Origin of the sequence: Enterobacter sp. CC120223-11, from assembly GCF_900215375.1 — a bacterium.
Lineage (GTDB): Bacteria > Pseudomonadota > Gammaproteobacteria > Enterobacterales > Enterobacteriaceae > Scandinavium.
In genome coordinates, this window is record NZ_OBEF01000003.1 from 57,672 (window position 1) to 173,014 (window position 115,343).

The 115,343-nt window shown below is 56.1% G+C and carries 107 protein-coding genes and 1 tRNA gene (1 of these 108 only partly in view); 72 read left to right on the forward strand and 36 right to left on the reverse strand.

The window, feature by feature from the left end:
* Positions 1 to 581: the final stretch of a diaminobutyrate--2-oxoglutarate transaminase gene (locus CRO87_RS04395; protein WP_176504262.1), read on the forward strand. It extends 802 nt beyond the left edge of the window; 581 of the gene's 1,383 nt are visible here — the last part of the coding sequence; the start codon falls outside the window, past its left edge; the stop codon is at positions 579 to 581.
* Positions 582 to 598: 17 nt separating this feature from the next.
* Complete coding sequence (locus tag CRO87_RS04400; protein ID WP_097161720.1) at positions 599 to 2,062, forward strand: aspartate aminotransferase family protein; 1,464 nt, start codon at positions 599 to 601, stop codon at positions 2,060 to 2,062.
* A gap of 63 nt (positions 2,063 to 2,125) precedes the next feature.
* Here the strand turns inward: CRO87_RS04400 and flk are convergent, their stop codons facing one another.
* Positions 2,126 to 3,127 carry a flagella biosynthesis regulator Flk gene (gene flk / locus CRO87_RS04405; protein ID WP_097161721.1) on the reverse strand — a complete coding sequence of 334 codons (1,002 nt, stop codon included), beginning with the start codon at positions 3,125 to 3,127 and terminating at the stop codon, positions 2,126 to 2,128.
* 105 nt (positions 3,128 to 3,232) lie between these two features.
* Between flk and pdxB the strand changes: the two genes are divergently transcribed.
* The 16 genes from pdxB (at position 3,233) to hisP (ending at position 17,498) form a co-directional block, all read left to right on the forward strand.
* A complete protein-coding gene (gene pdxB, locus CRO87_RS04410; protein WP_097161722.1) occupies positions 3,233 to 4,369 on the forward strand; it encodes a 4-phosphoerythronate dehydrogenase PdxB in 1,137 nt (378 codons plus the stop codon).
* A gap of 67 nt (positions 4,370 to 4,436) precedes the next feature.
* The gene (locus CRO87_RS04415; protein ID WP_097161723.1) at positions 4,437 to 5,450 is read left to right on the forward strand and encodes an aspartate-semialdehyde dehydrogenase; all 1,014 of its coding nucleotides are present in this window, start codon (positions 4,437 to 4,439) and stop codon (positions 5,448 to 5,450) included.
* On the forward strand, positions 5,450 to 6,262 hold the full coding sequence (truA, locus tag CRO87_RS04420; protein WP_097161724.1) for a tRNA pseudouridine(38-40) synthase TruA: 813 nt from the start codon (positions 5,450 to 5,452) through the stop codon (positions 6,260 to 6,262). The genes CRO87_RS04415 and truA overlap by 1 nt, the downstream gene beginning before the upstream one ends.
* A 25-nt stretch (positions 6,263 to 6,287) precedes the next feature.
* Entirely contained in the window at positions 6,288 to 6,956 is a 669-nt protein-coding gene (locus CRO87_RS04425) for a DedA family protein (protein ID WP_097161725.1), read from the forward strand.
* 174 nt (positions 6,957 to 7,130) lie between these two features.
* On the forward strand, positions 7,131 to 8,045 hold the full coding sequence (accD, locus tag CRO87_RS04430) for an acetyl-CoA carboxylase, carboxyltransferase subunit beta (protein ID WP_176504257.1): 915 nt from the start codon (positions 7,131 to 7,133) through the stop codon (positions 8,043 to 8,045).
* Positions 8,046 to 8,238: 193 nt separating this feature from the next.
* Positions 8,239 to 9,507 carry a bifunctional tetrahydrofolate synthase/dihydrofolate synthase gene (folC, locus tag CRO87_RS04440; protein ID WP_097161727.1) on the forward strand — a complete coding sequence of 423 codons (1,269 nt, stop codon included), beginning with the start codon at positions 8,239 to 8,241 and terminating at the stop codon, positions 9,505 to 9,507.
* Positions 9,497 to 10,216: a cell division protein DedD gene (dedD, locus tag CRO87_RS04445; RefSeq protein ID WP_097161728.1), complete on the forward strand. Its 720-nt coding sequence runs from the start codon at positions 9,497 to 9,499 to the stop codon at positions 10,214 to 10,216. Before folC ends, dedD begins: the two co-directional genes overlap by 11 nt.
* 41 nt (positions 10,217 to 10,257) lie before the next feature.
* Entirely contained in the window at positions 10,258 to 10,419 is a 162-nt protein-coding gene (locus CRO87_RS22670) for a hypothetical protein (protein ID WP_176504258.1), read from the forward strand.
* 15 nt (positions 10,420 to 10,434) lie between these two features.
* On the forward strand, positions 10,435 to 10,923 hold the full coding sequence (gene cvpA, locus CRO87_RS04450; RefSeq protein ID WP_097161729.1) for a colicin V production protein: 489 nt from the start codon (positions 10,435 to 10,437) through the stop codon (positions 10,921 to 10,923).
* Positions 10,924 to 10,956: 33 nt separating this feature from the next.
* Entirely contained in the window at positions 10,957 to 12,474 is a 1,518-nt protein-coding gene (purF, locus tag CRO87_RS04455) for an amidophosphoribosyltransferase (protein ID WP_097161730.1), read from the forward strand.
* 94 nt (positions 12,475 to 12,568) lie between these two features.
* Positions 12,569 to 13,141: a UbiX family flavin prenyltransferase gene (locus CRO87_RS04460; protein WP_097161731.1), complete on the forward strand. Its 573-nt coding sequence runs from the start codon at positions 12,569 to 12,571 to the stop codon at positions 13,139 to 13,141.
* Between the two features lie 287 nt (positions 13,142 to 13,428).
* Positions 13,429 to 14,211 carry a lysine/arginine/ornithine ABC transporter substrate-binding protein ArgT gene (gene argT / locus CRO87_RS04465; RefSeq protein WP_097161732.1) on the forward strand — a complete coding sequence of 261 codons (783 nt, stop codon included), beginning with the start codon at positions 13,429 to 13,431 and terminating at the stop codon, positions 14,209 to 14,211.
* Between the two features lie 254 nt (positions 14,212 to 14,465).
* On the forward strand, positions 14,466 to 15,248 hold the full coding sequence (gene hisJ, locus CRO87_RS04470; RefSeq protein WP_097161733.1) for a histidine ABC transporter substrate-binding protein HisJ: 783 nt from the start codon (positions 14,466 to 14,468) through the stop codon (positions 15,246 to 15,248).
* Between the two features lie 69 nt (positions 15,249 to 15,317).
* A complete protein-coding gene (locus CRO87_RS04475) occupies positions 15,318 to 16,004 on the forward strand; it encodes a histidine ABC transporter permease HisQ (protein ID WP_097161734.1) in 687 nt (228 codons plus the stop codon).
* Positions 16,001 to 16,717 (forward strand): ABC transporter permease, encoded by a 717-nt coding sequence (locus CRO87_RS04480; protein ID WP_097161735.1) that lies wholly within the window; start codon positions 16,001 to 16,003, stop codon positions 16,715 to 16,717. Before CRO87_RS04475 ends, CRO87_RS04480 begins: the two co-directional genes overlap by 4 nt.
* A gap of 7 nt (positions 16,718 to 16,724) precedes the next feature.
* Positions 16,725 to 17,498, forward strand: a complete 774-nt coding sequence (gene hisP / locus CRO87_RS04485; RefSeq protein WP_097161736.1) for a histidine ABC transporter ATP-binding protein HisP — start codon at positions 16,725 to 16,727, stop codon at positions 17,496 to 17,498.
* A gap of 238 nt (positions 17,499 to 17,736) precedes the next feature.
* Here the strand turns inward: hisP and CRO87_RS04490 are convergent, their stop codons facing one another.
* The 5 genes from CRO87_RS04490 to yfcG form a co-directional block, all read right to left on the reverse strand.
* The gene (locus CRO87_RS04490; protein WP_097161737.1) at positions 17,737 to 18,294 is read right to left on the reverse strand and encodes a DNA-binding protein; all 558 of its coding nucleotides are present in this window, start codon (positions 18,292 to 18,294) and stop codon (positions 17,737 to 17,739) included.
* A gap of 10 nt (positions 18,295 to 18,304) precedes the next feature.
* Positions 18,305 to 18,553 (reverse strand): hypothetical protein, encoded by a 249-nt coding sequence (locus tag CRO87_RS04495; protein WP_097161976.1) that lies wholly within the window; start codon positions 18,551 to 18,553, stop codon positions 18,305 to 18,307.
* Positions 18,554 to 18,773: 220 nt separating this feature from the next.
* Entirely contained in the window at positions 18,774 to 19,667 is an 894-nt protein-coding gene (locus CRO87_RS04500) for a TIGR01777 family oxidoreductase (RefSeq protein ID WP_097161738.1), read from the reverse strand.
* Positions 19,668 to 19,685: 18 nt separating this feature from the next.
* Positions 19,686 to 20,048, reverse strand: a complete 363-nt coding sequence (gene folX / locus CRO87_RS04505) for a dihydroneopterin triphosphate 2'-epimerase (protein WP_097161739.1) — start codon at positions 20,046 to 20,048, stop codon at positions 19,686 to 19,688.
* Between the two features lie 49 nt (positions 20,049 to 20,097).
* Positions 20,098 to 20,727, reverse strand: coding sequence for a GSH-dependent disulfide bond oxidoreductase (gene yfcG / locus CRO87_RS04510; RefSeq protein WP_097161740.1), 630 nt, complete (start codon positions 20,725 to 20,727; stop codon positions 20,098 to 20,100).
* 138 nt (positions 20,728 to 20,865) lie between these two features.
* On the opposite strand from yfcG, the gene yfcF reads away from it, so the two are divergent.
* From yfcF to yfcD, 3 genes are read left to right on the forward strand one after another with little or no spacing between them, the layout of a single operon-like run.
* The gene (gene yfcF / locus CRO87_RS04515) at positions 20,866 to 21,510 is read left to right on the forward strand and encodes a glutathione transferase (protein ID WP_097161741.1); all 645 of its coding nucleotides are present in this window, start codon (positions 20,866 to 20,868) and stop codon (positions 21,508 to 21,510) included.
* Positions 21,511 to 21,563: 53 nt separating this feature from the next.
* Entirely contained in the window at positions 21,564 to 22,115 is a 552-nt protein-coding gene (gene yfcE, locus CRO87_RS04520; protein ID WP_141398665.1) for a phosphodiesterase, read from the forward strand.
* Between the two features lie 55 nt (positions 22,116 to 22,170).
* The gene (yfcD, locus tag CRO87_RS04525; RefSeq protein ID WP_097161742.1) at positions 22,171 to 22,713 is read left to right on the forward strand and encodes an NUDIX hydrolase YfcD; all 543 of its coding nucleotides are present in this window, start codon (positions 22,171 to 22,173) and stop codon (positions 22,711 to 22,713) included.
* A gap of 3 nt (positions 22,714 to 22,716) precedes the next feature.
* Here yfcD and CRO87_RS04530 read toward each other — a convergent pair whose 3' ends face one another.
* Positions 22,717 to 23,736 carry a LacI family DNA-binding transcriptional regulator gene (locus CRO87_RS04530; RefSeq protein ID WP_097161743.1) on the reverse strand — a complete coding sequence of 340 codons (1,020 nt, stop codon included), beginning with the start codon at positions 23,734 to 23,736 and terminating at the stop codon, positions 22,717 to 22,719.
* A 216-nt stretch (positions 23,737 to 23,952) separates the two neighbouring features.
* On the opposite strand from CRO87_RS04530, the gene CRO87_RS04535 reads away from it, so the two are divergent.
* The 5 genes from CRO87_RS04535 (at position 23,953) to CRO87_RS04555 (ending at position 27,947) form a co-directional block, all read left to right on the forward strand.
* Positions 23,953 to 24,396 carry a PTS sugar transporter subunit IIA gene (locus tag CRO87_RS04535; protein WP_097161744.1) on the forward strand — a complete coding sequence of 148 codons (444 nt, stop codon included), beginning with the start codon at positions 23,953 to 23,955 and terminating at the stop codon, positions 24,394 to 24,396.
* Between the two features lie 80 nt (positions 24,397 to 24,476).
* Complete coding sequence (locus CRO87_RS04540; protein ID WP_097161745.1) at positions 24,477 to 24,749, forward strand: PTS sugar transporter subunit IIB; 273 nt, start codon at positions 24,477 to 24,479, stop codon at positions 24,747 to 24,749.
* Between the two features lie 30 nt (positions 24,750 to 24,779).
* Positions 24,780 to 26,168, forward strand: a complete 1,389-nt coding sequence (locus CRO87_RS04545) for a PTS ascorbate transporter subunit IIC (RefSeq protein ID WP_097161746.1) — start codon at positions 24,780 to 24,782, stop codon at positions 26,166 to 26,168.
* Positions 26,168 to 27,001, forward strand: a complete 834-nt coding sequence (locus tag CRO87_RS04550; protein ID WP_097161747.1) for a transketolase — start codon at positions 26,168 to 26,170, stop codon at positions 26,999 to 27,001. The genes CRO87_RS04545 and CRO87_RS04550 overlap by 1 nt, the downstream gene beginning before the upstream one ends.
* Entirely contained in the window at positions 26,994 to 27,947 is a 954-nt protein-coding gene (locus CRO87_RS04555) for a transketolase family protein (protein WP_097161748.1), read from the forward strand. The genes CRO87_RS04550 and CRO87_RS04555 overlap by 8 nt, the downstream gene beginning before the upstream one ends.
* 57 nt (positions 27,948 to 28,004) lie before the next feature.
* Here CRO87_RS04555 and pta read toward each other — a convergent pair whose 3' ends face one another.
* On the reverse strand, positions 28,005 to 30,146 hold the full coding sequence (gene pta, locus CRO87_RS04560) for a phosphate acetyltransferase (protein ID WP_097161749.1): 2,142 nt from the start codon (positions 30,144 to 30,146) through the stop codon (positions 28,005 to 28,007).
* 75 nt (positions 30,147 to 30,221) lie between these two features.
* Complete coding sequence (ackA, locus tag CRO87_RS04565) at positions 30,222 to 31,424, reverse strand: acetate kinase (protein ID WP_097161750.1); 1,203 nt, start codon at positions 31,422 to 31,424, stop codon at positions 30,222 to 30,224.
* Positions 31,425 to 31,487: 63 nt separating this feature from the next.
* Between ackA and CRO87_RS22465 the strand changes: the two genes are divergently transcribed.
* The 5 genes from CRO87_RS22465 (at position 31,488) to CRO87_RS04590 (ending at position 35,375) form a co-directional block, all read left to right on the forward strand.
* Positions 31,488 to 31,694, forward strand: a complete 207-nt coding sequence (locus CRO87_RS22465) for a hypothetical protein (RefSeq protein WP_255252480.1) — start codon at positions 31,488 to 31,490, stop codon at positions 31,692 to 31,694.
* Positions 31,695 to 31,763: 69 nt separating this feature from the next.
* Complete coding sequence (yfbV, locus tag CRO87_RS04575; protein WP_097161751.1) at positions 31,764 to 32,219, forward strand: terminus macrodomain insulation protein YfbV; 456 nt, start codon at positions 31,764 to 31,766, stop codon at positions 32,217 to 32,219.
* Between the two features lie 87 nt (positions 32,220 to 32,306).
* Positions 32,307 to 32,801 carry a YfbU family protein gene (locus CRO87_RS04580; RefSeq protein WP_097161752.1) on the forward strand — a complete coding sequence of 165 codons (495 nt, stop codon included), beginning with the start codon at positions 32,307 to 32,309 and terminating at the stop codon, positions 32,799 to 32,801.
* Between the two features lie 11 nt (positions 32,802 to 32,812).
* On the forward strand, positions 32,813 to 33,472 hold the full coding sequence (locus CRO87_RS04585) for a sugar phosphatase (RefSeq protein WP_097161978.1): 660 nt from the start codon (positions 32,813 to 32,815) through the stop codon (positions 33,470 to 33,472).
* Positions 33,473 to 33,548: 76 nt separating this feature from the next.
* A complete protein-coding gene (locus tag CRO87_RS04590; RefSeq protein WP_097161753.1) occupies positions 33,549 to 35,375 on the forward strand; it encodes an SLC13 family permease in 1,827 nt (608 codons plus the stop codon).
* Between the two features lie 69 nt (positions 35,376 to 35,444).
* On the opposite strand, the gene yfbR is transcribed toward CRO87_RS04590, so the two are convergent.
* The gene (gene yfbR, locus CRO87_RS04595) at positions 35,445 to 36,044 is read right to left on the reverse strand and encodes a 5'-deoxynucleotidase (RefSeq protein WP_097161754.1); all 600 of its coding nucleotides are present in this window, start codon (positions 36,042 to 36,044) and stop codon (positions 35,445 to 35,447) included.
* Positions 36,045 to 36,124: 80 nt separating this feature from the next.
* Positions 36,125 to 37,342, reverse strand: coding sequence for an alanine transaminase AlaA (alaA, locus tag CRO87_RS04600; protein WP_097161755.1), 1,218 nt, complete (start codon positions 37,340 to 37,342; stop codon positions 36,125 to 36,127).
* Between the two features lie 939 nt (positions 37,343 to 38,281).
* Here alaA and lrhA point away from each other — a divergent pair.
* From lrhA to nuoN, 14 genes are all read left to right on the forward strand, one after another.
* On the forward strand, positions 38,282 to 39,223 hold the full coding sequence (lrhA, locus tag CRO87_RS04605; protein WP_097161756.1) for a transcriptional regulator LrhA: 942 nt from the start codon (positions 38,282 to 38,284) through the stop codon (positions 39,221 to 39,223).
* Positions 39,224 to 39,851: 628 nt separating this feature from the next.
* Entirely contained in the window at positions 39,852 to 40,298 is a 447-nt protein-coding gene (gene nuoA / locus CRO87_RS04615; protein ID WP_097161757.1) for an NADH-quinone oxidoreductase subunit NuoA, read from the forward strand.
* 15 nt (positions 40,299 to 40,313) lie between these two features.
* A complete protein-coding gene (nuoB, locus tag CRO87_RS04620) occupies positions 40,314 to 40,988 on the forward strand; it encodes an NADH-quinone oxidoreductase subunit NuoB (RefSeq protein ID WP_097161758.1) in 675 nt (224 codons plus the stop codon).
* Positions 40,989 to 41,074: 86 nt separating this feature from the next.
* The gene (gene nuoC, locus CRO87_RS04625; RefSeq protein ID WP_097161759.1) at positions 41,075 to 42,880 is read left to right on the forward strand and encodes an NADH-quinone oxidoreductase subunit C/D; all 1,806 of its coding nucleotides are present in this window, start codon (positions 41,075 to 41,077) and stop codon (positions 42,878 to 42,880) included.
* Between the two features lie 2 nt (positions 42,881 to 42,882).
* Positions 42,883 to 43,383, forward strand: coding sequence for an NADH-quinone oxidoreductase subunit NuoE (nuoE, locus tag CRO87_RS04630; protein ID WP_097161760.1), 501 nt, complete (start codon positions 42,883 to 42,885; stop codon positions 43,381 to 43,383).
* Positions 43,380 to 44,717 carry an NADH-quinone oxidoreductase subunit NuoF gene (gene nuoF, locus CRO87_RS04635; protein ID WP_097161761.1) on the forward strand — a complete coding sequence of 446 codons (1,338 nt, stop codon included), beginning with the start codon at positions 43,380 to 43,382 and terminating at the stop codon, positions 44,715 to 44,717. The genes nuoE and nuoF overlap by 4 nt, the downstream gene beginning before the upstream one ends.
* A gap of 57 nt (positions 44,718 to 44,774) precedes the next feature.
* Positions 44,775 to 47,501, forward strand: a complete 2,727-nt coding sequence (gene nuoG, locus CRO87_RS04640) for an NADH-quinone oxidoreductase subunit NuoG (protein WP_097161762.1) — start codon at positions 44,775 to 44,777, stop codon at positions 47,499 to 47,501.
* Positions 47,498 to 48,475, forward strand: coding sequence for an NADH-quinone oxidoreductase subunit NuoH (gene nuoH, locus CRO87_RS04645; protein WP_097161763.1), 978 nt, complete (start codon positions 47,498 to 47,500; stop codon positions 48,473 to 48,475). Before nuoG ends, nuoH begins: the two co-directional genes overlap by 4 nt.
* A gap of 14 nt (positions 48,476 to 48,489) precedes the next feature.
* Positions 48,490 to 49,032 carry an NADH-quinone oxidoreductase subunit NuoI gene (nuoI, locus tag CRO87_RS04650; protein ID WP_004865092.1) on the forward strand — a complete coding sequence of 181 codons (543 nt, stop codon included), beginning with the start codon at positions 48,490 to 48,492 and terminating at the stop codon, positions 49,030 to 49,032.
* 11 nt (positions 49,033 to 49,043) lie between these two features.
* Positions 49,044 to 49,595, forward strand: coding sequence for an NADH-quinone oxidoreductase subunit J (gene nuoJ / locus CRO87_RS04655; RefSeq protein ID WP_097161764.1), 552 nt, complete (start codon positions 49,044 to 49,046; stop codon positions 49,593 to 49,595).
* On the forward strand, positions 49,592 to 49,894 hold the full coding sequence (gene nuoK, locus CRO87_RS04660; protein WP_097161765.1) for an NADH-quinone oxidoreductase subunit NuoK: 303 nt from the start codon (positions 49,592 to 49,594) through the stop codon (positions 49,892 to 49,894). Before nuoJ ends, nuoK begins: the two co-directional genes overlap by 4 nt.
* Positions 49,891 to 51,732, forward strand: a complete 1,842-nt coding sequence (gene nuoL, locus CRO87_RS04665) for an NADH-quinone oxidoreductase subunit L (protein WP_097161766.1) — start codon at positions 49,891 to 49,893, stop codon at positions 51,730 to 51,732. The genes nuoK and nuoL overlap by 4 nt, the downstream gene beginning before the upstream one ends.
* A gap of 27 nt (positions 51,733 to 51,759) precedes the next feature.
* Complete coding sequence (nuoM, locus tag CRO87_RS04670) at positions 51,760 to 53,289, forward strand: NADH-quinone oxidoreductase subunit M (RefSeq protein WP_097161767.1); 1,530 nt, start codon at positions 51,760 to 51,762, stop codon at positions 53,287 to 53,289.
* Between the two features lie 6 nt (positions 53,290 to 53,295).
* Positions 53,296 to 54,753, forward strand: coding sequence for an NADH-quinone oxidoreductase subunit NuoN (gene nuoN, locus CRO87_RS04675; RefSeq protein ID WP_097161768.1), 1,458 nt, complete (start codon positions 53,296 to 53,298; stop codon positions 54,751 to 54,753).
* Between the two features lie 181 nt (positions 54,754 to 54,934).
* On the opposite strand, the gene CRO87_RS04680 is transcribed toward nuoN, so the two are convergent.
* From CRO87_RS04680 to rnz, 4 genes are all read right to left on the reverse strand, one after another.
* Complete coding sequence (locus CRO87_RS04680; protein WP_097161769.1) at positions 54,935 to 55,273, reverse strand: DUF1869 domain-containing protein; 339 nt, start codon at positions 55,271 to 55,273, stop codon at positions 54,935 to 54,937.
* A 10-nt stretch (positions 55,274 to 55,283) separates the two neighbouring features.
* Complete coding sequence (locus CRO87_RS04685; protein ID WP_097161770.1) at positions 55,284 to 55,616, reverse strand: DUF1971 domain-containing protein; 333 nt, start codon at positions 55,614 to 55,616, stop codon at positions 55,284 to 55,286.
* 306 nt (positions 55,617 to 55,922) lie between these two features.
* Complete coding sequence (locus tag CRO87_RS04690) at positions 55,923 to 56,927, reverse strand: chemotaxis protein (RefSeq protein WP_097161771.1); 1,005 nt, start codon at positions 56,925 to 56,927, stop codon at positions 55,923 to 55,925.
* A gap of 63 nt (positions 56,928 to 56,990) precedes the next feature.
* Positions 56,991 to 57,911, reverse strand: coding sequence for a ribonuclease Z (gene rnz, locus CRO87_RS04695; RefSeq protein ID WP_097161772.1), 921 nt, complete (start codon positions 57,909 to 57,911; stop codon positions 56,991 to 56,993).
* A 48-nt stretch (positions 57,912 to 57,959) separates the two neighbouring features.
* Here rnz and CRO87_RS04700 point away from each other — a divergent pair, with 48 nt between their 5' ends.
* From CRO87_RS04700 to yfaU, 14 genes are all read left to right on the forward strand, one after another.
* Entirely contained in the window at positions 57,960 to 58,418 is a 459-nt protein-coding gene (locus CRO87_RS04700; RefSeq protein ID WP_097161773.1) for a GNAT family N-acetyltransferase, read from the forward strand.
* A 46-nt stretch (positions 58,419 to 58,464) separates the two neighbouring features.
* Positions 58,465 to 58,770: a stress response protein ElaB gene (gene elaB / locus CRO87_RS04705; protein WP_097161774.1), complete on the forward strand. Its 306-nt coding sequence runs from the start codon at positions 58,465 to 58,467 to the stop codon at positions 58,768 to 58,770.
* A gap of 99 nt (positions 58,771 to 58,869) precedes the next feature.
* Positions 58,870 to 60,159: an isochorismate synthase MenF gene (gene menF / locus CRO87_RS04710; RefSeq protein ID WP_097161775.1), complete on the forward strand. Its 1,290-nt coding sequence runs from the start codon at positions 58,870 to 58,872 to the stop codon at positions 60,157 to 60,159.
* A gap of 78 nt (positions 60,160 to 60,237) precedes the next feature.
* Complete coding sequence (gene menD, locus CRO87_RS04715) at positions 60,238 to 61,908, forward strand: 2-succinyl-5-enolpyruvyl-6-hydroxy-3-cyclohexene-1-carboxylic-acid synthase (protein ID WP_097161776.1); 1,671 nt, start codon at positions 60,238 to 60,240, stop codon at positions 61,906 to 61,908.
* Positions 61,905 to 62,666 carry a 2-succinyl-6-hydroxy-2,4-cyclohexadiene-1-carboxylate synthase gene (menH, locus tag CRO87_RS04720; protein WP_097161777.1) on the forward strand — a complete coding sequence of 254 codons (762 nt, stop codon included), beginning with the start codon at positions 61,905 to 61,907 and terminating at the stop codon, positions 62,664 to 62,666. The genes menD and menH overlap by 4 nt, the downstream gene beginning before the upstream one ends.
* 15 nt (positions 62,667 to 62,681) lie before the next feature.
* Entirely contained in the window at positions 62,682 to 63,539 is an 858-nt protein-coding gene (gene menB, locus CRO87_RS04725) for a 1,4-dihydroxy-2-naphthoyl-CoA synthase (protein WP_097161778.1), read from the forward strand.
* Complete coding sequence (gene menC / locus CRO87_RS04730) at positions 63,539 to 64,504, forward strand: o-succinylbenzoate synthase (RefSeq protein WP_097161779.1); 966 nt, start codon at positions 63,539 to 63,541, stop codon at positions 64,502 to 64,504. The genes menB and menC overlap by 1 nt, the downstream gene beginning before the upstream one ends.
* A complete protein-coding gene (gene menE, locus CRO87_RS04735; protein WP_097161780.1) occupies positions 64,501 to 65,868 on the forward strand; it encodes an o-succinylbenzoate--CoA ligase in 1,368 nt (455 codons plus the stop codon). Before menC ends, menE begins: the two co-directional genes overlap by 4 nt.
* A 241-nt stretch (positions 65,869 to 66,109) precedes the next feature.
* Positions 66,110 to 66,652: a YfaZ family outer membrane protein gene (locus tag CRO87_RS04740; protein WP_097161781.1), complete on the forward strand. Its 543-nt coding sequence runs from the start codon at positions 66,110 to 66,112 to the stop codon at positions 66,650 to 66,652.
* A gap of 88 nt (positions 66,653 to 66,740) precedes the next feature.
* Positions 66,741 to 67,943 carry a nicotinamide mononucleotide deamidase-related protein YfaY gene (locus tag CRO87_RS04745; protein WP_097161782.1) on the forward strand — a complete coding sequence of 401 codons (1,203 nt, stop codon included), beginning with the start codon at positions 66,741 to 66,743 and terminating at the stop codon, positions 67,941 to 67,943.
* A 194-nt stretch (positions 67,944 to 68,137) separates the two neighbouring features.
* On the forward strand, positions 68,138 to 68,920 hold the full coding sequence (locus CRO87_RS04750) for an IclR family transcriptional regulator (protein WP_097161783.1): 783 nt from the start codon (positions 68,138 to 68,140) through the stop codon (positions 68,918 to 68,920).
* 12 nt (positions 68,921 to 68,932) lie between these two features.
* Positions 68,933 to 70,138 carry an L-rhamnonate dehydratase gene (rhmD, locus tag CRO87_RS04755; protein WP_097161784.1) on the forward strand — a complete coding sequence of 402 codons (1,206 nt, stop codon included), beginning with the start codon at positions 68,933 to 68,935 and terminating at the stop codon, positions 70,136 to 70,138.
* A gap of 50 nt (positions 70,139 to 70,188) precedes the next feature.
* The gene (locus CRO87_RS04760; RefSeq protein WP_097161785.1) at positions 70,189 to 71,478 is read left to right on the forward strand and encodes an MFS transporter; all 1,290 of its coding nucleotides are present in this window, start codon (positions 70,189 to 70,191) and stop codon (positions 71,476 to 71,478) included.
* A gap of 19 nt (positions 71,479 to 71,497) precedes the next feature.
* Positions 71,498 to 72,298: a 2-keto-3-deoxy-L-rhamnonate aldolase gene (gene yfaU / locus CRO87_RS04765; RefSeq protein WP_097161786.1), complete on the forward strand. Its 801-nt coding sequence runs from the start codon at positions 71,498 to 71,500 to the stop codon at positions 72,296 to 72,298.
* Here the strand turns inward: yfaU and glpC are convergent.
* Genes glpC through glpA form a run of 3 tightly spaced genes read right to left on the reverse strand, consistent with a single transcriptional unit; the run spans position 72,292 to position 76,359 of the window.
* Positions 72,292 to 73,497 carry an anaerobic glycerol-3-phosphate dehydrogenase subunit GlpC gene (glpC, locus tag CRO87_RS04770; protein WP_097161787.1) on the reverse strand — a complete coding sequence of 402 codons (1,206 nt, stop codon included), beginning with the start codon at positions 73,495 to 73,497 and terminating at the stop codon, positions 72,292 to 72,294. The two genes, yfaU and glpC, sit on opposite strands and share 7 nt — an antisense overlap.
* Positions 73,494 to 74,741 (reverse strand): glycerol-3-phosphate dehydrogenase subunit GlpB, encoded by a 1,248-nt coding sequence (glpB, locus tag CRO87_RS04775; protein WP_097161788.1) that lies wholly within the window; start codon positions 74,739 to 74,741, stop codon positions 73,494 to 73,496. The genes glpC and glpB overlap by 4 nt, the downstream gene beginning before the upstream one ends.
* A complete protein-coding gene (gene glpA / locus CRO87_RS04780) occupies positions 74,731 to 76,359 on the reverse strand; it encodes an anaerobic glycerol-3-phosphate dehydrogenase subunit A (protein ID WP_097161789.1) in 1,629 nt (542 codons plus the stop codon). Before glpA ends, glpB begins: the two co-directional genes overlap by 11 nt.
* A gap of 267 nt (positions 76,360 to 76,626) precedes the next feature.
* On the opposite strand from glpA, the gene glpT reads away from it, so the two are divergent.
* Complete coding sequence (glpT, locus tag CRO87_RS04785; protein ID WP_097161790.1) at positions 76,627 to 77,979, forward strand: glycerol-3-phosphate transporter; 1,353 nt, start codon at positions 76,627 to 76,629, stop codon at positions 77,977 to 77,979.
* A 41-nt stretch (positions 77,980 to 78,020) separates the two neighbouring features.
* On the opposite strand, the gene yfaE is transcribed toward glpT, so the two are convergent.
* From yfaE to ubiG, 4 genes are all read right to left on the reverse strand, one after another.
* A complete protein-coding gene (gene yfaE / locus CRO87_RS04790; protein WP_097161791.1) occupies positions 78,021 to 78,275 on the reverse strand; it encodes a class I ribonucleotide reductase maintenance protein YfaE in 255 nt (84 codons plus the stop codon).
* The gene (nrdB, locus tag CRO87_RS04795; protein ID WP_097161792.1) at positions 78,275 to 79,405 is read right to left on the reverse strand and encodes a class Ia ribonucleoside-diphosphate reductase subunit beta; all 1,131 of its coding nucleotides are present in this window, start codon (positions 79,403 to 79,405) and stop codon (positions 78,275 to 78,277) included. Before nrdB ends, yfaE begins: the two co-directional genes overlap by 1 nt.
* Positions 79,406 to 79,501: 96 nt before the next feature.
* Positions 79,502 to 81,787 carry a class 1a ribonucleoside-diphosphate reductase subunit alpha gene (gene nrdA / locus CRO87_RS04800; RefSeq protein WP_097161793.1) on the reverse strand — a complete coding sequence of 762 codons (2,286 nt, stop codon included), beginning with the start codon at positions 81,785 to 81,787 and terminating at the stop codon, positions 79,502 to 79,504.
* Positions 81,788 to 82,132: 345 nt separating this feature from the next.
* Positions 82,133 to 82,858: a bifunctional 2-polyprenyl-6-hydroxyphenol methylase/3-demethylubiquinol 3-O-methyltransferase UbiG gene (ubiG, locus tag CRO87_RS04805; RefSeq protein WP_097161794.1), complete on the reverse strand. Its 726-nt coding sequence runs from the start codon at positions 82,856 to 82,858 to the stop codon at positions 82,133 to 82,135.
* A gap of 159 nt (positions 82,859 to 83,017) precedes the next feature.
* Here ubiG and gyrA point away from each other — a divergent pair, with 159 nt between their 5' ends.
* Complete coding sequence (gene gyrA, locus CRO87_RS04810) at positions 83,018 to 85,657, forward strand: DNA topoisomerase (ATP-hydrolyzing) subunit A (protein ID WP_097161795.1); 2,640 nt, start codon at positions 83,018 to 83,020, stop codon at positions 85,655 to 85,657.
* Between the two features lie 117 nt (positions 85,658 to 85,774).
* Positions 85,775 to 88,624, forward strand: a complete 2,850-nt coding sequence (gene rcsC, locus CRO87_RS04815; protein ID WP_097161796.1) for a two-component system sensor histidine kinase RcsC — start codon at positions 85,775 to 85,777, stop codon at positions 88,622 to 88,624.
* A 66-nt stretch (positions 88,625 to 88,690) separates the two neighbouring features.
* On the opposite strand, the gene rcsB is transcribed toward rcsC, so the two are convergent.
* Positions 88,691 to 89,341: a response regulator transcription factor RcsB gene (gene rcsB / locus CRO87_RS04820; RefSeq protein WP_097161797.1), complete on the reverse strand. Its 651-nt coding sequence runs from the start codon at positions 89,339 to 89,341 to the stop codon at positions 88,691 to 88,693.
* 16 nt (positions 89,342 to 89,357) lie between these two features.
* The gene (gene rcsD, locus CRO87_RS04825) at positions 89,358 to 92,033 is read right to left on the reverse strand and encodes a phosphotransferase RcsD (RefSeq protein ID WP_097161798.1); all 2,676 of its coding nucleotides are present in this window, start codon (positions 92,031 to 92,033) and stop codon (positions 89,358 to 89,360) included.
* Positions 92,034 to 92,837: 804 nt separating this feature from the next.
* Here rcsD and CRO87_RS04830 point away from each other — a divergent pair.
* From CRO87_RS04830 to mgtE, 6 genes are all read left to right on the forward strand, one after another.
* Positions 92,838 to 93,971, forward strand: a complete 1,134-nt coding sequence (locus CRO87_RS04830) for a porin OmpC (RefSeq protein ID WP_097161799.1) — start codon at positions 92,838 to 92,840, stop codon at positions 93,969 to 93,971.
* A gap of 101 nt (positions 93,972 to 94,072) precedes the next feature.
* Positions 94,073 to 95,128: an FAD:protein FMN transferase ApbE gene (gene apbE, locus CRO87_RS04835; protein ID WP_097161800.1), complete on the forward strand. Its 1,056-nt coding sequence runs from the start codon at positions 94,073 to 94,075 to the stop codon at positions 95,126 to 95,128.
* 76 nt (positions 95,129 to 95,204) lie between these two features.
* Positions 95,205 to 96,266, forward strand: a complete 1,062-nt coding sequence (ada, locus tag CRO87_RS04840) for a bifunctional DNA-binding transcriptional regulator/O6-methylguanine-DNA methyltransferase Ada (protein WP_097161801.1) — start codon at positions 95,205 to 95,207, stop codon at positions 96,264 to 96,266.
* A 2-nt stretch (positions 96,267 to 96,268) separates the two neighbouring features.
* Positions 96,269 to 96,907, forward strand: a complete 639-nt coding sequence (alkB, locus tag CRO87_RS04845; RefSeq protein WP_097161802.1) for a DNA oxidative demethylase AlkB — start codon at positions 96,269 to 96,271, stop codon at positions 96,905 to 96,907.
* 86 nt (positions 96,908 to 96,993) lie between these two features.
* A complete protein-coding gene (locus tag CRO87_RS04850) occupies positions 96,994 to 98,637 on the forward strand; it encodes a multidrug ABC transporter permease/ATP-binding protein (protein WP_097161803.1) in 1,644 nt (547 codons plus the stop codon).
* Positions 98,638 to 98,769: 132 nt separating this feature from the next.
* Positions 98,770 to 100,206 (forward strand): magnesium transporter, encoded by a 1,437-nt coding sequence (gene mgtE, locus CRO87_RS04855; protein ID WP_097161804.1) that lies wholly within the window; start codon positions 98,770 to 98,772, stop codon positions 100,204 to 100,206.
* On the opposite strand, the gene CRO87_RS04860 is transcribed toward mgtE, so the two are convergent.
* The gene (locus CRO87_RS04860; protein ID WP_097161805.1) at positions 100,169 to 101,416 is read right to left on the reverse strand and encodes a SulP family inorganic anion transporter; all 1,248 of its coding nucleotides are present in this window, start codon (positions 101,414 to 101,416) and stop codon (positions 100,169 to 100,171) included. The genes mgtE and CRO87_RS04860 overlap by 38 nt on opposite strands.
* A gap of 274 nt (positions 101,417 to 101,690) precedes the next feature.
* On the opposite strand from CRO87_RS04860, the gene mqo reads away from it, so the two are divergent.
* Complete coding sequence (gene mqo, locus CRO87_RS04865; RefSeq protein WP_097161806.1) at positions 101,691 to 103,343, forward strand: malate dehydrogenase (quinone); 1,653 nt, start codon at positions 101,691 to 101,693, stop codon at positions 103,341 to 103,343.
* Between the two features lie 47 nt (positions 103,344 to 103,390).
* On the opposite strand, the gene eco is transcribed toward mqo, so the two are convergent.
* Positions 103,391 to 103,882 carry a serine protease inhibitor ecotin gene (gene eco, locus CRO87_RS04870; RefSeq protein WP_097161807.1) on the reverse strand — a complete coding sequence of 164 codons (492 nt, stop codon included), beginning with the start codon at positions 103,880 to 103,882 and terminating at the stop codon, positions 103,391 to 103,393.
* A gap of 161 nt (positions 103,883 to 104,043) precedes the next feature.
* Positions 104,044 to 106,017 (reverse strand): alkyl/aryl-sulfatase, encoded by a 1,974-nt coding sequence (locus CRO87_RS04875; RefSeq protein WP_097161808.1) that lies wholly within the window; start codon positions 106,015 to 106,017, stop codon positions 104,044 to 104,046.
* Between the two features lie 194 nt (positions 106,018 to 106,211).
* Between CRO87_RS04875 and CRO87_RS04880 the strand changes: the two genes are divergently transcribed.
* Positions 106,212 to 106,847, forward strand: coding sequence for a helix-turn-helix domain-containing protein (locus CRO87_RS04880; RefSeq protein WP_255252481.1), 636 nt, complete (start codon positions 106,212 to 106,214; stop codon positions 106,845 to 106,847).
* On the opposite strand, the gene CRO87_RS22470 is transcribed toward CRO87_RS04880, so the two are convergent.
* The 4 genes from CRO87_RS22470 to CRO87_RS04895 all read right to left on the reverse strand — a co-directional run bounded on the left by CRO87_RS22470 (position 106,844) and on the right by CRO87_RS04895 (position 109,173).
* Complete coding sequence (locus tag CRO87_RS22470) at positions 106,844 to 106,942, reverse strand: YoaK family small membrane protein (RefSeq protein ID WP_141398666.1); 99 nt, start codon at positions 106,940 to 106,942, stop codon at positions 106,844 to 106,846. The genes CRO87_RS04880 and CRO87_RS22470 overlap by 4 nt on opposite strands.
* 64 nt (positions 106,943 to 107,006) lie before the next feature.
* Positions 107,007 to 107,083 (reverse strand) — tRNA-Pro (locus tag CRO87_RS04885).
* 75 nt (positions 107,084 to 107,158) lie between these two features.
* On the reverse strand, positions 107,159 to 108,919 hold the full coding sequence (yejM, locus tag CRO87_RS04890; RefSeq protein WP_097161809.1) for an LPS biosynthesis-modulating metalloenzyme YejM: 1,761 nt from the start codon (positions 108,917 to 108,919) through the stop codon (positions 107,159 to 107,161).
* A 26-nt stretch (positions 108,920 to 108,945) separates the two neighbouring features.
* Positions 108,946 to 109,173 carry a YejL family protein gene (locus CRO87_RS04895; protein WP_097161810.1) on the reverse strand — a complete coding sequence of 76 codons (228 nt, stop codon included), beginning with the start codon at positions 109,171 to 109,173 and terminating at the stop codon, positions 108,946 to 108,948.
* A gap of 133 nt (positions 109,174 to 109,306) precedes the next feature.
* Between CRO87_RS04895 and yejK the strand changes: the two genes are divergently transcribed.
* A complete protein-coding gene (yejK, locus tag CRO87_RS04900) occupies positions 109,307 to 110,311 on the forward strand; it encodes a nucleoid-associated protein YejK (protein ID WP_097161811.1) in 1,005 nt (334 codons plus the stop codon).
* A gap of 49 nt (positions 110,312 to 110,360) precedes the next feature.
* Here yejK and rplY read toward each other — a convergent pair whose 3' ends face one another.
* The 5 genes from rplY to CRO87_RS04925 form a co-directional block, all read right to left on the reverse strand.
* The gene (gene rplY, locus CRO87_RS04905) at positions 110,361 to 110,645 is read right to left on the reverse strand and encodes a 50S ribosomal protein L25 (protein ID WP_097161812.1); all 285 of its coding nucleotides are present in this window, start codon (positions 110,643 to 110,645) and stop codon (positions 110,361 to 110,363) included.
* A gap of 143 nt (positions 110,646 to 110,788) precedes the next feature.
* The gene (locus CRO87_RS04910) at positions 110,789 to 111,457 is read right to left on the reverse strand and encodes an anti-sigma factor (RefSeq protein ID WP_097161813.1); all 669 of its coding nucleotides are present in this window, start codon (positions 111,455 to 111,457) and stop codon (positions 110,789 to 110,791) included.
* Complete coding sequence (locus CRO87_RS04915; RefSeq protein ID WP_097161814.1) at positions 111,454 to 112,002, reverse strand: RNA polymerase sigma factor; 549 nt, start codon at positions 112,000 to 112,002, stop codon at positions 111,454 to 111,456. Before CRO87_RS04915 ends, CRO87_RS04910 begins: the two co-directional genes overlap by 4 nt.
* Positions 112,003 to 112,061: 59 nt before the next feature.
* Positions 112,062 to 112,622 carry a fasciclin domain-containing protein gene (locus CRO87_RS04920; RefSeq protein ID WP_097161815.1) on the reverse strand — a complete coding sequence of 187 codons (561 nt, stop codon included), beginning with the start codon at positions 112,620 to 112,622 and terminating at the stop codon, positions 112,062 to 112,064.
* Between the two features lie 99 nt (positions 112,623 to 112,721).
* A complete protein-coding gene (locus CRO87_RS04925) occupies positions 112,722 to 114,479 on the reverse strand; it encodes a DEAD/DEAH box helicase (protein ID WP_097161816.1) in 1,758 nt (585 codons plus the stop codon).
* A 147-nt stretch (positions 114,480 to 114,626) separates the two neighbouring features.
* Here CRO87_RS04925 and rsuA point away from each other — a divergent pair, with 147 nt between their 5' ends.
* Complete coding sequence (rsuA, locus tag CRO87_RS04930) at positions 114,627 to 115,334, forward strand: 16S rRNA pseudouridine(516) synthase RsuA (RefSeq protein WP_097161817.1); 708 nt, start codon at positions 114,627 to 114,629, stop codon at positions 115,332 to 115,334.
* Positions 115,335 to 115,343 lie beyond the last annotated feature (9 nt).

The following is a 115,343-nucleotide window of genomic DNA, read 5'->3' on the forward strand; positions in this document are numbered from 1 at the left end:
AGGCGGGTTTTGCGCGCACCGGTAAGCTGTTCGCCTTCGAACACGCGGGCATTGAGCCGGACATCATCGTGATGTCTAAAGCCGTCGGCGGCGGACTGCCGCTTGCGGTGTTGGGCATCAAAAAACAGTTCGACGTTTGGTCTCCGGGCCACCACACCGGCACCTTCCGCGGTAACCAGCTGGCGATGGCAACCGGCCTCACCACGCTGAAAATCCTGAAGGAAGAAGGCATTGCCGATCAGGTTGCCGCCAAAGGCGAGTGGCTGAAAGGCAAGCTGAAAGATCTGCAAAAACGCTTCCCAGTGATCGGCCACGTGCGCGGTCTGGGCCTGATGATCGGCATTGAGATCGTCAAGCCAAACGAAGCGCAGGATCACATGGGCTGCTACCCGGCAGACGGTGAACTCTCTGCCCTGCTGCAGAAGAAATGCTTCGAAGCAGGTCTGATTCTGGAGCGCGGTGGCCGTAACGGCTGCGTGCTGCGCCTGCTGCCTTCGCTGCTGATTACCCGCGAAGAGCTGGAAATTTTCCTCGATAAGTTTGAAAACGCCCTGCTCAGCGCTGGCGTGAAGCCGGTTTGATCGGAGTAGACAGAAAAATGTCAGACATTAATCCAATCCTTTCCGGGTCGGCGCAGAGCGTTGCTGCCTACCAGGAAGCGATCGAGCAGAGCTCCCGTGCCGTTGTCGAATGGCTCAAGCAGCCTGAGATGTACCAGGGCAAAACCGTGGAGCAGCTGCGCGAGCGTATTCAGCTGGTGTTTACGTCGGAGGGCCTGGGCAACCAGGCCGCCATCGAGCGCGCGGTGGAGTATTTCCTGAAGGACAGCCTTCTTGTCCACCACGCACAGTGTGTGGCGCACCTGCACTGCCCAAGCCTGGTGATAAGCCAGGCCGCGGAAGTACTGATCAACGCCACCAACCAGAGCATGGACTCATGGGACCAGAGCCCGTCGGCGACCATCATTGAGGTGAAACTCATTGAATGGCTGCGCGAGCAGGTGGGTTACGCGGCGGGCGATGCAGGTGTGTTCACCAGCGGCGGCACGCAGAGTAACCTGATGGGGCTGATGCTGGCGCGTGACGCCTTCTTTGCTCGTCAGGGCCACTCCGTTCAGCAGCATGGCCTGACCGGCAACCTCAGCAAGTTGAAGGTATTCTGCTCGAAAGAAGCGCACTTCTCGGTGCAGAAGAACATGGCGCTGATGGGGCTGGGCTACCAGTCCGTCACGCTGATCGAGACCGATGCCTTCTCGCGCATGGACGTTGCCGACCTGAAAGCCAAACTGGCGCAGGCCAAAGCGAACGGCGAGCAGGTGATGGCAATTGTGGCCACCGCAGGCACGACCGACGCGGGTGCCATCGATCCGTTAACGGACATTGCCGCGCTGGCGAGTGAAGAAAATATCTGGATGCATGTGGATGCGGCCTGGGGCGGGGCGCTGCTGCTGTCTGAGCAGTTCCGCCACTATCTGAACGGCCTGGAGCTGGCGGATTCGGTTACCCTCGACTTCCACAAGCAGTACTTCCAGACCATCAGCTGCGGCGCTTTCCTGCTGAAGGAAGCCCGTCACTACGAGCTGATGCGCTACCAGGCGGCTTACCTGAACTCTGATTTTGACGAAGAGCACGGCGTGCCGAACCTGGTGTCGAAATCCCTGCAGACGACGCGCCGCTTTGATGCCCTGAAACTGTGGATGGGCCTCGAAGCGCTCGGTAAAAAGCAGTATGCCGCGATCATTGATAACGGCGTAACGCTGGCGCAGCAGGTTGCGGAATATGTGCAGGCACAGCCGGAGCTGGAACTGGTCATGACGCCGCAGCTGGCGAGCGTGCTGTTCCGCTTCCGTCCTGAGCAGCACGATCCTGCGTTCGTGGCGCTGCTGAATCAGCGTATCGGGGATGTGCTGCTGGCCTCCGGAAGCGCCAACGTGGGCGTGACGGAAGCGAATGGCATGACCTGCCTGAAGATGACGCTGCTGAACCCGACCGTTTGCCTCGACGACGTGAAAGCGTTGCTGGAAAGCGTGAAAGCGACGGCGCAGAAACTGCTCTCCGCCTGATTCATTCCGGCAGTCTAAACGCCAGCCCTGGTCACCGACCGGGCTGGCGTTTTTTTATGCCTGTTAAATGACAATCCACAGCAGAATGACGACCACGATGGCCGCAATAAGCATCAGGCCCGGTCGGGCGGACATCGCTTTCATCTGCTCGATAAACGGCGTGAACGGGTTGAAAATCGGCTGGACATAGCGGGTATCGAGCGTGTCCTGCGAGCGCTCAACGCGACGCAGGAAGACCTGATTGAGCAAATCCTGCACCTGCGCAGGTGTCAGCACGGTTTGCGGCGTGGCCTGCAAGGTTTGTTGGGCATAGTCGCGCAGGGCGTTAAACTCCTGAGCATCTAACGGCTGCTTCAGGGCGGCCTGAAGGCTGGTGAGCGTAGGCGCGGGCTGCTCGCTCAGCGTCTGACGCGCCTGAAGCCAGGTCATCAGCTGGTTGAAGTGTTTGGCCGGGATCAGCTCGCCGGTTTTGACGCCGGAAAGTTCCAGCATCGACTGCCAGATAAGCTTGCTGGATTCGCCCGTGGCGGCGGCCACTTTGGTCACCATCTGATTGAGCGTGTTGTGCTCGGCGGGCTGGAGCGGCCTGTCCGTTGCCGGGCGCTGCTGCGGCTGTGGAATGGTCAGCTGGTTGGTTTGCAGCAGTTGCAAAACCGTTTTGAGCTGATCGGGCGTCAGCTGGCTCAGGGCTGTCTGCCCAAACTGCTGGCGAATAAAGTCGCTCACCGCCTGGCGATTGTTGCCCTGGCTTAGCAGCTCTGTCAGCTGCGCCACAACCTGACGCACTTCATGCGTCTGCTGGGCGCTCGCGAGGCGCTGATTGAGGTTCTGTTCCGCCGCCGGGAAGTGCCTTGAGAGCAGCTGCGCATCGTTTTTCAGGCCCAGATCGTGCTTCATACCGGCCCACACCCCGGCGCTTTGCTGTGAGGTCAGCGCGATAAGTCGCGTGATAAGACGTTCGAGCACCGTGCGCTGTTGCGTGGAGAGCGGCTGGTCGCCGAGTTTGCTGGTGGGTGGTGCTTCCCCTGGAGGGCGGGCGGGCAGACCTGAAATGGGTTGCGTCATGATAAATCCTGCATGTCCGTCGGTGTTCTCAAGGCTCAGTGTTCCTGGCGGCAAGATTATGGCACACTTCCCCGGTTAACTCTCGTTTCAGACAGGTACTGTACCGTGAAAATCCTTGTTGATGAAAATATGCCCTACGCCCGCGAGCTTTTTAGCCGTTTGGGTGACGTAAAGGCGGTTCCCGGCCGCCCGATTCCTCAGCACGAGCTGGATGACGCCGATGCGCTGATGGTGCGCTCGGTCACCAAAGTGAATGAGGCACTGCTGGCCGGAAAAGGGATTAAGTTTGTCGGCACCGCCACGGCGGGTACCGATCATGTCGATGAGAAGTGGCTGGCGCAGGCTGGGATCGGTTTTTCTGCCGCACCTGGCTGTAACGCCATTGCCGTCGTGGAATATGTTTTCTCTGCGCTGCTGATGCTGGCTGAACGCGACGGTTTCGCCCTGAAAGATCGTACCGTGGGCATCGTGGGCGTGGGCAATGTTGGCGGGCGTTTACAAAAACGTCTTGAAGCGTTGGGCATCCGTACGCTGCTTTGCGATCCGCCACGTGCTGATAACGGCGACGAAGGCGACTTCAAAAGCCTCGACGAGCTGGTTCAGCAGGCCGATGTGCTGACGTTCCACACGCCGCTGTTTAAGGACGGGCCATACAAATCGCTGCATCTGGCGGACGAGGCGCTGATTTCACGCCTGAAGCCGGGCAGCATCTTAATTAACGCCTGCCGTGGCCCGGTGGTGGATAACGCCGCGTTACTGAAATGCCTTAAGGCCGGGCAGGATTTGAGCGTAGTGCTCGACGTGTGGGAGCCGGAGCCAGATTTGAATACTGAGCTGCTCTCGCTCGTTGATATCGGCACTGCGCATATCGCCGGTTACACCCTGGAAGGGAAGGCGCGTGGCACCACGCAGGTGTTTGAGGCCTATAGCGAATTTATCGGCAAACGCCATCAGGTGGCGCTCGAAACGCTGCTGCCCGCCCCGGAATTCGGACGCATCACGTTGCACGGTGAACTCGATCAGGCGACGCTAAAAAGGCTGGTGCATTTGGTGTATGATGTGCGCCGCGATGATGCGCCGCTGCGGAAAGTGGCGGGGATCCCGGGCGAGTTCGACAAGCTGCGCAAAAATTACCTTGAGCGCCGCGAGTGGTCCTCTTTGCATGTCCTCTGCGATGACGCAAAGAGCGCTGAACTGCTGAAAAATTTGGGCTTCAACGCCGTCCATCACGCCGCGCGTTAATGTCTTCTTAATACGCCCTGCCAGATACTCTGGCGGGGCGGCTATTTTATTTCTGGAGTAAACCACCATGTCTGAAGGCTGGAATATTGCCGTACTGGGCGCAACGGGCGCCGTGGGTGAAGCCCTGCTCGACACTCTTGCAGAGCGCCAGTTCCCGGTGGGAGAGATTTATGGCCTGGCGCGTAGCGAAAGCGCGGGCGAGGCGCTGCGCTATGAAGGCAAAACCGTTCGCGTGCAGGACGTGGCCGAATTTGACTGGACTCAGGTTCAGCTGGCGTTCTTTGCCGCAGGCGTTGAAGCCTCTGCGGCCTGGGCTGAAGAAGCGACCAATGCGGGCTGCCTGGTCATCGACTTAAGCGGCCTGTTCGCGCTGGAGCCAGACGTGCCGCTGGTAGTGCCTGAAGTGAACCCGTTTGTGCTGGCGGATTACCGCAACCGCAACATCGTCGCGGTGCCGGACAGCCTGACCAGCCAGCTGCTGGCGGCGCTGAAACCGCTTATCGACGAAGGCGGCCTGTCGCGCATTACCGTGACCAGCCTGATGTCTGCCTCCGCACACGGCAAAAAGGCCGTTGACGCGCTGGCCGGGCAGAGCGCTAAACTGCTCAACGGCATTCCGATTGATGAGGACGATTTCTTCGGTCAGCAGCTGGCGTTCAACATGCTGCCGCTGCTGGCGGATCGCGAAGGCAGCGTCACCGAAGAGCGCCGAATCGTCGATCAGGTTCGCAAGATTTTGCAGGACGAAGGCCTGATGATCTCCGCCAGCTGCGTGCGTGCGCCAGTGTTTTATGGTCACGCGCAGATGGTCAGCTTCGAAGCGATGCGTCCTCTGGCGGCGGAAGAAGCGCGTGACGCGTTTGCCCGTGGCGAAGACATTGTGCTGTCTGAAGAAAGCGATTTCCCGACTCAGGTCGCGGATGCTTCCGGCAGCGCGCATCTTTCAATTGGCTGCGTGCGCAACGACTACGGCATGCCGGAGCAGGTTCAGTTCTGGTCCGTGGCCGATAACGTTCGCTTCGGCGGCGCGCTGATGGCGGTGAAAATCGCCGAGAAACTGGTTCAGGAGTATATGTACTGATGTCTGAAGTGGAATCGCTGCCACGCTTTAAAATCGCACTCGGTATCGAGTACGACGGCAGCAAATACTACGGCTGGCAGCGTCAAAACGAAGTGCGCAGCGTGCAGGAGAAGCTTGAAAAAGCGCTCTCTAAGGTGGCGGACGAGCCCATCAACGTGCTTTGTGCGGGGCGCACCGATGCTGGTGTCCATGGCACAGGGCAGGTGGTGCACTTTGAAACCCACGCCGAGCGCAAAGACGCGGCGTGGACGCTCGGGGCGAATGCAAACTTACCCGACGATATCGCGGTGCGTTGGGTGAAGGCGGTGCCGGATGATTTCCACGCCCGCTTCAGCGCCACCGCCCGGCGTTATCGCTACATCATCTACAATCAGCGGCTGCGTCCGGCGATTCTGGGCCAGGGCGTGACGCATTATTATCATCCTCTTGATGCAGAGAAAATGCAGCGTGCGGCCCAGAGCCTGCTCGGTGAGAATGACTTTACCTCGTTTCGTGCGGTGCAGTGCCAGTCGCGCACGCCGTGGCGAAACGTGATGCACATTAACGTTGAACGTTACGGTGCTTATGTGGTGGTGGATATTAAGGCCAACGCCTTTGTACATCATATGGTGCGGAACATTGTGGGCAGCCTGATGGAAGTGGGTGCCGGAAACCAGCCGGAGAGCTGGATTGCAGACCTGCTGGCAGCGAAGGACAGAACGCTTGCGGCAGCGACGGCGAAAGCGGAAGGGCTGTATCTCGTTGCGGTGGATTATCCGCAGCGATTCGACCTTCCCAAACCGCCAATGGGCCCGCTTTTTTTAGCGGACTAATGCAGTCACTTAAGGTTAAGCAACTATGGATCTGATTCGCTTTCTGATTGATTTTATTTTGCATATTGATGTGCACCTCGCCGAACTGGTTGCTCAGTACGGCGTCTGGGTTTATGCCATTCTGTTCCTGATCCTGTTCTGTGAAACGGGGCTGGTGGTCACGCCGTTCCTGCCGGGCGATTCGCTGCTGTTCGTTGCCGGGGCGCTCTCTGCGCTGCCGACCAACGATCTGAACGTGCATCTGATGGTGGTGCTGATGGTGATCGCGGCGATTATCGGCGATGCGGTTAACTACACCATCGGGCGCGTGTTTGGCGAACGGCTGTTCAGCAACCCGAACTCGAAAATCTTCCGTCGCAGCTATCTCGACAAAACGCATCAGTTCTATGATAAGCACGGCGGTAAAACCATCATTCTCGCCCGATTTGTGCCAATTGTTCGCACCTTCGCGCCGTTTGTGGCGGGAATGGGGCACATGTCCTATCGTCATTTTGCGGCGTACAACGTGATTGGCGCGCTGCTGTGGGTGCTGCTGTTTACCTATGCGGGTTACCTGTTTGGCGACCTGCCGATCGTGCAGGAGAACCTGAAACTGCTGATCGTGGCGATTATCGTACTGTCGGTGCTGCCGGGCGTTGTCGAGATCATTCGTCACAAGCGTGCCGCCGCTAAGCAGGCGAAGCAGGTAAAATAATCAAAGTGCCCTGAGCGGGGAAAGTGGCACCGGTTCGACCACTTTTTTGTCCCATGTTCAGGGCTCTTATGTTTTAATGTGCAACATTTCATGGTCTGTAAGTCGTTAAAATGGCATTATTCGCCGCTTACAGCAAAAACTGGCATCGACCAGGTTCAGGCAGAAAGGTTATCAATGAGCTGGATTGAACGAATTAAAAGCAACATAGCCCCCACCCGCAAGGCGAGTATTCCGGAAGGGGTATGGACCAAATGTGACAGCTGCGGGCAGGTTCTGTACCGCGCTGAGCTTGAGCGTAACCTGGAGGTTTGCCCGAAGTGTGACCACCACATGCGTATGTCAGCGCGTAATCGCCTGCATAGCCTGATGGATGAAGGCACCCTCGTGGAGCTGGGGAGCGAGCTTGAGCCAAAAGATTTGCTCAAGTTCCGTGACTCCAAAAAATACAAAGATCGTCTGGCTTCTGCTCAGAAAGAAACCGGCGAGAAAGACGCGCTGGTGGTGATGAAAGGCACGTTGTTCGGCATGCCGGTCGTTGGTGCAGCGTTTGAGTTCTCCTTTATGGGCGGCTCAATGGGTTCCGTTGTTGGTGCGCGTTTCGTCCGTGCGGTGGAATACGCGCTGGAAAACAACTGCCCTATGGTTTGCTTCTCCGCTTCCGGCGGTGCCCGTATGCAGGAAGCGCTGATGTCGCTGATGCAGATGGCAAAAACCTCCGCAGCGCTGGCAAAAATGCAGGATCGCGGTCTGCCATACATTTCCGTGCTGACCGACCCAACCATGGGCGGTGTTTCTGCAAGCTTTGCAATGCTGGGCGACCTGAACATCGCAGAGCCGAAAGCGCTGATCGGCTTTGCCGGTCCACGCGTTATCGAGCAGACCGTGCGTGAAAAACTGCCGCCGGGCTTCCAGCGCAGTGAATTCCTGATCGAGAAAGGCGCGATCGATATGATCGTCCGTCGTCCGGAAATGCGCTTCAAGCTTGCCAGCATTCTGGCGAAGCTGATGAATCTCCCGGCACCGAACCCGGATGCGCCGCGCGAAGCCGTGGTGGTACCGCCGGTACCGGATCAGGAACCAGAGGCCTGATAATCTACTCTATGGATTTCGAGTTGCAGGAAGGCGGCCAGATAGCGAATCCCGATGAGCTTACTAAGGTAAGTGATTCGGGTGAGATAGCGCAGCCAACGCACCTGCAGCTCGAAAGACGACGAGTAAAAAGGGCAGGGCCAGACGGCGCTGCCCTTTTTACTTATGTTCACCGTTAACTATCGCGGGCATCATGGAAAAAGAACTCACTCCTCTCGCCACGTCGCCCCTCGCTACGTGGCTTTCTTATCTGGAACATCTGCACAGTAAAACCATCGATTTAGGGCTCGCTCGCGTGAGCGAAGTCGCGGCTCGAATGGGCGTGCTGAAGCCTGCTCCGTTTGTATTTACCGTGGCGGGCACTAACGGCAAGGGCACGACCTGTCGCACGATTGAATCAGTGCTGACGGCGGCTGGCCTGAAAGTTGGCGTTTACAGCTCTCCGCATTTGGTGCGCTACACCGAGCGCGTGCGCGTGCAGGGTGGGGAGCTGGCTGAGTCGGCGCACACTGCATCCTTTGCTGAAATCGAAAAGGCGCGCGGTGATACCTCCCTGACCTACTTTGAATTCGGCACGCTCTCGGCGTTGTGGCTGTTTAAGCAGGCGCAGTTGGACGTGGTCATCCTCGAAGTCGGACTTGGCGGTCGTCTGGATGCCACTAACATTGTGGATGCTGACGTAGCCGTTGTGACCAGTATTGCGCTCGACCACACAGATTGGCTCGGCCCGGATCGCGAAAGCATTGGCCGCGAAAAAGCGGGCGTCTTCCGCGGCGGCAAGCCTGCCGTTGTTGGCGAACCCGATATGCCGCACACCATTGCTGATGTGGCGCAGGAGAAGGGCGCAGAGCTGCTGCGTCGTGGCGTTGACTGGCAGTATGACGTTCAAAGCAGCGGCTGGTCATTCCGTGACGCGCAGGGCTCGCTGAACGATTTACCTCTGCCGCTGGTGCCACAGCCGAACGCGGCAACAGCGCTGGCTGCGCTGCGCGCAAGCGGGCTGGCAATCAGCGAACAGGCGATTCGCGAAGGCATCAAAAATGCAATGCTGCCGGGGCGTTTCCAGATCGTGAGCGAATCACCGCGCGTGATTCTGGATGTGGCGCATAACCCGCATGCTGCAGCTTATCTCGCCGAACGTCTCAAAATGCAGCCTGCTGAGGGGCGCACTTTGGCGGTCATTGGTATGCTGCATGATAAGGACATCGCCGGAACGCTGGCGTGCCTGTCGGGCGTGGTGGACAAATGGTACTGCGCCCCGCTGGAAGGGCCGCGCGGGGCTACGGCGGAACAGCTGGTGGAACATTTGCGAGATGGCGAAGTCTATGCCACTGTAGCGCAGGCGTGGCGTGCCGCAATGGCGGATGCCCGCCCGCAAGATACGGTGCTGGTGTGTGGTTCCTTCCACACGGTAGCCCATGTAATGGAAGCGATGGACGCGGGGAGAACCGGTGGCGAGTAAGTTTCAGAATCGTTTAGTCGGAACCATTGTGCTGGTAGCACTGGGCGTGATTGTGCTTCCGGGTCTGCTGGATGGTCAGAAAAAACATTATCAGGATGAGTTCGCGGCGATCCCGCTGGTGCCAAAACCAGGTGATAAAGACGAGCCGGACATGTTGCCTGCCGTGACTCAGGCACTGCCTTCGCAGCCTCCGGAAGGGGCCGCGGAAGAAGTGCGTGCCGGTGATGCGGCTGCGCCGTCGCTTGATGCGTCGCGTTATGCGGCGAATAACAGCGGCAATGAGATGGATGACGCGGCACAGCCCGTACAGCAGCCAAAACCAAAACCGGTGGCGCCAAAGCCGCAGCCGCAGGTGCAGACTCAGCCTAAACCTCAGCGTGATAACACCAGTGAGCAGCTGGCTGCGGCTTCTGAAACGGCACCTGCGCCACAGAAACCTGCCGCGGTGGATAAGCCTGCGCCAACGGGCAAAGCCTATGTGGTGCAGCTAGGCGCGCTGAAAAATGCAGACAAAGTGAATGAGATTGTCGGCAAGCTGCGTGGGGCAGGGTATCGTGTCTTTACCGCGCCATCCACGCCGGTTCAGGGTAAAATCACCCGAATTCTGGTTGGGCCGGATGCGTCGAAAGACAAGATGAAGGGCTCGCTTGGGGAGCTGAAGCAGCTTTCCGGGCTGAACGGGGTGGTGATGGGTTACAGCCCGAACTAAGCATTCGATTTCCCCTCTCCCTAAAGGAGAGGGCGTTAAAGATGAAGCAAAAAGAGAGTGAATTAGCCCCTATAAGGTTAAAAACTCCGGTGGCGTTGAGCATTTTTTCAGCGCCATTTTTATTTGGGCGGGGAAAGGAAATCCCTACGCAAACGTTTTCTTTTTCTGTTAGAATGCGCCCCGAACTGGACGACAGGGCGTAAAATCGTGGGACGACTATGGTCTGGATTGATTACGCCATTATTGCGGTGATAGGTTTTTCCTGTCTGGTAAGCCTTATCCGCGGCTTTGTTCGTGAAGCATTGTCACTGGTAACCTGGGGTTGTGCTTTCTTTGTTGCCAGCCATTACTACACTTACCTGTCTGTCTGGTTTACGGGCTTTGAAGACGAACTGGTTCGAAACGGGATTGCTATCGCGCTGCTCTTTGTCGCGACGCTTATCGTCGGTGCTATCGTTAACTACGTTATCGGTACGCTGGTTGAAAAGACGGGCCTGTCGGGAACCGACAGGGTGCTTGGGATCTGTTTTGGTGCGCTACGTGGAGTGCTTATCGTTGCCGCCATTCTGTTCTTCCTCGACACCTTCACTGGCTTTTCAAAAAGCGATGACTGGCAAAAGTCACAGCTGATCCCGCAGTTCAGCGTCGTCATCAGAATGTTCTTTGACTATCTGCAAAGCTCGTCGAGTTTCTTGCCCAAAGCATAAGCTTTGGGGAGTTCTGAACGAGGAAAATGACGTATGTGCGGTATTGTCGGTATCGCCGGTGTTATGCCGGTAAACCAGTCGATTTATGACGCGTTAACGGTGCTTCAGCACCGTGGGCAGGATGCCGCGGGCATCATCACCATTGATGCAAACAACTGCTTCCGTTTGCGTAAAGCCAACGGCCTGGTGAGCGATGTGTTTGGCGCCGTGCATATGCAGCGCCTGCAGGGCAATATGGGTATCGGCCATGTCCGCTATCCGACTGCGGGCAGCTCCAGCGCTTCCGAGGCGCAGCCTTTCTACGTAAACTCTCCCTACGGCATCACTCTTGCGCACAACGGCAACCTGACCAACGCCCACGAGCTGCGCCAGAAGCTGTTTGAAGAGAAGCGCCGCCATATCAACACCACCTCTGATTCCGAAATCCTGCTCAACATTTTTGCGAGCGAGCTGGATAACTTCCGCCACTATCCGCTGGAAGCTGACAATATCTTTGCGGCAATCGCCGCCACCAACCGCCTGATCCGTGGGGCATATGCCTGCGTGGCGATGATCATCGGTCACGGCATGGTTGCCTTCCGCGATCCGAACGGTATTCGCCCGCTGGTGCTCGGCAAGCGCGACATCGGCGATGGCCGTACCGAATATATGGTGGCGTCTGAGAGCGTGGCGCTGGATACCCTCGGTTTCGAGTTCCTGCGCGACGTCGCTCCGGGTGAGGCCGTTTACATCACTGAAAAAGGTCAGCTGTTCACCCGTCAGTGCGCTGACAACCCGGTGAGCAACCCGTGCCTGTTCGAATATGTTTACTTCGCGCGTCCGGACTCGTTTATCGACAAAATTTCGGTTTACAGCGCTCGCGTGAACATGGGCACTAAACTCGGCGAAAAAATTGCACGTGAATGGGAAGATCTGGACATCGACGTGGTGATCCCGATTCCGGAAACGTCCTGTGATATCGCGCTGGAAATCGCCCGTATTCTCAACAAGCCGTACCGTCAGGGCTTTGTGAAAAACCGCTACGTAGGCCGCACGTTTATCATGCCAGGCCAGCAGCTGCGCCGTAAATCCGTTCGCCGTAAGCTGAACGCCAACCGTGCAGAGTTCCGCGATAAAAACGTGCTGCTGGTGGATGACTCCATCGTGCGTGGCACTACGTCAGAGCAGATTATCGAAATGGCGCGCGAAGCAGGGGCGAAGAAAGTGTACCTGGCTTCTGCCGCGCCAGAAATTCGCTTCCCGAACGTTTACGGCATCGATATGCCAAGCGCCACGGAGCTGATTGCCCACGGTCGTGAGGTGGATGAGATTCGTCAGATCATCGGCGCGGATGGCCTGATTTTCCAGGATCTGAACGATCTCATTGAAGCGGTACGCGCTGAGAATCCGGACATTCAGCAGTTTGAGTGCTCGGTGTTCAATGGGATTTACGTCACCAAAGACGTGAATCAGCAGTATCTCGATTACCTCGATACCCTGCGTAATGACGATTCGAAGGCACTTCAGCGTCAGAATGAAGTTGAAAACCTTGAGATGCACAACGAAGGTTAATCCCGACTACGCCCTCTTGCGGGAGGGCATCCTCCTTGCAACTCGCCGTTATTTACGGCAAAGTCTGCCCTAATATGCAGAAAGGGCGGTAATAGTGAAACGACTCATAGTTGGAATTTCCGGTGCCAGCGGCGCGATATACGGCGTTCGGCTGTTGCAGGTGCTGCGCGACGTCGCAGAGGTGGAAACCCATCTGATTATGAGCCAGGCCGCGCGCCAGACCCTCTCCCTTGAAACCCCTTTTAGCCTGCGGGAAGTCCAGGCGCTGGCAGACGTTGTGCATGATGCGCGGGATATTGCCGCCAGCATCTCCTCAGGGTCGTTCAAAACCGCCGGTATGGTGATTCTGCCGTGCTCAATCAAAACGCTTTCCGGTATCGTTCACAGCTATACCGACGGTCTGCTGACGCGCGCTGCTGACGTGGTGCTGAAAGAACGGCGACCGCTGGTGCTGTGCGTGCGTGAAACGCCGTTGCACCTTGGGCATCTGCGTCTGCTGACGCAGGCGGCGGAAATCGGTGCGGTGATCATGCCGCCCGTCCCAGCGTTTTATCACCAGCCGCAAACGCTGGATGACGTGATTAATCAGACCGTTAACCGCGTGCTGGATCAATTCGATATCACGCTGCCGCAGGAGCTGTTCACCCGTTGGCAAGGGGCGCAATAGCTGCACTAAGATAGTGCATCTTTTTGGTGCATGCGTTGCCACCTGGCGATTTTGTAATCCCGATCAAATCCTCAACATTTAATCTCTTTTTTCGCCGTTTAGCGCTGCGGTTTATTTGTCATTGCTGTTATCTTTCATTTCTAAGACAACTCCGCAACTATTCATTAACACATTTAACGCTGTTTTTTTGTGCAGCTGTTAAGGTGGCATAAAACATGCAGAGCAGGTCAGCGACACACAACACAACGACTTACACGCAACAGCATCACGACACTTAAGGGTAATGTATGAAGAAGACGGTTCTGGCTCTCTCTTTAATGCTTGGGATTAGCACTGCCTCCAGCGTATTTGCTGCGCTGCCGCAGACTGTTCGTATCGGTACAGATGCCACTTACGCCCCGTTCTCCTCTAAGGATGCGAAGGGGGACTTCGTAGGATTTGATATCGATTTGGGTAACGAAATGTGCAAACGCATGCAGGTGAAATGCACCTGGGTTGGCAGCGATTTCGACTCCCTGATCCCGTCCCTGAAGGCGAAGAAAATTGACGCCATCATCTCCTCGCTTTCTATCACCGAAAAACGTCAGCAGGAAATCGGTTTCTCCGAGAAGCTCTATGCCGCTGACTCCCGACTGATCGCCGCTAAAGGCTCGCCGATTGTTCCGACCATCGAGTCGCTGAAAGGCAAGCACGTGGGCGTGCTGCAGGGCTCCATCCAGGAAACCTACGGCAACGACAAATGGCGTAGCCAGGGCGTTGACGTCGTGGCCTATCAGAACCAGGATCTGATTTATTCTGACCTGGCTGCGGGCCGCCTGGATGCCGCATTCCAGGATGAAGTGGCTGCCAGCGAAGGCTTCCTCAAGCAGCCAGCAGGCAAGGACTTTGCCTTTGCGGGTCCATCCGTCAAAGACAAAAAATACTTTGGTGACGGCACCGGCGTTGGTCTGCGTAAAGACGATACCGAGCTGAAAGCGGCCTTCGACAAAGCATTCGATTCGCTGCGCAAAGATGGCACCTACGACAAGATGGCGAAGAAGTACTTCGACTTTAACGTCTACGGTGACTAAGACTGTCCTGGCCCGGGTAACCGGGCCTTGCGGGCTGAGCGGTTATCTATACATGTGCAGCATTACGCAATAATGCTTTTTTGTGGTGCGTTTTGTGCACCATAATGGTGCGCTACTGCATAGTTAAGCATCTTTAATGCAAAAAAGTGCGTATTTGGCCCGATAACCTTTTGCCTTAACTGCCTGAATGGTGGCACGATAACCGCTCTGATACTTCTGATTACCCGTTAAATGACAGTCTGTTGAGGATAGTTATGAAAAAACTGGCGTTGTCTCTTTCTCTTGCGTTGGCACTTTCCAGCGTTTCTGTGGCTTTTGCAGCCATTCCGCAGAAAATTCGTATCGGCACAGATCCGACTTATGCTCCCTTTGAATCCAAGAATGCGCAGGGTGAACTGGTGGGTTTTGATATCGATCTGGCCAAAGAGCTCTGTAAGCGGATTAATACACAATGTACCTTCGTTGAGAACCCGCTGGATGCACTGATCCCGTCGCTGCAGGCCAAGAAAATCGACGCCATTATGTCCTCACTCTCCATTACGGAAAAACGTCAACAGCAGATTGCCTTCACGGACAAACTCTATGCCGCAGATTCTCGCCTGGTCGTGAAAAAGGGCAGTCCGGTAACCCCGGATCTGGCTACTCTGAAAGGTAAGCGCGTGGGCGTGCTTCAGGGCACCACTCAGGAAACCTATGGTAATGAGCACTGGGCGCCGAAAGGCATCGAAATCGTCTCCTATCAGGGCCAGGACAATATCTATTCTGACCTGACGGCCGGGCGTATCGATGCGGCATTCCAGGACGAAGTGGCGGCAAGCGAAGGGTTCCTCAAGCAGCCTGTCGGTAAAGATTATCAGTTTGGCGGCCCGTCCATTAAGGACGAAAAACTGTTCGGCGTCGGCACCGGTATGGGCCTGCGTAAAGACGATAACGAACTGCGTACTGCCCTGAACAAAGCCTTTGCCGAAATGCGCGCCGATGGCACCTACGACAAGCTGGCGAAGAAGTATTTCGACTTTAACGTATACGGCGAGTAATCGCCGTTTTCACCGACGGTTCCCGACGTTCCCGGGGCTGGCGGTGGTTTGACTGACAGGACAGGCTCAATGCTGTACGGGTTTTCACTAGTCATATTACAGGGTGCGCTGGTCACCCTTGAGCTGGCCCTCAGTTCCGTCGTGCTGGCCGTGCTTATTGGCCTGGCAGGTGCGGCGGGCAAGCTCTCCGGCAATCGTGCGCTGGCGCTGCTTTTTGAAGCCTACACCACGTTGATTCGCGGCGTGCCGGATCTGGTACTGATGCTGCTTATCTTCTACGGCCTGCAAATTGCCCTCAACAGCATTACTGATGCATTGGGTCTGGCGCAGTTTGATATCGATCCGATGATTGCCGGTATCATTACCCTCGGCTTTATTTACGGTGCCTACTTCACTGAAACCTTCCGCGGCGCATTCCTTGCTGTGCCTAAAGGCCATATCGAAGCGGCCACGGCCTTCGGCTTTACCTCCCGTCAGACGTTTGTGCGTATCCTGTTTCCGGCAATGATGCGTTTTGCGCTGCCGGGAATCGGCAACAACTGGCAGGTCATTCTGAAGGCGACGGCGCTAGTTTCGCTGCTTGGCCTGGAAGACGTGGTGAAAGCCACGCAGCTTGCCGGAAAAAGCACCTGGGAGCCGTTCTACTTCGCTATCGTCTGTGGCGTGATTTACCTGGTGTTCACGACGGTTTCCAATGGGGTGCTGCTTCTGCTCGAGCGTCGTTATTCGGTGGGTGTGAAGAGGGCTGACCTGTGATCGAGATTATTCAGGAGTACTGGAAGTCCCTGCTGTGGACGGACGGCTACCGTTTTACCGGCGTGGCGATTACCCTGTGGTTACTGATTTCCTCCGTGGTGATGGGCGGTATTCTGGCGGTGTTTCTGGCGATCGGCCGCGTCTCCAGCAATAAATATATTCAGTTCCCAATCTGGTTGTTTACCTACATTTTCCGCGGCACGCCGCTGTACGTTCAGCTGCTGGTGTTCTATTCAGGCATGTACACGCTTGAAATTGTTAAAGGTACTGAATTGCTGAATGCGTTTTTCCGCAGCGGCCTGAACTGTACCGTGCTTGCACTGACGCTGAATACCTGTGCGTACACCACGGAGATTTTTGCCGGGGCTATCCGCTCGGTGCCAGCGGGTGAGATTGAAGCGGCCCGCGCCTATGGTTTTTCCGGCGTGAAGCTTTACCGCTGCATTATTCTGCCTTCGGCGCTGCGTATTGCGCTCCCGGCCTACAGCAACGAAGTGATTTTAATGCTCCATTCCACGGCGCTGGCCTTTACTGCGACCGTGCCGGATCTGCTTAAAATTGCCCGTGATATTAACTCCGCAACTTACCAGCCGTTCACCGCGTTTGGCATTGCGGCAGTGCTGTATCTGATCATCTCTTATGTGCTGATTAGCCTGTTCCGCAAGGCGGAAAAACGCTGGCTGCAACATGTGAACCCCTCTTCGACACACTGAGAACATCATGCCTGACAATAAATTAAACGTTATCGATCTGCACAAACGCTACGGCGAACATGAAGTGCTGAAAGGGGTATCACTGCAGGCCAATGCGGGCGATGTGATCAGTATTATTGGCTCGTCCGGCTCGGGAAAAAGTACCTTCCTGCGCTGCATTAACTTCCTTGAAAAACCGAGTGAAGGCAACATTGTGGTCAGTGGACAGACAATTGGCCTGGTGCGCGACAAAGACGGTCAGCTGAAAGTGGCGGATAAAAATCAGCTTCGTCTGCTGCGAACCCGATTAACGATGGTGTTCCAGCACTTCAACCTGTGGAGCCACATGACGGTGCTGGAAAACGTCATGGAGGCGCCGATTCAGGTGCTGGGCCTCAGCAAACAGGAAGCGCGCGAGCGGGCGGTGAAATATCTGGCAAAAGTCGGTATTGATGAGCGTCAGCAGATTAAATACCCGGTACATCTCTCCGGCGGGCAACAGCAGCGTGTCTCTATTGCGCGTGCATTAGCCATGGAGCCAGAAGTGCTGCTGTTCGATGAGCCAACCTCTGCGCTCGACCCTGAACTGGTGGGAGAAGTACTGCGCATTATGCAGAAACTGGCCGAAGAGGGGAAAACCATGGTGGTGGTGACGCACGAGATGGGCTTTGCCCGCGATGTCTCCTCCCACGTGATTTTCCTGCATCAGGGACGTATCGAAGAAGAGGGCCATCCTGATGAGGTATTCGGGAACCCGAAAAGTGCCCGTTTACAGCAGTTCCTCAAAGGCTCGCTAAAGTAAGCTTTTCCCCCTCGTCTCTGGCGAGGGGCTCATTTCTCCAGCCTGTATTCCAGCCGTCATATCACACGCCGTCTATCTCAAACGCTTTTTCCACAATCTGTTCCCGCACAAACCCGAGCTTTTCCAGCTGCTTTACCGAGCCCGCGTTCCCTGCCAGCGCCCAGGTGTTAATGGCGTGCAGATCCAGCGAAGTAAAACCATGCCTGCAAACGGCACTGACGGCCTCCTGGCTCCGGAATTATTGCGCGATGAGGGTGCTATTTTGCTCAAGCTGATGCAGATAGTGCATCACCTCGTTTTTTTCGAGCGAAGAGCGAAGCTGTAAGGCCAGGTTCATGCTGTCAAGGATGTGCGCATTAGCAATCAACGGGGACCCGGCCGCTATGCGACCCTCGCTTGCCAACCAGTCCACAACGGTGCGCCACTGCCAGAGCGGGGAGTTCCCTTTTACACGCTGCACCGGGCCTGGAAACTGACGTGAACCCCTGGCGCCATCTTTAAGCAGAGCAATAGCCTGGCGGGTGAGGCCCGTCAATTCAGCGATATCGCTGAGCCCGACGAGGGTGGAGTCGACGGATTCCACCCGGGCATTCAGCCCGGCGGATTCAACATCATGAATGGCTGACAGCACCGCCTGGGTGAGGTTTTCGCTTTCGCGATCGAACTCAAGATAGACAGCGGTGCCGTAAAAACAGACCAGCGCATCGTCACAGCCGGCGGTAAACAGCGCCTCTTCAAGGCCCGTGGTGTCTGAGGTAACGCCTGAGAGCGTCAGGGTAAAGTTATAGAGTGGCATCGGTGACTCCTTAGGGTTCTTCTGGCGAGCAGGGCTTGCCCGGAAAACAGCTGTCGACCTTTCTGATTATCTGTCTGGCATGATTCTGCGGGCTACCGGGTGTGGACCAGACGCTCATCATATGAAGGCGATGTTCCGGAATGCCGCATTTCAACCGGCCATAGCAGTGTGCGCTGTGACCACCCGGGACAAAAATCCAGCCTTTAGACACGGCATAGCGAATGGCCGCCCGAATGTGTTTGTCAGGATGTTCCTTCATCATTTTGATTCCCGTGCAGTATGAATCGATTGTTGACGGGTGTCAACGGTTGGTTTTTGCGCAAGTCAACCTTGCGCAAGCAGAGAGATTACGCATTTAAGAGGGGAATCGGACCGGTGAGCGGGGCAAAAAGGGAGGAGAATTAGTGGATTGCGAGCAGCGTTCCAGCACGAATGAAACGGTTGCACTGGAACATTGCTCAAAGAGGGCGTGAGGAAATTCAGGCAAGCACGTCGGCCAGCGCTTCCTCCAGGTCATACCAGCGGAAGGCAAACCCCGAATCCTCAAGGCGTTTAGGCAGCGCTCGCTGACCACCCAGCACCAGAATGGAGGACTCACCCATCAGCAGCCTCACCGCCGTGGCCGGAGCTCGAAGCACGGCCGGACGATGCAGGGCGTGTCCGAGCGCGTGAGCAAACTGTTCGTTACGAACCGGATAAGGGGAAACCAGATTGAACGGGCCGCGCAAATCGTTATCCAGCAACCAGAGAATGCCGTTCACCATATCGTCGATGTGAATCCACGCCAGATATTGCCGGCCGTTACCTATTGGACCCCCGAGACCCAGTTTAAACGGCGGCACCATTTTGCCGAGAATGCCGCCCTTGGGTGCTAACACTACGCCAGTGCGTAAAAGGCAAACGCGGGTGGTTTCACTCTGCGCACCACAGGCGATTTGCTCCCAGCGGGCGCAGAGTTTGTGGGTAAATTCGTTATGCGGGGGCTCTTCTTCGGTGACGACCACTTCGCCGAGATCGCCGTAGTAACCCGCAGCAGAACCGGATATCAGGACCGCGGGGGGCGGGGTGCTGGCGGCAAACAGATCCACCAGTTTCTGGGTGATTTGCCAGCGGCTGTTGCACAAGCGCTGCTTTTGTTCTTCAGTCCAGCGTTTATCGGCAATAGGTTCGCCCGCAAGATTGATTACCGCATCAATACCTTCCAGATTGCTGCGCTCGTTGAGTCCTTTCCAAAGCTCAACTCGCGCATCAAGATGCCGACGGGCTTTATCAGGGCTGCGGGTGACAACGGTAACGCTATGCCCGAGCTCAAGCAGGCGTGGGATCAAATGACGGCCTATCAGGCCAGTACCGCCGGTAATCAGGATCTTCATGCAACCTCCCGGTTGCGCTTAGCGTCGCCAGCTCATGGTCATGGAGACTGAATCGGCATATCGCAGCGCGTGAAGTTTGTCGATTTCCACTTCAGCATAAGTGACCCAGTGATGTTCGCATGCGATATTGAGCACATCCTGAGTTAATTTTTCCAGTAAAGAGAATCGGTTATTTTCGACATGGGCGATGATGCGTTTGGTAATTGTACGGTAATTCAGCGCATCGTTTATGTCTTCACTTTCCCTCGCGTGGTCCGCCGGGTAGTGGATGACCACGTTGATGAGGATATCCTGACGGTTGGCTATCTCTTCTTCTTTAATACCAATAAAGGTACGCAGGCGCAGGTTCTTGATACGAATGATGGCGTCTGGCTGGGACATTGCAGGTTTCCTCCTTGTTGTTATTCCAGTCATAATACACAAAGTCCTGTTATTTCGCGTGAATCTTCTGCATCGCCCGATCGGTCGCCGGGCGCTGGCGAATACGCTCAAACCAGTTATTGACCGCCGGGAAGTTTTGCAGGTCGATACGCTGGCGCTGATGGGCGTTGATCCAGGGCCAGCAGGCGATATCCGCGATGCTGTAATGCTCGCCGCCAAGCCATGGACTGTTTTCCAGACGTTTGTTCAGCACGTTATAAAGACGCTGGGTTTCAACCTGATAACGCTCAATGGCATAAGGGACAGGCTGAGGGGCAAAATGGTTAAAATGATGATTCTGCCCAAGCATTGGCCCCAGACCCGCGACCTGCCAGAAAAGCCACTGCAGCGTTTTATGCCTTTCCCGTAGTTCTCCGCTTAGCAATTTTCCTGATTTTTCCGCCAGGTAGAGAAGGATTTCGCCTGATTCAAACAGGCTCAGCGGGGCACCGCCATCCGCAGGGACGTGGTCGACAATGGCCGGGATTTTATTGTTTGGGGAAAGCGAGAGAAACTCCGGGCGAAACTGGTCACCTTTGCTGATATCAACGCGAATGAGGCGGTACGCGAGCTGAGCTTCTTCCAGAAAAAGCGTAATTTTGTGGCCGTTTGGGGTAGGGGCGTAATAGAGGTCAATCATTTTAGCTCCCGAATCTGGGTTATTTTTGTGACTTCTGGAGTATAGGTGGTTAAGACAATTGTGTGAGTTTTCATCAAGTGACAGCTTTGCACAGACGCGATATGTTGATGTTTCCACCTGCAAACCGTTGAGGAAGCTATGACTCGTCCTGTAATTACGCTGTGGTCCGATGCCAATTTTTATTCGCCGTATGTGATGTCTGTTTATGTGGCTTTGCAGGAGAAGGGGCTGACATTCAACCTGAAAACTGTCGATTTGAATAAGGGTGAACACCTTCAGGCAGGCTGGAAAGGATATGGCTTAACCCGACGCGTGCCGCTGCTGGAAGTGGACACCTTTGAGCTCACGGAATCGTCCGCTATCACTGAATACCTTGATGAGCGTTTTGCCCCACCTCAGTGGGAACGGCTGTACCCGCACGACCTTGAAAAGCGCGCCCGCGCCCGGCAGATTCAGGCGTGGCTGCGCAGTGATTTAATGCCCATTCGCGAAGAGCGTTCAACCGACGTCATTTTTGGCGACGTGAAAAAGCCTGCGCTATCAGCGAGCGGCCAGAAAGCGGCTGCAAAATTGTATGAAACGGCGGGGGCGCTGTTGTCTCACGGCAAGCCAAATCTGTTTGGCGAATGGTCAATCGCCGATACCGATCTGGCGCTGATGCTGAACCGTCTGGTGCTCAACGGCGACGACGTACCGGAAGCGCTTGAGGACTATGCTGCATTCCAGTGGCAGCGTGCTTCAGTGCAGCGCTATGTGGCGCTTTCAGCCAGACACGCAGGCTGAACAGCGCAGGATAATCCGTTATGATAGTGCGGTTTTTTGTGGAGGAATTATTGATGAAACTGATGTTTGCGTCAGACATTCACGGCTCCTTGCCCGCCGCTGAACGCGTACTCTCACTGTTTGCCCAAAGCGGTGCGCGCTATCTGATTATCCTGGGCGATGTGCTGAATCACGGCCCGCGTAATCCGTTGCCAGAGGGCTATGCCCCCGCAGAGGTGGCAGAACGTTTAAATACGGTGGCGGATAAAATCATTGCCGTGCGCGGGAACTGCGACAGCGAAGTGGACCAGATGCTGCTGCGCTTCCCTATCACCGCGCCGTGGCAGCAGGTGGTGACCACAGACCAGCGCCTGTTTCTGACCCACGGTCATCTGTTTGGCCCGGATAATCTGCCTGCTTTGTCCGCTGGCGATGTGCTGGTTTACGGTCATACTCATATTCCGGTTGCTGAGCGTAAGGGGGAACTCTTCCACTTCAACCCGGGTTCAGTCAGTATCCCCAAAGGCGGCTACAGCGCCAGCTATGGCATGATGGAGAGCAATAAACTGCGTGTTTTAGCACTCAATGATCATCACGTTATTGCAGAGGTAGCAATTAATCCGTAATTTACCCGACAACCGTAAACGCGCCGCAAGAGCGCTATAAAGAGAAGGTTTCCTGATGGTGGAGCAGAATTTGGCAAGCACAGAATGGGTGGACATCGTTAACGAAGACAATGAGGTTATTGCCCAGGCAAGCCGCGAGCAAATGCGGGCCCAGTGCCTGCGTCATCGTGCGACCTACATTGTGGTTCATGACGGAATGGGAAAAATTCTGGTGCAGCGCCGCACTGAAACCAAAGATTTCATGCCAGGGATGCTCGATGCGACTGCCGGCGGAGTTGTACAGGCTGATGAACAGCTGCTGGATTCTGCCCGTCGTGAAGCAGAAGAAGAGCTGGGCATTGCCGGTGTGCCCTTTGCCGATCACGGTCAATTTTACTTCGAAGACAAGCATTGCCGCGTGTGGGGCAGCCTTTTCAGCTGCGTGTCCCATGGCCCGTTTGCCCTGCAGGAAGAAGAAGTGAGTGAAGTCTGCTGGCTGACGCCGGAAGAAATTACCGCACGCTGTGACGAATTTACCGCAGATTCCCTGAAGGCGCTGGCGCTGTGGATGAGCCGCAATGCGAACAATGAAATTCAGAAAGAAGAAGAGGCTGAATAACCTTTAACAGCTGTCCCGTATGCATAAGCGTGCGGCGATAGCGGTAGTATCCTCCCACTCTTCATCATTCAGACGCGCCAGCAGGGCGCGCCCTGCTTCAATGCCAATCTGCCGGTGTGGCACCGAAATGGTGGTGAGGGGCGGTTGGCACACGCGGCTTACGTCGCTGTCACCAAAACCGACAATCGCCAGTTCATCCGGCACTTTAATGCGCCTGCGCTGACACTCATACAGTGCGCCACACGCCAATTCATCCGAGACGCAAACCAGCGCATCCAGCTCCGGCCAGGCCAGCAAAAACTCCGGCAGCTGAGCGGCACCTGTTGAAAACGTAGGTGGCTCAGCGGCATTGATCACCCGGTTGGGTGACATATGGTGGCGAAGCATGGCTTTGTACCAGCCCTGCAGGTGCTGCTGAAAGATCCACTGCTCCTGGTTGGCGCACAGCAATCCGATGTTCTGGTAACCGCGCTGGATAAGCATCTGCGTCAGCTCAAACATCGCCGCAACGTTATCGATGCCGATATTCATATCCAGCGGGTCGGTGCGCTTGGCGCCAATTTCCATCACCGGAATGGAGCTGTTGTCGAGCCACTGGCGGGAGGTGTCGCTGTGCTCAACGCTGAGCAGGATCGCCGCGGCAATGTTGGAGGCCAGCAGCGTTTCCAGTAACTTCTCTTCCTGATCGAGATGGTGGCGCGATTCCGCCAGCATGATTTGATAGCCAGCCGGTTGCAGAACCTGCTGTAGCCCGGCGAACATCTCAGAGCATCCGGCTTCGGCGAGGCTGGGCACGACCATACCGATGGTCCAGGAAGAGGCCGATGCCAGCGCGCTTGCTGCCAGGTTCGGCATATACCCCAGCGTCTGAACCGCCGCTTCAATCTTTTCCCGAAGTTTATCGGAAACCTGCTCCGGTGTGCGTAACGCCCGGGAAACGGTCATCGTTCCCACGCCGGCCAGCTGTGCCACGTCGGCCAGCGTGACTTTGCCGGTACTGCGACGTTTTCGGGTCAGAGACATGCTTCTTCCTGATTGAAATCTCGTTTTGAAAGTGCATGCAGTATACGCCTGAAATCCCTCTTTTTGCTGAGTTATTACAGGATGTTCACATTTTGATAGCGCTATCACAAATTTGATCGTGACTATTTTGGTAGCGCTATCTTTGTGACTATCATCACAGTCAGTATTCCGGGCCTTGCATAAAGTTTGTCCACCCAACCACCGCAGGAGTTGATTATGCTGAGCCAATGGATCCACGAAGGGACAATTCGATTACTGGAAAAAGTGGAAAGCTGGCCGCAGGCGCTGGAGATCTGTGCTCAGCCGCTGCTGGATTCGCAAACTATCACCCCGGGCTACATCACGGCCATTATCGAACAGCATCACAAACTCGGGCCTTATTACGTACTGGCACCGGGGCTTGCGATGCCACATGCCCGGCCAGAAGAAGGCGCCAGGGGTTTAGGCCTTTCATTGCTGAAGCTGCAACAGGGCATCAGTTTTGGTTCTGAGGAACACGACCCGGTCGACGTGATTATTATGCTCGCCGCGCCGGATAAGCACAGCCACATAGAGATGATTTCATCCCTCGCGGAATTATTTTCCAGCGATGAAGATATGCTGTTACTGCACCAGGCGAAAACCTCTGAGGAGATTAAAAATATAATTTCACGCTTCTGATTTTTTATTTACCCCTGACATCAAACATTTCACCTGCGGGTGAAGTGCAGTCTGACTCTACATAAAAAAAGGTGATACCCATGAAAATAATGGCGATTTGTGGATCGGGTCTTGGCAGCAGTTTTATGGTCGAGATGAATATTAAAAAAGTCCTCAAGAAACTGAATATCGAAGCCGAGGTTGAACATTCCGATCTCTCTTCAGCCACGCCTGGCGCGGCAGACCTGTTCGTGATGGCAAAAGACATCGCCGAGAGCGCGAGCGTGCCAGATCATCAACTGGTGGTGATCAGCAATATTATCGACATCAACGAACTGGAAAATAAGCTTAGCGCTTATTTTGCCAGCCGTTAATCATCCATCCGCATTGAGTGAGGGGCCATTATGTTTATCCTCGAAACGCTTAATTTTGTGGTCGATATTTTAAAAGTACCTTCAGTGCTGGTGGGGTTAATTGCGCTGATCGGCTTAGTCGCGCAGAAAAAATCATTTTCTGATGTAGTCAAAGGCACGGTAAAAACCATTCTCGGGTTTATTGTGCTGGGCGGTGGTGCGGGCGTATTAGTGGGCTCATTGAACCCGCTGGGCGGCATGTTTGAACACGCTTTCAGCATTCAGGGAATTATCCCGAATAATGAAGCAATCGTCTCCATCGCGCTGGAAAAATATGGCGCAGCCACGGCGCTTATTATGGCCTTTGGCATGGTGGCGAACATCGTTGTCGCACGCTTTACCCGCCTGAAGTACATCTTCCTGACGGGGCATCACACCTTTTACATGGCCTGCATGATCGGCGTGATCCTGACGGTGGCGGGGTTCGAAGGCATCGGCCTGGTGTTCACCGGTTCGCTGATTCTCGGGCTTATCATGGCCTTCTTCCCGGCGATTGCGCAGCGCTACATGAAACGCATTACCGGCAACGATGACATCGCGTTCGGTCACTTCGGCACGCTGGGCTATGTGTTGTCCGGCTGGATCGGCAGCAAGGTCGGGAAAGGTTCTCGCTCAACCGAAGAGATGAACCTGCCGAAGAATTTAAGCTTCCTGCGCGACAGCTCCATCTCCATCTCGCTGACGATGATGATCATCTATTTGATCATGGCCGTTTGCGCGGGGCGTGAGTATGTCGAAGCTACCTTCAGCGGCGGTCAGAACTACCTCGTGTATGCGATCATCATGGCTATCACCTTCGCAGCGGGCGTGTTCATCATCCTGCAGGGCGTACGTCTGATTCTCGCAGAGATTGTCCCGGCGTTTACTGGCTTCTCGGAAAAACTGGTGCCAAATGCTCGCCCGGCGCTGGACTGCCCGGTTGTCTATCCGTATGCCCCGAACGCAGTGCTGATTGGCTTCCTGTTCAGCTTCCTGGGTGGCCTGGTCGGGCTGTTCCTTTGCGGCCAGTTCAAGTGGGTGCTGATCCTGCCGGGCGTGGTGCCTCATTTCTTCACGGGTGCAACGGCTGGCGTCTTTGGTAACGCCACCGGTGGCCGCCGTGGCGCAATGATTGGCGCCTTTGCTAACGGCCTGCTGATCACCTTCCTTCCCGTCCTGCTGCTGCCGGTACTTGGCGCGCTGGGCTTTGCCAACACCACGTTCTCCGACGCCGACTTCGGTGCGGTGGGCATCGTGCTGGGCAACCTTGCTCGTTATCTGTCACCGATGGCGATCACCGGGCTGGTGGTGGTGATTTTCGCCCTGCTGGTGCTATTCAATTACCTGGCTAAGAGCAAAGTGGCCGGGAACGACTCACCGCAAAACACAGGAGCCAAATGATGAGTACGGTTGCAGAGGTCACTCAACTGGCGCGCGATATCCGCGTCGCCACCCTGAAGTCGCTGACGGATTTAGGTTTTGGTCACTACGGCGGCAGCATGTCGGTGGTCGAAACGCTGGCGGTGCTGTACGGCGACGTGATGCGTATCGATCCGGGCGATCCGGACTGGAAAGGGCGCGACTACTTTGTTCTGTCAAAAGGTCACGCTGGCCCGGCGCTGTACAGTACGCTGGCCATCAAGGGCTACTTCCCGCAGGAAGAGCTGAGCACGCTGAACCAGAACGGCACAAAGCTGCCAAGCCATCCGGACAGGCTGAAAACGCGCGGTGTCGATGCCACAACCGGTTCGCTGGGGCAAGGGATTTCCATCGCGGGTGGCATGGCGTTGTCGCATAAGCTCGCCGGGCGCAGCAACCGCGTGTTCTGTATCGTCGGTGACGGTGAGCTAAATGAAGGGCAGTGCTGGGAAGCGTTCCAGTTTATTGCGCACCATAAGCTCAACAACCTTACCGTGTTCGTCGACTGGAACAAACAGCAGCTCGACGGCGAGCTGGATGAAATCATTTGCGCTTTCGATTTGCATGAGAAATTCACCGCCTTCGGTTTTGACGTGGTGACGGTGAAAGGGGATGACATTCCGGGTCTTCTCGAAGCCGTGAAACCAGTACCCGCCGCGGACGCAAGGCCACGACTGGTGATCCTCGACAGCATTAAAGGGCAGGGCGTGGCGTATCTGGAAAACCTGGGTAACTCACACCACCTGCGCCTGACGGATGAGATAACGCAGGCGCTAAACGAAGCCATCGCCCAACTGGAGGCCGCGAATGATTAAGGTTGCACCTGAAGGCACAAAAGACGCCATTGAAATGCGTAAGGTTTATGCCGGATTCGTCGGTGAACAGATTGAAGCAGGCAGCGATATCATCGCGCTTGAGGCCGATCTGATGAGCTCGATGGCGATGGACGGCGTGCACAAAAAATACCCGCAGCAGGTGATTAACTGCGGAATTATGGAGGCTAACGTCATCGGCACGGCGGCGGGGCTGTCGCTGACGGGGCGCAAGCCGTTCGTCCACACCTTTACCGCGTTTGCCAGCCGTCGCTGCTTCGACCAGCTGTTTATGTCGCTGGATTATCAGCGTAACAACGTGAAGGTCATTGCCTCAGACGCGGGCGTAACGGCCTGCCATAACGGCGGCACACACATGTCGTTTGAAGATATGGGGATCGTGCGCGGGCTGGCCAATTCCGTGGTGCTGGAAGTGACCGATGCCACCATGTTCAAGGCCATCCTCAATCAGCTGATCGACCTTGAGGGTTTTTACTGGGTACGAACCATTCGCAAGCAGGCGCCGTCGGTTTATCAGGAAGGCTCAACCTTCACCATCGGTAAGGGCAACGTGCTGCGTGAAGGGACAGATATCACGCTGATCGCCAACGGCATTATGGTCTCAGAGGCGCTGGAAGCGGCGCGTCGCCTGGAGCGTGAAGGCGTCAGCGCAGCGGTGATCGACATGTTCACCCTCAAGCCCATCGATAAAATGTTGGTGAAGAACTACGCCGAGAAAACCGGGCGCATTGTCACCTGTGAAAACCACAGTATCCACAACGGCCTGGGCTCAGCGGTGGCGGAAGTGCTGGTTGAAACCTGTCCGGTGCCGATGCGCAGGGTTGGCGTGAAGGAGCGCTATGGTCAGGTGGGAACTCAGGCGTTCCTGCAACAGGAGTATGGCCTGACGGCAGATGAGATAGTGAAAGCGGCAAAAGAGCTGCTGTAGTTACGGCAGGAAATAAAAAAGGCAGCCTGATGGCTGCCTTTTGCTGTTCAGCGAGAATTAATCCTGCTGAGAAGACTGGATCGCGGTCAGGGCGATGGTGTAGACGATATCGTCAACCAGTGCGCCACGAGACAGGTCGTTGACCGGCTTGCGCATACCCTGCAGCATCGGCCCGATGGAGATCAGGTCGGCAGAACGCTGTACCGCTTTGTAGGTGGTGTTACCGGTGTTCAGATCCGGGAAGATGAACACGGTCGCACGACCTGCAACAGGGGAGTTCGGCGCTTTGGATTTCGCTACGTCGGCCATCACGGCGGCATCGTACTGCAGCGGGCCGTCGATCATCAGGTCAGGACGTTTTTCCTGTGCCAGACGAGTTGCTTCGCGCACTTTCTCTACGTCGCTGCCTGCACCAGAGGTGCCGGTGGAGTAGGAGAGCATCGCCACGCGTGGCTCAATACCGAAGGCCGTTGCAGAGTCAGCGGACTGGATTGCGATTTCAGCCAGCTGTTCAGCGGTTGGATCCGGGTTGATCGCGCAGTCGCCGTAAACGTAAACCTGTTCAGGCAGCAGCATGAAGAACACAGAAGAAACCAGCGAGCTGCCCGGGGCAGTTTTGATCAGCTGCAGCGGTGGACGGATGGTGTTGGCGGTGGTGTGAACCGCACCAGAAACCAGACCGTCGACTTCGTTCTGCTCCAGCATCAGCGTGCCGAGAACCACGTTGTCTTCCAGCTGTTCGCGGGCAACGGCTTCGGTCATGCCTTTGCTCTTACGCAGCTCGACCAGGCGCGCCACGTAGCTTTCACGTACCACTTCCGGATCGACGATTTCGATGCCAGTACCCAGTTCTACGCCCTGGTCTGCCGCAACGCGGTTGATTGCATCAGGGTTGCCGAGCAGGACACAGGTCGCGATACCGCGCTCTGCGCAGATTGCTGCGGCTTTAACGGTACGTGGCTCATCACCTTCCGGCAGAACAACGCGCTTGCCTGCTTTACGCGCCAGCTCGGTCAGCTGGTAGCGGAAGGCTGGCGGAGACAGGCGACGGCTGCGCTCGGAAGTTGCGGTCAGGGATTCAACCCAGTTCGCGTCGATGTGGCTGGCTACATACTCCTGCACTTTCTCGATACGAGCATGGTCATCAGCCGGTACTTCCAGGTTGAAGCTCTGCAGGCTCAGAGAGGTCTGCCAGGTGTTGGTGTTCACCATGAAGACTGGCAGGCCAGTCGCAAATGCGCGTTCGCACAGTTTGCTGACGCGAGCGTCCATTTCATAAGCGCCGGTCAGCAGGATTGCGCCGATTTCAACGCCGTTCATTGCGGCCAGACAGGCGGCTACCAGCACGTCAGGGCGGTCTGCGGAGGTCACCAGCAGGGAACCTGCGCGGAAGTGTTCCAGCATGTGCGGAATGCTGCGCGCACAGAAGGTCACGGACTTCACGCGACGGGTGTTGATGTCACCTTCGTTAACGATGGTGGCATTCAGGTGGCGAGCCATATCGATTGCGCGGGTAGCAATCAGATCGAAGCTCCACGGCACCGTGCCGAGGATTGGCAGCGGGCTGGCAGCGGCCAGGTCTGCCGCATTGATTTTCACAACTTTCGCTTTGGAAGAGTCATCGAAAATTTCTGACAGGTCAGGACGGGTACGGCCTTGCTCATCTACCGGGGCGTTCAGTTTGTTAACGATAACGCCGGTGATGTTGGTGTTTTTCACGCCACCGAAGCTGCTGCGAGTCAGTTCGATACGCTCTTTCAGCTCTTCCTGCGTGTCGGTGCCCTGAGACATCACGAACACGATTTCCGCGTTCAGCGTCTTGGCAATCTCGTAGTTCAGGGACTGGGCGAACTGGTGTTTGCGGGTCGGGACCAGGCCTTCAACCAGCACCACTTCCGCGTCCTGCGCGTTAGCGTGATAGTTGGCGATGATCTCTTCCATCAGCACGTCTTTCTGGTTGCTGGAGAGCAGAGATTCAACGTGGCTCATCTTCAGCGGTTCAGCCGCTGGCAGATTGGAGTTGGCACGCACGATAGTGGTGGTCTGGTCTGGCGCATCGCCACCGGCACGCGGCTGAGCGATTGGCTTAAAGACGCTCAGACGAACGCCTTTGCGTTCCATAGCACGGATAACGCCAAGGCTGACGCTGGTCAGGCCGACGCTGGTTCCGGTAGGGATCAGCATAATTGTACGGGACACGGTTTATCCTCTTTCGTTACCGCCGCTCGGGGCGGGATACAAAACAGCACCGCCAGCTAGGCTGGCGGTGTGGAATCAGGCAGTCAGACGGGCTGCGTCTTGTGCGATGACCAATTCTTCGTTGGTCGGGATGACCACGGCAGGGCGGGTGCCTTCTTTGTTGATGAAGCCAGACTTGCCGAAGCGGGCAGCCAGGTTACGCTCGTGATCAACTTCGAAGCCCAGCACGCCCAGTTTGCCCAGGGAGAGTTCGCGAACCATTGCCGCGTTCTCGCCGATGCCGCCGGTGAAGACGACTGCATCCAGACGGCCGTCCATCAGCGCGGTGTAGGAACCGATGTACTTCGCCAGACGGTGGCAGTAAACGTCCATTGCACGCTTAGCGTCTGCTTTGGTTTCGTAGTTGTCTTCAACATAACGGCAGTCGCTGGTGACTTCGGTCAGGCCCAGCAGGCCAGACTCTTTGGTCAGCATTTTGTTGATAGCATCAACGCTCATGCCCAGGGTGTCGTGCAGGTGGAAGATAATCGCCGGGTCGATGTCACCGGAACGGGTACCCATCACCAGACCTTCCAGCGGGGTCAGGCCCATGGAGGTATCAACACATTCGCCGTTACGGATTGCAGAAACGGAACCACCGTTGCCCAGGTGGCAGGTGATGATGTTCAGTTCGTTAACTGGCTTGTTCAGAACCTTGGCGGCTTCCTGAGTCACGAAGAAGTGGCTGGTGCCGTGCGCGCCGTAGCGACGTACGCCGTGCTCTTTGTACAGGCTGTACGGCAGGGCATACAGGTAAGATTCTTCCGGCATAGTCTGATGGAACGCGGTGTCGAAGACGGCCACGTTTTTGTCTTTCAGATTCGGGAAGGATTTCAGCGCTTCCGCGATGCCGATCAGGTGTGCCGGGTTGTGCAGCGGTGCGAAAGAGGCTGCATCTTTGATGCCCTGAATAACGGAATCGTCGATAACCACGGAGCCGGTGTACTTCTCGCCGCCGTGAACAACACGGTGACCGATAGCAGCCAGCTGAGCAGACAGTTCTGGTTTTTGTGCCAGAATAGTGTTAACGATAAAGTTAAGCGCTTCGCTGTGAGCGGCGCCTGCACCTAAAGCCGCTTCCTGTTTGCCGCCATCCATTTTCCACTTAATGCGTGCTTCAGGGAGATGGAAACATTCGGCCAAACCAGAAAGGTATTCTTCACCATTGATTGCATCGATGACTGCAAATTTCAGTGAGGAGCTACCGCAGTTCAGAACCAGTACTAACTTACTCGACATGGAAGTACCTATTAATCTTATGTGGCTAAAAAAACGTCAGTGAGTCAAAGAGCGTAGCGCAGGATGACGCTGACATTTATGATTAACATCATGCCTGATACTTTTAGCGGGCATGATGAAAGAAAATCGGGTGATACAGCATTCAGTTTTGCACAATTTTCCACCAATGGCAGAATGTGCAATAATTTGACGAACGGCGAGATCGGGTCTACGCCCATCTCAGGCCGCACAGGATACCTGATTGCCGTCTTTATTGCCAAAATGTTTTGAACGTTGTCAAACGCAGTTGTTGTTTTGCACAAATTTTTGAATTTTTATCTGTGAAGTTGAGGTAACGCCATGTCGACACCCGAGAACCGCCCGGTAAATTTTTTTAGTTCGTTCCGCCGTGGGCAGCACTATGCGAAGACGTGGCCGATGGATAAACGCCTTGCACCGGTGTTTATTGAAAACCGCGTGATCCGCGCCACGCGCCACGCTATCCGTATTATGCCGCCTGTCGCCGTTTTTACGCTTTGCTGGCAAATAGCCCTCGGTGGCCAGCTGGGCCCGGCCGTAGCCACCGCGCTATTTGCGCTTAGCCTGCCAATGCAGGGACTGTGGTGGCTTGGCAAGCGTTCCGCTACACCGCTGCCGCCCGGTATTCTGAACTGGTTCTATGAAGTGCGCGGCAAATTGCAGGAGTCCGGCCAGGCGCTGGCCCCGGTTGAAGGCAAGCCTGATTACCAGGCGTTAGCTGACACGCTTAAGCGCGCCTTCAAACAACTGGATAAAACTTTCCTTGATGATTTGTAATTAACCATCAAAAACGCATATAAAAGAGGGCATACAACCTGTAGGCCCTCTTTTTTTTCATGCGCCGCAAGCGCACAGGAGTTGAAAATGGAAATGACCAACGCTCAACGTCTGATTTTGTCGAATCAGTACAAAATGATGACCATGATGGATCCGGACAATGCCGAGCGCTATCGCCGCCTGCAAACCATCATCGAGCGCGGCTACGGCCTGCAAATGCGCGAACTTGACCGCGAATTCGGTCAGCTGACCGAAGAAACCTGCCGCGTGATCATCGACATCATGGATATGTACCACGCGCTGCACGTGTCCTGGACCAACCTTAAAGACGCCAACACCATCGACGAACGCCGCGTGACCTTCCTCGGTTTTGATGCTGCAACCGAAGCCCGCTATCTCGGCTACGTGCGCTTTATGGTCAACACCGAAGGGCGTTATACCCATTTCGATGCCGGTACTCACGGCTTCAACGCGCAGACCCCAATGTGGGAAAAATATCAGCGCATGCTGGGCGCATGGCATGCCTGCCCACGCCAGTATCACCTGAGCAGCAACGAAATTAACCAGATCATCAACGCCTGATGGAGGCCGTCGTGCAGTGCAAAGGCTTTTTATTCGATCTCGACGGCACGCTGGTGGACTCCCTGCCGGTGGTAGAACGCTCCTGGTGTCACTGGGCTGACAGACACGGTCTCAGCCACGATGAAGTCCTGAATTTTATCCACGGCAAGCAGGCTATCACCTCGCTGCGCCATTTCCTGCCGGGCAAAACGGAAGCGGAAATTCAGGCCGAGTTTAGCTGGCTGGAGAAGATTGAAGCGGAAGACATCGAGGGTATTCGCGCCTTACCGGGCGCGCAGGCGTTGCTGAATCATCTTGATGAGGCCGGTATTCCGTGGGCCATTGTCACTTCTGGCTCCATTCCGGTGGCGCATGCTCGTCACCGCGCGGCGGGGCTGGCTGCGGCGAAAGTATTCGTCACCGCAGAGCAGGTGAAACGCGGCAAACCTGAACCGGACGCTTATCTGTTAGGTGCCGAGCTGTTAGGGCTTGCGCCGCAGGATTGTGCTGTTGTGGAAGATGCCGCGGCAGGTATGCTGTCTGGCCTGGCGGCCGGGTGTCGCGTGATTGCCGTGAATGTTCCGCAGGATGCACCGCGGCTGAACGAAGCGGATTTCGTGCTGACCACGCTGGAAGCGTTGAGTGTTATTCGTCAGCCAGATGGCACCGTGGATGTTCAGCTGAAAAACTGATGGTTTGATGTGGCCCCGCTCCGGCGGGGCTTTTTTATGCCACAATTTCCCCACTCTTTTCTGACAAGGATATGTTGTGAACAGTGAACTGATTTGGGTGCTTTGCCTGCTGGCGGTGGCGGTCCTGCTCTTCGCCACCGGTAAAGTACGCATGGATGCCGTTGCGCTGCTGGTCATTGTGGCGTTCGTTCTGAGCGGCACGCTCACCTTAAGCGAAGCTTTTTCGGGCTTCAGCGATCCCAACGTTATTCTTATCGCCGCCCTGTTCATCATCGGCGACGGCCTGGTGCGCACCGGCGTTGCCACCAGTATGGGGGCGTGGCTGGTGAAGGTGGCAGGCAACAGCGAAATCAAAATGCTGGTGTTCCTGATGCTGACCGTCGCCGGGCTGGGCGCGTTTATGAGCTCTACCGGCGTGGTGGCGATTTTTATTCCTGTTGTGCTGAGTGTGTGCATGCGAATGAACATCTCACCATCGCGACTGATGATGCCCCTGAGCTTCGCCGGACTTATCAGCGGCATGATGACGATTGTCGCCACGCCGCCCAATCTGGTGATCAATAGCGAGCTTATCCGCGAAGGGCTGGACGGTTTCAGCTTCTTCAGCGTGACGCCGATTGGCATCGTCGTGCTGCTGCTCGGCATCGTCTATATGCTGCTGATGCGCTTTATGCTGCCCGGTGATGAGAGTGAATCCAGGCCCGATAAGCGTCGCACCTTTCGCGATCTTATCAAGGAGTATCGTCTCAATGGCCGGGCGCGCCGTCTGGCGATTCGTCCCGGTTCGCCGCTGGTGGGGCAGCGCCTGGATGACCTGAAACTGCGTGAGCGCTATGGGGCGAACGTTATCGGCGTGGAGCGCTGGCGGCGCTTTCGTCGGGTGATTGTCAACGTCAACGGCGTGTCTGAATTCCATGCCCGTGACGTATTGTTGATCGATATGTCTGCGGCAGACGTGGATCTACGTCAGTTTTGCAGCGAGCAGCTGCTGGAGCCGATGGTACTGCGCGGTGAGTATTTTTCCGATCAGGCGCTGGACGTGGGGATGGCAGAAGTTTCGCTGATCCCGGATTCTGAACTGACCGGCAAAACGGTGCGCGAAATGGAGTTTCGTACCCGCTTTGGGCTGAATGTGGTTGGCCTGAAGCGCGGTGGCAAGGCCGTCGAAGGGGCCGTTGTCGATGATGCTGTCGAGCTGGGTGACATTCTGCTGGTGGTGGGGAACTGGAAGCAGATAGCGCTGCTCTCGCAGGGCGGGCGCGACTTTGTGGTTCACAATATGCCCATTGAGGTGAACGATGCTTCACCGGCGCACAGCCAGGCCCCGCATGCGGTGTTCTGCCTGGTGCTGATGGTTGCTTTGATGCTGACCGATGAGATCCCCAACCCGATCGCGGCAATCATTGCCTGCTTGCTGATGGGTAAATTCCGCTGTATTAACGCTGAAAGTGCCTACAAAGCCATTCACTGGCCGAGCATTATCCTTATCGTGGGGATGATGCCGTTTGCCCTGGCGTTACAAAAAACGGGCGGCGTTGATCTGGTGGTGAAAGGGCTGATGGAAATTGGCGGTGGGCAGGGGCCGTATCTGATGCTGATCTGCCTGTTCGTGATGTGTGCGACGATTGGCCTGTTTATCTCCAATACTGCCACGGCGGTGCTGATGGCGCCGATAGCGCTGGCGGCGGCAAGATCAATGGACGTCTCGCCTTACCCGTTCGCCATGATGGTGGCGATGGCGGCGTCAGCGGCCTTTATGACGCCCGTCTCTTCGCCGGTTAATACGCTGGTGCTGGGGCCGGGAAAATATGCATTCAGTGACTTTGTGAAGATTGGCGTGCCGTTCACTCTGCTGGTGATGGTGGTGTGTGTGATTCTGATCCCGGTACTGTTCCCGTTTTAACAGCCCCGGTGGGAAGGTTTTTAGCGTTGCGCCCTCTCCATGTGGGAGAGGGCATCATGCTGCACGATATTATAGCGGCGAGTCCTGGCTTATCTCATCGAGCGAAAGCTGGAAGCTCGGCACAAACACCCGCATGAAATAGTCCATCTCTTCACTCCGGCGGGAGTCCAGCGTCTTCTCCAGACGGCTCTTCGCCAGCAGAAACTCGTTGTTGCCCGCGGAGAGCTCCTCCAGACATTTCAGGTAGGCACAGAGCGCGTCGGCCTGTTTTACGATGGCCTTCTCTTCATCGCTGGTGTGATGTTCATCGATCAGGGGTTCGAAGATATCCCGAAGCTCCTCTGGCACCATATCGACAAGCTTTTGCTGTGCGATCTTCTCGATCGCTTTGTATTCCTGCGCAATCTGGGAGTTGAAGTATTTTACGGGCGTCGGCAGATCGCCGGTCAGCACTTCGGAGGCGTCATGATACAACGCCAGCAAAGCAATGCGCTCAGCGTTCACGTTGCCGTTGAATTTGCGATTCTTGATAGCCGCCAGCGCGTGGGCAACCATCGCAACCTGCAAACTGTGCTCGGAGACGTTTTCGGTGCGCACGTTGCGCATCAGTGGCCAGCGGTTAATTAGCTTCAGGCGGGAGAGGTGGGCAAAGAAGTGACTCTGGCTCATGGGATTCCTTGAGGCGTGACAGCAGGTTACCCATTGTGCGCTGAGTTGACCGCCAGATGCAAACCCGGCGGTCAACGCTTTTACAACTGGTGGTAGCCCGAAAGGAAGCGACCAAAGCGGTTGATCGACATTTCCAGATCGTCCATGCGAGGAAGGGTCACGATGCGCACGTGATCCGGCCACGGCCAGTTAAAGGCAGAGCCCTGAACCAGCAGCACTTTCTCTTGTAACAGGAAATCGAGCACCATCTTCTGGTCGTCGTGAATATTGAAGCGTTTAGCGTCAATTTTCGGGAACATATAGAGCGCGCCGTTAGGCTTCACGCAGCTGACGCCTGGGATCTCATTGATAAGCTCCCATGCACGGTTGCGCTGCTCGTAAAGACGGCCGCCAGGAACGATAAATTCGCTAATGCTCTGATAACCGCCAAGTGCGGTTTGAATGGCGTGCTGAGCAGGAACGTTGGCGCACAGGCGCATCGAGGCAAGCATTTCCAGCCCTTCGATATAGCCTTTGGCGTGTTTCTTCGGCCCGTTCAGGACCATCCAGCCCTGGCGGAAACCCGCTACGCGGTAGGTTTTCGACAGGCCGTTAAAGGTCACGGTCAGCAGATCGGGTGCTAGCGCTGCGATGGAATGGTGCTGCGCCTCGTCGTACAGAATTTTGTCGTAGATCTCGTCAGCAAAGATGATCAGGTTATGCTGACGGGCGATCTCCACGATCTCCAGCAGCAGCTCTTTAGAGTACACGGCGCCGGTCGGGTTGTTCGGGTTGATAATCACGATGCCACGGGTGCGCGGCGTGATTTTGCTGCGAATGTCATCGAGATCAGGGAACCAGCCTGCGGATTCATCGCAAAGATAATGCACGGCTTTGCCGCTTGAGAGCGAAACCGCCGCCGTCCAAAGCGGGTAGTCTGGCGCTGGCACGAGCATTTCGTCACCGCTGTTGAGCAGAGCCTGCATCGCCTGAACGATAAGTTCAGACACGCCGTTGCCGATGTAGATGTCTTCCACGGTCACGTCGCGCATGTCGCGAGCCTGATAGTGCTGCATGATGGCTTTGCGCGCGGAATACAGACCTTTAGAATCACAGTAGCCCTGCGCTGTTGGCAGGTTGCGGATCACATCGACAAGGATTTCGTCCGGGGCCTCAAAGCCAAAAGGGGCAGGGTTGCCAATATTTAGCTTAAGAACCTTGTTGCCTTCTTCTTCAAGACGTTTGGCTTCTTTAAGTACCGGGCCGCGGATGTCATAACAGACATTATCTAATTTGCTGGATTTTTCGATGGGGGACATGAATCTTGACCTTTTCGCTAGTTTCGCCACTCCCTGCCGTGGAAGTCAGCACCGAATAAGGTACTCCCCATCACCGCTATTTTGAAGTGTTGGCAGGACAATATTTTGTATAGCAGGCAATAGTGACCTGATTTGTTCGTCTGTGGTTTCGCTTTTTATGGTGTCTGAATCACCAGGTAATGAAGGTGAAGTGGTGATTAATGTTGTCATTTCATCTTGTGTGTGAATTATTGACTGAATTCACTGGGGCGGCCGACAACTCTTCTGCTTGCCGGGAAACGTTGGGATGCGACGTTTCGGTTATCCCGCACTCTGGTTTTGCAAAGTGAGGAATAGAGTCTACTACTTTACTCTGTGAATATATTGTTAAGTTTTGTTAATGAAAGAATATTTAATCAATTAATTATATTTCATTAATTGCAAACTTATCTCCTCGGATTGTTAATTTATTCCTTAATGGAGGGTTCAGTTTATAAATTTATGTAATATTAACCCTAATAATACTTATAAATATAATGGTTTTGCGGTAGGATACCAGGGTCCGCTAACTCAGATTATCGCCTTTTTGGTGATGTTTTGGCTCGGGTGTTAATGTAAGTTAGTGATAATGCATGTGTTTTTGTCTTAACTGGTGCGTTTGCGCTTTTTGGTGCCTTTGTTGGGTTTTCTTAAACAGCTTTGCGTAAAAGTAACGTTTTTTTTTGAATAATCTCACATAAAAGTGCCAGAAATAATTATTTCGTTACCCGGTTGTAAGCAAAAATATAGCTTTGAGTCTGCTCTTTGAGACAGTGGCAGACAATTATAATGCAATAACGCTCATTCAGGTATTCATCCAGTTCGCCGGGCCGGAGGATGTGAGTCAAATGGAATTGTCTGAGCTTTAGAGCACAGCATCAACCAGCCAGGTCAGCACAAGCAACCTGTAAGTGAAGAATAATGATTAACGCAAATCGTCCGATACTGAATCTCGATCTCGATCTGCTTAGAACTTTTGTCGCGGTCGCCGATCTGAACACCTTTGCAGCGGCAGCAGCTGCCGTTTGCCGTACTCAGTCAGCCGTCAGCCAGCAAATGCAGCGCCTTGAGCAGCTGGTCGGCAAAGAGTTGTTTGCTCGTCATGGCAGAAATAAGTTGCTCACTGAACATGGCATTCAACTGCTGGGCTATGCCCGCAAAATTCTGCGCTTCAACGATGAGGCGTGTACGTCGCTAATGTTTAGCTCGTTGCAGGGGCAGCTGACTATCGGATCATCTGATGAATCTGCCGATACAATATTGCCGTTCCTGCTCAACCGCATCAGCTCGGTTTACCCGAAGCTGGCGCTGGATGTGCGCGTGAAGCGCCATGGTGAAGTGGGGGCGATGCTACAGGCGAATGAAGTCGATTTAGTACTGACCACGCATCGTCTGACGCAGTTTGATTCGATCTCTTTGCGCACGTCACCGACGCTCTGGTATTGCGCCGCCGATTACATTCTGCCGCCGGGCGAAGCTGTTCCACTGGTGCTGCTGGACGATCCAAGTCCTTTCCGCGATATGATTATTGATAAGTTAAACGCTGCGCGCATTCCGTGGCGGCTGGCTTATGTTGCGTCTACACTTTCTGCCGTAAGGGCAGCGGTGAAAGCCGGGTTAGGGGTGACTGCACGCCCGGTAGAAATGATGAGCCCGGAATTGCGCGTGCTGGGCAGAAGTGACGGATTACCGCAGCTTCCGGATACCGAGTATCTGTTGAGCTGTAAAAAACAGGCTCAAAATGAGCTGGTGCAGGCGATTTTCCAGTCGCTGGATAACGATAATAATCCCTGGTATCAGTACGGTGCGTATACCTCGGAAGGGGGAGATGATACCCTTATCGCCGAAAGGGATTTAGAGTAACGCGCCCGCCGCTTTCTGGTAACAATTTGTAAGTGCAAAAAATGGCTGCTGACGCATAAATTGTGTTCAGTGGCCTTTTTTTTGGATAAAGCGTCATCAGTGCTGCGGCGCTTTTATTTTTTGTCATTGTTTTTCAGGTTGTTAGTTTCTGGTGGCAGAATTTCATCAAACTTCAGGCAGCCAACTTCCAGCTTCCTGCTAATGTTAAAAAAACGGCTGTATTGTTGCTGTTTTTTTGTATGAATTAACAAAAGCGTGTCTCAGATCAAGAAAATACTCCCCATTGGGGGGAGGAATCGCCGTCAATTCCTGTCAAAATAGAAGGGTAATTGGTGTTTAAGCCTCAGACGGACACGATTCACCAGCCGTAAATTCTGGCAGCCATTTCACCCTGAAAAGGCTAAAGGGCATTTAATGTTAATGAAACGTGTTCGGTGTAAACTAATGTGAGGAAACTTTTGTTAAAGTTGACAAAAGGTTATAGAAAGGAGTAAAAAACCACATCTTTTAGCAGTTTTAGCCCATTAGTGGCACATTTTTTGTGGTTTTTTAATTCCTCCCCATGAATCATGTGGCGTTCATCTGCCAGCCAGAGCAGAGTTTCAGCGCTACTTATTTTGGTTAAGCAATGCGTATGTCAACATCCACTGAAGTCATCGCTCATCACTGGGCATTCGCTATATTTCTCATCATTGCCATTGGCCTCTGCTGTCTGATGCTGATTGGCGGTTGGTATCTCGGCGGCCGCGCACGCGCACGTAGCAAGAACACCCCGTTTGAGTCGGGTATCGACTCTGTGGGCTCCGCTCGCTTACGTCTCTCGGCGAAGTTCTACCTGGTCGCCATGTTCTTCGTCATCTTCGACGTGGAAGCCCTCTACCTTTACGCATGGTCTACCTCAATTCGCGAAAGCGGCTGGGTCGGCTTTGTGGAAGCCGCAATTTTCATTTTAGTGTTACTGGCAGGTTTGGTTTACCTCGTCCGTATCGGCGCACTGGACTGGACGCCTTCACGCTCCCGTCGCACGCTGGTTAATCCGGAAACTGACAGTTCTGCTAATCGTCATACGCAGTAAAAGCGAGGCAATAAGATGGATTATACGCTCACCCGCATAGATCCCAACGGTGAGAACGACCGTTACCCCCTGCAAAAACAGGAGATCGTAACCGACCCTCTTGAGCAGGAAGTGAACAAAAGCGTGTACATGGGCAAGCTCGAGAACGCCCTGCACGACATGGTCAACTGGGGCCGCAAGAACTCAATCTGGCCTTACAACTTCGGCCTTTCCTGCTGCTACGTTGAAATGGTGACGTCATTCACTGCGGTGCATGACGTTGCGCGTTTTGGGGCAGAAGTACTGCGTGCTTCTCCACGTCAGGCTGACCTGATGGTGGTAGCCGGTACCTGTTTCACCAAAATGGCCCCGGTTATTCAGCGTCTTTACGATCAGATGCTGGAGCCAAAATGGGTTATCTCCATGGGGGCTTGTGCAAACTCCGGCGGCATGTACGACATTTATTCTGTTGTGCAGGGCGTGGATAAGTTTATCCCGGTCGATGTGTACATTCCTGGCTGCCCACCGCGTCCGGAAGCCTACATGCAGGCGCTGATGCTGCTGCAGGAGTCCATCGGTAAAGAGCGTCGTCCGCTCTCCTGGGTGGTTGGCGATCAGGGCGTATACCGCGCCAATATGCAATCTGAACGCGAGCGTAAACGCGGCGAACGTATTGCTGTGACGAATCTTCGTACACCTGACGAGATTTAATTTTGCGCCTGTGGGCCGTGAAAAGTCTCCGCATATCAAAACTATAGCGCGGAGCCACGCCCGACAGTCACCACGGACCTTTTGCAATGGTGAACAATATGACCGATTTAACCGCGCATGAAGCTGCCGCCTGGCAGACCCGGGATCATCTCGATGACCCGGTGATTGGCGAACTGCGCAACCGTTTTGGGCCGGATGCCTTTACCGTTCAGCCAACCCGCACCGGGGTACCCGTCGTTTGGGTTAAGCGTGAACAGTTACTGGAAGTGGTCGATTTCCTCAAGAAATTGCCAAAACCTTACGTCATGCTGTTTGATTTACACGGCATGGACGAGCGTCTGCGCACACACCGTGACGGGTTACCCGCCGCGGATTTTTCCGTTTTCTACCATCTGATTTCTATCGACCGCAACCGCGACATCATGCTCAAGGTGGCGCTGTCTGAGAACGATCTGAATGTGCCAACGGTGACCAAACTCTTCCCGAACGCCAACTGGTATGAGCGTGAAACCTGGGAGATGTTTGGAATCAACATCCAGGGCCACCCGAACCTGCGTCGCATCATGATGCCGGACACCTGGGAAGGCCACCCGCTGCGTAAAGACTACCCGGCGCGCGCCACCGAATTCGACCCGTTTGAGCTGACCAAAGCCAAACAGGATCTGGAGATGGAAGCGCTGACCTTTAAGCCTGAAGAGTGGGGCATGAAGCGCAGCACCGAAAACGAGGACTTCATGTTCCTCAACCTCGGTCCGAACCACCCGTCTGCGCACGGTGCATTCCGTATCATCCTTCAGCTGGATGGCGAAGAGATTGTCGACTGCGTCCCGGATATCGGCTACCACCACCGTGGCGCCGAGAAAATGGGCGAACGTCAGTCCTGGCACAGCTACATTCCGTACACCGACCGTATCGAATACCTCGGCGGCTGCGTGAACGAAATGCCTTACGTGCTGGCCGTTGAAAAGCTGGCGGGCATCAAGGTGCCTGAGCGCGTGGACGTCATCCGCGTCATGCTCTCCGAGCTGTTCCGTATTAACAGTCACCTGCTGTACATTTCCACGTTCATTCAGGACGTCGGTGCGATGACGCCGGTGTTCTTTGCGTTTACCGATCGCCAGAAAATCTACGATCTGGTGGAAGCGATCACTGGTTTCCGTATGCACCCGGCGTGGTTCCGCATCGGCGGTGTCGCGCACGACCTGCCGCGTGGCTGGGATCGACTGCTGCGTGAATTCCTCGAGTGGATGCCGAAGCGCCTCGATTCTTACGAGAAAGCCGCGCTGCGCAACACCATTCTGAAAGGCCGTTCTCAGGGCGTTGCCGCTTACACCGCGAAAGAAGCGCTGGAGTGGGGCACCACCGGTGCTGGTCTGCGCGCCACCGGGATCGACTTCGACGTGCGTAAGGCGCGTCCGTACTCTGGATATGAAAACTTCGACTTCGAAATCCCGGTTGGCGGCGGCGTGTCCGACTGCTACACCCGCGTGATGCTGAAAGTCGAAGAGCTGCGTCAGAGCCTGCGTATTCTTCGCCAGTGTCTGGACAACATGCCGGAAGGCCCGTTCAAGGCGGATCACCCGCTGACGACGCCGCCACCGAAAGAGCGCACGCTGCAGCATATCGAAACCCTGATCACTCACTTCCTGCAGGTTTCCTGGGGCCCGGTTATGCCGGCCAACGAATCCTTCCAGATGATTGAGGCGACCAAGGGCATCAACAGCTACTACCTGACCAGCGACGGCAGCACCATGAGCTACCGCACCCGTATCCGTACGCCGAGCTATGCGCACCTGCAGCAGATCCCGGCGGCGATTCGCGGCAGCCTGGTATCAGACCTTATCGTCTATCTGGGTAGTATTGATTTTGTTATGTCAGATGTGGACCGCTAATTATGCACGAGAATCAACAACCACAAACCGAGGCTTTTGAGCTGAGTGCGGCCGAGCGTGACGCGATTGAGCACGAAAAGCATCACTATGAAGACCCGCGTGCGGCGTCCATTGAAGCGCTGAAAATCGTTCAGAAGCAGCGCGGCTGGGTGCCGGACGGCGCGATCTACGCGATCGCCGACGTGCTGGGTATTCCGGCAAGCGACGTTGAAGGCGTGGCCACGTTCTACAGCCAGATATTCCGCCAGCCAGTGGGCCGTCACGTCATTCGCTACTGCGACAGCGTGGTGTGTCACATCACTGGCTATCAGGGCATCCAGGCAGCGCTTGAGCAGAAGCTCGACATCAAGCCAGGCCAGACGACCTTTGACGGGCGTTTCACCCTGCTGCCAACCTGCTGTCTGGGCAACTGCGACAAGGGGCCGAACATGATGATTGATGAGGACACTCACAGCCATCTGACGCCGGAGGCAATCCCTGAGCTGCTGGAGCGTTACAAATGAAAACTGTGACCATGACGCCTGAAACGCATCCGCTGACGTGGCGCCTGCGTGAAGACAAGCAGCCGGTCTGGCTCGAAGAGTATCAGAGCAAAAACGGCTATGCGGGCGCGCGTAAAGCGCTGTCCGGTATGGCTCCGGACGACATCGTCAACGCGGTAAAAGACGCAGGCCTGAAAGGGCGCGGCGGTGCAGGCTTCTCCACTGGTCTGAAGTGGAGCCTGATGCCGAAAGACGAGTCCATGAACATCCGTTACCTGCTGTGTAACGCCGATGAAATGGAGCCGGGCACCTATAAAGACCGCCTGCTGATGGAGCAGCTGCCGCACCTGCTGGTGGAAGGCATGCTGATCTCCGCGTTTGCGCTGAAAGCCTACCGTGGCTACATCTTCCTGCGTGGCGAATACATCGAAGCCGCCGTGCATCTGCGCCGGGCGATTGCCGAAGCGACAGAAGCCGGTCTGCTGGGCAAAAACATCCTCGGCACTGGCTTTGATTTCGAACTGTTTGTGCACACCGGCGCAGGCCGTTACATCTGTGGGGAAGAAACCGCACTGATTAACTCCCTCGAAGGTCGCCGCGCAAACCCGCGTTCCAAGCCGCCATTCCCGGCAAGTTCCGGCGTGTGGGGCAAGCCGACCTGCGTGAACAACGTAGAAACCCTGTGCAACGTCCCGGCCATCCTCGCTAACGGCGTGGAGTGGTACCAGAACATCTCGAAAAGCAAAGATGCGGGCACCAAGCTGATGGGCTTCTCCGGGCGCGTGAAAAACCCGGGTCTGTGGGAGCTGCCATTCGGCACCACCGCACGTGAAATCCTCGAAGATTACGCGGGCGGCATGCGCGATGGCCTGAAATTCAAAGCCTGGCAGCCGGGCGGGGCAGGGACTGACTTCCTGACCGAAGCGCACCTCGATTTACCGATGGAGTTCGAAAGCATTGGTAAAGCAGGCAGCCGTCTCGGTACTGCGTTAGCGATGGCCGTTGACCACGAAATTGGCATGGTTGGCCTTGTGCGTAACCTCGAAGAGTTCTTCGCCCGCGAGTCCTGCGGCTGGTGTACTCCTTGCCGTGACGGCCTGCCGTGGAGCGTGAAGATTCTGCGTGCCCTTGAGCGTGGCGAAGGCCAGCCGGGTGATATCGAGACACTTGAGCAACTGTGTCGATTCCTCGGGCCGGGCAAGACCTTCTGTGCGCATGCGCCAGGTGCGGTCGAGCCGCTGCAGAGCGCGATTAAATATTTCCGCGACGAATTCGAAGCCGGCATCAAGCAGCAGTTCAGCAACACCCATCTGATTAATGGGATCCAGCCGAACCTGCTGAAGACGCGCTGGTAACAGCCTAAGAATTTTGATTAACGCCCGGTTTCGATCGGGCCAACTGGAAGCACGCTAATGGCTACGATTCATGTAGACGGCAAAGAATACGAGGTCAACGGAGCGGACAACCTGTTACAGGCTTGTCTCTCTCACGGCCTTGATATTCCTTATTTTTGCTGGCATCCGGCGCTGGGAAGCGTTGGCGCCTGCCGCCAGTGTGCGGTGAAGCAATATCAAAACGCGGAAGACACGCGTGGCCGCCTGGTGATGTCCTGTATGACTCCGGCATCCGACGGCACCTTTATCTCTATCGACGACGAAGAAGCAAAACAGTTCCGCGAAAGCGTGGTGGAGTGGCTGATGACCAACCACCCGCACGACTGTCCGGTTTGTGAAGAGGGCGGTAACTGCCACCTTCAGGATATGACCGTGATGACCGGTCACAGCTTCCGTCGCTACCGTTTCACCAAGCGTACGCACCGCAACCAGGACCTGGGGCCGTTCATCTCTCACGAAATGAACCGCTGCATCGCCTGCTACCGCTGTGTTCGCTATTACAAAGATTATGCTGACGGTGGCGATCTGGGCGTGTACGGCGCGCACGACAACGTCTACTTCGGTCGTCCGGAAGACGGTACGCTGGAAAGCGAATTTTCCGGCAACCTCGTTGAAATCTGCCCGACCGGCGTTTTCACCGACAAAACCCACTCCGAGCGCTACAACCGTAAATGGGACATGCAGTTTGCACCAAGCATCTGCCAGCAGTGTTCCCTCGGCTGTAACACCAGCCCGGGCGAGCGCTACGGTGAACTGCGTCGTATCGAAAACCGTTACAACGGCACCGTGAACCACTACTTCCTCTGCGACCGTGGTCGTTTCGGTTACGGCTACGTGAACCTGAAAGACCGTCCGCGTCAGCCGGTTCAGCGTCGCGGTGACGACTTCATTACCCTGAACGCCGAGCAGGCGATGCAGGGTGCCGCAGATATTCTGCGTCAGTCGAAAAAAGTGATTGGCATCGGCTCCCCGCGTGCAAGCGTAGAGAGCAACTTCGCGCTGCGTGAACTGGTTGGGGAAGATAACTTCTACACCGGTATCGCCCAGGGTGAACAGGAACGTCTGCAGCTGGCACTGAAAGTGCTGCGCGAAGGCGGCATCCACACCCCTGCGCTGCGCGACATCGAATCTTATGATGCGGTGCTGGTGCTGGGTGAAGACATCACCCAGACCGGTGCCCGCGTTGCCCTGGCGGTTCGCCAGGCGGTGAAAGGTAAAGCGCGTGAAATGGCGGCGGCCCAGAAAGTGGCTGACTGGCAGATTGCGGCAATCCTCAACATCGGTCAGCGCGCTAAGCATCCGTTGTTCGTGACTAACGTCGATAATACTCGTCTGGATGACATCGCCGCGTGGACCTACTGCGCGCCGGTAGAAGACCAGGCGCGTTTAGGCTTCGCTATCGCCCACGCGCTGGATAACAGTGCGCCAGCGGTAGAAGGCCTGAGCAACGACTTGAAAGGCAAAATTGACGTTATCGTGCAGGCGCTGGCCGGTGCGAAAAAGCCGCTGATTATCTCCGGGACTAACTCCGGCAGCGCGGAAGTCATTCAGGCTGCGGCAAACGTCGCCAAAGCGCTGAAAGGCCGTGGCGCAGACGTCGGCGTGACCATGATTGCCCGTGCAGTGAACAGCGTAGGCCTTGGCCTGATTGGTGGCGGTTCACTGGAAGACGCGCTGAGCGAGCTGGAATCCGGCTCTGCGGATGCCGTTGTGGTGCTGGAAAACGATCTCCATCGTCATGCATCAGCTTCTCGCGTAGATGCTGCGCTCTCTAAAGCACCGCTGGTGATGGTTATCGACCATCAGCGCACCGCGATTATGGACAAGGCCCATCTGGTGCTGTCCGCGGCGAGCTTTGCTGAAAGCGACGGGACGGTCATCAACAACGAAGGCCGCGCCCAGCGCTTCTTCCAGGTTTATGACCCGGCTTACTACGACAGCAACACCGTGATGCTGGAAAGCTGGCGCTGGCTGCACTCGCTGCACAGCACCGTGCAGAGCCGTGAAGTGGACTGGACGCTGCTCGATCACGTGATCGACGCAGCTGTGGCAAAACTGCCGCAGCTGGCTGGCATCAAAGATGCTGCGCCTGATGCATCATTCCGTATTCGTGGTCAGAAACTGGCGCGTGAACCGCACCGCTACAGTGGTCGTACCGCAATGCGGGCGAACATCAGCGTGCACGAACCGCGTCAGCCGCAGGATAAAGACACCATGTTCGCCTTCTCTATGGAAGGGAACAACAGCCCGCTGGCCGAGCGTTCGCAGATTCCATTTGCCTGGGCTCCGGGCTGGAACTCCCCGCAGGCATGGAACAAGTTCCAGGCCGAAGTGGGTGGCAAACTGCGTCATGGCGATCCGGGCGTGCGCCTGATTGAAGCGTCTGAAAACGGTCTGGATTACTTCGGCACCGTTCCGGCAGGCTTCGAAGCGCAGGAAGGTCAGTGGCGTGTGGCACCGTGCTATCACCTGTTCGGCAGTGATGAAATGTCGCAGCGTTCGCCGGTGTTCCAGCAGCGTATGCCTGAGCCTTACATCAAGCTCAACCCGGCAGATGCCGCGAAGCTTGGCGTCAACGCGGGCGCGAAGATTGCCTTCAGCTACGACGGTCAGACCGTTACGCTGCCACTGCAGCTTTCCGAAGGGCTGTCAGCGGGGCAGGTCGGTCTGCCAATGGGTATGCCAGGTATTGCGCCAGTGCTGGCGGGTGCGCGTATTGATAATCTGCAGGAGGCGAAAGCATGAGTTGGTTAACACCGGATGTTATCGACATTCTGTTAAGCATCCTGAAAGCGGTTGTCATCCTGCTGGTGGTGGTCACCTGCGGGGCGTTCATGAGCTTTGGTGAACGTCGTCTGCTCGGTCTGTTCCAGAACCGTTACGGACCGAACCGCGTAGGCTGGGGCGGCTCGCTCCAGCTGGTCGCGGACATGATCAAGATGTTCTTCAAAGAGGACTGGGTGCCGAAATTTACCGACAAGGTGATCTTCACCCTGGCACCGGTTATCGCGTTCACCTCTTTGCTGCTGTCGTTTGCCATCGTCCCGGTCAGCCCGACCTGGGTGGTCGCCGACCTCAACATCGGCATTCTGTTCTTCCTGATGATGGCAGGCCTGGCGGTTTACGCCGTGCTGTTCGCGGGTTGGTCGAGTAACAACAAATACTCGCTGCTCGGTGCGATGCGTGCTTCTGCGCAGACCCTGAGCTACGAAGTGTTCCTCGGCCTGTCGCTGATGGGCGTTGTCGCGCAGGCAGGCTCCTTCAACATGACCGATATCGTCAATAACCAGGCGCACCTGTGGAACGTGATTCCACAGTTCTTCGGCTTCATTACTTTCGCCATCGCGGGCGTAGCGGTGTGTCACCGTCACCCGTTTGACCAGCCGGAAGCGGAGCAGGAACTGGCGGATGGTTACCACATTGAATACTCCGGCATGAAGTTCGGTCTGTTCTTCGTGGGCGAATATATCGGTATCGTCACCGTTTCAGCGCTGATTGTGACGCTGTTCTTCGGTGGCTGGCAGGGTCCGTTCTTACCGCCATTCATCTGGTTCGCGATCAAAACCGCGTTCTTTATGATGATGTTCATTTTGATCCGTGCTGCATTGCCTCGTCCGCGTTATGACCAGGTGATGTCCTTCGGCTGGAAAGTGTGCCTGCCGCTGACGCTGATCAACTTGCTGGTAACGGCGGCTGTCATTCTCTGGCAGCAGCCATAAGGGGCGAATAGACCATGACTTTAAAAGAATTATTAGTGGGCTTCGGCACCCAGGTTCGCAGTATCTGGATGATCGGGATGCACGCTTTCGCCAAGCGCGAAACGCAGATGTATCCGGAAGAGCCGGTTTACCTGCCGCCGCGCTACCGTGGCCGCATCGTGCTGACGCGCGATCCGGACGGCGAAGAGCGCTGCGTAGCCTGTAACCTGTGCGCCGTTGCCTGTCCGGTTGGCTGTATCTCTCTGCAAAAAGCAGAAACCAAAGATGGCCGCTGGTATCCAGAGTTTTTCCGCATTAACTTCTCACGCTGCATTTTCTGCGGCCTGTGTGAAGAAGCGTGCCCGACCACGGCGATTCAGTTGACCCCGGACTTCGAACTGGGCGAATACAAGCGTCAGGACCTGGTGTACGAGAAAGAGGATCTGCTGATTTCCGGTCCGGGCAAATACCCGGAATATAACTTCTACCGGATGGCGGGTATGGCAATCGACGGCAAAGATAAGGGCGAAGCAGAGAACGAAGCCAAGCCTATCGACGTCAAGAGCCTGTTACCGTAAGGAGAGGGGCAATGGAATTCGCATTTTACATATGTGGCCTCGTCGCCATCCTGGCAACGTTAAGGGTCATCACGCACACCAACCCGGTGCATGCGCTGCTGTACCTGATCATCTCCCTGCTGGCGATCGCCGGGGTGTTCTTCTCGCTCGGCGCGTACTTCGCCGGGGCGCTGGAGATCATCGTGTACGCCGGGGCGATCATGGTGCTGTTCGTGTTCGTGGTGATGATGCTGAACCTGGGCGGAGCCGAAATCGAACAGGAACGTCAGTGGCTGAAGCCGCAGGTCTGGATTGGGCCTGGCGTGCTGTCGGTTATCCTGCTGGCGGTGATTGTTTACGGTATCCTGGGCGTGAGCGACCAGGGCATTGACGGCAACGCCATCAGCGCGAAGGAAGTGGGTATTGCGCTGTTCGGTCCGTACGTACTGGCGGTGGAACTGGCTTCCATGCTGCTGCTGGCGGGCCTGGTTGTGGCCTTCCACATCGGTCGTGAAGACCGCGTGGGTGAAGTCATAAGCAACCGTCCGAACGACAGCAAAAGAAAACCGGAGGAGCACGCATGATCCCCTTAACACATGGACTGATCCTCGCGGCGATCCTCTTCGTTCTCGGGCTGACCGGTCTGGTTATCCGCCGCAATCTGCTGTTTATGCTGATCGGGCTGGAAATCATGATTAACGCCGCCGCGCTGGCCTTTGTGGTCGCCGGCAGCTACTGGGGCCAGACCGACGGTCAGGTGATGTATATCCTCGCTATCAGCCTCGCGGCTGCGGAGGCGAGTATTGGCCTGGCGCTGCTGCTGCAGCTCCACCGTCGCCGCCAGAACCTGAACATCGATTCAGTAAGTGAGTTGCGTGGATGAACATGCTTGCCTTAACCGTCATTTTGCCATTGATTGGCTTCCTGCTGCTCGCCTTCTCCCGCGGGCGCTGGTCTGAGAATCTCTCTGCCACCATCGGTATGGGCTCCGTGGGCCTGGCCGCGCTGACCACCGTTTTCGTTGGCGTGGATTTCTTCGCCAACGGCAAACAGGCCGTCAGCGTGCCGCTGTGGAACTGGATGTCCGTTGGTGATTTCAACATCGGCTTCAACCTGGTGCTGGACGGCCTGTCGCTGACCATGCTCTCCGTGGTCACCGGCGTTGGCTTCCTGATCCACATGTTCGCCTCCTGGTACATGCGTGGGGAAGAGGGCTACTCGCGCTTCTTCGCCTACACCAACCTGTTCATCGCGAGCATGGTGGTGCTGGTACTGGCAGACAACCTGCTGCTGATGTACCTGGGCTGGGAAGGCGTGGGCCTCTGCTCCTATCTGCTGATCGGTTTCTATTACACCGATCCGAAGAATGGCGCTGCGGCAATGAAAGCCTTCGTGGTAACCCGCGTGGGTGATGTGTTCCTCGCCTTCGCACTGTTCATCCTCTACAACGAACTGGGCACCCTGAACTTCCGCGAAATGGTGGAACTGGCACCTCAGCACTTCGAAGCGGGCAACAACATGTTGACCTGGGCGACGCTGATGCTGCTGGGTGGTGCGGTCGGTAAATCCGCGCAGCTGCCGTTGCAGACGTGGCTTGCAGACGCAATGGCTGGCCCAACGCCAGTTTCTGCGCTGATCCACGCCGCAACCATGGTGACCGCGGGCGTCTACCTGATTGCCCGTACCCACGGTCTGTTCCTGATGACCCCGGAAATTCTGCACCTCGTCGGTATCGTTGGCGCGGTAACTCTGGTGCTGGCAGGCTTTGCCGCGCTGGTGCAGACGGACATCAAACGCGTTCTCGCATACTCCACCATGAGCCAGATTGGCTACATGTTCCTGGCGCTCGGCGTACAGGCGTGGGATGCGGCGATTTTCCACCTGATGACCCACGCGTTCTTCAAAGCGCTGCTGTTCCTCTCGTCCGGTTCGGTGATCCTTGCCTGCCACCACGAGCAGAACATCTTCAAAATGGGCGGCCTGCGTAAGTCGATTCCGCTGGTGTATGTCTGCTTCCTGGTTGGTGGTGCTGCGCTGTCCGCGCTGCCGCTGATTACCGCAGGCTTCTTCAGTAAGGATGAGATCCTGGCAGGGGCGATGGCCAACGGTCATATCAACCTGATGATCGCCGGTCTGGTGGGGGCGTTCATGACGTCGCTCTATACCTTCCGCATGATCTTTATCGTGTTCCACGGCAAAGAGCAGATCCACGCGCACGCAGGGAAGGGGATTACCCACCACCTGCCGCTTATCGTGCTGCTCGTTCTGTCCACCTTCGTTGGCGCAATGATTGTTCCGCCACTGCAGGGTGTGCTGCCGCAGACAACTGAACTGGAACACAGCCACGTCCTGACCCTGGAAATCACTTCCGGCGTTGTGGCGATTGCCGGCATCCTGATTGCCGCCTGGCTGTGGCTGGGTAAACGTACGCTTGTCACCGCGATTGCCAACAGTGCGCCGGGCCGTCTGCTCGGCACCCTGTGGTACAACGCCTGGGGCTTCGACTGGCTGTACGATAACATTTTCGTCAAACCGTTCCTGGGCGTTGCGTGGCTACTGAAACGCGATCCGCTGAACAGTCTGATGAATCTCCCGGCCATTCTTTCCCGCTTCGCAGGCAAAGGTCTGCTGGTGAGCGAGAACGGTTACCTGCGCTGGTATGTGGCATCCATGAGCATTGGCGCGGTGGTTGTTCTCGCGCTGCTGATGGTTTTGCGTTGAGTTGACAGAAAAGGAATATAGATCGCCATGTTATTACCCTGGCTAATACTAATCCCGTTTATCGGCGGCTTCTTATGCTGGCAGACCGAACGCTTCGGCGAGAAGATGCCGCGCTGGATAGCGCTTATCACAATGGGACTGACGCTGGCCCTCTCCCTGCAGCTTTGGCTGCAGGGCGGCTACTCACTGACGCAATCCGCAGGCATTCCACAATGGCAGTCTGAATTTATTCTGCCGTGGATCCCGCGCTTTGGCATTACCTTCCACCTCGCACTCGACGGTCTGTCGCTGCTGATGGTGGTGCTGACCGGCCTGCTCGGCGTTCTGGCGGTACTGTGCTCCTGGCAAGAAATTCAAAAATACCAGGGCTTCTTCTACCTGAACCTGATGTGGATCCTGGGCGGCGTCATCGGCGTGTTCCTCGCCATCGACATGTTCCTGTTCTTCTTCTTCTGGGAGATGATGCTGGTGCCGATGTACTTCCTGATCGCGCTGTGGGGCCACAAGGCTTCAGACGGTAAAACGCGTATCACGGCGGCCACCAAGTTCTTCATCTACACCCAGGCGAGCGGTCTGGTGATGTTGATTGCCATCCTGGCGCTGGTGTTTGTGCACTACAGCGCGACAGGCGTGTGGACCTTCAGCTATGAAGAGCTGCTGAAAACGCCGATGGCCCACAACGTGGAATACCTGCTGATGCTCGGCTTCTTCATCGCCTTCGCGGTGAAAATGCCGGTTGTGCCGCTGCATGGCTGGCTGCCAGACGCGCACTCCCAGGCACCAACGGCGGGTTCCGTTGACCTCGCGGGCATCTTGTTGAAAACCGCGGCCTACGGTCTGCTGCGTTTCGCGCTGCCGCTGTTCCCGAACGCTTCCGCAGAGTTCGCGCCAATTGCCATGTGGCTCGGCGTGATCGGTATCTTCTACGGCGCGTGGATGGCCTTCACTCAGTACGACATCAAACGTCTGATCGCCTACACCTCGGTATCGCACATGGGCTTCGTGCTGATTGCGATTTACACCGGCAGCCAGCTGGCGTACCAGGGCGCGATCATTATGATGATTGCACACGGTCTGTCTGCGGCAGGGATGTTCATCATCTGTGGTCAGCTGTACGAACGTCTGCACACTCGTGATATGCGCATGATGGGCGGCCTGTGGAGCAAAATTAAGTGGCTGCCAGCGCTGTCGATGTTCTTCGCTGTGGCAACGCTTGGGATGCCGGGTACCGGTAACTTCGTTGGCGAATTCATGATCCTGTTCGGCAGCTTCCACGTCGTGCCGGTCATTACCGTGATTTCCACCTTCGGTCTGGTGTTTGCTTCCGTGTACTCGCTGGCGATGCTGCATCGCGCTTACTTCGGTAAAGCGAAAAGCGAAATCGCGGCCAAAGAACTGCCAGGGATGTCGCTGCGCGAGCTGTTTATCATCCTGCTGTTGGTGGTGCTGCTGGTTCTGCTCGGGTTCTACCCGCAGCCGATCCTCGACACCTCGCATGCTGCGATGAGCAATATTCAGCAGTGGTTTGTTAATTCTGTTACTACTACAAGGCCGTAAATCGCCATGACAATAACTCCACAACAACTGATCGCACTGCTACCGCTGCTGATCGTCGGCTTGACGGTGGTGGTTGTGATGCTCTCCATTGCGTGGCGACGCAATCATTTCCTGAATGCTACGCTCGCGGTTGTCGGCTTAAACGTCGCGCTGCTGTCACTCTGGTTTGTTGGTCACGCAGGAGCAATGGACGTCACGCCGCTGATGCGCGTTGATGGCTATGCCATGCTCTACACCGGGCTGGTGCTGCTGGCGAGTCTCGCCACCTGTACCTTCGCCTACCCGTGGCTTGAAGGCTATTACGACAACAAAGAAGAGTTCTACCTGCTGGTGCTGATTGCCGCCCTGGGTGGCATTCTGCTGGCGAACGCCAACCACATGGCTTCACTGTTCCTCGGCATCGAGCTTATCTCGCTGCCGCTGTTCGGCCTGGTGGGTTACGCGTATCGCCAGAAGCGCTCGCTGGAAGCCAGCATCAAATACACTATTCTGTCTGCCGCAGCCTCTTCCTTCCTGCTGTTCGGTATGGCGCTGGTGTATGCGAACTCCGGTAGCCTGTCGTTCCTGGCGCTGGGTAAAGCGCTGGCGGACAACATGCTGCACGAGCCGCTGCTGCTTGCCGGTCTGGGCCTGATGATTGTTGGCCTTGGCTTCAAGCTCTCTCTGGTTCCGTTCCACCTGTGGACGCCAGACGTGTATCAGGGCGCGCCTGCGCCGGTCTCCACCTTCCTGGCGACCGCAAGCAAAATCGCCATCTTTGGTGTGGTGATGCGCCTGTTCCTGTACGCGCCAGTGGGCGACAGCGAAGCCGTTCGCGTGGTGCTGGGCGTGATTGCCTTTGTGTCTATCATCTTCGGTAACCTGATGGCTCTGAGCCAGACCAACATCAAGCGTCTGCTCGGTTACTCCTCCATCTCGCACCTGGGTTATCTGCTGGTGGCGCTGATTGCGCTGCACAGCGGTCAGATGTCCATGGAAACCGTTGGCGTGTATCTGGCCGGTTACCTGTTCAGCAGCCTCGGCGCGTTCGGTGTCGTCAGCCTGATGTCCAGCCCTTACCGTGGCCCGGATGCAGATTCTCTGTACTCCTACCGTGGTCTGTTCTGGCACCGTCCGATTCTGTCGGCGGTGATGACCGTGATGATGCTCTCCCTGGCCGGTATCCCGATGACGCTTGGCTTTATCGGTAAATTCTACGTGCTGGCAGTGGGCGTCCAGGCGCACCTGTGGTGGCTGACCGCCGCGGTGGTTGTCGGTTCCGCGATTGGTCTTTACTACTACCTGCGCGTAGCGGTGAGCCTGTATCTGGAAGCGCCTCAGCAGCTGAACCGCGATGCTCCATCAAACTGGCAGTACAGCGCTGGCGGTATCGTCGTACTGATTTCCGCCCTGCTGGTGCTGATCCTCGGTATCTACCCGCAGCCGCTGATCAATATCGTTCAACTTGCGATGCCGATGATGTAATCACGCGAAAGCCTGATAAAACCGCCGACTTGTTCGGCGGTTTTTTTTCGCCAGGACAAAAGCTAATTATGGAAGGTAAGAACGGGTGGAGGGCGATGGCAGGAGAGGGTGTATTTAGAAGAGGGGAAAGCGGCAGCGCACTGGCATGAACAAACCAGTGCTGCCTGTCACAGAGAAGAGATCACCAGCCGCAGACGTTAACTTCTTCGTCAGTGTCGTAACCCCGAACGATGTTGATCAAATCCTTCACGGTGTCTGCCGCGGTGGTCGCATCATTCAGTTCGGCCAACGTAGCCAGGTGCTTATCGACGGAGACGCCATTATTGTTGTTGGTGACCGTCACGATAAAACCTTTTGGGGCATCTTCTTTGCTGGCCAGACTCTCAACCAGCTCGTTAAGCGCCTGCACTGCAATGTCAGGCACATAGAGCGACATCGGTTTCAAATAAACTTTGGCCTGTTTCTCTTTGCTGGCGTAGTTAACGACTTCAAGCGTGTAGCCTTTGTTTTCGCTATCCATTACGGACTCCCTAATCTTCGGTAAGGATTTTTGGGTCAACATAAAAGTCGACGTTAAAAACGGTGTCTTCGGTCAGCGCTTCGATGCGGTGCCATTTTTCTGGCGGAAAAACACCAAACTGACCGGCTTCGATGGTCAATGTTTCAACGGGATCCGGGCTGGTTTCGTCCGCGTAGCCTAAGTAGCGGATGCAGCCCTGCATGACGCTCAGGCGAGGATAGACGCCCTGGCGGGTGCCTTTGTCCAGATGCCGCTGCCAGATAGCGGCCGGTGCCGTTTCTTTCGTCCAGAGTGGGGTGGCTCTGACATGAACATAATGAGTAGGGATAATGATTCTTTCCACAATTTATCCTCGGATTGTCAGGGTGATATTCGAAGGGGATACCTGTCACTATGGTACGCCTGTTCCAATGTGTTGAAAGCGCTTTGGAGGGAGAGTTAGGGGTAGCGAGGCGGTAACTCTTAGGGGGTGGTAAAATATACAACCAATTGTTATTTAATGATAAAAATGGATTTCGCCGGTTGCGAAATAAGCAAGCGAGACGCAGCTTATGTTGGGAACGAGCCAGCCATTAAAAAGAAAGGGCCAGCGAGAGTGATTTCTCGTCATGGCCCTGTTGTCTCTTAGCGCAGCTTCAGTCGACTTGAATCATACGGAATGTAAGCGGCTGATCAGCGGCCCGTCTTCGCGACGCTCCGCGCGCTCCAGCACTTCTTTAATGACCGACGACAGTTCGTTAATTTCAAACTTCGCCACGTAACCGTCGGCTTTCACTTTGCGGATATGATCTTCGTTGGCGTTGCCAGAGAGTGAAGAGTGGATCACTACCGGAATCGCCTTCAGGCGTGGGTCAGATTTGATTTTACGGGTGAGGGTGAAGCCGTCCATCTCCGGCATTTCGAGATCGGTCAGTACCAGCGCGATTTTATCAGTGACAGGCACGCCTTCGGCCTGGGCTTCTTTCGCCAACTTTTCGATGGTTTCCCAGGCCTGCTGGCCGGTGACGTGCATCTTCGCCGGGATCTCCATGGCGTGCAGGCCTTTCTCCAGCATCGCGCGCGCCACTTTCGAATCCTCAGCCACAATTGCCGTCGCGCCCGGTTTGATGCTTTGCTTAGGCGCAGTCAGGCGAGTTGAATGCAGGTCATGATCGGCAGGAACGATGTCATACAGGATCTGCTCGACGTCGATTACCATCGCCAGGTTGTTGCTGTCTTTGTCGTTATCGAGACAGGCAATGCTGGTGATGTACTGGCCGTTGACCGCTTTTTCCGCCGTATGCACCTGGGTCCAGTCGAGGCGGATAATATTTTCCACCGATTCAACGGCAAAGGCCTGCACGCTGCGGGCGTACTCGGTGATCAGCAGAATGTTCAGCCCGCTTTCCGCCTTGCAGCCGAGCACCGAAGGCAGATCGATAACCGGGATGATCTGGTCGCGGATATTGACCATGCCCATCACCGGGGCCTTAATGCCCGCAGGTTTGGTGAAGGCAGGCATCGGAACGATTTCGCGCAGCTTGAAAACGTTAATGCCGAAGAGTTCTGATTTATCACCCTGCGCCGATGCGCCGAGGCGGAACAGAAGCAGTTCAAAGCGGTTGGACAGAGTGAGATTAGCCCTGTCGTCGATATCTTTCTGAAAATTGTCCATCTTGCCCTCAGAGTAAAGAGAATGCCGAGCCTTTACTCTGTTATCGGCATTTGCGGGCAAAAGTTAAGCCAGCGGGAACACGCTAAAGTCTTCCGCCAGTTCACAGGGCTCAAACACGCCCCGGCACTCCGCCAGCAGGTGCTGGCAACCTTGCCAGTCGTAGCGGGAGCTCACGTGAGTAATAATGAGCTTACCGACGTTCGCCTCGCGCGCCAGTTCTGCTGCCTGCACAGACGACGAATGCCCACGGCTGTTGGCCTTTTCCGCCATCGCGTGCTCAAGGGTGGTTTCATGCACCATGACATCAACGTCTTTCGCGAGCGCCAGCGCGGCCGGGCAGGGTGCCGTATCGCCGAAAATGGCAAGCTTAACGCCCGGCGTGCTCGGGCCAAGATAATCCTTCCCGTTGACGATGCGCCCGTCCGGCATCGTGACCGTCATGCCTTTTTTCAAATCCTGGAAAAGCGGGCCTGCTTTGATACCGTCAGCCAGCAGCCGTGCGGCGTCAAGCGGGCCGGGTTTATCATGCTGCTCAATACGATAGCCGAAGCATTCAACAGGATGGCTGAGTGGGTACGCGGTGACGCGGAACAAGCCATCATCAAAAACTTCCCCTTCGCTGATCTCTTCAATCGTGAGCGGGTAATCGGTCCAGGAGCCGCTGAGGCGCAGGGCCGTTTCCACAAACTCCTTAATGCCTTTAGGACCGTAAATCGTCAGCGGCGAAGGATTTCCCTGCATCGAACGGCTGCACAACAGACCGGGCAGACCAAAGAGGTGATCGCCGTGCAGATGGGTGATAAAGATTTTATCGAGTTTACCAGGGTGGTGACTGGTTCGCAGAAACTGATGCTGCGTGCCTTCGCCGCAGTCGAACAACCACATTTGCGACAGCGTTGGCTGTTGCAAATTCAGCACTATCGACGTCATATTACGGTGACGGGTCGGAACGCCTGCGGATGTCCCGAGAAAAATCAATTCCATAACGCATTTTCCTTCATTGCCAGAACACCCAGTATAACGGAGCGCACTATGATCCAGTGGAACGATCTTCACCACAGCCAGTTAACCGTCCAACAACTGTACGCCCTGTTACAGCTGCGGTGCGAAGTTTTTGTCGTCGAGCAGACCTGCCCGTATCAGGACGTGGACGGCGACGATCTGGTGGGAGAGAACCGCCACATACTGGGCTGGCGAGACGGCGAGCTGGTGGCGTATGCGAGGATTCTGAAAAGTGAGGAGGAGTTTGAGCCAGTGGTGATAGGCCGGGTGATTGTCAGTCAGGCCGTTCGGGGTGAAAAACTGGGCGTGAAACTGATGGAACAAACCCTCGCCAGCTGCGACCAGCACTGGCCGCAGAAGGCGTTATACCTGGGGGCGCAGGCTCACCTGCAATCCTTCTATGCCCACTTCGGTTTTGCGCCTGTGACCGACGTTTATGACGAAGACGGCATCCAGCACATCGGCATGGCACGGGAAGCGAGATCCTGAAGCATTGTCTATAGTTAGCGGACAGGTTTAACCAAGGAGAAAACTGATGGCATATCGTTCCTATGAATCACACATTGATGACGACCTGGCCCTGCTGAGCGACACTCTGGAAGAGGTCTTAGGCTTTTCCGGCGATCCTGCCGACCAGAAGTATATTGAGCTGAAACTGCGCGCCGAACGCGCATTGCAGGATGTTCAGGCCCGTGTAAGTCAGGCTTCTGACACCTATTACTACCGGGCGAAACAAGCCGTGACCCGTGCCGATGATTACGTGCACGAAAAACCCTGGCAAGGTATTGGCGTGGGCGCCGCTGTGGGGCTGGTCTTAGGGCTACTGCTGGCACGGCGTTAAGCTGAGGATTCACTTCTAAAACCGCTCCCTCGTCATGGGTACTGCTTTTTTCAGGCAGTACCCTTTATAATGCATGGTTTTTATCAAAGGGAGATTCGCGTGCATTCGATTACCGCTGCGCTTGAAAGCCTGCTGGCTTTTCTGACTGAAGACCTACCCGCTGCGCCCGGCTCGCGAATTTTCGATACCCCCTTTCCCCTGAATGACGCCTTTGACCCGCTCAGCTGGTTAAGCAGCCAGGCCGTTTTCCCCCAGTTTTACTGGCTGCACCGCAATGGCCAGGAAGAGGCCGCCGCGCTGGGCGCCGTCCGTCATTTTACTGCTCTTTCCCATGCCGCAGATTATTTGCAGGAAGCGCAAACCGATCTGCGAATCTGGGGGCTGAACGCCTTTGAACCCCACACCGGAGAGCTGTTTCTTCCCCGAGTGGAATGGCGTCGCAGCGCAGGAAAAGCGTCTCTGCGGTTGACACTCAGCAGCGACATTTCCTTACGTGACGATGCCGCCGTTGCCCGGCAATTTCTGACCTCACTTCAGCCTTCACGCCCGATTCCACTGCTCAGCGGCGAGCTGAAAAGTGAACGTCATTATCCCGAGCGCGCAGGCTGGGTGAGCCTGATTCAAACGGCCACCGACACCATCGCCAACGGGATGCTCGACAAAGTCGTCCTCGCTCGCGCCACGGATTTACGCTTTGCCGCGCCGCTGCATGCGGGCGCGATGATGGCGGCCAGCCGCCGCGTGAATCTAAATTGCTACCATTTTCTGATGGCCTTCGATGCGCAAAACGCGTTCCTCGGATCCACGCCAGAGCGGCTTTGGCAGCGCCAGGGCACCCAGCTACTCACCGAGGCGCTGGCGGGGACCGTCGCCAGCCATCCTGACGATAAGCAGGCCAGCCATCTTGCCGACTGGCTGATGCAGGATGATAAAAATCAGCGTGAAAATTTGCTGGTGGTGGAGGATATCTGTCAGCGGCTGCAGCAGGAGGTCAGCGCGCTGGAAGTGCTGCCGCCGCAGGTGATTCGCCTGCGTAAAGTTCAGCACCTGCGCCGTCGTATTCAGGCCGAACTTCAACGGCCTGACGACACGCGTTGCCTGTTTCAGCTTCAGCCCACCGCTGCGGTGGCGGGTTTGCCGCGTGAGCAGGCGCGCCAGTTTATCGAGCAGCATGAACCTTTTACCCGCGAGTGGTATGCGGGCTCTGCCGGGTATCTCAGCCTGCGCCAGAGCGAGTTTTGCGTCGCGTTACGTTCAGCCAAAGTAAGCGGTGACGTCGCCCGGCTCTACGCCGGGGCGGGAATTGTTCGCGGATCGGACCCGGAGCAGGAGTGGCAGGAGATCACCCAAAAAGCGGCGGGATTACGTTCATTGCTGCTGCCGGAATAGCAGTTAACCGACGCATATCAATAACCTGTCGTCATCGCTCATCTATAATTATTTGCAAAATTGATACCGGACAATCTCATGTCAGTAAGCGCATTCAACCGACGCTGGGCGGCGGTGATTCTCGAAGCATTAACCCGCCACGGCGTGCAGCACGTCTGTATTGCGCCAGGCTCGCGTTCCACGCCCCTGACGCTGGCGGCCGCAGAAAATCGCGCCCTGATTGCCCACACGCATTTCGACGAGCGAGGCCTCGGCCATCTGGCGCTGGGGCTGGCGAAAACGAGCCAGCAGCCCGTGGCGGTGATTGTCACCTCAGGCACGGCGGTCGCCAATCTCTATCCTGCGCTGATTGAAGCGGGGCTGACCGGTGAAAAACTGATCCTGCTGACGGCAGACAGGCCACCGGAGCTTATAGACTGCGGTGCCAATCAGGCTATTCGCCAGCCGGGCATGTTCAGCTCGCATCCTTCACAAACACTTTCCCTGCCGCGCCCGAGCCAGGATATTCCGGCCCGCTGGCTGGTCTCGTCGATTGATAATGCGCTCGCTCAGCTGCACAGCGGCGGCGTGCATATCAACTGTCCGTTTGCTGAACCGCTGTATGGCGAAATGGACGACACCGGGCTCGACTGGCAGCAGGCGCTCGGCAACTGGTGGCAAAGCGACAAACCCTGGCTGCGGGAAGGCCTGCTGCTGGAGAGTGAAAAGCAGCGCGACTGGTTCTTCTGGCGGCAAAAACGCGGCGTAGTCGTGGCCGGGCGGATGAGTGCTGCGGAAGGCAAAAAAGTGGCCGAATGGGCGAAAATCCTCGGCTGGCCGTTGATCGGCGACGTGCTGTCGCAAACCGGCCAGCCGCTGCCGTGCGCTGACTTATGGCTCGGCAACGCCAAAGCCGTCAGCGAACTGGCGCAGGCGCAAATTGTTATCCAGTTCGGCAGCAGCCTGACGGGGAAGCGTCTTCTGCAATGGCAGGCCACCTGCGAGCCGGACGAATACTGGCTGGTGGATAAGCTTCCGGGCAGGCTCGACCCGGCCCATCATCGCGGGCGCAGGCTGGTCTGTGAAATAGATAAATGGCTGGATCAGCATCCGGCAGAGCACCGCCAGAGCTGGAGTGTGGCCATTTCGCACCTTTCGGAACAGGCATGGCAGATAACCGTGGCGCAGCGAGATACCTTCGGCGAGGCGCAGCTGGCCCATCGCATCGGCGACTACCTGCCTGAACAGGGTCAGCTGTTTGTCGGCAACAGCCTCGTAGTGCGCCTGATCGATGCCCTGGGGCAGCTCCCGGCAGGCTATCCGGTATACAGCAACCGGGGTGCCAGCGGCATCGACGGGCTGATTTCAACCGCCGCAGGCGTGCAGCGAGGCAGTGCGAAATCCACGCTGGCGATAGTCGGCGACCTATCTGCGCTCTACGATCTCAACGGTTTGGCGCTGCTGCGGCAGGTTTCCGCGCCGCTGGTGCTGATTGTGGTAAACAACAATGGCGGGCAGATTTTCTCCCTGCTGCCGACACCCGTCGAAGAGCGCGAACGCTTCTACCTGATGCCGCAGAACGTCAATTTTGAGCACGCGGCGAAGCTGTTTGACCTGCGCTATCACCGCCCGGGCAGCTGGGCTGCGCTGGAAGACGCGCTGAGCGACGCATGGCGACAGCCAGTGACGACGGTTATCGAACTGGTCGTCAACGACACCGACGGCGCACAGACGCTGCAACATCTGCTGGCGCAGGTCAGCCAGCTATGACGCTGAACGTCGTTGTCCGAAAAGGTGAGAAAGATCGGCCCTGGCTGGTCTTTCTGCACGGCTTTTCTGGCGACAACCGCGAGTGGCAAACGGTCGGTGAATCGCTCAGCGATTATCCCCGGCTGTATCTTAATTTGCCAGGCCACCACGGCAGCGCGGATGTTTCGGTGGCAGGGTTTGACGACGTATGCCGGGAGCTGCGGGAAACGCTTGATAGTTACAACATCCTTGCGTGCTGGCTGATTGGCTATTCGCTGGGTGGGCGCGTGGCGATGTATGCGGCTTCGCAGGGCCTGGTGCCCGGTCTGAAGGGCATTATTGTGGAGGGCGGTCACCCCGGCCTTCAGAATGATGACGCTCGCCAGGCGCGCTGGTTATCTGACGGGCAATGGGCGGAACGTTTTCGTAGTGAACCGCTTTCGACGGTTTTCGATGCCTGGTATCGCCAGCCGGTGTTTGCCTCCCTCGATGAAGCACAACGCCAGGCGCTGGTGACGTTGCGGGCCGAAAACAACGGTCCACGGCTTGCCGATATGCTGATGGCAACGTCTCTTGCGGTGCAGCCAGAATTACGCGCGGCGCTCAGCCTGCGTGACTATGCTTTCTGGTACCTGTGCGGCGAACGCGATGCCAAATTCCGCGCCATCGCGCAGGAACTGGCCGCGTCGTGCCATCTTATTCCTCACGCCGGACACAACGCCCATCGGGAAAATCCCGCTGCGGTCGCACACTGTCTGGCACAGATTCTGAACGACTGACGACAGGACAAACTGATGATTTACCCTGATGAACAAATGCTCTACGCCCCGGTTGAATGGCAGGACTGCTCCGAAGGATTCACCGACATCCGCTATCAGAAATCCGCTGACGGCATCGCCAAAATCACCATTAACCGCCCACAGGTACGTAACGCGTTCCGTCCGCTGACCGTCAAAGAGATGATTCAGGCGCTGGCCGATGCGCGCTACGACGACAACGTCGGGGTGATCGTGCTCACCGGCGAAGGCGACAAAGCCTTCTGCGCGGGCGGCGATCAGAAAGTGCGCGGCGATTACGGCGGATATCAGGATGATTCCGGCACCCATCACCTGAACGTGCTGGATTTCCAGCGCCAGATCCGCACCTGCCCGAAACCGGTTGTGGCGATGGTGGCGGGTTACTCCATCGGCGGTGGCCATGTGCTGCACATGATGTGTGACCTGACCATTGCGGCTGAAAACGCCATCTTCGGCCAGACAGGCCCGAAAGTCGGCTCGTTTGACGGCGGCTGGGGCGCATCCTACATGGCCCGCATCGTCGGTCAGAAGAAAGCGCGTGAAATCTGGTTCCTGTGCCGTCAGTACGACGCAAAAGCGGCGCTGGATATGGGCCTGGTCAACACCGTTGTGCCGCTGGCAGACCTTGAAAAAGAGACCGTCCGCTGGTGCCGTGAAATGCTGCAAAACAGCCCAATGGCCCTGCGTTGTCTGAAAGCCGCGCTCAACGCCGACTGCGACGGCCAGGCCGGTCTGCAGGAGCTGGCGGGCAACGCCACCATGCTGTTCTATATGACCGAAGAAGGGCAGGAAGGCCGCAACGCCTTCAACCAGAAGCGCCAGCCTGACTTCAGCAAGTTCAAACGGAATCCATAATGCGCAATGCCCAGGTATACCGCTGGCAGATCCCAATGGACGCGGGAGTGGTTCTGCGCGAGCGGCGACTGAAGACCCGCGATGGCCTCTTCGTGCGCCTGAGCCTGGGCGAAGCCGAAGGCTGGGGCGAAGTCTCGCCCTTGCCAGGATTCAGCCTCGAAACGCTGGAAGAAGCGCAGGCCGCTGTGGTTAGCTGGGTTCAGGCCTGGCTGCAGGGCGGCGTACCGCCGCTTCCGGCACTGCCTTCCGCCGCTTTCGGCCTGAGCTGTGCGCTGGCAGAGCTTAATGACGAGCTCCCGCAGGCCGCAGATTACCGCGCGGCACCGCTTTGCACGGGCGATCCCGATGAGCTGTTTGCGGTCCTTGAAGCCATGCCCGGTGAGAAGGTCGCGAAGGTAAAAGTCGGGCTCTGGGAAGCGGTTCGCGACGGGATGGTGGTGAATCTGCTGCTGGAGGCGATTCCTGATTTACAGCTGCGTCTGGACGCCAACCGTGCCTGGACGCCGCTGAAAGCTCAGCAGTTTGCGAAGTACGTTAATCCTGACTATCGCCCACGCATCGCATTCATTGAAGAGCCGTGCCGCAGCCGCGACGATTCCCGCGCGTTCGCGCAGGAAACGGGCATTGCGATTGCCTGGGATGAAAGCCTGCGCGAGCCAGATTTTGCCTTTATCGCAGAACCCGGCGTGAAAGCAGTGGTGATCAAACCAACGCTCACCGGCAGCCTGCAACGCGTTCGTGAGCAGGTCGCCGCGGCGCACGCGCAGGGGTTAACGGCGGTGATCAGTTCGTCAATCGAGTCGAGCCTTGGCCTGACGCAGCTGGCACGTATTGCCGCCTGGCTGACGCCGGAGACGATGCCCGGCCTCGACACGCTGAACCTGATGCAGGCGCAGATGATTCGCCGCTGGCCGGGCAGCGAGCTACCCTGCATGACGCACGAGAGTCTGGAACCGCTGCTATGATTTTCCACGATTTTCCGTGGCGACACTGGCGCGCTGCGCGTCCTGATGCGCGGGCGCTGCGGCTGGGCGACGAGGTGCTGAGCTGGCAACAGCTTTGCGAACGCGTCGATAGTCTGGCCGCCGGTTTTATCACGCAGCGTCTCCAGCCGGGCGAGGGCGTGTTGCTTCGGGCCTGGAACTCTCCGCAAACTTTGCTGGCGTGGCTGGCGCTGCTTCAGTGTGGCGCCCGCGTCTTGCCGGTGAATCCGCAATTGCCTCGTGAACTTGTGTCTGCTTTGTTGCCTCAGTTTTCCCTGCATCATGCTTTATTGCTCACCGAAGACGCTCCCTTTGCGGATTTAGCCCCGCTCTTGCTTCAGCCGTCTGAAGCGAGTCAGGGTTACACCTGGCAGCCGGAACGCCTGGCGACGATGACGCTTACTTCCGGCTCCAGCGGTTTGCCCAAAGCCGCGGTGCATACCTTGCAGGCCCATCTTGCCAGCGCCGAAGGCGTGCTGGCGCTGATGCCCTTTAGCGAGTCTGACGACTGGCTGCTGTCGCTGCCGCTGTTTCACGTGTCCGGGCAGGGCATTCTGTGGCGCTGGCTGCTGAAGGGGGCGTGCTTAACGGTGCGCGAACGTATGCCGCTGGCGCAGATGCTGGCGGGCTGCACGCATGCCTCGCTGGTGCCAACTCAGCTGTGGCGGCTGCTGCACGACGGTGAAGCCCTCACGCTGAACACGGTTCTGCTGGGCGGCGCGGCTATCCCTGTAGAGCTTGCGGAGCAATCCCGCGCCGCAGGCATCCGCACATTCTGTGGATACGGCCTGACGGAGTTTGCCTCCACGGTCTGTGCCAAAGAAACCGACGGTGAAGCCGATGTGGGCCAGGCGCTTCCGGGCAGAGAGGTGAAAATCGTCGACGGTGAAATCTGGCTGCGCGGAAAAAGCATGGCGGCGGGCTACTGGCGGGACGGCAAACTGATGCCGTTAACCAATGCCGAAGGCTGGTTTGCCACGCGCGATCGCGGTGAATGGCACGGCGATCGCCTGTCTGTCCTCGGCCGAATGGATAATCTCTTTTTCTGCGGCGGGGAAGGTATCCAGCCAGAAGAGGTCGAACGCGCCATCGTGCGCCATCCGCAGATTGACCAGGTGTTTATTGTGCCGCTGGATGATGCGGAATACGGGCAACGCCCGGTGGCGGTGGTCGAATGCCACGAGGGATTCGATGCTGCCAGTCTGCCTGAATGGGCCAAAGATAAGCTGGCGCGCTTCCAGCAACCCGCTTACTGGCTTCAGCTTCCGGCCAGCCTGAAAACTGGCGGCATTAAGATTTCCCGCCGGGCGTTACAGGAGTGGGTCAACGCCACGCTGAAAGGCTAAAAGCCCTGCTTTTCATCCGGTGTTACAAACGCTTTCTTTACGGGGCAGTATCCTGGTGATGCTGCTTCGTTTTTGCCCTGTCAGGGGCAAAAATCCCCTCAATATGCCTTCTGTTGCGTATTAACTGGTTACAATCCTGTTACCCATCGCCTTTTTAGTCCCTTGATTCCTGTGGATTCGGCAGTACAATTCTGCCGTTTTTGGGCGATTTATTAATTTGTGTTTGCTGGAACGTTAAAAAATGAAAAAAGGTATTTTGTTAGGTCTGTCCGGTCTGCTGTTTGTCTCTGCGGCTGCGAACGCTATCAGCGTGAGCGGTCAGGCAGGTGAGCATTACACCAACCTGGGCGTAGGTTTTGGCACGGAGTCCACCGGTCTGGCGCTGAGCGGCAACTGGACCCACAGCGATAACGACGGCGACGCGGCGAATATCGGCGTCGGTCTGAATATTCCACTGGGTCCGTTCATTGCGACCGTGGGCGGTAAAGGCGTGTACACCAACCCGAAACAGGGTGATGAAGGCTACGCCGCAGCGGTTGGCGGTGGTCTGCAGTGGCCAATCGGCGACAGCTTCCGTCTGTTTGGTGAGTACTACTACTCTCCGGACTCACTCTCCAGCGGTATCGAGAGCTATCAGGAAGCGAACGCAGGCGGTCGCTGGACCATCATGCGTCCAATCAGCATTGAAGCGGGCTACCGTTATCTGAACCTGGCGGGTAAAGATAACAACCGCGACAACGTCATCGCAGACGGCCCGTACGTCGGCGTCAGCGCAGCGTTCTGATCCTCTGGCGCGGTATTCTGCCGCGCCTGTTTTCCCTTTCTTCCCCGCCTCCGCTATAGTAAATCGTCCTCTCATTCAGGAGATAACGATGATAAACGTGGAGATGTTGTCCACCGGTGACGAAGTGCTGCACGGTCAAATCATTGACACCAATGCAGCCTGGCTTGCCGATTACCTGTTTACGCAAGGAATGCCGTTAACGCGGCGCAATACCGTTGGTGACGATCTTGATGCGCTGGTGTCCATCCTGCGCGAACGCAGCCAGCATGCAGATATTCTGATCGTCAACGGCGGTCTCGGGCCTACCAGTGACGACCTTAGCGCGCTGGCCGCCGCCACTGCCAAAGGCGAAGGGCTGGTGCTCCACGAGGCCTGGCTCACTCAGATGGAACGTTTCTTCAGCGAACGCGGGCGCGTCATGGCCCCGAGCAACCGTAAGCAAGCGGAAATTCCCGCCAGTGCGGAGCTGATTGATAACCCGGTTGGTACCGCCTGCGGCTTTGCCGTTCAGCTGAACCGCTGCCTGATGTTCTTCACGCCGGGCGTGCCTTCGGAATTTAAAGTGATGGTGGCCGATCAAATTCTGCCGCGCCTGCGCGAGCGTTTTGCGCTCACGGAACCCCCGCTTTGCCTGCGGCTGACCACCTTTGGTCGCTCTGAAAGCGATTTAGCCCAGAGCCTCGATCACCTGGCGCTGCCGCCGGGCGTGACGATGGGTTACCGCTCATCGATGCCGATCATCGAACTCAAGCTGACCGGGCCTGCTGTCGAACGAGACGCGATGCTGGCGCTGTGGCCGGAAGTGCAGAAAGTCGCGGGCGAAAGCCTGATCTTTGAAGGCACTGAAGGGCTGGCGGCGCAGCTGGCACGCACGCTGCACGAAAGGAACCTGAGCATTACGCTCAGCGAGCAGTTTACCTCGGGGCTTATTGCCCTTCAGCTTGGACGCGAAAGCGCGCCGCTGCTGGCAAGCGAAGTGGTGCCGTGCCAGGAAGAAACCCTGGCGCAGACCGCGCACTGGACGGCGGAACGACGGGTGAATCATTTTGCCGGGTTGTCGCTGGCCGTAAGCGGCATCGAGCAGGATCACATCAATTTCGCGCTTTCCACTCCGGAAGGCACTTACGCGCTGCGGGTGAAGTTCAGCACCTCCCGCCATAGCCTTGCGGTGCGGCAGGAAGTGTGTGCGATGATGGCGCTGAACATTCTGCGCCGCTGGCTTAACGGCAAACCGGTTGCCAGCGAACATGGCTGGATCAACGTGGTCGATGATTTGTTCCTCCCTGCCTGAGGTTAACGCGCGTCGTTTTCGGCGCGCGCTGTCCAGCCTGTTGTACTGCCGATAAAAAAATCTGTGCTTTCCCTCTCACTTTTCCCTCAGAAAACCTTCATTCAGCCGAACGCCTGCTGGAATTTGATTCCCTTCACACTTTGACTTTGCCTCAGCCGCAACACTGATTCCATTATTCAGGACTGGAGTCCAGCATGATGGAATCAAGCAAAGTCCCGGCGCTTACCCGGGCCATCGACATTCTCGATCTGATTGGGCGGATTGGGCCCTGCAGCGCGGCGACGATCATTGATGAGCTCGCTATCCCCAAAAGCACCGCTTACCTGCTGCTGGGCGAGCTGAAAAAGCAGCGTTTTTTACGCATGGACAGCGCAGACAACTACTGCCTCTGGACGCGACTCGTGGAGCTTGCAGGGCAGGCGCTCAGCAAACTGGATCTGCGCGAGCTGGCGCGGCCCCGGCTGACGCAGCTGATGGATGAATGCGGCCTGCTTTGCCATCTGGGTATTACCGATCGTGAAAATGCCTGGTACATCCTCAAAATTGAGTCGTCGTCGACCATCAGCGTGCGCTCTCACGAGGGCAAAAGCCTGTCGCTCTCCCGTTCAGGGATTGGCAAATGCCTGCTGGCCTGGCAGCCGCAGCCCGAGCGTGAAGCCATCATCGCCACCCTCGACTGGCGGAAAGCCACCCCGACAACGATTACCACGCCGGAAGGATTACGCGAGGAGCTGGCACGCATTCGTGCGCGGGGCTGGAGCTTCGACAACGGGGAAGACTATCCCGACGTGCGCTGCGTCGCCGCGCCCATTTTCAACGCCAGCAACCAGCTGACGGCGGCCATTTCCGTGGTGGGTACCCGGCTGCAAATCAACGATGACAACCGCGATTACCTCGCAGGCAAAGCCATTGCCTGCGCGAAAGACATTTCCCGACTGCTGGGGTGGACGAGCCCCTTTGAACAGCAAGCTTCATAACAGGAGAACAGCATGACTTTACCGAAAATCAAACATGTCCGGGCCTGGTATCTCGGTGGCGCAACGGCGGAGAAGGGCGCGGGCGGCGGCGACTACCACGATCAGGGCGCGAATCACTGGATTGACGATCACATCGCCACGCCGATGAGTAAATACGCGCAGTACGAGCAGTCCCGTCAGTCGTTTGGCATTAACGTGCTGGGTACGCTGATTGTAGAAGTGGAGGCGGACAACGGGCAGACGGGGTTTGCCGTATCAACGGCAGGCGAGATGGGCTGCTTTATCGTTGAGAAACACCTGAACCGCTTTATCGAAGGCAAGTGCGTCAGCGACATCAAGCTGATCCACGATCAGATGCTGAACGCCACGCTGTTCTATTCCGGCTCCGGTGGCCTGGTGATGAACACCATTTCCTGTGTCGATCTGGCGCTGTGGGATCTGTTCGGCAAAGTGACCGGGCTGCCGGTTTACAAGCTGCTCGGCGGCGCGGTGCGCGATGAGATTCAGTTTTACGCCACCGGCGCGCGTCCGGATCTGGCGAAAGAAATGGGCTTTATCGGCGGCAAAATGCCGACTCACTTCGGGCCGCACGACGGTGATGCGGGCATCCGAAAAGATGCCGCGATGGTGGCGGAATACCGCGAGAAGTGCGGCCCGGACTTCTGGCTGATGCTCGACTGCTGGATGAGTCAGGACGTGAACTACGCGACGAAGCTCGCCCACGCCTGCGCGCCGTCTAACCTGAAGTGGATTGAGGAATGCCTGCCGCCGCAGCAGTACGAAGGCTATCGCGAGCTGAAGCGCAATGCACCAGCGGGGATGTTGGTGACCAGCGGTGAGCATCACGGCACGCTGCAGTCATTCCGCACGCTTTCGGAAACGGGTATCGACATTATGCAGCCAGACGTTGGCTGGTGCGGTGGCCTGACGACGCTGGTGGAAATTGCCGCCATCGCCAAATCACGCGGGCAGCTGGTGGTGCCGCACGGGTCGTCGGTTTACTCGCACCATGCGGTTATCACCTTCACCAACACGCCGTTTAGCGAGTTTCTGATGACCAGTCCGGATTGCTCAACGATGCGCCCACAGTTCGACCCGATCCTGCTCGATGAACCGGTGCCGGTGAATGGACGTATGCACAAGAGCGTGCTGGACAAGCCCGGCTTTGGCGTGGAGCTGAACCGCGACTGCAACCTGAAGCGTCCTTACAGCCACTAAAACTGCTGCGCCATGGTCACGCATGGCGCAGGTTTCCTGAGGATAAAGCGATGAATGCCACCCTGATTGAGCGCGTGGTGAAGAAAAACCGCGCGCGTTTGATCCCTTTTATGCTGGCGCTGTACGTGCTGGCGTTTCTGGATCGCTCCAATATCGGCTTTGCCAAAGAGACGTATCAGATTGACACCGGCCTCAGCAATGAGGCCTACGCCCTCGGCGCAGGGATTTTCTTCGTGGTTTACGCCTTCCTCGGCGTTCCCGCGAATTTGCTGATGCGCAAGTTCGGTGCCCGTTACTGGATTGGCGGCACGACGCTGCTGTGGGGCTTTCTTTCGGCGGCGATGGCGTGGGCCGATACGGAAGCTAAATTCCTGCTGGTGCGTACGTTGCTCGGCGCGGCGGAGGCGGGCTTCTTCCCCGGCATGATTTATCTGACCTCCCAATGGTTCCCGCAGCGCAGCCGCGCCAGCATCATGGGGCTGTTTTATATGGGCGCACCGCTGGCGTTAACTCTGGGATCGCCGCTCTCCGGTGCGCTGCTTGAAATGCACGGCTTTATGGGCCATCCCGGCTGGTTCTGGATGTTTGTCATCGAAGGGCTACTCGCCGTAGGCGCGGGCGTCTTTACCTTCTTCTGGCTGGACGACACGCCGCAGCAGGCGCGATTCCTGACGGCGGAAGAGAAGCAGGCGCTGATTCAGCAGCTCGCCAGCGAGGAGGAGAAAAAGGTCACAACGCGGCTGAGCGATGCGATCCGCATCGGCCGCGTCTGGCAGCTGGCCATCATTTACCTCTGCATTCAGGTGGCGGTTTACGGCCTGATCTTCTTCCTGCCAACCCAGGTTGCGGCGCTGTTGGGAACGAAAGTGGGCTTTTATGCCTCGGTGATCGCTGCCATTCCGTGGGTGTTCGCGCTGCTCGGCACCTGGCTGATTCCGCGCTACTCCGACAGGACCGGTGAGCGGCGTAACGTGGCAGCGCTCACGCTGCTGGCGGCAGGTATTGGTATTGGGGTTTCCGGGTTGGTATCGCCGGTGCTGGCGATTGCGGCGCTGTGCGTGGCCGCCGTCGGTTTTATCGCAGTGCAGCCTGTGTTCTGGACGATGCCAACGCAGCTGCTTTCCGGCACCGCGCTGGCGGCGGGAATTGGCTTTGTGAACCTGTTCGGCGCAGTCGGTGGATTTATCGCGCCGATTCTGCGCGTTAAGGCGGAAACGCTGTTTGCCAGCCCGGCGGCAGGGCTTCTGACGCTTGCGGCGGTGGCGATTCTCGGCTCGCTGTTAATTTTCTCACTGCGCGTTTCACGCCCGGTGACGCAGCCTGACGGGCTGACCCATTAATTGATGAAAAGGGATGATAATGAACACTCTGTTAGCGAATCCGTTTAAAGCGGCCCTTGCGCGGGGAGAGACGCAGATTGGCCTGTGGCTCAGCTCCACCTCGGCCTATATGGCCGAAATTGCGGCGACGTCAGGCTACGACTGGCTGCTGATTGACGGCGAGCACGCGCCGAACACCGTGCAGGATCTGTATCATCAGCTTCAGGCGATAGCGCCTTACGCCAGCCAGCCGGTGATCCGCCCGGTTGATGACCAGCGAAGTCTGATAAAGCAGGTGCTGGATATCGGCGCAAGAACGCTGCTGATCCCGATGGTGGAAAGCGCCGAACAGGCCAGGCAGATTGTTTCCGCCACTCGCTATCCGCCCGTTGGCACGCGGGGCGTAGGGGCAGGCGTCGCCCGCGCAGCGCGCTGGGGGCGCATCGAGAATTACATGGCCAAGGCCAATGACGAGCTGTGCCTGCTGATTCAGGTGGAAACCCGAACGGCACTTGAGAATCTCGATGAAATCCTCGAGGTTGAAGGTATTGATGGTGTGTTTATCGGGCCTGCGGACCTTTCCGCTTCGCTTGGCTACCCGGATAACGCCGGGCACCCGGAGGTGCAGCGCATCATTGAGCAGAGCATTCGGCGTATTCGGGCGTCCGGTAAAGCAGCGGGCTTCCTGGCGGTCGATCCAGCAATGGCGCAGCGGTGCCTGGAATGGGGCGCAAATTTTGTCGCGGTAGGCGTCGATACGATGCTTTATACCGACGCGCTCGATAAACGGCTGGCGCTGTTCAAAGCCGCTCCAGCCGGAGGGAGCAAAAGCAGTTACTGAAGGTCAGGCAGGCTAAGCGCCTGAGCCAGCAGGGTGATGGGATGTTCACAGCGCAGGCTGGTGGACATCTCAATCTGCCATTTGCAGGTTTCACAATCGGTGATCGCCAGGTCAGCGCCGCTCTCTTCAATCTGCGCAAACAGCGGCGCGCCAATGCTTTGCGAAGTGGCATAGTTTTCAGATTTAAAACCGTAAGTTCCGGCAATGCCGCAGCACTGCGAATCCAGCACGATCACTTCCAGCTCCGGGATTTGGCGCAGCATCTCAAGGGTGTAAATCGACCAGCCCATTTTCTCCATATGGCAGGGCGTGTGATAGACCACCCTCAGCGGCATACGGCGCAGCGGCAGGGTTTTCCCCGCATCCAGCTGTTTCCACAGCCAGCGGGTGGCAAGCTCAATGCCGTCGCGAACGTCGTGGTTATCAATATCCAGCAGATGTGGATATTCGTCGCGCAGGGTGAAGGTGCAGGTTGACGACGTGGCAATCGCGGGCAGCTGTTTTTCCACCACCGCCTTGCGCAGTGAAGCGGTATTGATTTGCGCCTGTTTGCGCGCCTTATCGACGAAACCGTTAGCAATCAGCGGCACGCCGCAGCACTTCTCTTTATCGAGCAGCTGCACCCCGACGCCGAGGGCGTTCATCACGCTTATCAAATCTTTGCCGAGCTGTGGGTTGTTGTAATTGACGTAGCAGCCGTGGAAAAAAGCCACCTGCTCTGCATACTGCGCCTGCTGTTTTTCAACCCGACGATACCAGCGGCGGAAGGTTCCGGTGCCGTATTTCGGCAGCTGGCGGCGATGGTCAATTTTCAGGGCCGCGTCGAGCAGCCGACGGACAGGCTTCAGGCCCGTGGTGGCGTTGATAACAGGCGCAAACGGCGTGGAAAGCGTGCCCATCAAGTCGGTATGGCTGAGGATGGCATCGCGGAGCGTGGGCTTTTGCTGGCTGAACTGCGCGCGGGCCCGCTGGATGATATCACCAATGCGAACGTCCGAGGGGCAGGCCACCTCACAGCGCTTACAGTTGATGCAGTATTTCAGCGCTTCGTCATACAGTGCGCCATCTTTGAGCCGCAGGCGTTCACCATCGGGACCTGCCTGTTTCGGGCCAGGGTAGCCTGGATTCACGCGGCTTACCGGACAGGCCGTGGTGCAAACCGTGCATTTGATGCAGTGGTCAAAACGGGTGTCGCTCATGGCTGCTCTCCGCTAAGTTCCGTTATCTGGCGGGCAACGTGCAGCGCCGTAACCGCGCTGACGCCGCCAGCGCAGCCCTGTGAAAGACCGTCAAAACCCGCGTGTACGCCGCCGATGGCGAAAAGGTTGTTGAATGTCTGGCCGTTGAGTGAGGCGCGCAGGGAGCTGTCCGTTTTGACGCCAAAGCGCTGCCACGGCTGTGGCTGAAAGAAATCACTGCGGGTCCAGCCTTCGCGCGGTGCCGTTTGCATGACGTCCAGACCAAGCACGGGTTCGCTTATGCCCTGTCGGCTGGCGACCAGGCCGCTGCTGAAGAAGCTGCCGCTGGCGAGGATGGCGAAACGCGTTCGCAGTGGGATCTCGCCGTGATTGCGGGTCGAAATGGCGCTGACGTTTTGTCCGTCGTGGATAACGTCCGTCACCGCGTCGCCTGCCAGCCACACGCCGCCGTTTTTAACAAACTGGCGCTGCAAGGCGGTGTGCAGCCTGATACCGGGCACTGACGGGGGGAGCGTGGGCAATAACGAAAGCGGGCAGGGAAGGGATTCGTTGAGTCCACGCCACAGGGTGTTGTCCTGTAAACCAAAGCAGGCAGGCATCAGGATCCTGTCGTACTGTTCCGCTATCGGCAACAGCGCGCTCAGCAGGCTTTGCGACTGATTCTCGCCATCCAGCACCCGGGCCAGATTCACCGAGCGGAACTCCGATGCGTTCTCACGCAGGGCGTCGAGCTGCGGCAGTTCTATCTCCAGCGCGTCCGCGTGTGCGCCCGTTTTCCGCAGGGAAGCCGCCACCAGATGCGGCTGGAAATCGAGAAAGCCGCTGATGCCGACCACCGCGATACGTTCGCCCCTTTTCGGCGCGAGGGCGATGTCCTCTGGCGTCAGCCAGGCCTGGCGCAGGATGCCAATTGGCGTGATTCGCTGATGGGGCTGTCCGACGTCGCCCTGCATGGTAATACCACATTCGCTCAGCAGCGCTTCCGTCCGGCGCGCGTATGCCAGCACCTGCGTTTTGCCGAGCAGGCTGTAGGGATGCGTCGGTTCGGTTGTCGCGAGTGCTTCCAGCGCGCTTTCCGTCGTGCAGTCAGGCGAATGAGCCAGCAAATCCAGCGAGCCGGAAGAGAAGTGCAGGCCGCTTTGACCGCGGCTGATAATGGCGCAGCGCAGGCCCTGCCGGGTCAGTTCCAGCCCGCACATCAGCCCTGCGAGCCCGCCGCCGATAATTACGGTATCAAACCTCATCCTGATGCTCCTTTTCCAGTCCGCACAGTCCCTGCCACACCCAGCGTGTGAACTCACTTTCCCGCAGCGCATCACCCCAGGCGACGGGCTGCACGCCGCGCCAGCGTTCGTTCAAAAATTCAGAGAGCTGATTGAGCGACTGCGCGGGCGTGGTGACCTGGTAACGCTGTAACAGACCCGCGGCACGGCAGGCGCAAAGTTCCCCCTGACAGGAACCCATGCCGACGCGCGTACGGCGACGTAAATCGAGAAGATTTTTTACTGCCAGCTTGTCGACGGCATAGTGAACTTCCCCGGCGGTAACAGCTTCACACTCGCACACCAGACTGCGGCTCAGGCGTGAGTCCCCCAGCGACTTCGGCGTCCGATCGCCGTGACGATAAATGGCCGAACCACGCAGCGGGGCCGGGAGTGAAATGACTTTGTGCAGCGTATTTTCCGTGCTTTCTCGTGAGCCCGGCAGCGGTGTTTCAGCTGTTGTACAGGGCGCGCGGTGGTTCAGCTTGCGACAGACGGCATCGGTCGCCATTTCCGCCATCAGTCGATAGGTCATCAGCTTGCCGCCGGTGATGGTGATAAAGCCTTCCATGCCGTCGCGGTTTGCGTGGTCGAGCAGCACAATGCCGCGACTGACGCTTCGACCGCTCGGGTCGTCATCGCTGGCGATCAGAGGACGCACGCCGCAGTAAGCCCGCAGAATACGCGTGGTTGCCATAATAGGTGCCAGTTTTTCGCCTTCGCGCAGCAGGATATCCACCTCTTCTGTGGTGACACGGTTGTAGTCGATATCACGGTAATCAATATGCGTGGAAGTCGTGCCAATCAGTGAAATGGTATCGCCCGGCACCAGAATGTCGGCATCGGCGGGCTTGCGGCAGCGGTTAATCACGTGCTGGTTGATGCGGTTTTCGAAAATGAGCAGTGAGCCTTTGGCCGGGAACATGCGCACGGAGAGGTCGGCATATTCGGCAATGCGCTGGCCCCAGATGCCGCCAGCGTTGACGACGATCTGCGCATAAAGCTGTTCTGTTGTTTGCTTTGTGCGATCCCACACCCTGACTCCGCGAATGCGCTCGCCCTGGCGTATCAGCCCCGTGACCTCGCAGCCTGTGCGAATAACGGCACCGTGCTCGCGGGCATCCAGCATATTGGCGGCGGTCAGCCGGAAAGGGTCCACGGTGCCATCGGGCACTGTAACCGCACCGATAATCGCCGGGTTTACCGCGGGCTCCAGCGCCAGCGCCTGAGCGGGCGTCAGCGGTTGGGCATCAATATTTGCGCTCTGGCAGGCGGCAATAAACTGCTGCTGAAAGTCGAGAGAATCCTCCGGCAGGGTAATAAACAGCCCCTGCGTGGCTTCGATGCAGTGGCGGGCAATGCGTTTGAGAATGGCGTTTTCGGCTATACATTCCCGGGCGGATTCCGGATCCGTTACCGCATACCGCGCGCCGCTGTGCAGCAGGCCGTGGTTGCGGCCGGTGGCACCGGTGGCGATATCGTCTCGCTCGACGAGGATCGCCTTCAGGCCACGCAGGGCGCAATCTCTGGCGATCCCGGCCCCCGTTGCACCCCCGCCGATAATGATGACATCGGCCTCACCGGTCGTGGAGAAAGTCATTCTGAACCCTCACTGTTCATTTTCATCCATTTAGCCACAGTAATACTGTGGTTTGTTTGATATCGCGCATAATCGAACATAAAACGAAAATGAAACGTGATTTCGTGCTCATAATGGAATTTTTGTCATAAATCTGTAACATTTTGTGCGACGTTTCACAGTACGTTGATCGGGCTTTGCCTACCATCCGGGCCGTACTACAACTCATTCACATTACTGATGATTCTCAGACGCGTTTGTCTGATAACGATGGCCACGGAGGCTACCATGCTCAGTATTTTCAAACCTGCCGCGCACGCTTCAAGACTGCCCGAGGCGCAGACCGATGCCCACTACCGCCGCCTGCGCTGGCAGATTTTCCTCGGGATCTTCTTCGGTTATGCGGCCTACTATCTGGTGCGCAAAAACTTCGCCCTGGCCATGCCTTACCTGATTGAACAGGGCTTTTCGCGCGGCGATTTAGGCTTTGCGCTGTCGGGAATTTCTATTGCCTATGGCTTTTCGAAATTCATCATGGGCTCGGTTTCCGACCGCTCTAACCCGCGCGTTTTCCTGCCAGCGGGGTTGATTCTCGCGGCGGCGGTGATGCTGTTTATGGGCTTTGTTCCGTGGGCAACCTCCAGCATCGCTATCATGTTTGTGCTGCTGTTTATCTGTGGCTGGTTCCAGGGTATGGGCTGGCCGCCTTGTGGGCGCACCATGGTCCACTGGTGGTCGCAGAAGGAGCGCGGTGGCATTGTGTCGGTGTGGAACTGTGCTCATAACGTGGGCGGAGGCTTGCCGCCGCTGCTGTTCCTGCTCGGCATGGCGTGGTTCAACGACTGGAAAGCGGCGCTCTATATGCCTGCTTTCGGCGCTATTCTGGTGGCGCTATTTGCCTTTGCTTTGATGCGCGATACGCCGCAATCCTGTGGCCTGCCGCCGATTGAAGAGTACAAAAACGATTACCCGGATGACTACAGCGAGAAGCACGAAGAAGAGCTGACCGCCAAACAGATCTTCATGCAGTACGTGCTGCCCAATAAATTACTGTGGTACATCGCAGTGGCGAACGTGTTCGTGTATCTGCTGCGTTACGGCATCCTCGACTGGTCGCCAACCTATCTGAAAGAGGTGAAGCATTTCGCACTGGATAAGTCTTCCTGGGCCTATTTCCTCTACGAATATGCAGGGATCCCTGGCACGTTGCTTTGCGGCTGGATGTCGGACAAAGTGTTCCGCGGCAACCGCGGCGCTACCGGCGTGTTCTTTATGATTCTGGTGACCATCGCCACCGTGGTTTACTGGCTTAACCCGCCGGGCAACCCTGGCGTCGACATGGCCTGTATGATCGTTATCGGCTTCCTGATTTATGGCCCGGTGATGCTGATTGGCCTGCATGCCCTTGAGCTGGCACCGAAAAAAGCGGCGGGCACGGCGGCAGGCTTTACCGGATTGTTTGGCTACCTCGGCGGGTCTGTCGCCGCCAGCGCCATCGTGGGTTACACGGTAGATTTCTTCGGCTGGGATGGCGGCTTTATGGTGATGATCGGTGGCAGCATTCTGGCGGTGATTTTGCTGCTGGTGGTCATGGTGGGTGAACGTAAGCACCATCAGGAAATGCAGATGAAGCGGGCGTAATTGTTTTGGATAATAAAAAAGGGTCGCTCAGCGACCCTTTTTCACATCTCGATTTCAATATCGCCTTTGGCTCTGCAGCAGCAGGGCAGAATTTCTCCCTGCTGAACGAATGCCAGCGGCTCCATCAGCCAGTCAACCTGGCCGGACACCAGCCGACAGCGGCAGGAGCCGCAGTAGCCTTCGCGGCACTGGAATTCAACCGCCACGTTGTGCGACTCCAGCGCCACCAGTAATGAAGGGTGTTCTTCCTGGCACAGCAGCTGTGTGCCAGTGACGCGAAGGGTTACGCGGCTCATCAGAGCTGGAAGTTGCTCAGGTCGTCGGCATCGACTTCAGCATCAATCTGGCCGACCAGATAGGAGCTGACTTCCACTTCCTGCGGCGCCACCTGCACGTTATCGGACACCAGCCAGGTGTTGATCCACGGGATAGGGTTGGAGCGCGTCTGGAACGGCAGGTCGAGGCCAACAGCCTGCATGCGGATGTTGGTGATGTACTCGACGTACTGGCAGAGAATGTCTTTGTTCAGGCCAATCATTGAGCCGTCGCGGAACAGGTACTCTGCCCACTCTTTCTCTTGCTGAGCTGCCAGCACGAACAGGTCATAGCATTCCTGTTTGCACTCTTCGGCGATCTCCGCCATCTCCGGGTCATCCTGGCCTGAACGCAGCAGGTTCAGCATGTGCTGGGTGCCAGTCAGGTGCAGGGCTTCATCACGGGCGATCAGACGAATGATTTTGGCGTTGCCTTCCATCAGCTTGCGCTCAGCAAAGGCAAAGGAGCAGGCGAAGCTCACGTAGAAGCGAATCGCTTCCAGCGCGTTGACGCTCATCAGGCACAGATACAGCTTCTTCTTCAGCTCACGCAGGTTCACGGTGACGGTTTTGCCGTTCACGGTGTGGGTGCCTTCGCCCAGCAGGTGCCAGTAGCTGGTGAGTTCGATCAGCGAATCATAATAGTGGGAAATGCCTTCCGCACGCTTCTGGATCTGCTCGTTGGTGACGATATCATCGAACACGGTCGCCGGATCGTTGACGATGTTGCGGATGATGTGGGTGTAGGAGCGTGAGTGGATAGTTTCCGAAAATGCCCACGTCTCAACCCAGGTTTCCAGTTCAGGAATCGAAATCAGCGGCAGCAGCGCCACGTTCGGGCTGCGGCCCTGAATGGAGTCCAGCAGCGTCTGGTACTTCAGGTTGCTGATAAAAATGTGCTTTTCGTGGTCAGGCAGCGCCTGATAGTCGATGCGATCGCGGGAGACGTCCACTTCTTCCGGGCGCCAGAAGAAGGAGAGCTGTTTCTCAATCAGCTTTTCGAAGATGTCATATTTTTGCTGATCGTAGCGAGCCACGTTGACCGGCTGGCCGAAAAACATCGGCTCAAGCAGCTGATTATTTTTCGTCTGTGAAAAAGTGGTGTATGCCATTGGGAGTCCTGTTGAGCTTGTATTGCCCGGCGGCACTGGCTTGGCCGGGCCTACAAAAACGTAGCCGGGTAAGCGTCGCGCCACCCGGCAGGTATCTTAGATCTTACATGCGCCGCTTTCGCAGCCGTCGTCCTGGATGGACGGGGCCAGATCGTCCTGAGCATCTTCTGCGCCATCACGGGTGTTGTGATAGTACAGGGTTTTCACGCCAAATTTATAGGCATTGAGCAGGTCTTTGAGCAGCTGCTGCATCGGCACTTTGCCAGACGGGAAACGCGTCGGGTCATAGTTGGTGTTCGCCGAAATCGACTGGTCGATAAACTTCTGCATGATGCCGACCAACTGGAGATAGCCGTCGTTGTTCGGCATTTCCCACAGCAGCTCGTAGCCGTTCTGCAGTTTTTCGTAGTCCGGCACCACCTGGCGCAGGATACCGTCTTTCGACGCTTTGATGCTCACGTGGCCGCGCGGCGGCTCAATGCCGTTGGTGGCGTTAGAGATCTGTGAAGATGTCTCTGACGGCATCAGGGCAGAAAGCGTGGAGTTACGCAGGCCGTGCTCTTTGATGGACTCGCGCAGGGCTTCCCAGTTGTAGTGCAGCGGCTCGTTGACGATGCCGTCCAGATCTTTCTTGTAAGTATCGATCGGCAGAATGCCTTTGGCGTAAGTGGTTTCGTTGAACCACGGGCATGCGCCTTGCTCTTTCGCCAGTTCGTTAGAGGCTTTCAGCAGGTAGTACTGAATCGCTTCGAACGTCTTGTGGGTCAGATTGTTGCCGCTGCCGTCGGAGTAGCGCTTGCCGTGCTTCGCCAGGTAGTAAGCGAAGTTGATCACGCCAATGCCGAGGGTACGACGACCCATTGCACCGCGTTTTGCAGCCAGAATCGGGTAGTCCTGATAGTCGAGCAGGGCGTCCAGCGCACGGACGGCGAGGATCGCGAGCTCTTCCAGATCGTCCAGGCTGTCAATTGCGCCGAGGTTAAACGCCGACAACGTACAGAGTGCAATTTCACCGTTTTCGTCGTTCACGTCGTCCAGCGGTTTGGTCGGCAGGGCGATTTCCAGGCACAGGTTAGACTGGCGCACTGGCGCAACAACTGGATCGAACGGGCTGTGGGTGTTGCAGTGGTCAACGTTCTGGATGTAGATACGGCCGGTGGAGGCACGTTCCTGCATGACCAGAGAGAACAGCTCGACCGCTTTGATACGCTGCTTGCGGATGCTGTCGTCTTTTTCGTATTTCACGTACAGGCGTTCGAACTCATCCTGATTGGCGAAGAAGGCGTCGTAGAGGCCTGGCACGTCAGACGGGCTGAACAGCGTGATGTCTTCGCCTTTCAGCAGACGGGTGTACATCAGCTTGTTGATCTGCACGCCGTAGTCCATGTGACGCACGCGGTTTGCTTCCGTGCCACGGTTGTTTTTCAGCACCAGCAGGCTTTCCACTTCCAGATGCCACATCGGGTAGAAGAGGGTTGCCGCACCGCCGCGCACGCCGCCCTGAGAGCAGGACTTCACCGCAGTCTGGAAGTGCTTGTAGAACGGAATACAGCCGGTGTGGAACGCTTCACCGCCGCGAATCGGGCTGCCCAGCGCACGAATGCGACCGGCGTTGATGCCGATCCCGGCGCGCTGGGAAACGTATTTCACGATGGCGCTGGAGGTGGCGTTGATGGAGTCCAGGCTGTCGCCGCACTCGATCAGCACGCAGGAGCTGAACTGACGAGTCGGGGTGCGCACGCCGGACATAATCGGCGTTGGCAGAGAAATTTTGAACGTGGAGACGGCGTCATAGAAACGCTTCACGTAGTCCAGACGGGTTTCACGCGGGTAGTTCGAGAACAGGCACGCGGCAACCAGAATGTAGAGGAACTGGGCGCTCTCATAAATTTCACCGGTCACACGGTTCTGGACCAGGTATTTGCCTTCCAGCTGCTTCACGGCCGCGTAGGAGAAGTTCATGTCGCGCCAGTGGTCGATAAAACCGTCCATCTGCTTGAACTCTTCTTCCGTGTAGTCTTCCAGCAGATGACTGTCGTATTTACCCAGTTCAACCATGTTGACGACGTGGGTGTAGAGTGCCGGTGGCTCGAACTGGCCGTAGGCCTTTTTACGCAGATGGAAAATCGCCAGGCGCGCGGCCAGGTACTGGTAGTCCGGTGCCTCACGGGAGATCAGGTCAGCGGCAGCCTTGATGATGGTCTCATGAATATCGGCAGTTTTGATGCCGTCGTAGAACTGGATGTGTGAGCGCAGTTCAACCTGAGAAATGGAAACGTTGTTCAGCCCCTCGGCCGCCCAGTCCAGCACGCGATGAATTTTATCGAGATCGATACGCTCGGTCCCACCATCACGCTTAGTCACCATCAGACTCTGATTCATGTGCTTTACCCTGTCCGTGAAAAGAAAAATATCCCCCGTTTATCCACAGAAAGTCGCTGTGACTAACTCTGTGGATAAATACTATATATAGGGGGTGTGCGATAAGTTAAACGCTATATGGTGAGTATTCTAGTAAGGATTCATTTGAGTACAAGGGTTGATTTTGGCGTTAACTTGAGGTTGCTAAAGCGTGAAAAAGGCTAAGTCCTAGAACTGTAAGGCCTGGACGTGATGTCAATAATTTAGAAAAAAAAATGAAAATTTGATCGAGTGCTGATTTCTTCAACGAGGGGGAGTTTTGCGCAACAGAATGCTGCGCAAACTTGATAAGAATAATCTATGACGTCAGTCGTTTTTTGCGGTGGTGTGCAACATATAGTTAACATCAACGCCGGGTGCGAGCTTAAAGTGGTTGGTGACCGGGTTGTAGTGCAGGCCGGTGATATGGCGCTCCTGCAAACAGGTTTTGTCGACCCAACCCAACAGCTCGGCAGGTTTGATGAATTTCTTCACGTCGTGGGTGCCTTTGGGCACCATCTTTAACACATACTCTGCGCCGACAACCGCCATGAGCCAGGCTTTACCGTTGCGGTTAATGGTGGAGAAAAAGACCTGGCCGCCCGGTTTGACCAGTTTTGCACAGGCATTGACGACGGACTGCGGGTCCGGCACGTGCTCCAGCATCTCCATGCAGGTGACAACGTCGTACTGTTGTGCGTGCTTCGCGGCATGATCTTCCACGGTTTCCTGCACATAGTTCACCTGAATGCCCGTTTCTAGCGCATGCAGACGCGCCACCTGAAGAGGTTCGAAGCCCATATCCAGCCCGGTAACATCGGCCCCTTCACGCGCCATACTTTCGGCGAGGATGCCACCGCCGCAGCCCACATCGAGCACTTTCTTGCCAAACAAACCGTCGGAACGGGTGGCGATATAGCCCAGACGCAGCGGATTGATACGGTGCAGCGGTTTAAATTCCCCTTCGAGATCCCACCAGCGTGAAGCGACGGCTTCAAATTTCGCAATTTCGTCGTGATCGACGTTAGCCACCGGCTGTTTTTCAGCATTCATGGGCGCATTGACTCCTTTTTTAATCAGGCCAGTGAGTATATCAGCACCCCGGCGCGAATAAAGCGTTGTGCGGGTGCTATTGGTTTACCTCAAACCGGTCGGTTGTGTTATAATTTGCGACCTTTGAATCCGGGAAACATGTAGAGGGATAGCGGTTAGATGAGCGACCTTGCGAGAGAAATTACACCGGTCAACATCGAGGAAGAGCTAAAGAGCTCCTACCTGGATTATGCGATGTCGGTGATTGTTGGCCGTGCGCTGCCAGATGTCCGAGATGGCTTAAAGCCGGTACACCGTCGCGTACTTTACGCCATGAACGTACTGGGCAATGACTGGAACAAAGCCTATAAAAAATCTGCCCGTGTCGTGGGCGATGTCATCGGTAAATACCACCCTCACGGCGACTCCGCGGTGTATGACACCATCGTCCGTATGGCCCAGCCGTTCTCGCTGCGCTACATGCTGGTAGATGGCCAGGGTAACTTTGGTTCCGTTGACGGTGACTCCGCTGCGGCGATGCGTTATACGGAAATCCGTATGGCGAAAATCGCCCATGAGCTGATGGCTGACCTGGACAAGGAAACCGTCGATTTCGTGGATAACTATGACGGCACGGAAAAAATCCCTGACGTCATGCCAACCAAAATTCCAAACCTGCTGGTGAACGGTTCGTCCGGGATCGCGGTGGGGATGGCCACCAACATTCCGCCGCACAACCTGACGGAAGTGATCAACGGCTGCCTCGCCTACATTGATGATGAAGACATCAGCATTGAAGGGCTGATGGAACACATTCCAGGGCCAGACTTCCCGACCGCCGCCATCATCAATGGTCGCCGCGGCATTGAAGAAGCCTATCGCACCGGTCGTGGTAAAATTTACATCCGCGCTCGCGCGGAAGTAGAAGCTGACGCGAAAACCGGCCGCGAAACCATCATCGTGCATGAAATTCCGTACCAGGTGAACAAAGCTCGCCTGATCGAGAAAATCGCCGAGCTGGTCAAAGACAAACGCGTGGAAGGCATCAGCGCGCTGCGTGACGAGTCTGATAAAGACGGTATGCGCATCGTGATTGAAATCAAACGCGACGCGGTGGGTGAAGTGGTTCTCAACAACCTCTACTCCCAGACACAGCTTCAGGTCTCCTTCGGTATTAACATGGTTGCGCTGCACCATGGTCAGCCGAAGATCATGAACCTGAAAGATATTCTGAGCGCATTCGTGCGTCACCGCCGTGAAGTGGTGACCCGTCGTACCATTTTCGAACTGCGTAAAGCGCGCGATCGTGCGCACATCCTTGAAGCGCTGGCTGTGGCTCTCGCCAACATCGATCCGATTATCGAGCTGATTCGTCAGGCGCCGACCCCGGCAGAAGCGAAGGCGGGTCTGATCGCGCGTCCATGGGATCTCGGTAACGTCGCGGAAATGCTGGAGCGTGCGGGCGACAATGCCGCGCGTCCGGAGTGGCTGGAAGAGCAATTCGGCGTGCGTGACGGCCAGTATTACCTGACCGAACAGCAGGCTCAGGCGATTCTGGATCTGCGTCTGCAGAAGCTGACCGGCCTCGAGCATGAAAAACTGCTCGACGAGTACAAAGAGCTGCTGGAGCAGATCGCTGAACTGCTGCACATCCTGGGCAGCGCAGACCGTCTGATGGAAGTGATTCGTGAAGAACTGGAACTCGTTCGCGAGCAGTTCGGTGATGCGCGTCGCACCGAAATCACCGCCAACACCGCTGACATCAACATCGAAGACCTGATCAACCAGGAAGACGTTGTGGTAACGCTGTCGCATCAGGGCTATGTGAAGTATCAGCCGCTGACCGATTACGAAGCTCAGCGTCGCGGTGGTAAAGGTAAATCTGCGGCCCGCATTAAAGAAGAAGACTTTATCGATCGCCTGCTGGTGGCCAACACCCATGACACCATTCTGCTGTTCTCCAGCCGTGGTCGTCTGTACTGGATGAAGGTTTATCAGCTGCCGGAAGCGAGCCGTGGTGCGCGTGGACGTCCAATCGTCAACCTGCTGCCGCTGGAAGCCGACGAACGTATCACCGCTATTCTGCCGGTTCGCGAGTACGAAGAAGGCGTGAACGTCTTTATGGCGACCGCCAGCGGTACCGTGAAGAAAACGGCGCTGACCGAGTTCAGCCGTCCTCGTTCTGCCGGGATCATCGCGGTGAACCTCAATGAAGGTGATGAGCTGATCGGCGTTGACCTGACCAACGGCAACGACGAAGCGATGCTGTTCTCTGCCGCCGGTAAAGTGGTGCGCTTTAAAGAGAGCGCAGTGCGTGCCATGGGCCGTACCGCCACCGGCGTTCGCGGCATCAAACTTGCGGGCGAAGACAAAGTTGTTTCGCTTATCATCCCTCGCGGTGAAGGCGCGATCCTGACCGTCACCCAGAACGGCTACGGTAAGCGTACGGCGGAAACGGAATACCCGACCAAGTCACGCGGCACGCAAGGCGTTATCTCGATCAAAGTGACCGAGCGTAACGGTTCTGTTGTCGGCGCGGTTCAGGTTGTGGACAGCGATCAGATCATGATGATCACCGATGCAGGTACGCTGGTGCGTACCCGCGTGTCGGAAGTCAGCGTGGTGGGTCGTAACACCCAGGGCGTTATCCTCATTCGCACCGCGGAAGATGAAAACGTGGTGGGCCTGCAGCGCGTTGCAGAACCGGTTGACGAAGAGGAACTCGACGCTATCGACGGCAGCGTTGCCGAAGGTGATGACGAGATCGCTCCGGAAACGGACGCTGACGACGACGTGGCGGATGACGCCGACGAAGAGTAATCGTCTGAAAACGTGATGATGGGGCCAGCACTTGCTGGCCCTTTTTCTTAGAACATTGCGAGGGGGGCGATTTACCGCTACCTTAATCGCATCTTTACGCATGCACACGGCTCAACGTTGAAATACCTCGTCTCTTTTCGCACGACTCTGAAAGTCTCCCGCTATCTGTTCCGGGCGCTGGCGCTGCTCTTCTGGCTGCTGATTGCCTTTGTGTCGGTGTTCTACATCGTCAATGCGCTGCACAGCAAAGAGGCGGAGATTCGCCAGGAGTTTAATCTCAGCTACGATCAGGCTCAGCGCTACATTCAGCGCACGTCAGACGTAATGAAAGAGCTGAAATACATCGCTGAAAATCGCCTCAGTGCGGAAAACGGCGTGCTCTCTTCACGTACTGAGAAAGATGAAACCGAGGTGCCAGAGTTTGAGCCGCTGTTCCAGGATTCTGACTGCGGCGCATTGAGCAATAACTGGCGTGGCTCGCTGGAGTCGCTGGCGTGGTTTATGCGCTACTGGCGCGACAATTTCTCTGCGGCCTACGATTTGAACCGCGTGTTCCTGATCGGCAGCGACAATTTGTGCATGGCAAACTTTGGCCTGCGCGACATGCCAGTTGAGCGTGACCAGGCCCTCAAAACCCTGCATGAGCGCATCGTGAAATACCGCAATGCGCCCCAGGAAGAGCGCGGCAGCAATCTCTTCTGGATAAGTCAGGGACCGCGTCCGGGCGTGGGTTATTTCTATGCGCTGACGCCGGTTTACCTTGCAAACCGTTTACAGGCGCTGCTGGGTATCGAACAAACCGTTCGTATGGAAAACTTCTTCACGCCGGGCAACATGCCAATGGGGGTGACCATCCTCGATGACAGCGGCCAGCCTTTGATTGCGCTCACCGGCGGGGAAAACAAACTGAACATCGATCCGAAATGGATGCTGGAGCGAGCATGGTTTGGCTACACGTCCGGTTTCCGCGATCTGGTGCTGAAGAAAAATTTGCCGCCATCTTCCCTGAGTATTGTCTATTCGGTTCCGGTCGATTCGGTGCTTGAACGTATCAGGATGCTTATCCTCAATGCTGTGCTGTTAAACATTCTGACGGGTGTGGCGCTGTTCACTATGGCGCGGATGTATGAGCGCAGAATCTTCCTGCCGGCAGAAGCTGACGCGCAGCGACTGGAGGAGCATGAGCAGTTCAACCGTAAAATTGTGGCTTCCGCACCGGTCGGCATCTGTATTCTTCGCACCCTGGATGGCACCAATATACTGAGTAACGAGCTGGCGCATAACTACCTCAATATGCTCACTCATGAAGACCGCCAGCGCTTGACGCAGATAATCTGCGGCCAGCAGGTGAACTTTGTCGACGTGCTCACCAGCAACAATACCAATCTGCAAATCAGCTTCGTCCATTCGCGCTATCGTAATGAAAACGTGGCGATATGCGTGCTGGTCGACGTCTCATCGCGCGTGAAGATGGAAGAGTCTCTGCAGGAAATGGCCCAGGCCGCCGAGCAGGCTAGCCAGTCCAAATCCATGTTCCTTGCGACGGTGAGCCATGAGCTGCGCACGCCGCTGTACGGCATCATTGGTAACCTCGATCTGCTGCAGACCAAAGAGCTGCCGAAGGGGGTCGACAGGCTGGTGACGGCGATGAATAACTCGTCGAGCCTGCTGTTGAAAATCATTAGCGACATTCTCGATTTCTCAAAGATTGAATCAGAACAGCTGAAAATTGAGCCGCGCGAATTTTCTCCACGCGAAGTGATGAGCCACATCACCGCCAACTATCTGCCGCTGGTGGTGCGCAAACAGCTGGGGCTTTACTGCTTCGTAGATCCGGACGTACCGCAGCAGCTGGCGGGCGATCCGATGCGTCTGCAGCAGGTGATTTCCAACCTGCTCAGTAACGCTATCAAATTCACCGATACAGGCTGCATTATTTTGCATCTGCAGCGCGATGAAGATTATCTCAGCATCAGCGTGCGCGACACCGGCGTGGGTATTCCGGCCAAAGAAGTGGTGCGCCTGTTTGATCCGTTCTTCCAGGTCGGCACCGGTGTGCAGCGTAATTTCCAGGGAACAGGGCTTGGGCTGGCTATCTGCGAGAAGCTGATCAACATGATGGACGGCGACATCTCGGTGGATACCGAGCCGGGTATGGGCAGCCAGTTTACTATTCGAATTCCGCTGTACGGTGCACAGAATCTGAAGTCAGTGACGGTGGAAAGCCTTGCAGGCAAACGCTGTTGGCTGGCGGTACGCAATGCTTCCCTGGCCCAGTTTGTCGAATCTCTGCTGATGCGCCACGGTGCTGAAGTGCTGGCCTGGGAGGGGCAGACGCCACAATCAGACGATATGCTCATTACCGATGATGAGCTGACGCAGCCGTGGAAAGGGCGCGGGGCGATCGTGTTCTGCCGCCGCCATATCGGCATCCCGCTGGAGCGTGCGGCTGGCGAGTGGATCCACAGCGTCGCGTCACCGCATGAGCTGTTGGCGCTGTTGGGCCGTATATACAGCATCAGCGTCGAGGATGCTGAACGCGGCGGAGATCTGCCGTCGGCAGATAATATCACCACTGCAAATGATGACATGATGATTCTGGTGGTGGACGATCATCCGATTAACCGCCGTTTACTGGCCGATCAGCTTGGCTCCCTCGGCTATCAGTGCAAAACGGCCAATGACGGTGTCGATGCGCTGAATGTCCTGAGTAAGAATCACATTGATATCGTGTTAAGTGATGTGAACATGCCAAATATGGATGGTTACCGTCTGACGCAGCGTATTCGCCAGCTGGGGCTGACCTTGCCGGTGGTAGGGGTGACAGCAAATGCGTTGGCGGAAGAGAAGCAGCGCTGCCTGGAGTCTGGTATGGACAGCTGCCTGTCAAAACCGGTGACGCTGGATGTGATAAGCCAGACGCTGGCGGTTTATGCCGCGCGGGTCAGGAAAAGCAGAGAGGCTTAAGGCCTGTAAAAGAAAACCCCGGAAGTCCGGGGTTTTTTGTGTTTCGCTTCAGCGTAAAAGGTCGTATTAGTCTTTGTCTGCCGGGCTCAGGGTAACGGAAGAGAGGTAGTTCAGCAGGGCGATATCGTTTTCCACGCCAAGCTTCATCATTGCCGACTTCTTCTGGCTACTGATGGTTTTGATGCTGCGGTTCAGCTTCTTGGCGATTTCGGTGACCAGGAAACCCTCTGCGAACAGGCGCAATACTTCACTCTCTTTTGGTGACAGACGTTTGTCGCCGTAGCCGCCCGCGCTGATTTTTTCCAGCAGGCGGGAAACGCTTTCCGGGGTGAACTTCTTCCCTTTCTGCAAAGCGGCCAGCGCTTTAGGCAGGTCGGTTGGTGCGCCCTGTTTCAGGACAATCCCTTCAATATCGAGATCCAGAACGGCACTCAGAATCGCCGGGTTATTGTTCATTGTCAGAACGATAATCGACAGGGCCGGGAAATGGCGTTTGATGTATTTAATAAGCGTAATACCGTCACCGTACTTGTCTCCGGGCATGGAGAGATCGGTGATCAGCACATGGGCGTCCAGTTTCGGCAGATTATTGATAAGTGCAGTGGAGTCTTCAAATTCGCCGACGACATTCACCCACTCGATTTGCTCAAGTGATTTGCGAATACCGAACAGTACAATCGGATGATCATCGGCAATAATAACGTTCATATTGTTCATGTATTAGGCTACCTTGCTACATCAAGCTTTTGACGTAGGCGTCAATGTCGCTGATATATTTCTCTGTGCCGGGCGCATCTTTTTCACGAATAAGATGCTCCAGCGTTTCACATAACTGCTTGCCGGGTACCAGATTCAGCATGGCAAACACCCCTTTAAGGCGGTGAGCCGTCTGTGCCAGTGCAGCAAAATCATTTGTCGCTGACTCAGTATACAGCCTCTTAACATCATCCGGAACCGTGTCAACAAACAGCGCATAATAACCGCTGGCATGAAGCTCGGCGTTTTCATTTACACCCGCGGGTGTTTCCAGTAACTCTCCCTGTGCCAGTTGTTCTTCTATTAACTGCAGCACTGCTTCCTGCATGGCATTACTGATATTGAAATTGACCCGCAAAAGGCCTGGGCCCATTTTGCGAATACCGGCCTCATCATCGCTTAAAAGCAGGCCAGGCGCAGTAAGATTAGACGGATTATCCGTTAAAAACAGATCATATTCTTGACTTGTTAGCCGCTCGTCCGGGGAGATGCAGCTTGCCCCCCAGTTTTCCAGCTGTCTCACCACTACGCTGCGCACCTCATTGGAAGTGATGTCGATCATCGCAATCACTTCGTCGAGCAGCTTTTCTTCTGACTCCGTCTCCTGCTCACGTGGCGTCATTTTGACGTGCAGGGAGTAGCGTGTGCCTAAGGATTCTCGTGCTTTGATGTTGAGGTGACCACCGAGCTTCCGCGCCAGCTGATCGCACAGCCAGAAGGTGAGGGCGTTGGCTTTGCCAAACCGGTCTTCGTGGGTTTCATTCAGGAAAGGGAAATGAAGATTGTCGATTTCGCTGTTGGTGACCCCGTTGCCGGTGTCGAGAATGCGGAAGGTGAGGCGATCTTCTGCGGATTCATCTTCTGTAACGTCCAGAGTTACCTTGCCGATTTGTGTAGTGATGACGGCATACTGAATCAACATCAGCAGAATACGCTTCAGGGCTTCCCGATCGCCATGGCGCTGCTCGCTGGCGGCCAGGTGATTATTAATCAGCAGCTGCAGCCCTTTGCGTTTGATAACTGGCAGGACTTCAGGCACGACTTCATCTATCAGGTCCTGAATCGAGAAGAGTGCCGACGTGCCTTTCCAGCCGTCGCCTTCAAGCATGTTAGCCAACTGGATCTCATCGACCAGGCGCACAAGCGTATCAGCCTGCTGGGCAAGCTTATGATGATCATCAGTTGGCAGCGCGGCGGCTTCCTCCGCCAAAGTGCGAACCGGTTGTTTAAGCGCCTCACCAATATTCTGCATAAAAGCGACGCGGCCCAGCTGATTTTTCTCGTACAGGCGCTGGGCCTGTTTGAGCTTTTTGTTCACCAGCACTTCTTTATCCTGATCGCGAATAATGAAGATCTGGGTTCGCGGTGCCACCTGGCTGCGGAACTGACGGATTTCATAGAGTTCGTTATTGATGGTGGCCTGAATAACGCCCTGATGCTGCTCCGCCATGCTGGTAATGTTTTGCAGATTCAGATGCGGCAGCAGGTGATCGGCAATTTTGTTGCTGATCACCGTCCGGTTAGATTCCTGGTCGTGCACCAGCAGCCCCAGCGGCAGCACAGAGACAATCTCTTCGTTGATGGCTTTCAGTACGCGGAGTTCGGTATTGGCGGCACCCGACGTGCCGGTGTCCGTCTGGCGACGGCCGGAATAATGGCGAAACGTATTAAGGCCAAACAGCGCCAGCGCCAGCAGGCCGATATTCAGCAGCAGCGGCAGTAAAATATTCTGTAGCGTATCGAGTAGCAGCGTGCCGAGGGGCACCTGCCAGATGAGTCGCATGCCGGTGGAGTTTACCGAAGAGGCAATCTCAATGCGCGAGCTGTTGAAATTGATCCTCACGCTGTCGGCGGCTTCTTTATCCTGGCTGCGGAGATTTTTTTGCGTCGGATCCGGTTCGAGGCGGAAACTGTCCAGCGCCATGCCCGGTGGAATCAGGTCGTTAATCGGTAAATCGAAAGCCACCACGGTCGCCAGATGGCCCGGCTGATTGAAGGTGGTGCGCAGCGTGAAGTAATGACCATTTTGCCAGGCGAGGCGTCGCAGGGAAGAGAAAGTTTCACGTTCATCCAGGGTATTGGCCTGCTGGAGCATCTCCGCACGACGGGAATCAACGATACTGCCAACGGTGGACTCTTTGAACCCGGCTGACAAATCTTTCAGCGGCAGCGTGGAGATCAGTATCAGGCTATTGTCCTGGCCGTTGAGATAGTACATCGACCACGGGACGGTTTCCGCGCCCCACAACGTATCCAGGTAGCCCGACATCTTCTGTGTCATGTCGAGCGTCGTACCATCATGGGAGCCGAAAATCAGCGCTTCTGTCTTGCGACGCGGTTTTTCCAGGTAGTAGACATCCTGCTTCAGCCGCGTTTCCTGCAGGCCTTCATTCGCGGAAGGTGCCGTGGCTGACGCGGCGATATTGTCATAGATTTGCCAGGTGGCGTAGCGCCAGGTATCGATTCGCTTGTGAATCGAATGGGTCATGTCGACAATCTGGTAGCTTTTATCCTTGAGCCAGGCGTTTACCGCGCTCTGGATCATCACGCCCATGGTCACCAGTAGCACGACGATCAATAAAAGGAAGAAACGGGTAATGCTCCCAGGCATGAGAGAAAACTTGTTGGGAAACGTCGTGTCGGAATGACTCATTAGTGTGTGTAATCCATGATGACTGCACCAAAAAACGCGTTAAAGCCCCGCTTACTGCTTAAGTAAAACCCCGGATAGCGGGTTTCAGCGGTCGATTGTCAAGGCAACGCCAGCAGGCAGTATAAAGGGTAATGCGTCAATTTCCACATTCTACCGTCGGTTGGCTGATATCTGAGCAGTCTGCATACTCTGCATACAAAGATGTACATTGTTACATTTGCTGTACAAATATTTACGCCTGAAGTCCTGATAATAGCACGAAATAACAAGAGATTATTTAATGCCTAGCCAAGAAAGGTTTTTTTTCCAGCGGGGATGATTACTTAATAGTCGTTATGATTTCGCGGTGGTAGCACATGGCGATTAATATTGCGTAAAGAAAGGTAAAAAAAAACCGGATGCGAGGCATCCGGTAGAAATACGAGTAAACAGACATTCAGAACTGAATGACGGTAATAAATAAAGTTAATGATGATAGCGCTAATTATTTTAGAGATCGTCGAGGGTTTTGTTTTGTCATTCGGTGCTATACGAAAGAGGTGTTTTAATTTGCTGATATTCATGTGTTTTTTATTGTTTTTGATTATTGGTGCTATATTTTTTCACATTTTGTGGCATTGAAAAGTTCCCTTATATTTACAAAATGAAACATCTAGTGGGTAAATTGAAACACCTTAAAAGTTCTCGTATCATTTTCTTGTTGGATATTTCTGTATTTTGCAGCACAATGGGTTTGCCGACTGATTAGAAGGTTAATCAGTAAGCAGTGGCATAAAAAAAGGCATATAACAGAGGGTTAATAACATGAAAGTTAAAGTACTGTCCCTCCTGGTACCAGCACTGCTGGTAGCGGGCGCAGCAAATGCGGCTGAAATTTATAACAAAGACGGCAACAAATTAGATCTGTACGGTAAAGTAGACGGCCTGCACTATTTCTCTGATGACAAAGGCGCAGACGGCGACCAGTCCTACATTCGTTTCGGCTTCAAGGGCGAAACTCAGGTTAACGACCAGATTACCGGTTACGGCCAGTGGGAATACAACGTTCAGGCGAACAACGTAGAAGGTTCTGCTGACCAGGCGTGGACCCGTGTTGGCTTCGCTGGTATCCGTGTTAAAGATGCAGGTTCCTTCGACTACGGTCGTAACTACGGCGTAGTTTACGACGTAACTTCCTGGACCGACGTCCTGCCAGAATTCGGCGGCGACACCTACGGTTCTGACAACTTCCTGCAGTCCCGTGCTAACGGCGTTGCAACCTACCGTAACACCGACTTCTTCGGTCTGGTTGATGGCCTGAACTTTGCTCTGCAGTACCAGGGCAAAAACGGCAGCGTTGATGGCGAAGGCGCAACTCAGAACGGTCGTGGCGCTCTGAAACAGAACGGTGACGGCTTCGGCGGTTCTATCACTTATGACCTGGGTGAAGGCTTCGGTCTGGGTGCTGCAGTTGCGAGCTCTAAGCGTACATCTGAGCAGAATACAGCTGCATACATTGGTGAAGGCGATCGCGCGACCACTTATACCGGTGGCCTGAAATATGATGCGAATAACATCTACCTGGCTACTCAATACACCCAGACTTATAATGCAACTCGTTTCGGTTCAAAAGTCGGTGTAGACGATAACGGTAATGCAACTGCTGGTGGTTTTGCTAACAAAGCACAGAACTTCGAAGTGGTTGCACAGTACCAGTTCGACTTCGGTCTGCGTCCATCCATTGCTTACCTGCAGTCCAAAGGTAAAGACCTTGGCAATGGCTACGGCGACCAGGATCTGGTGAAATATGTTGATGTTGGTGCGACTTACTATTTCAACAAAAACATGTCCACCTATGTTGACTACAAAATCAACCTGCTGGACGAGAACGACTTCACCCGCGCAGCTGGCATCGGTACCGATGACATCGTAGCACTGGGTCTGGTTTACCAGTTCTAATCGACTGTTAAGCTGATAAAAAGGGTCCTTCGGGGCCCTTTTTTATTTTTTGTTTAACCTTGCTGGTGTACCCTTGCGCGCAAACATGAGGGGCATTACGTATGGATTTCACTTCTTTTCGCGCGGCACTGATCGCCGTCGCTCTTGTTCTTTCCGGCTGTGATAATGGCACACCGGCCAACACCACTCCTGCTTCGTCCGCAACCGTGCTTGAAGGTAAGACAATGGGCACCTTCTGGCGGGTCAGCGTCATTAATATTGATAAAGATAAAGCCTCAGCGCTGCGCGAGAAGGTGCAGGCACAGCTTGATGCTGACGACATGCTCTTGTCGACGTGGAAAAATGATTCGGCCTTAATGCGTTTTAACCGTTCAACGAGCACCTCACCATGGCCCGTCAGTGAAGCGATGGCGGATATTGTGACGGAGTCCCTGCGCATAGGCGCCAAAACCGATGGCGCGATGGACATTACCGTCGGGCCTCTGGTGAATTTATGGGGGTTCGGCCCGGACAAGCAGCCTGTCAAAACCCCGACGCAGGATCAGATTGACGCGGCGAAAGCACGGACGGGCCTTAAGCATCTGCGCGTGATAAACCAGTCCGGCAGCCAGTACTTACAGAAAGATCTGCCCGATCTCTATGTCGATCTCTCCACCGTGGGCGAAGGCTATGCCGCCGATCACCTGGCGCGTTTAATGGAACAGGAAGGGGTCTCCCGCTACCTGGTTTCTGTAGGGGGGGCTCTGGTCAGTCGCGGCATGAACGCTGAAGGGCAGCCATGGCGCGTGGCTATCCAGAAGCCTACCGATCGGGAAAATGCCGTGCAGGCGATCGTAGACATTAACGGTCACGGCATCAGCACCTCCGGCAGCTACCGCAACTATTATGAGCTTGATGGCAAACGCATTTCGCACGTTATCGACCCGGTGACAGGCGCGCCGATTCAGCACAAGCTGGTATCGGTAACGGTGATCGCCACCACCGCGCTGGAAGCGGACGGCTGGGATACCGGGCTGATGGTGTTAGGGCCGGAGAAAGCCAAAGAAGTGGTGCGTAAGCAAGGGCTGGCGGTGTACATGATTGTTAAAGACGGCGACGGTTTCAAAACCTGGATGTCGCCACAGTTTGAAACCTTCCTCGTCAGCGGCAGAAATTAAAAAGCAAGAATGGCGGTTTTTTTCACCGCCGTCTGCGCCAGACTCAGGCTAACCTTGTAAGAGAGCCGGAGCAGGTATGAAAACAAAATCACCTTTTAATGACGAGTCCCGCTGGCAGGCGGTGCTCGACAGAGATCAGACCGCCGATGGTCAGTTCGTGTTTGCGGTACAGACCACCGGTATCTACTGTCGCCCCTCTTGCCGGGCGCGTCACGCGCTGCGCCAGAATGTGCGCTTCTATGTCGATGCTGATGCCGCAGAAAATGCCGGGTTTCGTGCCTGCAAACGCTGCCAGCCTGACAAGGCCGATCCTCAGCAGCAGCGTACCCATAAAGTGGCCGCAGCATGCCGTCTGCTTGAACAGGAGCGCACGCTGACCCTTGATGAGCTGGCGCGGGAAGTGGGCGTCAGCGCATATCATTTTCATCGTATGTTCAAGTCCGTCACCGGAATGACGCCGAAGGCATGGCAGCAGGCCTGGCGTGCCCGGCGACTGCGTGAAACGCTGGCCTCCAGCGACAGCGTGACGGATGCTGTTCTGGCGGCAGGTTTCCCGGCAAGCAGTAGCTACTATCGCAAGGCCGACAGCAGCCTCGGGATGACGGCGAAACAGTATCGACGCGGCGGCGACGACCTTCCGGTGCGCTTCACGCTGGCGTCCTGCTCACTGGGCCGCTGCCTGGTGGCGGCCAGCTCGCGCGGCATTTGTGCTGTCCTGCCCGGCGACAACGACGAAACGCTACTCCGGGAGCTGGAACAAATTTTCCCTCATGCGCAACGTGAAAAAGCGGATCAGGCTTTCAGCCAGCTGGTTGCGGAGGTGATCGCCGTGCTGGACGGCAAGCATTCTACCGTACAGCTGCCGCTGGATATTCGCGGCACGGCGTTCCAGCAGCAGGTCTGGCAGGCGCTGCGCGATATTCCGACGGGTGAAACCCGCAGCTATCAACAGGTGGCGCAAAGCATCAATAAGCCGAAAGCGGTGCGTGCGGTGGCCAGTGCCTGCGCGGCGAACAAACTGGCGTTGCTTATTCCCTGCCATCGGGTTGTGCGGCAAAGCGGGGCGCTGTCCGGTTATCGCTGGGGCGAGGCGCGCAAAGCCCAACTGCTGCGGCGTGAAACAAAACAGGAGGGCTGATCGTGCTGGATCTTTTCGCTGATACGCCACCCTGGCAGGAGCCGCTGGCCCCCGGGGCGTACATTCTCCGTCGCCGGGCGCTGGCTGAGGCACAAGGGCTGATCGCAGCGATTACCGATGTATCTGCCCAGTCGCCGTTTCGCCAGATGGTCACGCCCGGCGGATACACCATGTCCGTAGCGATGACCAATTGCGGTAACGTCGGCTGGACGACCAACCAGCGGGGCTATCTGTATGCCAGCATCGACCCGCAAACAGGCAATCTGTGGCCCGCCATGCCGGCAGTATTTTTGTCTCTGGCGCAGGCGTGCGCGCAGGAGACAGGGTATGAAAACTTCCGGCCCGATGCCTGTCTTATCAACCGTTATGCACCGGGGGCTAAACTCTCGCTGCATCAGGATAAAGATGAGCAAGCGCTGCAGGCCCCGATTGTATCCGTTTCGCTGGGGCTGCCCGCTGTTTTTCAGTTTGGCGGCCTGAAGCGCAACGATCCTCTTCAGCGTGTATTACTTGAGCACGGTGACGTGGTGGTTTGGGGTGGCGAATCCAGACTGTTTTATCACGGTATTCAGCCGCTTAAAGAGGGGCATCATCCGGCTACTGGCGCCTGTCGCTATAATCTCACCTTCCGCCATACCTGAAATAGCAATAAAAATAAGAATTATTCTTGATGTGACGCGCAGGCCGTTTAAACTGCTGGCTGTTTTGACTGCCCGGAATGGTTTGTATGCAACTTCTTCTTCTGGTCTGGCGGCAGTATCGCTGGCCCTTTATTGCCGTTATGGCCCTGAGCCTGTTGAGTGCGGCGCTGGGTATCGGCCTTATCGCCTTTATTAACCTGCGCCTGATTGAAAGCGTCGATGTCTCCCTGGCCGTGCTACCAGAATTTCTCGGCCTGCTGCTGCTGCTGATGGCGGTCACGCTTGGCTCCCAGCTGGCGCTGACCATACTCGGGCATCATTTTGTCTATCGCCTGCGCAGCGAATTTATCAAACGTATCCTCGACACGCAGATTGAACGGGTGGAAAAACTCGGCAGCGCCGCGTTACTGGCCGGCCTGACCAGCGACGTGCGGAACATCACCATTGCGTTTGTGCGCTTACCTGAACTGGTGCAGGGGATCATTCTCACCTTCGGCTCTGCGGCCTATCTGTTTTTCCTGTCGGGCAAAATGCTGGCGATCACCGCACTGTGGATGGCACTGACCATCTGGGGCGGCTTCGTGCTGGTGGCGCGGGTGTACAAACACATGGCAACCTTGCGCGAGACGGAAGATAAGCTCTATCACGACTATCAGACCGTGCTGGAAGGGCGCAAAGAGCTGACCCTGAACCGCGAACGTGCCGAACACATCTTCAATAACCTCTATATTCCGGACGCCAAAGAGTACCGCCACCACATTATTCGCGCCGATACGTTCCACCTCAGTGCGGTGAACTGGTCGAATATCATGATGCTCGGCGCGATTGGCCTGGTATTCTGGATGGCGAACAGCCTCGGCTGGGCCGATACCAACGTCGCGGCGACCTATTCGCTAACGCTTTTATTCCTGCGCACGCCGCTGCTCTCTGCCGTTGGCGCGTTACCCACGCTGCTCAGCGCTCAGGTCGCGTTCAATAAGCTGAACAAGTTTTCTCTGGCGCCGTACCGTGCAGAGTTCCCTAAACCTCAGCCGCACAGCAACTGGCAAACGCTCGAGCTGCGCGATGTTGAATTCCATTATCAGGACAACACCTTTGCCGTCGGGCCTGTCAACCTGACGCTGAAACGCGGCGAGCTGGTGTTCCTGATTGGCGGTAACGGCAGCGGAAAATCAACGCTGGCGATGCTGCTCACCGGGCTGTATCAGCCGGTCTCCGGGCAGATTCTGCTCGACGGCGAGCCGCTGGCGGCAGATAAACCGGAAGACTATCGCAAGCTGTTTTCCGCGGTGTTCACCGACGTCTGGCTGTTCGACCAGCTGCTGGGCCCGGAAGGGCAGCAGGCGAAGCCGGAGTTGGTGGCGAAATGGCTCGACCACCTGAAAATGGGGCACAAGCTGAAGCTGGAAAACGGTAAGATTCTCGACCTGAAGCTATCGAAAGGGCAGAAGAAGCGCGTGGCGCTGCTGCTGGCGCTGGCGGAAGAGCGGGATATTATTCTGCTGGATGAGTGGGCCGCCGATCAGGACCCGCATTTCCGCCGGGAGTTTTACCAGGTGCTGCTGCCTTTGATGCAGGAAATGGGTAAGACCCTCTTCGCCATTAGCCATGACGACCACTACTTTATTCACGCCGACAGGCTGCTGGAGATGCGTAACGGTAAGCTCAGCGAGCTGACCGGTGAGGAACGCATTGCGGCTTCCCGCGATGCCGTCGCCCGCACGGCCTGACCCTCAACGCCCCTTTTCAGGGGCGTTTGCTCTCTTTTTCACCGTTCCGACCCGCTGTTTATTATTTTTTACATTCACTCGCGCTATGCTTAGGGCCAGAATACCGTCTTTCCCTTCAAGGATTGCCAACCCATGTCCGTGTTTCATAAAAACAGCGCCAGGCTACGCGACCAGGAGCGTGCCCGTCTTATCTGGCTGTTAACCACCGATAAAGCCATCACTTCGGCGCTGACTAACAAACTCACGCTGGCCGAGCAGTACGATGAAGGGCAGTTGGCCGATGACATCGCAGAAGTCGGTGCGCTGGTTGCGCATTTGCCCGCGCCCGATCTCGCGGACACTCTCGAAGCGTTGCCTTCCGATGAGCGCCATGCCCTGTGGGGGCTGGTGGAGGACAGCAAGCGCGGTAATGTGCTGCTGGAAGCGTCTGAAAACGTCTATGACGATCTGATCGACGGCATGAGTGACAAGGCGCTGCTCGACGCGCTGGAAACGCTCGATATTGATGAAAAAATCTATCTTGTTCAGCACCTTCCTCGCGATTTGACCGGCCGTCTGCTGGCAACGTTGCCGCCGGAAGAGCGTGCGCGGGTGCGGCAGGTGATGAATTACGCCCACGACAGCGTCGGCGCTATCATGGAGTTCGAAGTCATCACTATTCGCCCGGACGTGACGCTTGGTGCGGTGCAGCGCTATTTGCGTCGTCTCGGCAAAATGCCGCGCAACACCGACAAGCTGTTCGTCACCGATCGTGATAAAACGCTGCTGGGTGAACTGGAGCTGCAAACCATTCTGCTGAATCCGGCGCAGCGCCATGTCTCTGAGGTGATGGAGGCTGAACCCGTTACTTTCCACCCGCAGGAAGACGCCGAGAAGGTGGCGCGCACGTTCGAACGTGATGACCTGGTGAGTGCCGCGGTGATCGATGCCGAAGGCAAGCTGATGGGGCGTCTGACCATCGATGAAATCGTGGACGTGGTGTACGAAGAGACGGACAACGACATGCGCCAGATGAGCGGCCTCAGCAACGATGAGGACGTCTTCGCGCCGGTCAGCAAAGCGGTGAAAACCCGCTGGGCGTGGCTTGCCATCAATCTCTGCACCGCGTTTATCGCCTCGCGCGTGATTGACGGCTTTGAGCACACCATTTCACAGCTGGTTGCGCTGGCCTCGCTGATGCCGATTGTTGCCGGCATTGGCGGGAATACCGGCAACCAGACCATCACGATGATCGTGCGCGCGCTTGCGTTGCAGCATATTCAGCCAGGGAACTTCTCGTTCCTGATATTACGTGAAATGGGCGTCGCGCTGATCAATGGCCTCGTCTGGGGCGGTATTATGGGCTGCGTTACATGGTGGTTGTATGACGACCCGCAGCTTGGTGGCGTGATGATGCTGGCAATGGTGCTGAACCTGCTGGTGGCCTCGCTGATGGGCGTGCTGATCCCGATGATCATGACGAAGCTTGGGCGGGATCCGGCGGTCGGCTCAAGCGTGATGATCACGGCCATCACCGACACCGGCGGATTCTTTATTTTTCTTGGGTTGGCGACGGTGTTTCTGCTTTAAGCGCATGGCGCTTGCGGATGTGGCGCGGCACCAGTGCCAGCAGCACTAAGCCTGCCAGCACCCCAATCGCCAGGTTGCCGGTGCTGACCGTGGCAACCACCGTTGCCAGCATCACCACCGTGGCAGACCACGGCGTTTGCTTCAGCGTGGCGGGCTGAACGCTGTGCCAGCTGAAGGTTTTGACGGCCACAATCGCCATGATCCCGGCGAGCACGGCCATCGGGATCTTCGCCATCACCTGGCTCAGGCCCGTCACCAGCAGCAAAAGCACCAGGCCTGCGACCAGCGTGGAAAGACGGCTGCGGCCTTTACCCATCTCTACGTTAACAATGGTCTGGCCAATCATCGCACAGCCCGCAATGCCACCGTAAAAACCAGCCAGAATGTTAGCGATGCCGAGCCCGGCACTCTCGCGCGCCTTGTTCGATGGCGTGGCGGTTAAATCATCCACCAGTTTTGCCGTCAGCAGCGACTCCATCAATCCCACGAAGGCGATACTGAGCGCACAAGGCCAGATAATTTGCAGCGTTTGCAGATTGAGCGGCACCAGCAGCTCTGTCAGCACCGGCAGGCCGCCGCTCATCGAACCTTCATCGCCGACCGTCGGCAAAATCTGGCCGCTGAACAGGGTATAAAGTGTCAGGACGACGATCGCAATCAGCGGTGAAGGCACGCTTTTGATGACTTTGGGTGCCCAGAGAACAATCAGCAGCGTGGCGGCAAACAGCGCCAGTATCAGCGGATTTTTGCTCCAGAAGTGAGGCACCTGAGCAAAGAAAATCAGAATCCCCAACGCGTTCACAAACCCGGTCATCACCGCCTGAGGAATATGGCGCATCAGTTTTGCCATGCCGAGCAGGCCAAAGGCTATCTGAATCACGCCCGCCATCACCACGGCAGGCAAAATGTACGCCACGCCGTGCTGATGGACCATCGGGCCGATAACCAGCGCTACAGAACCTGCCGCCGCCGTCACCATCGCCGGGCGACCGCCCAGGACAGACATCGCCAGACATAGCACGACCGACGCAATCAGGCTGACTTTTGGGTCAACGCCTGCAATGACCGAGAAGGAGATAACCTCCGGGATCAGCGCCAGCGCGGTGATTACGCCCGCCAGCGATTCGCGCAGCATAAGCGAAGGTGAGCGCACGATGTGAGTCAGCGCAGCGGATTCAGCAGCAGTGTGGGTATGGTGAGTATCAGGCATAGAGAAAGTAAGGTTATGAATACGGGATTTACCATAAGCCAATGGCTGTGCGATAAGTCACAAAACGGGCGATATTACCGCTTTGCGTCACATTTCGCCAGTAGCAATACGCATTTCTGAGATACATTTATTAAACATTTTTATAACAGATCTCAAAACAGAACTTAAATTTTAAACAATATTTAAATCTTTCATCGTCAGTGCTAACGTGGTTTTCCCCGAATCGTTTCACCTGCGCTAAAACAAAAAACGCGAGTACAGTAAGGCTCATTAAATGACGAAAAAGATGGCCGTACGTCGCTCAAAGGCGGTGGATTTGCCTGCCGAATCGCTGGCAGAGAAGTCCCAAGCCCCTCACGAGCACCAGACGGATGTATTGTTGATTGGCGGTGGCATCATGAGCGCCACGCTGGGAACCTGGCTTCAGGAACTGGAGCCGGACTGGTCTATTACTCTGGTCGAGCAAATGGAAAGCGTCGCCGAGGAGAGCTCCAACGGCTGGAACAACGCCGGTACCGGCCATGCCGCACTGATGGAACTGAACTACACGCCGCAGAAGGCGGACGGTTCCGTCAGCATCGACAAAGCCATCGAGATCAATGAAGCCTTCCAGATCTCGCGCCAGTTCTGGGCGCATCAGGTCACACGCGGCGTGCTGCAACAGCCGAAGACCTTTATCAATACCGTGCCCCATATGAGCTTCGTCTGGGGGGAAGATAACGTGAATTTCCTGCGCGCCCGCTATGCCGCGCTTCAGCAGAATTTGCTGTTCCAGGGAATGCGCTACTCCGAAGACACTGAGCAAATTAAAAAATGGGCTCCGCTGGTGATGGAAGGGCGCGACCCGCAGCAGAAGGTCGCGGCCACCCGTACCGAGGTTGGCACCGATGTAAACTACGGCGAAATTACCCGTCAGCTGATTGCCGGGCTACGCAGCCACGACAACTTCTCGTTGCAGCTCAACACTGCCGTGCGTCGTTTTAAACGCAACGCCGACAACAGCTGGACGGTGACCGTCTCCGACGCGAACGACCGCAAGGTTCGCCGTAAAATTCGCGCGAAGTTTATCTTCATCGGCGCGGGTGGGGCGGCGCTCAAGCTGCTGCAACAAACGGGTATTCCGCAGGCGAAAGAGTATGCCGGCTTCCCGGTGGGGGGCCAGTTCCTTGTCTGCGAGAACCCTGAAGTGGTTAACCACCACCTCGCGAAAGTGTACGGACAGGCCTCCGTTGGCGCACCGCCGATGTCGGTCCCGCACATTGATACCCGCATCATCGACGGTAAACGCGCCGTGCTGTTTGGGCCGTTCGCGACGTTTTCCACCCGCTTCCTGAAAAACGGTTCGCTGTGGGATCTGCTGGCCTCCACCAACAAATCGAACATTCTGCCGATGATTAACGTCGGCCTGGACAACTTCGACCTGGTGAAGTACCTCGTCGGGCAGGTTATCCAGAAGGACAAAGACCGACTGGCGGCGCTGAAAGAGTACTACCCGATGGCGAAAAAAGCCGACTGGCGTCTGTGGCAGGCGGGCCAGCGGGTGCAGATCATCAAGCGTGACGCTGATAAAGGCGGTGTGTTGCGTCTTGGAACCGAAGTCGTTAGCGATGATGAAGGTACGGTTGCGGCTCTGCTTGGGGCTTCACCGGGCGCATCGACGGCGGCACCGATCATGCTGCATTTGCTGGAACAGGTCTTTAAAGAGAAAGTGAAGTCAGCGGCATGGCAGGAAAAACTGCGTGCAGTGGTGCCGACCTACGGCAGTCGTCTGAGCGGTGATCCACAGGCAATTGAGCGGACTCTGGCGTACACCAGCGAAGTACTGGGTCTGCGTTATGAGAGGGACACCGTTGCGGACCCGGTCCCGCAGGCACACTTTACGCCTCCGCTGGTGGAGTTAAAACCCGTCGCGGATATTGCACTGTGAAAGACTGAAAACAAAAAACCCCGGAATTCGGGGTTTTTTATCGCTGATTAACGCTGTTCTGCGTTCTGAACGGTCTCTTCTGCTTTCCAGATGCGGTATTTCACGTCCACGTTTTCCGGGGTGTAGACCACAATCGGCAGCTTGCTGTTGTAGCGAACCATTCCCTCATCGCCCAGAAACGCGGTGACAAATTTCTCCGTTTTCTTACCGTCCGGGCAGGCCATCATGGTAGAAACCGGCGAACTCACTTTGTCCACTACGTAGTAGTCATAGCCCCAGCCTTCCAGCGTTTTGCTTTCCAGTTTCGCGCCGAGACGGTGTTGGTTACAGTCCACCTCCAGCGTCTGGCCAACCAGCAATTCCACTTTGTAACCCGACTCGTCTTTTTGCTCCGGCAGCGTAATCACTTGACGCTTCATGCCTTTTTCAGCCGTTGGATAAGGTGCAACTTTTTCCAGCGGCGTGGTGGAAGCCACTGCGCTGGCTGAAACGCAGGCCAGAGAGAGAAGGGCGACGGCAAATTTAGCGGTGTTTTTCACTGTTAATCCTTGTGATCAGTTAGCAACCGGCGGATCGTAGCATTCTTACGCTGAAGAAAAAGTCGGATTTACCCTTATTTTAATAAGAAGTGGTGATAAATGCTGGTGAGGTGCGAGAAGGGGGAGAAATCCCTGCGACAGAGTGTCGCAGGGAAGAGGTATTACGGTGTAACGATGTTAAACCAGAACTCGAACTTGTCCATGTAGCTCATCAGTTCGCTCAGCTTAGCGGCATCACCGGTAATTTTCATATCACCGTTGTCTTTCGCCTGCTGGACGGTTTCCTGTTTCAGGATAATGCGGTTCAGCGTATCGCGAGACATGGTAATGGTCGCGTCTGCATCAGCTGCCTGAGAATTAGCCGTGTGGTTAAGCACGCCGTTTTCCATCTCGACTTTATATTTACCCTGATCGCCGAAGTCGAAGTTCAGCAGGATCTTCGCGTTCGCCGCTTTGATGCCGTCCACGTGAACACCCATGTAGTCAAAGAACATTTCTGGGGTCATAGCACGCACGGTGTCCGGGCTGGCGGTGTTCGGGGTCGGTCCTTTCAGCACGCCGTTACGCAGTTCCTGCGCACCGGTCAGGTAGAAGTTACGCCATGTGCCTGCTTCAGCCTGGTAGCCAAGCTGCTCGAGCGCATCGGCTTCCAGATTGCGTGCCGCTGCGTTGTCCGGATCGGCAAACACAACCTTGCTTACGACCTGAGCAACCCAGCGGTAGTTACCCTGAGCGTAATCCGTTTTGGCCTTAGCAAGAATCTTATCGGCGCCGCCCATGTAATCAACATACTTCTTCGCAGCATCAACCGGTGGCAGCTCATCAAGCGTAGCCGGGTTGCCATCGAACCAACCGAGATAGAACACGTAGGTGGCTTTCACGTCATGGCTGACAGTTCCGTAGTAACCGCGGCTAGCCCAGGTTTTTTCCAGCGTTTCTGGCAGTTTGAAGTTTGCCGCGATTTCATCACGGGTCATGCCTTCGTTGGCCATACGCAGGGTCTGGTCATTGATGTAACGGTACATATCACGCTGACCTTTCATCAGCTTCAGAATATTTTCGTTACCCCAGGTCGGCCAGTGGTGCTGTGCGATGATAACGTCAGCATCGTTGCCCCAGCGATCGATAGCGGCGTTGATGTATTTAGACCATGCCAGCGGATCGCGGATTTTCGCGCCACGCAGGGAATAGGTGTTGTGCAGGGTGTGGGTCACATCCTCTGCCGCTTCAATCATCTTCTTCTCTTTCACGTACCACAGCATTTCTGAAGGTGCTTCAGAACCTGGGGCCATCATGAAGTCGTAGGTCAGGCCATCGATGACTTCTTCCTGACCGGTGTGATCGATGATGTTAGTCGGTGCCAGGAGGGTAACGGTACCCGCAGACGTGGTCGTACCCAGACCTGCGCCAACCTGACCTGTCGCTGAAGGTTTCAGCAGGTTGCCGTACTGGTAAGCTGCACGACGGCTCATGGCATTACCGGCCATCACGTTTTCATCAACGGCTGCAGCCATAACGCCTGCTGGTGCGTAGATTTTCACTTTGCCGGCTTTCACGTCTGCTTCGTCAACTACACCACGAACGCCACCGTAGTGATCGATGTGGCTGTGGGTATAGATGACCGCAACAACAGGGCGTTTGCCACAGTTTTTGTAATACAGGTCGAGAGCGGCTTTTGCCGGTTCTGCGGACAACAGCGGATCGACGATGGTGATACCTTTCTCACCTTCGATAATCGTCATGTTGGACAGGTCCTGGTTACGAACCTGGTAAACACCGTCGGTCACTTTAAACAGACCGCCAATGTTGATCAGCTGGGACTGGCGCCACAGGCTTGGGTTAACGGTGGCTGGAGATTTTTCGCCTTCTTTGATAAATGCGTATTTAGCCGGATCCCAAATGATGTTGCCCGTCTCGCCTTTCAGAACGTCCTGTGGCAGCGCAGCGATAAAGCCTTTATGGGCATTGGCAAAATCGGTCCGATCGGCAAATGGCAGCTTCTGGTACAGCGCATTGTTAGCTTGAATCGTGGCTTCGGTTGCTTCTTTTGGCTGGACTGTTGCCAGAGCCGAAGCAGACAAAGACGTCAGCATGCCGGCAATCGCCAGATGCATCGCTATTTTATTGAGTTTCATTACAGAGCCTCTTGGTTTTTACGTGCCAGAGTGGATATTCAGAAATATGAAGCCGTTGAAAAGTCATCCGTTATTCTAGTGATGTGCGGGGTGATGACTAGTGCCATATGGGATTGGAATGCAAAACCTTATTTTCAGCGTGGACAAATGCTATAGTGAGGCCAACGAGATTAAAGAAGAATAAGAGGCAACAGGTGAATTTTGCAGAGCTGCACAGTTACTACATGTCACTCGGGATAGACAGTCATGTTGCTGATCTAAAAGAAAAAGGTGAGCTTATTGGCTATCCAAAAGATCATCGACTGGTGGTGGAAAAAGGCTTTATTTATTTTATTGTCGACGGTTCTGTCGCCATCGCCGGGAAAGATAATGAGCTGATTGCAGGCAATACTATTGAATATATGCCGATTGGATTAATGGAAAGATATTGCCCGCTGGTGGCGTTTGACTATATCGCCATGACGCCGATAAGCGTCATTAAAATCAGCTGGGAGAATTTCGACGCCATCTTTTTTAACTCGGATCCACAGCGACTGACTGAGCTCACCACCATATTAGTTTATATGACGATCTTCAGTCTCGACCTGCACTATGAAAGAAAGCAGCTGACCAGCTATCAGACGATCAAGCCCATGCTGTCGCGCTATCTTTACCGCAGCCAGACCCATAAAAACGAACGCGAAGGGATTGCGGCTTTCATCATGCGCAGAACAAATCTGTCGCGCACGCACGTGTTTCGGGTGCTGGCCGATTTGAAAGAGGGCGGTTACATCACCGTAGAAAAAGGCAAACTGGTGTCGATCAATAAAAGCCTGCCGGAAGAGTATTAAGAGCCCGGCGTGGCGTATCCGCCGATAACAAACCACGCCAGAAACGCGACGGCGACGATAAAGACCAGAATGGGAAAGGCGATACCAATGCGCATAAAACCTCGCTGAATCAGAAACAAAAAAGCCAGCCTTTTCGGGCTGGCTTTTTCACAGAAGAGTTGGTCGGCACGGAGAGATTCGAACTCTCGACCCTCGCCACCCCATGACGATGCGCTACCAGGCTGCGCTACGTGCCGACTCAGGTGAATAATAGTACCGCGTTCCATTGTGAATGCAAGACGGCTCAGGCCAAGTGATTCAAAAATAATCAATCAGTTAGCGATAAATCGTTTCTCTTCTGTCAGCACCTGCAGCAGCAGACTGAGCTGCGGCTTCTCGTTATCAATCTTTTGATCCTGGCGATCCCAGGTTTTGTAGCTGCCGTTATGATTCAGCACTACGGTGACCTGAGGCGTGGTGATGGCCAAATCTGAATTACTCGATGCCGTTACCCAGTTATGACGGCGTGTGGCGCTGAAAAGATCCTGACCCTGAGAGTATTCATTCGCAGGCGTGCTGACGTGCAGCAGGCGTTGCATCAGCGTTGTCATCACGTCTTTATGATCGGTCAGCGTGGCAATTCTCTGCGCTGGAGTGCCTGGCCAGTGAATGACCAGCGGCACCTGGAGCGCTTCACGGGACCAGTCAAAGCCGTTGCCGGATTTGTCCAATGGTACGCCATGCGCCCCGGTGATGATGACGACCGTTTTATCGAGCTTGCCGGACTCTTTCAGTGCGGTGAGCACGCGTGCAATCTGGCTGTCAACATCCGCTACGGCGCGGGCGTAACGGCGATTGAAGTTCTGCTTCTGGCTCTCATCCAGGCTTGTGCCGTTGAGTGAAATCCATGAGAACCAGCGGTTCTCTTCCTGCGCATAGTTGCCGAGCCAGTTTATCCACTGGCTGGCGGTGTCAGCATCACTTTGTGATTTCGACGGCGGCAGAGAGAAGTCAGACAGCAGAGCCTGGCGGTACATTGGGCTGTTGAAACCGTCAGAGGAGAACAGGCCAAGTTGATAACCCTGCTGGTTCAGCGCGGTTATCAGCGCTGCCGGAATGCGTGCTGAAAGTACGCCGTCCATGTAGCCTGGCGAAATTCCGTAGAACAGACCGAAAATACCACTGTCCGTGGCGTTGCCGCTGCTCATGTGTTGGGTAAAGCTGATGTTCTCCCGGGCAAAATCGGCGAGGGCAGGCATCTGCTTTTCAAAGCGGGAATAGTTCAGGCTATCGACGGTGATCAACAGCACGTTCTGCCCCGGCCCCATATCGCGATAACGCAGATCGCTCAGCGGGTATTGAACGGATACGGCTTCCGGGTCGCCCTGTTCGACCAGACGACGCTGATAATCCTGCGCATCCAACAGACCATGTTTTTCCAGAAACTTTCGTGCGGTCATTGGATAGGAGAGCGGTAAATTCGCGCGCTGCATGGTCACCGGGCGATAGAAATTGGCATCGGCCCAGATGTAAATAACATGCGTGGAGACAAAAGCGGTGAACAGAAACCAGGCGACGGGACGCGCATAGTGGCGCCGCCGCGTGAGGCTGCGCAGCTTCTGCCAGCTCCAGGTCGCAAACAGCATTTCAATCAGCAAAATCACCGGCACGCTGATAAACATCAGCTGCCAGTCGCGGGCCATCTCATTCTGATCGGGGTTAATAACCAGCTCCCACACCACCGGGTTCAGGTGCAGGTGGAAGCGGGTGAAGACTTCGCTGTCGATAAGCAACAGCGTCATACCGACGGTGGCGAGGATAGCGGACAAGAACCGCATCAGCCGTTGCGATATGACAATAAAGGTCAGTGGGAAGAGGATCAGCAGATAAGTGGCGAATACCAGAAAACTGAAGTGTCCGACGAGGCTGATATACGAGTACACGCGACCCGACAGCGTCGTCGGCCAGTCGGCGACAAACAGGTAACGGCTACCGAGTACCGAGGCCAGCAGAATGTTGAACAGGGCAAACCAGTGCCCCCAACTGACCATCTGGGACACTTTTTCTCGGTAGGGCTGACGATGAGTCACCATAAACTGTTTGTCGTCTTCCTGTGAACTTATTGCGCCGGATCGTCGCTGATGGAGGATTGCAGCGCCTGAGCGAAGGAGCGGGCAATCGCCGTACGCTGGGCTGGCGCGACGCTTGTGTTAATCAGGTTAGTCACCATATTGCCCAACACCATCAGTGAAAGGTCGGTGGGTGCCTTGTGTTTTTCCAGTACGTTGGCAAGCTCAGTCAACAGTTGTTCAACGTGTTCATCACTGTAGCGGGAGATTTGTGGCATAAACTCAGAATCTGTTTGTTCATGAAAGGGCAACATATTACCGTAGCAGCAGCATTTTTTCCGCTTTTTTTCGACTTTACACGGTTGCGTCTGCGGTGGTTGAATACCGCCCGGTCTAAAAGGAGAGTTTAACATGAGTCTGGATATCAACCAGATTGCCCTGCATCAGATGATCAAGCGTGATGAACAAAACCTTGAACTGGTGCTGCGCGATACGTTACTGGAGCCGACGGCAACGGTCGAAGAGATGATGGCCGAGCTGCACCGCGTATACAGCGCGAAGAACAAAGCCTACGGCATGTTCACCGAAGAGAGCGAACTGGCTGAGTCTCTGCGCCTGCATCGCAAGGGTGAGGAAGATTTCCTGGCCTTCAGCCGGGCGGCAACCGGGCGTCTGCGCGATGAGCTGGCGAAATATCCGTTCGCCGACGGCGGCATTGTGCTGTTCTGCCACTATAAATATCTGGCGGTGGATTATCTGCTGGTGGCGGTGCTGAACAACCTGAGCAGCATGCGCGTTAACGAGCAGCTGGATATCAGCTCCACGCACTATCTTGATATCAATCATGCGGATATCGTGGCCCGTATCGATCTGACCGAATGGGAAACCAATCCGGAGTCCAGCCGCTACCTGACGTTCCTGAAAGGGCGCGTGGGGCGAAAAGTCGCCGACTTCTTTATGGATTTCCTCGGCGCCAGCGAAGGGCTGAACGCGAAGCAGCAGAACCGCGGTTTACTGCAGGCGGTGGACGATTTCACCGCCGAAGCACAGCTGGACAAATCTGAACGCCAGAACGTGCGCCAGCAGGTGTATACCTACTGCAACGAGCAGCTGCAGGCGGGCGAAGAGATTGAGCTGGAGTCGCTGTCAAAAGAGCTTTCCGGCGTGTCTGAAGTGAGTTTCCACGAATTCACCGCCGATAAAGGCTATGAGCTGGAAGAGAGTTTCCCGGCGGACAGAAGCACGCTGCGTCAGCTGACCAAATACGCCGGAAGCGGCGGCGGGCTGACCATCAACTTTGATGCAATGCTGCTCGGCGAGCGTATTTTCTGGGATCCGGCCACGGACACCCTGACCATCAAAGGCACGCCCCCGAACCTGCGTGACCAGCTGACTCGACGCACCAGCGGAAAATAAGCCATAAAAAAACCCCGCCGAAGCGGGGTTTTTCACAACTTGTCAGCGATTAAGCGCGAACGAAGTCGATGTGAGCCAGTTTTGGCTTGTACGGGTGACGCTGTACAGCCTGAACCTTCACTTTCTCTTCTTTACCGTCAACAACGATAGTCAGAACTTCAGCATAGAACTCTTCTTTGTTCTGCAGGTTCCACAGTTTGTCGTGATCCAGTTCGATAGCAACTGGAGCAGCTTCGCCACCGTAAACGATAGCCGGGAACTTGTTGGCGGTACGCAGGCGGCGGCTCGCACCCTTACCCTGCTCTTTACGTACTTCTGCTTCAATAGTGAACATTTGAATATCTCTTTATTAATTCCTGCTACAGGCGACCCAGCAGCAGGTAAGTGATCTGCTTTGCACATGCAAAAGCGGGCGGCATTATAGCCTTCAATCCACACAGGGGCAATGGAAACTACACCTCTGCTGCCCGTTACCCGCTAAAGCTGGCTGATTTTCCCCTGGAAGATAACCGGCCCGGAAGGGCCCGCTTGTTTAGAACCACCAACAGGTTCAAGGCTTACCGCCAGCACTGACTGGCTATCCAGCGTATCAGCACCCAGCCGGAATGCGTTTCTGGCCTGGTGAGTGATCAGGCCCAGCGAGCGCGGCGCATCTGTCCCTTTGATAAGCCACAGCTGCAGGCTTTTGGCTTCCGGCAGCGTGACGTTGAGCGCCGATACCTCAATCACCGAAGCGGATTTATTCATGCTCACCACGAACTGCTGGCCGGGCTGCGCGCCACTCAATACTGCGACAGGCTGCATGGGCAATGGCTGCTCTGGGTTGCTGACGTAAGTGAACACCAGCACGCCTGCGAGCGCTGCGGCAACCGCCCAGCCAAGCCAGCTCACCGGGCCTGTCTTGCGGCGCAGTGGAAGCACGTTCAGGTTCAGATCACGCTCAATCGCGCGCCATACCGCGAGTGGAGGCGTGACATCCTGCGTTGTCACGTCGACGCCGCTAAAGGCTTTTTGCCAGCCAGCAACCTGCCGCGCGAAATCGGTATCGCTTTTCAGGCGCTGTGTCAGCTGTGCCCGGGTTGCCTCGTCGACCACGCCAAGCACGTATTCTGCAGCAGTCAGTGAGTCATTTTCCTGAATGTTCATAGGCCCACGCACTCCCTGAGATGTGCCAGCGCACGGCGGATCCAGCTTTTGACGGTACCTTCCGGCTGCGCCATCGACAGCGCGATTTCGGTTTGCGACAGCCCGCGCCAGTAAGCCAGAGCAATGCTTTGGCGCTGTTCGGCGGGAAGATGTTCAAGGCAGTGCTGAAGTCGTTGCGCTTCCTGATGAATATCTTCTGCGGGCAGCGGCGCCTGAAAACCCTCCTCGGCCTCGGTGACATCCTCCACTGAACAGCAGCGGTTTTCGTGTTTACGCAGAAAATCAATGGCCCGGTTGCGGGCGATGTGGCTCAGCCAGGTCTGCGGCTCACCGAGCTTCGCGTCATACTCCATGGCCGTCTGCCAGATATGAATAAAGGTGTCGTGCAGGATCTCTTCTGCCCAGTCCCGACGGCGGACCATACGCAGAATTATCCCGAACAGGCGAGGAGAAAGCGTGTGATAGAGCTGGCCCAGCGCGTCTTTATCACCCAGCGCTATTTTGGCCATCAGGCCCGCATGAATCGGAGGCGTATTCGTTGTCATCAGTGTCCCTGTAAAGGTGCAGCCACGCGAAAGTGGCTGCACTCAGTATAGGCAACGCTTTACGGCATCAGCACGGTGTCGATCACATCAATCACGCCGTTGCTCTGATTGACGTCGTAAGTGGTGATGTTCGCCACGTTGCCACGCGCATCCTTCAGCTGGATGTTATGCGGCCCGTTCGCCATCACCCACAGCGACCCGCCGTTGACGGTTTTTAGCTCCGCTTTGCCGCCACCGGCCTTGATTTTTTTCTCCAGCGCTTTCATGTCGAGCTTCCCGGCGACCACGTGGTAGGTCAGTACGGCGGTGAGTTTTTGTTTATTTTCGGGTTTAAGCAGGGAGTCAACGGTCCCGGGAGGCAGTTTTTCGAAGGCCGTATTTGTGGGAGCAAAGACGGTAAACGGCCCGGTGCCCTCCAGCGTAGAGACCAACCCGGCGGCTTTGACGGCGGCAACAAGGGTGGTGTGATCTTTGGAGTTAACGGCGTTCTCAACGATATTTTTTGACGGGTACATCGCCGCACCGCCGACCATCACGGTGTTGTTGTCCATCATTGCGGCCTGAGTTACGCCGCCGAAAAGCAGGGCAGAAAAAAGCAGAGATGGCAGAAATTGTTTCATTTTCACTTCCCTCATTCACATTTTCGGATCGGGCTGATTTGTGCCCTCACTGGTTAATACGAATGAGTGAAGAAAACGGATGCAGAAAAAATGAAAAAATTATCGTAATTCGTTCGCCCGACGAAAACGGCCTTCATAATCAAAGACTTTTTCCCTGACCTGCCAGAACTGGCCTTTCTTACGGGCGACAACAAAATCCGGATGGCGCAGTAAAACCTGCTGAGCGAGGATATCGGCGGGGGTTATCCAGCGTAGCGGCACGCCTGGCGTACGGGTGTGCGGGCGCATGAACAACTGCTCGAACGCGGTTTTCTGCGCAGGCGTCTGCAAACGGAAGCGCTCACTCACGTCGGCCCCGTCTTCATCGAAATAGGTGATTTTCAGCCACGGGCCTTTATCGTCCAGACCGTGCTGGAGTGACATGCCGCTACAGCGCAGCACCAGCGCGTCTTTCAGCTTCAGCGCGGCTTTCAGCATATCGTCCGGATCGACCAGCACCTGGTCGCACTCCCGGCAGCGGCGGGCGGCAATGTCGTTTTCCGCATTGCACTGCGGGCAGTTTTTAAAGCGGAAGCGAAAATCACACTGCTCGCGATGGCCTTCATCATCCTCCAGCCAGCCCTGGCAGCGGCGACCAAAGTGTTCGATGAGCGTGCCGTCGGAGGTGGTTTTGCCCCAGAAGGTATTGGCAAACCCGCATGATGGACAAAAAACCTGCACGGGGACGTTGTCACTTTTGCCTTTCGGCGCGCCCACTTCCGGGGCGAACAGGTCGTGCGGGTTCCCGGCGTAATCCAGAATCAGGCAGTCGGTCTTACCGGGGGCGAGGCGCAGACCACGACCGACAATTTGCTGATAGAGACTGATGGACTCCGTTGGGCGCAGAATGGCAATCAGGTCGACGTGCGGGGCGTCAAACCCGGTGGTCAGCACCGCGACGTTCACCAGATAGCGGAATTTTTGCGCCTTAAACTCTTCAATCAGCCGATCGCGCTCGGGCGCAGGCGTCTCGCCAGTGATAAGCGCGGCGTCCTGCGCAGGCAGCAGGCCGGTGATCTCCTTTGCGTGCTCCACGGTGGAGGCGAAAATCATCGCCCCTTTACGGCTTTGAGCGAACTCCACAATCTGGCTGACGATGTGCGGCGTGACGCGCTGCTGCTTTTTCAGCTCTTTATTGAGATCGGCCTCGCTGAACAGGCCGTTGCTCTGCACCTGCAACCGGCTGAAATCGTACTGCACGACGGGCATATCCAGCCGCTCGGGCGGCGTGAGGTAGCCGTGCTTAATCATGTAGCGCAGCGGCAGTTCATAGATGCAGTCGCGGAAGAGTGCCTTTTCATCACCGCGCACCATGCCGTGATAATGAAAACGGTAAATCCAGCCCTTACCGAGACGGAACGGCGTGGCGGTGAGCCCCAGCAGGCGTAAGTGAGGGTTCACCTTTTTCAGATGGGTGAGGATTTGCTGATACTGACTTTCGTCGTCGTCGCTGATGCGGTGGCATTCATCGACAATCAGCAGGGAGAACTCGCCCTGGAAATGGTCGAGGTTGCGCGCTACGGACTGCACGCTGCCAAACACCACTTTGCCGTGGCTCTCTTTACGCTTCAGGCCCGCGGCATAGATATCCGCCTCAAGGCCGAGGGCGAGATACTTGGCGTGGTTCTGCGCTACCAGTTCTTTCACGTGAGCAAGCACCAACACACGCCCGCGCGCCAGGCGTGCCAGCTCGGCAATCACCAGGCTTTTTCCTGCACCGGTGGGCAGAACGATGACCGCGGGCTGTTGATGCTGGCGAAAGTGGGCGAGGGTGGCATCCACCGCTTCCTGCTGATAGGGGCGAAGGGTAAAGGTCATGGTTTTGGCATCTTCATTAACAGGCAAATAGTATGCCACGAATCTTTTCGCTTGAGTGGCTTAGCAGGGCCGTTATACTTGAACGTTGTTATCGCTCCATTTTCGGGCCACGCCCGATATCGCACTCTTACAGGCTAAAAATACTTCATGCGACTTGATAAGTTTATCGCTCAGCAGCTCGGCGTCAGCCGCGCCATTGCCGGGCGTGAAATCCGCGCCAGCCGTGTTACCGTGGACGGTGAGATTGTCAAACTCTCCGCTTTTAAAATCCTGCCGGAACACGATGTGGAATACGACGGCAACTCGTTGACCCAGCAGGCCGGTCCGCGCTACTTCATGCTTAACAAGCCGCAGGGGTACGTCTGTTCAACCGATGACCCGGATCATCCGACGGTTCTCTATTTCCTCGATGAGCCTGTGGCGCACAAGCTGCATGCCGCAGGGCGTCTGGATATCGACACCACCGGCCTCGTGCTGATGACCGACGACGGCCAGTGGTCGCACCGCATTACCTCGCCGCGCCATCACTGCGAGAAAACCTACCTCGTCACGCTGGAGTCCCCGGTGGCGGATGATACCGCCGAACAGTTCACCAAAGGCGTTCAGCTGCACAACGAGAAAGACCTGACCAAACCGGCGCTGCTTGAAGTCATCACCCCGACGGAAGTGCGCCTGACCATCAGCGAAGGGCGCTATCATCAGGTGAAACGCATGTTTGCGGCGGTGGGCAACCACGTCGTTGGTCTGCACCGCGAACGCATCGGTGAGATTAAGCTTGATGACGATTTAGCGCCGGGCGAATACCGCGCGCTGACGGAAGAAGAAATCGCAAGCGTTGGCCTGTCGCCGCGCTAATCTCAGGAG

Coding starts and splice junctions, on each gene's coding strand:
- CRO87_RS04400 (WP_097161720.1), top strand. CDS start 599: ATGTCAGACATTAATCCAATCCTTTCCGGGTCGGCGCAGAGCGTTGCT.
- flk (WP_097161721.1), bottom strand. CDS start 3,127: ATGACGCAACCCATTTCAGGTCTGCCCGCCCGCCCTCCAGGGGAAGCA.
- CRO87_RS04415 (WP_097161723.1), top strand. CDS start 4,437: ATGTCTGAAGGCTGGAATATTGCCGTACTGGGCGCAACGGGCGCCGTG.
- truA (WP_097161724.1), top strand. CDS start 5,450: ATGTCTGAAGTGGAATCGCTGCCACGCTTTAAAATCGCACTCGGTATC.
- CRO87_RS04425 (WP_097161725.1), top strand. CDS start 6,288: ATGGATCTGATTCGCTTTCTGATTGATTTTATTTTGCATATTGATGTG.
- accD (WP_176504257.1), top strand. CDS start 7,131: ATGAGCTGGATTGAACGAATTAAAAGCAACATAGCCCCCACCCGCAAG.
- folC (WP_097161727.1), top strand. CDS start 8,239: ATGGAAAAAGAACTCACTCCTCTCGCCACGTCGCCCCTCGCTACGTGG.
- CRO87_RS22670 (WP_176504258.1), top strand. CDS start 10,258: ATGAAGCAAAAAGAGAGTGAATTAGCCCCTATAAGGTTAAAAACTCCG.
- cvpA (WP_097161729.1), top strand. CDS start 10,435: ATGGTCTGGATTGATTACGCCATTATTGCGGTGATAGGTTTTTCCTGT.
- purF (WP_097161730.1), top strand. CDS start 10,957: ATGTGCGGTATTGTCGGTATCGCCGGTGTTATGCCGGTAAACCAGTCG.
- argT (WP_097161732.1), top strand. CDS start 13,429: ATGAAGAAGACGGTTCTGGCTCTCTCTTTAATGCTTGGGATTAGCACT.
- hisJ (WP_097161733.1), top strand. CDS start 14,466: ATGAAAAAACTGGCGTTGTCTCTTTCTCTTGCGTTGGCACTTTCCAGC.
- CRO87_RS04475 (WP_097161734.1), top strand. CDS start 15,318: ATGCTGTACGGGTTTTCACTAGTCATATTACAGGGTGCGCTGGTCACC.
- hisP (WP_097161736.1), top strand. CDS start 16,725: ATGCCTGACAATAAATTAAACGTTATCGATCTGCACAAACGCTACGGC.
- CRO87_RS04490 (WP_097161737.1), bottom strand. CDS start 18,294: ATGCCACTCTATAACTTTACCCTGACGCTCTCAGGCGTTACCTCAGAC.
- CRO87_RS04495 (WP_097161976.1), bottom strand. CDS start 18,553: ATGAAGGAACATCCTGACAAACACATTCGGGCGGCCATTCGCTATGCC.
- CRO87_RS04500 (WP_097161738.1), bottom strand. CDS start 19,667: ATGAAGATCCTGATTACCGGCGGTACTGGCCTGATAGGCCGTCATTTG.
- folX (WP_097161739.1), bottom strand. CDS start 20,048: ATGTCCCAGCCAGACGCCATCATTCGTATCAAGAACCTGCGCCTGCGT.
- yfcG (WP_097161740.1), bottom strand. CDS start 20,727: ATGATTGACCTCTATTACGCCCCTACCCCAAACGGCCACAAAATTACG.
- yfcF (WP_097161741.1), top strand. CDS start 20,866: ATGACTCGTCCTGTAATTACGCTGTGGTCCGATGCCAATTTTTATTCG.
- yfcE (WP_141398665.1), top strand. CDS start 21,564: ATGAAACTGATGTTTGCGTCAGACATTCACGGCTCCTTGCCCGCCGCT.
- yfcD (WP_097161742.1), top strand. CDS start 22,171: ATGGTGGAGCAGAATTTGGCAAGCACAGAATGGGTGGACATCGTTAAC.
- CRO87_RS04530 (WP_097161743.1), bottom strand. CDS start 23,736: ATGTCTCTGACCCGAAAACGTCGCAGTACCGGCAAAGTCACGCTGGCC.
- CRO87_RS04535 (WP_097161744.1), top strand. CDS start 23,953: ATGCTGAGCCAATGGATCCACGAAGGGACAATTCGATTACTGGAAAAA.
- CRO87_RS04540 (WP_097161745.1), top strand. CDS start 24,477: ATGAAAATAATGGCGATTTGTGGATCGGGTCTTGGCAGCAGTTTTATG.
- CRO87_RS04545 (WP_097161746.1), top strand. CDS start 24,780: ATGTTTATCCTCGAAACGCTTAATTTTGTGGTCGATATTTTAAAAGTA.
- CRO87_RS04550 (WP_097161747.1), top strand. CDS start 26,168: ATGAGTACGGTTGCAGAGGTCACTCAACTGGCGCGCGATATCCGCGTC.
- CRO87_RS04555 (WP_097161748.1), top strand. CDS start 26,994: ATGATTAAGGTTGCACCTGAAGGCACAAAAGACGCCATTGAAATGCGT.
- ackA (WP_097161750.1), bottom strand. CDS start 31,424: ATGTCGAGTAAGTTAGTACTGGTTCTGAACTGCGGTAGCTCCTCACTG.
- CRO87_RS22465 (WP_255252480.1), top strand. CDS start 31,488: ATGACGCTGACATTTATGATTAACATCATGCCTGATACTTTTAGCGGG.
- yfbV (WP_097161751.1), top strand. CDS start 31,764: ATGTCGACACCCGAGAACCGCCCGGTAAATTTTTTTAGTTCGTTCCGC.
- CRO87_RS04580 (WP_097161752.1), top strand. CDS start 32,307: ATGGAAATGACCAACGCTCAACGTCTGATTTTGTCGAATCAGTACAAA.
- yfbR (WP_097161754.1), bottom strand. CDS start 36,044: ATGAGCCAGAGTCACTTCTTTGCCCACCTCTCCCGCCTGAAGCTAATT.
- alaA (WP_097161755.1), bottom strand. CDS start 37,342: ATGTCCCCCATCGAAAAATCCAGCAAATTAGATAATGTCTGTTATGAC.
- lrhA (WP_097161756.1), top strand. CDS start 38,282: ATGATTAACGCAAATCGTCCGATACTGAATCTCGATCTCGATCTGCTT.
- nuoA (WP_097161757.1), top strand. CDS start 39,852: ATGCGTATGTCAACATCCACTGAAGTCATCGCTCATCACTGGGCATTC.
- nuoB (WP_097161758.1), top strand. CDS start 40,314: ATGGATTATACGCTCACCCGCATAGATCCCAACGGTGAGAACGACCGT.
- nuoC (WP_097161759.1), top strand. CDS start 41,075: ATGGTGAACAATATGACCGATTTAACCGCGCATGAAGCTGCCGCCTGG.
- nuoE (WP_097161760.1), top strand. CDS start 42,883: ATGCACGAGAATCAACAACCACAAACCGAGGCTTTTGAGCTGAGTGCG.
- nuoF (WP_097161761.1), top strand. CDS start 43,380: ATGAAAACTGTGACCATGACGCCTGAAACGCATCCGCTGACGTGGCGC.
- nuoG (WP_097161762.1), top strand. CDS start 44,775: ATGGCTACGATTCATGTAGACGGCAAAGAATACGAGGTCAACGGAGCG.
- nuoH (WP_097161763.1), top strand. CDS start 47,498: ATGAGTTGGTTAACACCGGATGTTATCGACATTCTGTTAAGCATCCTG.
- nuoI (WP_004865092.1), top strand. CDS start 48,490: ATGACTTTAAAAGAATTATTAGTGGGCTTCGGCACCCAGGTTCGCAGT.
- nuoJ (WP_097161764.1), top strand. CDS start 49,044: ATGGAATTCGCATTTTACATATGTGGCCTCGTCGCCATCCTGGCAACG.
- nuoK (WP_097161765.1), top strand. CDS start 49,592: ATGATCCCCTTAACACATGGACTGATCCTCGCGGCGATCCTCTTCGTT.
- nuoL (WP_097161766.1), top strand. CDS start 49,891: ATGAACATGCTTGCCTTAACCGTCATTTTGCCATTGATTGGCTTCCTG.
- nuoM (WP_097161767.1), top strand. CDS start 51,760: ATGTTATTACCCTGGCTAATACTAATCCCGTTTATCGGCGGCTTCTTA.
- nuoN (WP_097161768.1), top strand. CDS start 53,296: ATGACAATAACTCCACAACAACTGATCGCACTGCTACCGCTGCTGATC.
- CRO87_RS04680 (WP_097161769.1), bottom strand. CDS start 55,273: ATGGATAGCGAAAACAAAGGCTACACGCTTGAAGTCGTTAACTACGCC.
- CRO87_RS04690 (WP_097161771.1), bottom strand. CDS start 56,927: ATGGACAATTTTCAGAAAGATATCGACGACAGGGCTAATCTCACTCTG.
- rnz (WP_097161772.1), bottom strand. CDS start 57,911: ATGGAATTGATTTTTCTCGGGACATCCGCAGGCGTTCCGACCCGTCAC.
- CRO87_RS04700 (WP_097161773.1), top strand. CDS start 57,960: ATGATCCAGTGGAACGATCTTCACCACAGCCAGTTAACCGTCCAACAA.
- elaB (WP_097161774.1), top strand. CDS start 58,465: ATGGCATATCGTTCCTATGAATCACACATTGATGACGACCTGGCCCTG.
- menD (WP_097161776.1), top strand. CDS start 60,238: ATGTCAGTAAGCGCATTCAACCGACGCTGGGCGGCGGTGATTCTCGAA.
- menH (WP_097161777.1), top strand. CDS start 61,905: ATGACGCTGAACGTCGTTGTCCGAAAAGGTGAGAAAGATCGGCCCTGG.
- menB (WP_097161778.1), top strand. CDS start 62,682: ATGATTTACCCTGATGAACAAATGCTCTACGCCCCGGTTGAATGGCAG.
- menC (WP_097161779.1), top strand. CDS start 63,539: ATGCGCAATGCCCAGGTATACCGCTGGCAGATCCCAATGGACGCGGGA.
- menE (WP_097161780.1), top strand. CDS start 64,501: ATGATTTTCCACGATTTTCCGTGGCGACACTGGCGCGCTGCGCGTCCT.
- CRO87_RS04740 (WP_097161781.1), top strand. CDS start 66,110: ATGAAAAAAGGTATTTTGTTAGGTCTGTCCGGTCTGCTGTTTGTCTCT.
- CRO87_RS04745 (WP_097161782.1), top strand. CDS start 66,741: ATGATAAACGTGGAGATGTTGTCCACCGGTGACGAAGTGCTGCACGGT.
- CRO87_RS04750 (WP_097161783.1), top strand. CDS start 68,138: ATGATGGAATCAAGCAAAGTCCCGGCGCTTACCCGGGCCATCGACATT.
- rhmD (WP_097161784.1), top strand. CDS start 68,933: ATGACTTTACCGAAAATCAAACATGTCCGGGCCTGGTATCTCGGTGGC.
- CRO87_RS04760 (WP_097161785.1), top strand. CDS start 70,189: ATGAATGCCACCCTGATTGAGCGCGTGGTGAAGAAAAACCGCGCGCGT.
- yfaU (WP_097161786.1), top strand. CDS start 71,498: ATGAACACTCTGTTAGCGAATCCGTTTAAAGCGGCCCTTGCGCGGGGA.
- glpC (WP_097161787.1), bottom strand. CDS start 73,497: ATGAGCGACACCCGTTTTGACCACTGCATCAAATGCACGGTTTGCACC.
- glpB (WP_097161788.1), bottom strand. CDS start 74,741: ATGAGGTTTGATACCGTAATTATCGGCGGCGGGCTCGCAGGGCTGATG.
- glpA (WP_097161789.1), bottom strand. CDS start 76,359: ATGACTTTCTCCACGACCGGTGAGGCCGATGTCATCATTATCGGCGGG.
- glpT (WP_097161790.1), top strand. CDS start 76,627: ATGCTCAGTATTTTCAAACCTGCCGCGCACGCTTCAAGACTGCCCGAG.
- yfaE (WP_097161791.1), bottom strand. CDS start 78,275: ATGAGCCGCGTAACCCTTCGCGTCACTGGCACACAGCTGCTGTGCCAG.
- nrdB (WP_097161792.1), bottom strand. CDS start 79,405: ATGGCATACACCACTTTTTCACAGACGAAAAATAATCAGCTGCTTGAG.
- nrdA (WP_097161793.1), bottom strand. CDS start 81,787: ATGAATCAGAGTCTGATGGTGACTAAGCGTGATGGTGGGACCGAGCGT.
- ubiG (WP_097161794.1), bottom strand. CDS start 82,858: ATGAATGCTGAAAAACAGCCGGTGGCTAACGTCGATCACGACGAAATT.
- gyrA (WP_097161795.1), top strand. CDS start 83,018: ATGAGCGACCTTGCGAGAGAAATTACACCGGTCAACATCGAGGAAGAG.
- rcsB (WP_097161797.1), bottom strand. CDS start 89,341: ATGAACAATATGAACGTTATTATTGCCGATGATCATCCGATTGTACTG.
- rcsD (WP_097161798.1), bottom strand. CDS start 92,033: ATGAGTCATTCCGACACGACGTTTCCCAACAAGTTTTCTCTCATGCCT.
- CRO87_RS04830 (WP_097161799.1), top strand. CDS start 92,838: ATGAAAGTTAAAGTACTGTCCCTCCTGGTACCAGCACTGCTGGTAGCG.
- apbE (WP_097161800.1), top strand. CDS start 94,073: ATGGATTTCACTTCTTTTCGCGCGGCACTGATCGCCGTCGCTCTTGTT.
- ada (WP_097161801.1), top strand. CDS start 95,205: ATGAAAACAAAATCACCTTTTAATGACGAGTCCCGCTGGCAGGCGGTG.
- CRO87_RS04850 (WP_097161803.1), top strand. CDS start 96,994: ATGCAACTTCTTCTTCTGGTCTGGCGGCAGTATCGCTGGCCCTTTATT.
- mgtE (WP_097161804.1), top strand. CDS start 98,770: ATGTCCGTGTTTCATAAAAACAGCGCCAGGCTACGCGACCAGGAGCGT.
- CRO87_RS04860 (WP_097161805.1), bottom strand. CDS start 101,416: ATGCCTGATACTCACCATACCCACACTGCTGCTGAATCCGCTGCGCTG.
- mqo (WP_097161806.1), top strand. CDS start 101,691: ATGACGAAAAAGATGGCCGTACGTCGCTCAAAGGCGGTGGATTTGCCT.
- CRO87_RS04875 (WP_097161808.1), bottom strand. CDS start 106,017: ATGAAACTCAATAAAATAGCGATGCATCTGGCGATTGCCGGCATGCTG.
- CRO87_RS22470 (WP_141398666.1), bottom strand. CDS start 106,942: ATGCGCATTGGTATCGCCTTTCCCATTCTGGTCTTTATCGTCGCCGTC.
- yejM (WP_097161809.1), bottom strand. CDS start 108,919: ATGGTGACTCATCGTCAGCCCTACCGAGAAAAAGTGTCCCAGATGGTC.
- CRO87_RS04895 (WP_097161810.1), bottom strand. CDS start 109,173: ATGCCACAAATCTCCCGCTACAGTGATGAACACGTTGAACAACTGTTG.
- yejK (WP_097161811.1), top strand. CDS start 109,307: ATGAGTCTGGATATCAACCAGATTGCCCTGCATCAGATGATCAAGCGT.
- rplY (WP_097161812.1), bottom strand. CDS start 110,645: ATGTTCACTATTGAAGCAGAAGTACGTAAAGAGCAGGGTAAGGGTGCG.
- CRO87_RS04910 (WP_097161813.1), bottom strand. CDS start 111,457: ATGAACATTCAGGAAAATGACTCACTGACTGCTGCAGAATACGTGCTT.
- CRO87_RS04915 (WP_097161814.1), bottom strand. CDS start 112,002: ATGACAACGAATACGCCTCCGATTCATGCGGGCCTGATGGCCAAAATA.
- CRO87_RS04920 (WP_097161815.1), bottom strand. CDS start 112,622: ATGAAACAATTTCTGCCATCTCTGCTTTTTTCTGCCCTGCTTTTCGGC.
- CRO87_RS04925 (WP_097161816.1), bottom strand. CDS start 114,479: ATGACCTTTACCCTTCGCCCCTATCAGCAGGAAGCGGTGGATGCCACC.
- rsuA (WP_097161817.1), top strand. CDS start 114,627: ATGCGACTTGATAAGTTTATCGCTCAGCAGCTCGGCGTCAGCCGCGCC.